A 115,343-nucleotide genomic window follows, 5' to 3' on the forward strand; every position below is an offset into this window, starting at 1 on the left:
CCGCGACGGCAAGGGCACCGACGGCGCCGAGCCACCGAACACCTGGCGCAGCGTCTTCGGCGGGCCGGCCTGGACCCGGGTGCCGCCGGCCGGCCTGGCGCCTCTACGTTGCTGCCCGGTGCCCGCCGTGAAGTGACCCGGACCACCCCCTGTCGTAAAGGAAATTTTCCTACTAGGGTGCGGCGGGGAAGGTAAATGCCGGGTAGGGGAGGGTGTCGTGAAGAAGTGGAGAGCGCCGGTCACCGCCGTGGTGGCCTCGGCCGCGATGCTGCTCACCGCGTGTGGCGGCGGTGACGAGGCGGCCGACACCAGCAAGCTCACGGTCTGGATGATGGGCGAGGGCAGCGAGACGCAGACCGCGTTCCTCGCCGAGGTCGAGGCGGAGTTCCAGCGCAAGCACCCCGACACCGACGTGGTGGTGCAGTACATCCCGTGGCTGGAGGCGCCGAAGAAGTTCCAGGCCGCGCTCGCCGGCGGTGAGGGCCCGGACGTCACCGAGCTCGGCAACACCGAGACGCAGGGCTGGGCGGCGCAGGAGGCGCTGGCCGACATCAGCGACCGCATGGCCGGCTGGACCGAGGGCAAGGACATCCTGCCCGACCTGGTGAAGAACGCCCAGCTCGACGGCAAGCAGTACGGCGTGCCGTGGTACGCCGGGGTCCGGGGCATCTACTACCGCACCGACTGGTTCGCCGAGGCCGGTATCAACACCCCGCCGACGACCTGGGAGGAGTTGATCGCCGCCGGCAAGGCGGTGCAGGCCAAGCGCCCCGACGCCTACGGCATCGCCCTGCCCGGCAACTCCGAGCTGCCCTTCTACTCTTTCCTCTGGGCCGCCGGCGGCGAGATCGCCACCGGCAGCGGCACCAACTGGAAGTCCGGTTACACCAGCCCGCAGGCGCGGTCCGCGGTGCAGTTCTGGACCGAGATGGTCACCGTTCACAAGATCGCCCCGCCGGCCGCCGCCGGGTGGAACGAGGTCGACGCCCGCACCCAGTTCGCCACCGGCAAGGCGGCGATGGCGTTCGCCGGCAGCTGGCAGCAGGGCGCGATCAAGAAGGACAACCCGGACATCGAAAAGGTGTGGGGCACCTTCCCGATCCCCGGCCCGAACGGCCAGCCGGCGCCCGCGTTCGCCGGTGGCTCGGACATCGCGATCTGGGAGGACAGCAAGGTCAAGGACCTGGCCTGGGACTACACCACGATCCTGCTGAACAAGAAGAATGCCCAGAAGTTCGCCGACAGCGTGGGCTTCTTCCCGGTCTACCAGGACCTGGTGGGCAGCGAGAAGTATGCCGGTGACAAGATCATGGCCGCCTTCGCGACCACGATGAAGAGCACCAAGCTGACCCCGATGACGCCCAAGTGGGTCGAGGTCAGCCGGAACCGGACGGTCACCCAGGCCATGAACAGCTCGATCATGAAGGGGCAGAAGACGGTCGAACAGGCCACCGCCGATGCCGCCGCCGAGATGGAAAGCATCCTCAACGCGCAGTGACGACGCTGACCAAGGCACCCGAGAGCGCCGCCGGGCGGGCGACCCCCGTCCGGCGGCGCCGCCGGCTGGACCACGTGCCGTACCTGCTGTTGCTGCCCTGCGCGCTGGTCATCGGCGTACTGCTGCTCTGGCCGCTCGGCCAGGTCGTGGTGATGTCGCTGTACGACCTGGACAGCGTCCGCCAGGTGCGCGGCGAGCGTGAGTGGCCGTGGGCCGGCCTGGGCAACTACGCCGAGATCCTCGGCGACCCGTTCTTCCGTACGGTGCTGCGCAACACCGTGCTCTTCGCGGCCGCGAACGTGGCCCTCACGATGATCCTGGGGACCCTGGTCGGCCTGCTGCTCAACCGGCTCGGCCGGCGGATGGCGACCTTCGTCGGCAGTTGTGTGATGCTGGCCTGGGCCACCCCGGCGCTGACCGGCGCGATCGTCTGGAAATGGATCTTCGACGACACCAGCGGCCTGGTCACCTGGTTCTTCAACGCGCTGCCCGACGGGCTGTCCGAGGCGCTCTTCGGCCGCGCCAACTGGACCGGCTACGGCTGGTTCAACGATCCGCTGCTCTTCTTCGCCATCCTGACCCTGGTCGTGGTCTGGCACTCGTTCCCGTTCATCGCGGTGAGCGTGCTGGCCGGCCTGAAGAGCGTGCCGAGTGAACTGCACGAGGCAGCCCGGGTCGACGGCGCCGGCCCCTGGAAGGTCTTCTGGTCGATCACCTTCCCGCTGCTGCGGCCGGTCTTCGGCATCCTGGTGGTGCTGTCGACCATCTGGGACTTCAAGGTCTTCACCCAGCAGTACGCGCTGGCCGGCGGCACCCAGGACCGGTCGACGTACATGCTGAGCATCTACTCGTACGCCACGGCCTTCTCGCCCCCGCCCAAGTACGGGCTGGGGTCGGCGGTCGCCGTCATCCTCACGCTGATCCTGCTGGTCGTCACCGGGTTCTACATCCGGGCCCTGCTCAAGCAGGAGGAGTTGTGAAGCGGGCCGTACTGAACGCGACCGGGCTGCTGGTCGCGCTGTTTGCGGTCTTCCCGGTCTTCTGGATGATCTCGACGTCGTTCAAGCCCAACCGGGAGATCTTCTCGTCGACGCCGCAGCCGGTGCCGCGCGAGCCGACGCTGCAGCACTACCGGGAGATCCTCACCGGCAACCTGATCCCGGGCGTCACGTTCACCGACTTCTTCGTCAACAGCCTGCTGGTCGCGGTCGCGACCGTGCTCGTCAGCGGGCTGATCGCCCTGCTGGCCGCGACGGCGGTGGCGCGCTTCCGGTTCCGGCTCCGCACCTCGTTCCTGATCATGCTGCTGGTGGTGCAGATGATCCCGCTGGAGGCGCTGGTCATCCCGCTGTTCTTCATGATCCAGCGGCTCGGGCTCTACAACACCCTGCCGAGCCTGATCCTGACGTACATCGGGTTCTCGCTGCCGTTCGCGGTGTGGATGCTGCGCGGGTTCGTGGCCGCCGTACCGAAGGAACTGGAGGAGGCCGCCGCCATCGACGGGGCCAACCGGACGCAGACCTTCTGGCGCATCCTGCTGCCGCTGGTCGCCCCCGGCCTGGTCGCGACCAGCATCTTCTCGTTCATCGTCGCGTGGAACGAGCTGATCTTCGCGTTGACCTTCATCAACGACCAGAACCGTTACACCCTGCCGGTGGCGATGACGTTCTTCTTCGGCCGTGACGACACCGCCTGGGGATCGGTCATGGCCGCCTCCACGCTGCTCACCCTGCCGGTGATGATCTTCTTCATCGCGGTGCAGCGGAGGATGGTCTCCGGCCTGGTGGCCGGCGCCGTCAAGGGCTGACCCGGCCGGTCGGACCGCGCCGGCCCGTGCGCTCCACGCACGTCCTCACGGGACGAGCCGGGTGTCGACGCCGGCGCGGGCGACGATCTCCTGCAGGGCCGCCACGTGCCCGGCGAAGGCGGCCCGTCCGGCCGGGGTGAGCCGTACGGTGGTCTGCGCCCGCTTGCCGACGAAGGCCTTGCGGATCTGCACGTAGCCGGCCTCCTCCAGGGTGGTCAACTGCTTGGACAGGGCCGAGTCGGACAGGCCGACGCTGTCGCGGACGTATCTGAACTCGGCCCACTCGGTGGCGCCGAGCAGGCTGACGATCGACAGCCGGGTGGGGGCGTGGATCAGTTCGTCGAAGCGGGGCGCGGTCACCGCAGCCCGCCGACCGGTCGTGAACTCATCACCCGCCGCAGGTAGCGCACCAGCAGCGGACCGCCGATGACCATGGCCAGGGCGACGGCCGCCGCGCCTACCGTCCCCGGTAGCGGCACGCCCAGTGCGTGCACGCCGAACGCGACCCCGAGCCCGACGGCCACCAGGCCGAGCGTCAGGCCGGTGATGGCCAGTCCGCCGCGGGCGCCGATCAGGTTGTTGCGGATCTGGGGGCCGCCGCGCCGCAGGAGCGCGAAGATCAGCGCGGCGAGACCGACGGCGTAGACCACCGAGCCGGTGGCGACCAGCCAGGGGATCTCGCTCTCGATGCTGCCGATGAAGGCGACCAGCAGCACGCCGAGGGTGGCCCAGAACCAGTCGGGGACGACTTTGGTGCCCACCACCTGGTCGCGCCGGTGGCGGACCTCCTGCAGGGCGCGGGCGGCCTCGCCGGCCGGGATCGGGTCGGGTTTCATGGCGGTCTCCCACTTCACCGTCGGGCTAGTGCTTTCCTACTAGGAAAGTAGCAGCCCACTTTCCTAGTGGGCAAGTCCTTCCCTGGTGGCCGGATACGCGGAGAGGCCCCCGCCGCGAACGCGGCGGGGGCCTCTCGACGTCGTACGGATCAGCGCAGCCAGGGGATGCTGCGGTCGAGCAGACCGCGCTCCTTCAGCTCCTTGCGCAGCGGGATCTCGTCGTCGACGTACCCGTTCCAGTTGATGCCCCAGTAGTTGGCGGTGTGGGTGCCCTCGCCGAGCAGCTGCCGCTGGACCGGGGTGCGGTTCTGGTACCACTCGCCGGCCAGGTCGGGGTGCAGCTCGTCGAGCGGCCGGATCCACCGGTAGGTGTAGCCGACGAAGAGCATCTTGCGGGTGATGTTCGACAGGTTCGTCGACCGCGAGTGCCACTGGCGGCGGTCGAAGATGAACGCGTCACCCGGGTTGGCGGTGATCTCCACGGTCCCCTCGGGGTCCGGGTTGTGCACCGTCAGGTCGGTCGGCCGGGGCAGCGAGTTCCACAGGTGGCTGCCCGGGATGACCTTGGTGGCGCCCCGGCCGTTCTCCGACAGGTCGGAGAGGACGTAGGCGACCTTGAGCGAGAACATGGGCCGCGGCAGGTTCGGGTCCATGGTCTCGGGGTCCGAGTTCTGCCGGTAGCCGTCCTGGTGCCAGCCCCAGTACGGCTTCTCCGGCTCCAGTGCCGGCGGCGTCACGTCGAGGTGGTTGTGGTGGGTGTAGATGTTCCACCCGGCCAGGCCCCACATGTACGGGAAGGCGATCGGGTGGGTGAGGAGCTCGCCGAAGAGCTCGTCGCGCTCCAGGAAGCCCAGCAGGTGCAGCGTGCCGTCCTTGGTGGTGTTGCCGGCCGCCTTCTCCTCCGCGTAGACACGGTCGACAGCCGCCTCGAGCGCGGCGCGGTGATCCTCCGTCAGCACGTTGCGCAGCAGCAGGAAACCCTGCTCGTGGAATTCCTTGCGGTCGACGTCACTGATCGGTTCGTAACCGGTCCGGCCACCGTAATCGAACACGGCGTTCATTCCCTCCGCCTAGCGAAGCCTTTCGGCACAGGCTGCCGATCGTAACCCCAGGGCCGAGCGTCGACATCGGGCCGAATGGCACTGTTTCGCCGGCTCGAACCAATCTCTTACGCGAAGAAACCGTGCGATTACGTAGTGTTGTTGAGTGCTGTTGGTGGTTCGGGATAAAGGACCATTTGCCGGATTGTGCGGTGACTGTAGGTCAGTAAGGCTCGCCTGTTTTGACCGGTCAGGAGTCGCCGAAGACCCTGGCGACGATTTTCGGCCGGTCAGGAGTCGCCGAAGACCTCGGCGACGACCTCGCCCGCCCCGGTCGTTCCGTCAATGCGTGACCACTCGCCCTCGTCGGCCGTCCACTCCCGGTCACCGAAGCGCACCCGCTTCACCCCGTGGTCGCCCGCGTGCGACACCAGCCAGTGCGCGTAACGCCAACCGACCCGGCTGTCGGCGGCCGACACCGTCAACCCGAGAAGCTCCGCCGGGCTCGCCGTCTGCACCTCGCCCCAGTCCAGCACCAGGCCGTTGACCAGGCCCGCCGCCGCCGCGTTGCCGCGAACCACCGGCTCCCGGGCGACCGAGCAGGCCACCGCGCCCACGGTGTTGCCCACCAGGGCACTGGCCAGCAACTGCGACTCGTCCTTCCACTGCTCGTACAACTCCGGGAAGGCCGAGCGCTGGACCGCCTGGGCGGCCTCGGTGACCCGCATCTCCTCCCAGCCGCGCACCTTCTTCAGCCCGGCGTAGAACTTCGTCGCCGCGTAACGGGGGTCACGGATCTGTTCCGGAGTGCCCCAGCCCTGGCTCGGCCGCTGCTGGAACAGCCCGATGGAGTCGCGGTCGCCGCCGGCCAGGTTCTCCAGCTTCGACTCCTGGAACGCGGTCGCCAGCGCCACCACGACCGCCTCCTCCGACATGCCCATCGTCACGCCGACCGCCGAGATGGTGGCCGCGTTGGCCATCTGCTCCGGGTTGAGGGTCAGGTTGGTCGCCGCGCCGGCGGGCAACTGGCCGGCCGGCGCGGCGACGGTGCAACTGCGGGCCGGCCGGGGCAGCGGTATGTCGATACCGAAGTCGGTCCTGCCGAGGTACACGCCAAGCCCGGCGACCGCCGCCAGTGCCACGAAACCGCCCACCGCTGCCCGAGTACGCACCGTCACCCCCTGTTGAGTCGTCGCCAAGCGTACGTCCGGTTGTGCGATATACCGCGTCCCGTGAGCGGTATGGCGCTATCCGGGGAGTCCCGCCGGGCGGCCGGGTGGTGCCTCGCAACCCATTCAGGTCAGTGGAAGCCAGGAAGGCGGACGCTTTTCCCGGAAGGCGGCCACCCCCTCGCGCCCCTCTTCGGACAGGAAATAGCCGGTCGACAGTGCGGAAAGTTCCGCAACCTCATTACGGACGGTAGTCGCCTCGCGGCGCCGGAGCAGCTCTTTCGCCCCGGCGAGGGCCCGGGGCGCGCCGCGGACCAGGGCCGCGCAGTACTCGCCGACCACCTCGTCGAGGGTGTCCGCCGGCACCGCCGCGGTCACCAGTCCCACCTCGGCGGCCCGTCGCCCGTCGAAGGTCTCACCGGTCAGGTACAACTCGGCGGCCGCGCGCGGCGCCAGCCGGGGCAGCACGGTCGCCGAGATCACCGCCGGGACCACCCCGATCCGCACCTCGGTGAACGCGAACGTCGCCGTGTCCGCGCAGACCGCGATGTCGGCCGCCGCCACCAGCCCCAGGCCGCCCGCCCGTGCCGCGCCACCGACCCGGGCCACCACCGGCTTCGGGCACTCCCACAACGCCGCCAGCACGTCACCCAGCATTCCGGCCGGGACCGTGCCGCTGGCGTACGCGGCGGCGGTCTCCTTCAGGTCGGCGCCGGAGCAGAAGACCGGGCCGGTGTGCGAGAGCACCACCACCCGGACCGTGTCGTCGGCCACGGCCGCGTCGAGCGCCCGGAGCAGTTCGGTCATCAGCGGTGTGGACAGCGCGTTGCGGTTGGGCGGGCTGTCCAGCGTCAGCATCGTCACCCCGGCCCGGGTGGTGACCCGGACGAGGGCGTCGTCGGCAGTAGGCATGCGGGCACACTAGTCGCATGCCAGGCGAACTTCCCGATGGACAACCCGTGCCCGCCGACGGGTCGCTGCCGCCCGCCGCCCTCGCCGCGGTCGGCCGCCAGGGGTTCGGCGTGTACGTGCACGTCCCCTTCTGCGCCAGCCGGTGCGGCTACTGCGACTTCAACACGTACACGGCGCAGGAACTGGGCGGCGGGGTGCGCCGGGAGACGTACGCCGACAGCGTGCTGGCCGAGCTGGACCTCGCCGCCCGGGTGCTCGGCGACAACCCGCCGCCCCGGGTCGACACCGTCTTCGTCGGCGGCGGCACCCCCACCCTGCTGCCCGCCGACGACCTGGCCCGGATCCTGGAGCGGATCGACGCCACCTGGGGCCTCGCGCCGGACGCCGAGGTCACCACCGAGGCCAACCCGGAGTCGGTGACCCCGGAGTCGCTCAAGACGCTGCGGGCCGCCGGCTACACCCGGATCTCGCTGGGCATGCAGTCGGCCGCCCCCGGCGTGCTCGCGGTGCTCGACCGCCGGCACACCGCCGGCCGGGCCACCGCCGCCGCCGCCGAGGCCCGCGACGCCGGCTTCGACCACGTCAACCTCGACCTGATCTACGGCACACCGGGGGAGAGCGGCGACGACTTCGCCGCGTCGCTGGCGGCCGTGGTGGCCGCCGGGGTCGACCACGTGAGCGCGTACGCGCTGATCGTGGAGGACGGCACCCGGCTGGCCGCCCGGATGGGGCGCGGCGAGCTGCCGTACCCGTCGGACGACGTGGCGGCCGACCGCTACCTGGCCGCCGAGGCCGCCCTCGGCGCGGCCGGGTTCTCCTGGTACGAGGTGTCGAACTGGGCGACGTCGCCGGACGCCCGCTGCCGGCACAACCTGCTCTACTGGACCGGCGGCGACTGGTGGGGGCTCGGACCGGGGGCGCACAGCCACGTCGGCGGGGTGCGCTGGTGGAACGTCAAGCACCCGTCGGCGTACGCGGCCCGGCTGGCCCGCGGTGCCTCGCCCGGTCAGGGACGCGAGATGCTTTCCGGCACCGACCGGCACACCGAGGACGTGATGTTGCGGCTCCGGCTGGCGACCGGCCTGCCGCTGCCGGTGCTCGACGACGCCGGGCGGGTCGCGGCGCGGCGGGCGCTCGCCGACGGGCTGCTGGACGGGGCCGCGTACGACGCCGGCCGGGCGGTGCTGACCCTGCGTGGCCGGCTGCTGGCCGACGCGGTCGTACGCGACCTCCTGCCCTGAGGACGGCCGGCCTCGTCCTGAGGGCAAGGCCGGCACCGAGCGGACGCGGAGGCCGACGGACCCGACTCGACGACGGGCTGGCACGACGACAGGCCCGGCACGCGTGCCGGGCCTGTCGTGGGAGTGCGGGGTTACTTGATCCAGTTCGGCGACATCGGGTACTTGTAGAGCTGCCCCTCGTTGGCCTTCATGCCGCCCAGGATCCCGAAGATGATCTGGATCGCGAAGACGACCACGCTCGGGATGAAGAACAGGCACCAGCTCACGAAGAGCAGCAGGAAGGCGATCCCCGACCAGAGCACCTGGAAGTTGAGCGCGGCCAGCGCGTGCGCGCGCACCGCCGGCGACTGCTGGCCCTTGGCCAGGTATGAGATCAACGGGCCGACGAAGCCCAGCGGGCCGAAGCTGATCAGCGCGCCGACCGCGCCGCCGAAGTGGGCGATCAGCGCCCACGTCTTCTCGTCGCTGTTGGCGTAGCCGGCCGGGGCCGGGCCGCCGCCGTAGTAGCCACCACCCTGGGGCGGGTAGCCACCACCCTGCGGGGGGTAGCCGCCACCCTGGGGCGGGTATCCGCCACCGGGCGGCGGGTAGCCCTGGCCGGGTGGCGGGTAGCCGCCCGCGCCGGAACTGGGCGGCGGGTAGCCGCCCGCGCCGGACGAGGGCGGCGGGTAGCCGCCGGCTCCGGAACCCGGCGGCGGGTAGGCGCCGCCGCCGGAGGCGGGAGCGTCGTACTGCGGGTTGTTCTGCTTCGACAGGTCGGGCGCGCCGTGCTGCTGGCCGCCGGCCGGCGGGAAGCCGGGGGAGGGCGCCTCGCCCGGCACTGAGTAGGACCCGGGCGTCAGAGGAGCCGTGGGGTCCGGCGGAACCGAGCCGGGATTGCCGTCTCCCGGAGGGCGAGGTGGTTCAGTCATGAGGCCACGGTAGGGGGCGGCATCAACCGACGCCACACGACACCCTGGCCACTCCCGGCGGGCCGGGCGCCACTTCTGGACCGGCTCGCCGTTGAGCTGTTGTCACGGCGTGGTGACCCGGTGGCGGACAGGCTGGCCGGCGAACTGGGTTCCGGGGTGGAATTCCGGCCGACTGTCTGGAATACGGCTTTCGTACCTGATATCGATCATCGCCTGGCCAGGGTTGGCGTCGTAGACTGGCACTCATCCCGGTCGAGTGCCAGCATGTCGAGGGTCGGCATGGCGGATGTCATGCGTGCGGCACGGCCCGGCGGTCACCCGCCACGCACCGGGCCGGCACGACCGGGGGCAGGGAGGTGGAGATGGGACTCGACGACCGCAAGCTCGACGTCCTGCGGGCGATTGTCGAGGACTACGTCGCCACGCAGGAGCCGGTCGGCAGCAAGGCGCTGGTCGAGCGGCACCAGCTCGGCGTCTCGCCGGCGACCGTACGCAACGACATGGCGGTGCTGGAGGAAGAGGGCTACATCCGCCAGCCGCACACCAGTGCCGGCCGGGTGCCGACCGACCGGGGCTACCGGCTCTTCGTCGACCGCCTCTCCCGCGTGAAGCCGCTGACCCCGGCCGAGCGGCGGGCCATCGAGCGGTTCCTGGTCGGCGCGGTCGACCTCGACGACGTCGTGCACCGGACCGTACGGCTGCTCGCCCAGCTCACCCGGCAGGTCGCCGTCGTGCAGTACCCGAGCCTGGCCCGTTCGTCGGTCCGCCACCTGGAGCTGGTGCCGATCTCGACCACCCGGCTGATGCTGGTCATGATCGCCGACACCGGCCGGGTCGAGCAGCGGCTGGTCGAGCTGCCCGGTCCGGTGGCCGCCGACGACGTCACCGACCTGCGCCGCCGGGTCAACGAGAAGCTCTGCGGTGAGAAGCTCGCCGACACCCCGCCGCTGGTGCAGGCCCTGGTCGAAGAGGTGCCGCAGACCGTACGTCCGGCGATGACGACGCTGTCGACGGTGCTGCTGGAGACCCTCGTCGAGCGGCACGAGGAGCGCATCGCGCTCGCCGGCACCGCCAACCTGACGCGCGGCGGGCTGCTCGACTTCCAGGGGTCGCTGCGGCCGATCCTCGAGGCGCTTGAAGAGGAGGTCATCCTTCTCAAGCTCATCGGCGAGGTCGAGCCCAGCACCCTGCGGGTCCGGATCGGCGACGAGAACGAGATCGACAACCTGCGGGCCGCCTCCGTGGTCAGCACCGGCTACGGCCCGGGAGCCACCATCGTCGGTGGGCTGGGCGTGCTCGGGCCGACCCGGATGGACTACCCCGGCACCATCGCCACGGTGCGCGCCGTGGCACGCTACGTAGGCGACCTGTTGGCGCAGAACTGAGACCGACGCACGGCGGCGGCGCAGGCTCGGGCGGCGCGGCAGCACCAGCGATCAGGCCGGCAAACGCGAGACCGATATGAGGACACCAGACGCAGTGGCCAAGGACTACTACGGGATTCTCGGCGTCAGCCGGGAAGCCTCTGACGACGAGATCAAGCGGGCCTACCGGAAACTGGCCCGCCAATACCATCCGGACGTCAACCCGGACCCCGAAGCGCACGAGAAGTTCAAGGACATCAACGCGGCGTACGAGGTCCTCTCCGACGACCGGAAGCGGCAGATCGTCGACCTCGGTGGCGACCCGCTCGCCCCGGGCGGAGGCGGGGCCGGCGGTGGCGCCGGGGCCGGCCCGTTCGTGGGCTTCCAGGACATCATGGACGCCTTCTTCGGCGCGGCCGGCGGCACCCGCGGCCCGCGGCCGCGCACCCGGCCGGGTGCCGACGCCATCCTGCGGCTCGAACTCGACCTGGTGGAGACCGCCTTCGGCGTCGAGGCGCCGATCACCGTCGACACCGCCGTGCTCTGCACCACGTGCAGCGGCGCCGGCACGGCCGCCGGCACCCACCTCGCCACCTGCGAGGCGTGCGGCGGCCGGGGCGAGGTGCAGTCGGTGCAGCGGACCTTCCTCGGCCAGGTCGTCTCGGCCCGGCCCTGCACGGCCTGCCAGGGCTACGGCACCGTCATCCCGCACCCGTGCGGCACGTGTGCCGGCGAGGGCCGGGTCCGCACCCGCCGGTCGCTCACCGTCAAGATCCCGGCGGGGGTCGAGGACGGCATGCGGATCCGGCTGGCCCAGCAGGGCGAGGTCGGCCCCGGTGGCGGCACGCCCGGCGACCTCTACGTCGAGATCCACGAGCGGGTCCACGACGTCTACTCCCGCAAGGGCGACGACCTGCACTGCCGGGTCACCGTCCCGATGACGGCGGCGGCGCTGGGCACCCGGCTGACCATCAAGACGCTGGACAGCGAGGAGCCGGTCGACGTCAAGGCCGGCACCCAGCCCGGTTCGACGATGCGGCTGCGGGCGCGGGGCGTACCGCACCTGCGGGGCACCGGCCGTGGCGATCTCTACGTGCATCTCGACGTACGGACCCCGACCAAGCTCGACGCCGAGCAGGAGCGGATGCTGCGCGACTTCGCCAAGACCCGGGGCGAGGAGGTGGCCGAACTCAGCAAGCAGGGCGGCTTCTTCTCCCGGATGCGCGACGCCTTCAACGGGCACGGCTGACGGTCGCCGGCCGGCCCGGTCCGGCTAGCCTGTCCCCGTGTCCGCGCCGCTGTTCCTCGTCGAGGCCCTGCCCACCACCGACCGGCACACCCTCGGCGGCCCCGAGGGGCATCACGCGGCGACCGTCCAGCGCCTGCGGGTCGGCGAGCCGCTGCTGCTCGCCGACGGTCGGGGCGGCACCGCGTCCGCCGAGGTCGTCGCCGTCGGCCGGGGCACCCTGGACGTGCGGGTCACCGACCGGCGCCACGTCGACCGTCCCGACCCCCGGCTCACCGTCGTGCAGGGCATCGCGAAGGGCGACCGGGGCGAACTCGCCGTACAGGCGATGACCGAGGTCGGCGTCGACACGATCGTGCCCTGGGCGGCGGCCCGCTCGGTGGTCCGGTGGCGCGACGGGCGTGGCGCCCGGGCCCGGGACCGCTGGGTCGCGACCGCCCGCGAGGCGGCCAAGCAGGCCCGCCGCCCGTGGTTGCCGGCGGTCGCCGGCGATCCCGACGAGTCCACCGCGGTGGTGGCCCGGCGGCTCGCGGCCGGCGCGGCGGCGTACGTGCTGCACGAGGAGGCCACCGAGCGCCTGTCGACCGTCGACCTGCCGGCGACGGGGGAGATCACGCTGGTGGTCGGCCCCGAGGGGGGTATCGACCGGGCCGAGGTCGACACGTTCACCGCCGCCGGGGCGGTGCCGGTACGCCTCGGCGAGGCGGTGCTGCGTACGTCGACGGCCGGTGTCGCCGCCCTCGCGGTCCTGGCCACCCGCCTCGGCCGCTGGTGACGCCGGCCTTTCGCGCGGTGGTGACGGCCGCGGCGCCCGGCGCTCCGGTGGCCGGCGGTGCCGGGATCAGAGCCGGGGAAACACGTGCACCGGCTGGTCGTCGGGGCGTAGGTCGAGCCCGGCCGGGCCGACGATCAGCGGGTCGGGGGTGCCGACCGCGTCGGGGTCCTTGTCGGTGTAGTCGAACCGGGCCAGCACGTGCCGCATCGCCTCGAGCCGGGCGCGTTTCTTGTCGTTGCTCTTGACCACGGTCCACGGCGCGTCGGCGGTGTCGGTCCAGAAGAACATCGCCTCCTTCGCCTCGGTGTAGTCGTCCCACCTGTCCAGCGAGGCGAGGTCCATCGGCGACAGCTTCCACTGGCGGACCGGGTCGACCTGCCGGATCGCGAACCGGGTCCGCTGCTCGTTCTGCGACACCGAGAACCAGAACTTGACCAGCCGGAGGCCGGAGCGTACGAGCATCCGCTCGAACTCGGGCGCCTGCCGCAGGAACTCCAGGTATTCGCGGCGGGTGCAGAAGCCCATCACCCGCTCGACGCCGGCCCGGTTGTACCAGGAGCGGTCGAACAGCACGATCTCGCCGGCCGCCGGCAGGTGCCGGATCCAGCGTTGCAGGTACCACTGGCTGCTTTCCCGCTCGTTCGGCTTGTTGAGCGCGACGACCTGTGCCCCGCGGGGGTTGAGGTGTTCCATGAAGCGTTTGATCGTGCCGCCCTTGCCGGCCGCGTCCCGCCCCTCGAAGAGGATCACCAGTCGCTCGCCCGACTCCTTGATCCACTCCTGGAGTTTGAGTAGTTCGATCTGGAGCCGGCGTTTCGCCTGGTCGTACTCCTCCCGGCCGAGCCGGTGGTCGTACGGGTAGTCCTCGCGCCAGGTGTCGACCGGCCGCCCGTCGGCCCGGAGCAGGACCGGGTCGTCGTCGTGGTCCTCCTCGACCCGGTAGTCGGCCAGCACGTCGAGCAGTTCGCCCGTCTCGTCACCCATGGGCTACGGATACCCATTGGCGGGCCGCCCCATCCGTGCCACGGGGCGCCAGTCGGTGCCCGGCGGCCGGGCGGCCGCGACGGCACCGCCGCGGCCGCCGGACCCGACGGGGCCGGAGGATCAGAAGTTGCTCAGCACCGAGATGAACACCTTGTCGATGGTGTCCGGATCACGGGCGTCGTACGCGGCCGCGCGGGACGCCTTCGAGATCTTCTCCAGCACCCCGAGGTCGGACTTGTCGCCGAACGCGATCGAGAAGATCCGTACCGACTGCTCCCGGCCGGTCGCGTCGAGGTCGCGCAGCAACTGGTCGAGGTCGTTGTCGCGCGGGTATTCGTTGCGGCCGTCGGTGAGTACCACCACCGCGTTGATCCGGTCGGTGCTGAACCGTTCCAGCATGTGGTCGTGCGCGTCCCGGATGGTGCTGTAGAGCCCGGTGCCGCCCTCCGGGCGCAGCGCGCCGATCGCGGAGGTCAGCTTCGCCTTGCTGTCGCCGATGCGGGACAACGGCACCCGTTCGGTGTAGGGCTTCGTCGCGCCGCGGGCCGGTGTCGAGAACGTCCAGAGGGCCACCTCGTCCTCCGGGTGCAGCAGGTCCAGCGCCTGGATCGCGGCCTGCTTGGCCGCCTCCATCTTGGTCTTGCCGGAACCGGTGTGCTCCTCCATCGAACCGGAGACGTCGAGGACCAGCATGACCTGGGCCTTCTTGCGCAGGGTGTCCCAGCCGTCGAGGATCTTCGCCAGGATCTCCGGCCCGGGGGAGCTGATCGTCGACGGGGCGGTGCCGGCGGGCGCGCCCACCGACCGGGCCCGGGCCTCGTCGAGGTGGCCGTCCTTGTCGCGGAAGCCCAGCTCGACGAAGCGGCGCTGCTGGTTCTCGTGCTGGAGGTACGACAGGAAGTCGGCGGCCGCCGCCCGCTGGTCGTCGCTGGCCGACGGCAGCGTCACGTACGGGTGGTCGAGCATCAGCATGCCGTCGGCGGGGTGCACCGCGACCAGCGGCACCTGCGGCTTGCGCCCCTTGCCGAACAGTGCCCGGTCACCCAGCGGGTTGCCCTCGTTGTAGAGGTGGACCAGCTGCTCCTGGAGCACTACGGCGCTGACGTACGACATCGCCCGCCCCTGCGCGTCGACCTCGGCGAGGTTGGCGAGGAACTTCATCGACTCGTCGGCGTAGTGCAGCACGCCGCTCTCGACGCTGCGGACGAAGTCCATCACCTTCGGGTCGGTGATGTCGGCGGCGACCAGGTCGCTCGACCGCCCGGTGGCGGCGTAGTAGGTGGTGACGGTGGCGGCCAGGCCGGAGGTGGACAGGTGCGGGTTGTCCTTGCCGAAGGCGAACCGGCCCCACTCGGGGCGCCCCCGGGAACCCCATCCGTCGGGGTCGGAGGACAGGGCGAGCACGTCGGACCAGCCGATCTTCGCGTTGGGCCAGCCGAGCGCCTCGGCCATCGGCTTCGGCATCGCCAGCACCACCGGGCTCTGTGCCACCGGTGGCCGGTCGCCCTCGATGCGTACCGGGTTGTCGGTGGCCGCGCCACGCTGTTCGAGCAGGTCGAGCCAGAGCGACGAACTCGGGCTCCAGACCTGGGGGACCGGGGCGCCGTCGCGCTCCGGGTCCCAGCCGCTCGCGATCGCGTCCATCGCCGCGCCCGACGTGGTCTTGTGGACGCTGACCACGGCGCACCGCCCGTCGAAGGCGCGGCCGGCCCGGTTGTAGCTGTCGGCCAGCTCGGCCATCAGGTCGCCCTTCTCCAGCGACGCGTTGACCTCGATCGGGACGCAGTCCCCGCGGGCCGCCCGGTCGCTGCCGGAGCCCTCCGTCCCGTCGGGGCGTAACACCAGGTAGGTGCCGACGACCGCGACCAGACCGACGACGACGGCGACGATCAGGGGAAGCCGGCGGTTGCCGCCGGCGGCGGGGTAGGTCATGGGGGGACCTCCAGATGGCGGGCGGCCGGTCCGGAGGTTTGTCGGGCACGGTGTCCGGGCGGCCGGTACGTGGTGCCGCCCGAGTTTAGGCGGATCGTTCAAGGGGCCGGCGGTGCCGGGCATCGCCGGTCGACGATCCGTCGGGCCCGGAGGCCGGTGTGGACCGGGCGTGGCCGTCCCCGTCGGAGGGTCGGCGGTCCGGTGTCCACGCGCAGCGCCGCCCCGTCCGCGTTGGCGGGCGGGGCGGCGCCGGTGGGCGGCGACGCGGCCGGTCGTCGGCTGCGGGGGTCGACCGGCTATAGGCTGGCCGCCGCCGAGGCGATCTGCGCCGCGAAGGTGCTGACCTCGGTGTAGACGCCGGGGTAGTTCGGGCGGGCGCAGCCCCGGCCGTAGCTGACGATGCCGACCTGGATCCAGGCGCCGGCCGCGTCCGGGCGGAACATCGGGCCGCCGGAGTCGCCCTGGCAGGTGTCGATGCCGCCGCCGGTGTAGCCGGCGCAGATCTCCTCGGCCACGACCATGCTCGGGTACGACGTCCGGCAGGTGCTGTCCGGCACGAACGGCACCTGGGCCTTCAGCAGGTAGCGCTGCTGCGGGCCACCCTCGTAGGGCGCGCCCCAGCCGGCGACGGTGAAGGTGCCGTTGTTGTAGGCGGTGGTGGTCGCGATCGGCAGCGTCGCCAGGCCGGTGACCGGGCTCTGCAGCTTGATCAGCGCCCAGTCCTTGCCGACACCGTTGTAGTTGGGGGCCCGGTAGACGTACGACGACCGCCGGGTGATCCGGCTGGTCGACTGGAGGTCGACGACGCCGAGGGTGGCGGTGATGCTGGTGTTGGCCCCGGTCCGTCCGACACAGTGGGCGGCGGTCAGGACGATCTGCGGGGTGTAGAGCGACCCGCCGCAGCCCATCGACAGCCGCACCATGAAGGGGAACTCGCCCTGGGCGGCGCGGGTGCCGCCGACGACGAGCGGGGTGACGTCACCGGCGGTGGCCGGTGCGGCGGAGGCGGGGACCGCGCCGGCGAAGGTGAACGCGGTCAGGGCGGCGGCGACGGCGCCGACGAGTCTGTGCCAACGAACCATGGAAGTCCTCCCGGCCATGGTGGCGGTGTGCCGGCGGCACCCCGCGGATCAGGTAACCGGGAGCCTACGAATACATATTGACGTTAAGCAATGTGTTGGTTCATCCCGGCTGACTCATAACGCCGGTGTGTCGTCACCGGCTCAGCTGCGTAGGTAGGACGCGCCGTTGAGGTCGACGATCGTGCCCGACGCCCACTCCGCGCCCGGGGAGGCCAGCCAGAACACCGCCTCGGCGATCTCCTCCGGCCGGGCCACCCGGCCGAACGGGCTCTGCGCGCGGATCTCGTCGCCGCGCGGCGGCTTCAGGTGCTCGTTGGTCATGTCGGTTGCCACGAACCCGGGCGCCACCGTGGCCACCGCGATGCCGTACGGGGCGAGGGCCACCGCGAGCGACTGGCCGAGCGCGTTCAGCCCCGCCTTGCTGGCGCCGTACGCCGGCTGCCCCGGCTCGCCGCGGAACGCCCCGCGCGAGGAGACGTTGACGATCCGCCCGCCGCGCTCGCGCATGTGCCGGGCCGCGCACCAGATCGCGTTGGCGGCGCCGACCAGGTTGGTGTCCAGGGTCCGCCGCCACTCGTGCTGCCACTGCTCGTAGCTGGTGTCGAAGATGCCGTGTGGGGTGTAGACACCGGCGTTGTTGACCAGCACGTCGAGCCCGCCGAGCTGTTCCGCCGCACCGTCGACGGCGGCGCGCACCTGCTCGGGGTCGGCCAGGTCGGCGCGTACGACGATGTGGCCGGCGCCGGGCAGCGACGTGACCAGTTCCCCGGCGAGGTCCGCGGAATCGCGGTGGTGCACGGCGACCCGGTCGCCGTGCTGCGCGAACAGTGTCGCGACCGCCCGTCCGATGCCCCTGGAAGCCCCGGTGACCAGCACCGCCCGTCCCGTCATGCCGAGCATCATGCCGTACGCCGTGCCGCGGCGGCGGGGGCGGCCCGGCGCGCCTACCATGCGGAACGTGAACAACGACTGCCTCTTCTGCCGCATCGTCGCCGGCGACATCCCCGCCACCGTCGTCCGCGAGACCGAACACACCCTCGCCTTCCGCGACATCAACCCGCAGGCGCCGGTACACGTGCTGGTGATCCCCAAGGAGCACTACAGCGACGTGGTCGCCCTCGCCGAGGGCGACCCCACCCTCGCCGCCGAGGTGCTGGCCACGGCCGCCGTCGTGGCCGAGACCGAGGGCCTGCTCACCGGCGGGTTCCGCACCATCTTCAACACCGGCGGGTACGGCGGCCAGGAGGTCTTCCACGTTCACGCGCACCTGCTCGGCGGCACACCGCTGGGCCCGATGGTGGCCCGGTAGGCGCGCGGTGGCGGGCGTGAACCAGCGGCTGGAACGGCTGGTCCGGCGTACCCAGGCGCAGGCGCGGGTGCCGGCGCTCTCGGTGGCGCTGCACCGCGCCGACCGTCCGTTGTGGACCTGCACGGTCGGTGGCACGGGCAACGAGAACCCGCTCGGCCCGGACACCGTCTTCCGGATCGGCTCGGTCACCAAGACGCTGACGGCGGTCCTGGTCATGCAGTGCCGCGACGACGGGCTGCTCGACCTCGACGACCCGATCGGCCGGCACCTCGACGTGCCCGCGCACGGCACGGCGACCGTACGCCGGCTGCTTTCGCACACCGCCGGCCTGCAACGCGAGCCGTACGGCGACATCTGGGACACGCTGCGCTCGCCCGACGTACCCGAGCTGCTGGCCGACCTGGCGCGGATCGACCGGGCGCTGCCCCCGGCCCGCCGTTTCCACTACTCCAACCTCGGCCTGGCGCTGCTCGGGCACGCCGTCGCCCGGCTGCGTGGCGGCACCTGGGCCGAGGTGCTCGCCGACCGGGTGCTGCGGCCGCTGGAGCTGTCGTCGACCACGGTGTATCCCGGCCCGGGGGCGGCGACCGGGTTCCTGGTCGACGCCTATTCCGACCACGCCCGACCGGAACCGCGCCTCGACCTCGGCGCGCTCGGCCCGGCCGCGCAGTTGTGGAGCACCGCGACGGACATGGCCCGCTGGGCGGCGTTCCTCGCCGACCCGGCCGTGGTCGACCCGTCCGGTGCGGTGCTGGCCCCGGCCACCCTCGACGAGATGCGCTGGCCGCTGACCACCACCGACGAGGCGTCCTGGCAGGCCGGCTTCGGGCTCGGGCTGATCCTGCTTCCGCAGCGGCCGGCGGAGCCGGTGCCCGGCGAGCGGATCGTGCACGTCGGGCACGACGGGGCGATGCCCGGCTTCCTGTCGTCGGTCTACGGGCGGCGGGGCGGCGGCGCGACGCCGAAGGCGATGGGCTGCGCGGTGCTCGCTTCCTCGGGCACCGCCGACGAGATCAACGAACTGTCGCACCGGCTGCTGGCCGCGGCGGTCGAGGACGACCCCGCCGAGGTGACCGCCTGGGTGCCGGGGGAGGCGCCGCCGCCGGCCTACCGGTCGGTGCTGGGGCCCTGGTGGGGCGAGGGGTTCCCGTTCGTGTTCTTCTGGCGCGACGGCGCGCTGCGGGCCCGGGCCGCCGACGCGCCGGCCGGTGCGCCACCGGCGGTGTTCGCGCCGCTGCCGGACCGGCCGGACGTGCTGCGTACGGTGTCCGGGCGGGAGACCGGTGAGCTGTTGCGGCTGACCCGGGACGGGGCCGGGCGGGTGGTCCGGATGCACTGGGCGACCTACCGGTTCACCCGGACGCAGGAGACGTTCGACGGGGTCACGACGTACGAGCTCTGAGTGTTTCGTACTGTTTCGTCCGGTGCTGGTGGGTGACCGCCCACCACCACCGGCGGGTCGGCGGTACGGGCGAAAATGGCCCGGGTCATCCCGCCGCGGAACCGATACGATGGCAGGACGGTTCGTAAACACCGCAGGTGCGGTGCGGTAAGAACCAGCGCGCCGCCCATGCGGCGTGAGGAACGACAGTGCGCCGCCCGCGCGGCGCCGAGACCGAGAGCAGGTGGCGCAGGGCCCGCGGCCCGACCTATGTCCGGCACCCCATCTCCCGGGCCGGCCCGGGTGCAGACCAGGATCACGGTTCCTGACTCGCAGATTATGGTCAACCTGCTGGGTGCAGGTGACGAGATCCTGCGCCTCATCGAACGGTCCGTCGCGAGCGACGTCCACGTGCGCGGCAACGAGATCACCATCACCGGCGCCGTCGCGGACAACGCGGTCGCCGAGCGGCTCTTCGCCGAGCTGCTCGAGCTGATCCAGAAGGGCGAGACACTGACCACCGACGCCGTCCGCCGCACCGTGGGCATGCTCGAGCAGGGTGGTGAGGAGCGTCCCGCCGACGTCCTCACGCTCAACATCCTCTCCCGGCGCGGGCGCACCATCCGCCCCAAGACGCTCGGCCAGAAGCGCTACGTCGACTCGATCGACGGGCACACCATCGTCTTCGGCATCGGGCCCGCCGGCACCGGCAAGACCTACCTGGCGATGGCCAAGGCGGTCCAGGCGTTGCAGGCCAAGCAGGTCAACCGGATCATCCTGACCCGGCCGGCGGTCGAGGCCGGTGAGCGGCTGGGCTTCCTGCCCGGCACCCTCTTCGAGAAGATCGACCCCTACCTGCGTCCGCTCTACGACGCGCTGCACGACATGCTCGACCCCGACTCGATCCCGAAGCTGATGGCGGCGGGCACGATCGAGGTCGCCCCGCTGGCCTACATGCGCGGCCGCACCCTCAACGACGCGTTCATCATCCTCGACGAGGCGCAGAACACCACGCCCGAGCAGATGAAGATGTTCCTCACCCGGCTCGGGTTCGGCTCGAAGATCGTCGTCACCGGCGACATCACCCAGGTCGACCTGCCCGGCGGCACGACCAGCGGCCTGCGGGTCGTGCGGGACATCCTCCAGGGCGTCGATGACGTGCACTTCGCCCAGCTCAGCAGCGGCGACGTGGTGCGGCACCGGCTGGTCAGCGACATCGTCGACGCGTACGCCCGCTACGACGCCGACCGCGAGGCCCAGCAGCAGGGCCAGGGTGTCCACGCCGTACCCGGTCGCGCCGCGCGCGCCGGCCGGCGCCGCTAGCCGTCAACCAGGGGAAACAGTGTCCATCGAGATAGCCAACGAGTCCGGTGTCGGGGTCGACACCGACGCCGTGCTCGCCGTCGCCCGCCACGCCCTCGAGGAGATGGGGGTCAACCCGCTCGCCGAGCTGTCGGTCCTGCTGGTCGACATCGACTACATGACCGAGCTCAACCACCGTTGGATGGACGGCGACGGACCCACCGACGTGCTCGCGTTCCCCATGGACGAGGGCAGCGTCGACCACGGCCCGGGCGAGGTCGCCGGCGGTGAGCCGGCGCTGCTCGGCGACATCGTGCTCTGTCCGGAGGTGGCGGCGAAGCAGGCCGTCACCGCCGGCCACTCCGCCGCCGACGAGCTGCACCTGCTCACCGTGCACGGCGTCCTGCACCTGCTCGGCTACGACCACGCCGAGCCGGAGGAGGAGCGGGAGATGTTCGAGTTGCAGGCCCGCCTCCTGTCGAGCTGGCGGGCGACCCGGGCCCAGTGATGCCGCCCCTCCTAGCCGCCACCGGCTCCGCGGCCAACCTCCCCGACCTGCAACTGCTGGTCTTCGCCGCGGGGCTGGTCGTCCTGGCCGGGCTGTTCGCGATGACCGAGGCCGCGCTGGCCGCGATCTCGCCGGCCCGGGCCGCCGAGCTGGCCCGGGAGGGGGTACGCGGCGCGCAGACGCTGCACGTCGTCGCCACCGGCGTCGTACGGCACCTCAACCTGTTGCTGCTGCTGCGGCTGCTGTGCGAGCTGACCGCGACCACCCTGGTCGCCCTGGTCGCCGTCGACACGTTCGGTGCAGGCTGGACCGCCGCGCTGGTCACCGCCGGCGCGATGACCGTGGTGAGCTTCGTCGTCGTCGGGGTCGGACCGCGCACCCTGGGCCGCCAGCACGCGTACGCCGTCGGTCGGGCCACCGCCCCGCTGGTGCGCTGGCTCGGCCGGGCACTCAACCCGCTCGCGTCGCTGCTGATCGTCATCGGCAACGCCGTCACCCCGGGCCGCGGCTTCCGTGACGGCCCGTTCGCCACCCAGGTCGAGCTGCGTGAACTGCTCGACCTGGCGGAGCAGCGCGGCGTCGTCGAGCACGGCGAACGGCAGATGATCCGGTCGGTGATCGCGCTCGGCGACACCATCGCCCGCGAGGTCATGGTGCCCCGCACCGAGATGGTCTGGATCGAGTCGACCAAGACCTCCCGCCAGGCGCTGATGCTGTTCCTGCGCTCCGGCTTCTCCCGGATCCCGGTGATCGGCGAGAGCGTCGACGACGTGCTCGGCCTGCTCTACCTCAAGGACGTGGTGCGGGCCCAGGGTGGCGGCGACCCGCGCAGCCAGCAGGTGCCGGTCGCCGAGCTGATGCGTCCGGCGACCTTCGTGCCCGAGTCGAAGCCGGTCGACGACCTGCTCTCGGAGATGCAGGCGGCCCGTAACCACCTGGTGATCGTCGTGGACGAGTACGGCGGCACCGGCGGCCTGGTCACCATCGAGGACATCCTCGAGGAGATCGTCGGCGAGATCACCGACGAGTACGACGTCGAACGCCCGCCGGTCGAGCGCCTCGACGGCGGCTCCGTACGGGTCACCGCCCGGCTGCCGGTCGAGGACCTCGGGGAGCTGTTCGGCGTCGACCTGCCCGCCGACGAGGTCGAGACGGTCGGTGGCCTGCTCGCCCAGGCGCTCGGCCGGGTGCCGATCCCCGGAGCGCGGGCGCGGATCGGCGGGCTGGTGCTGGTCGCCGAGGGCACCACCGGCCGCCGCAACCGCATCGAGACGGTGCTCGTCTCGCCCGACGAGGCCGAGTCGCGACCCGCCGAGGGCGGCGCGACCCCGAAGTCGCGTGGATCCCACGACACACCCCAGGAGAGGCAACCCGCAGATGCCTGAGTCACCCACCGCCGCCGCCATTCCCGGCGGTCAGAGCGGCGCCGTCGAGCTGGGCGCCGAGGACGCCAAGCTGGTCACCCTCGCCCGTAGCGCGCGGGCCCGGACCGGCGGGCTCGAAGGCGCCGCGGTACGCGACCAGGACGGCCGGACGTACGCGGCCACCAACGTCTCGCTGCCCTCGCTGACGCTGACCGCTCTCCAACTGGCCGTCGCGTCCGCCGCCTCGGCCGGCGCCAGCCGGCTGGAGGCCGCCGCCGTGGTGACCGAGGCCTCCACCCTGGACGGTTCCGGGCACGCGGCAGTGCGTGACCTGGCCACCGACGCCCCGATCCACGTCGCCGCACCGGACGGCACACTGCTCGGCACGGTGGTCGAGTGAGCGGTCGTACCAGCGGTCCGGCCCGGCCCGCCGACCGGGGCGGCCAGGCCGGCCGGGGCCGGTCCGGCGAGATCCGGGGCCGGCGTCCCGAGGACACCTACCGGGCCGGGTTCGCCTGCTTCGTCGGGCGCCCCAACGCCGGCAAGTCCACCCTGACGAACGCGATCATCGGCCAGAAGATCGCCATCACCTCCAGCAAGCCGCAGACCACCCGGCACGTCATCCGGGGCGTGCTGCACCGGCCCGACGCGCAGCTCGTCCTCGTCGACACCCCCGGCCTGCACCGGCCGCGCACCCTGCTCGGCGAGCGGCTCAACGACCTGGTCCGGCAGACCTGGAGCGAGGTCGACGTGATCGGCCTCTGCGTGCCGGCCGACGAGCCGGTGGGCCGGGGCGACCGGTTCATCACCGGCGAGATCGCCGAGCTCAAGGCGACCGTGATCGCCGTGGTCACCAAGACCGACCTGGTCGACCGCAAGCGGCTCGCCGAGCAGCTGGTCGCGGTCAGCGAGATGGGCGACTTCGCCGAGGTGGTGCCGGTCAGCGCCGTCTCCGGCCACCAGGTCGACACGCTGGTCGATGTGATGACCAACTACCTGCCGCCGTCGCCGCAGCTCTATCCCGACGACATGCTCACCGACGAGCCGGAGCAGGTGCTGATCGCGGAGCTGGTCCGCGAGGCCGCGCTGGAGGGCGTACGCGACGAACTGCCGCACTCGATCGCCGTCGTCGTCGAGGAGATGATCGAAGAGGGCCCGGTCCTCAAGATCTACGCCGACGTCTACGTCGAGCGGCCCAGCCAGAAGGCGATCGTGATCGGGGCCCGGGCCAGCCGGCTCAAGGACGTCGGCACCCGGGCGCGGGCCGAGATCGAGGCGCTGCTCGACCGCCGGGTCTACCTCGACCTGCACGTCCGGGTCGCCAAGGACTGGCAGCGCGACCCGAAGCAGTTGCGCCGGCTGGGGTTCTGAGGCCGGTGCGGCGGATCCTCGTCACCGGCGCGGGCGGCCGGATCGGCAACTACCTGCGCGAGCGGCTGCCCCGCCCGGATCGGGCACTGCGCCTGCTCGACGTCGGTCCGCAGACCCCGCCGGCCCCCGGTGAGCCGGTCGAGGTGCTGCGCGCCGACCTGACCGACGCAGGCGCGGTCGCCGCCGCGTGCGCCGGGGTCGACGCGGTCGTACATCTCGCCGCGCTGCGCGGCGAGGACACCTGGGAGAACATCCTGCGGGTCAACGTCGACGGGACCCGTACCCTGCTGGAGGCCGCCCGGGTCGCCGGGGTGCCGCGGGTCGTGCTGGCCTCGTCGATCCACGCGGCGGGGTTCTACCGCCGTGCCGGCGCCGTGCCCGAGCCGTCCGGGGTGCCGGCTCCGGCCGGGCCGGACGGCGTCCCGTCGGGGTCGGTGCCGCGCCCGGACAGCTACTACGGCTGGAGCAAGGCGGCCGCCGAGTCGCTGGGCAGCCTCTACGCCGACCGGTTCGGGATGACCGTATTCGCGCTGCGGATCGGCGCCTGCACCGCGACGCCGGCGGCCTGGAACCGCGACGCGTGGCTGTCGCCCGACGACTGCGCCCGGCTCGTCGACGCCTGCCTGACCACCGACGCCACCGGCTTCCGGGTGCTGTGGGGGGTCAGCCGCAACCGGGACCGCTGGTGGTCGCTCGCCGAGGGCGCCGAGATCGGATACGACCCGGTCGACGACGCGGAGGCGCACACCGCCGGTATGACGCCGATGGACGACGCGCACGCGCCGACCGTCGGCCTGCTCGGCGGCACCTTCTGCACGCTGCCGCTCGGCAAGCCACGCTGACCGGGCGGACCCGGTCAAACCGGGCTCAACGTGCATCGGTAGGGTTGGATGGGTTCCGGGGTGGGTAGGTAGCCCACCGCCCCGCCGCCCACGCCGAGATTCGAGCTGATGCGAAACCGGTACCTCGACTTCCTGCGTTTCCTGGCCATCGTCCGCGTCGTCGTCTACCACAGCACGGGGTGGGCGTTCCTCACCGTGGTCTTTCCCGCGATGTCGGTGATGTTCGCGCTCGCCGGCTCGCTGATGGCCGCCTCGCTCGACCGCTCGGGTACGGCCGCCGTCGGCCGCCGGCTGCGCCGGCTGCTGCCGTCCCTGTGGCTGCTCGCCGCCCTCTTCGTGCCGGCGATGCTGCTGACCGGGCTGGCGGTCGACTGGCGGCTGATCCTGTGGGCCGCGCCGCTGTCCGACCCGCCGAGCAACGGATGGGGAGCCCAGGCGCTCAGCGCCGTCTGGTACCTGCGCGACCTGCTCTGGTTCGTCATCGTCTCGCCGCTGGCGCTGCGGCTCTTCCGCCGCTTCCCGCTGCCCACCCTGCTCGCGCCGTACGTCCTGCTCGTCGTCGACACGTTCGGGCTGCTGCCGCCGGACAACCTGGTGCTGCGGGACTTCGGGCTCTACTTCGGGGCGTGGCTGCTCGGGTTCGCCCACCACGACGGCCTGCTGCGCCGGCTGTCCCGCCGGCTGCTCGTCGGGCTGTCGACCGTACTCGTCTCGACCGGTCTGGTCTGGGCCCTGACGCACCCGGGGCCGCGCGGCATCGACCTCAACGACATCCGGCTCGCCAACGGGCTCGTCTCGGCCGGGTTCATCCTCGTGGTGCTCGGCCTGGCGCCCGCCGCGGCGGCCTGGGTCGACCGGTTCACGCCGGTGAGCCGGGCGGTGACCGTGCTCAACCGCCGGGCGCTGACCATCTACCTGTGGCACCTGCCGGTGATCATCGGCCTCAACGGGGTCGCCGCCGTCACCGGCTGGCAGATCCTGCGCTCCGGCGGCGGGGCCGGGGGAGTGGCGTTCCGCATCGCCCTGGTCGCCGCCCTGACGGCGGTCGCCGTGGCGCTCTTCGGCTGGGTGGAGGACATCGCCGCCCGGCGCCGGCCGGTGCTGCTGCCGGACGGGCGCCCACCCGCCGAGCCGCGACCGGCGGCGGACGTCGGCCCGGTCGCCGACGTCGTCACGGGGGCCAGCACGCGTGGCGTCACCGAATCCATCGCGACCCGCCGGTGAGAAGGGCGGGGGCGACCGTGCCCGGCACGGCCGCCCCCGCCGAGGGTCAGGCCGGCTTGACGGTGATGTCGCCGCTGCCGGTCTTCAGGTCGAAGTGGGTGGCGGCCTGCGGGTCGTTGACGACCTCGATGGTGGCCTTGCCCGAGCCGGTGTCGGTGGTCACCCGGTACGAGCCGGCCGGGGTGGTCACCGTCACGTTCGCGCTCTGGGCATGCGCGCGTACGCCGACCTGCTGGACCAGGGTCAGCGCGACGTCGCCGGAGTTGCCCTCGACCGACACCGGACCGGCGCCCAGCCCGGTGCCGGTGACCGAGCCGGAACCGGCCTTCGCGGTGAACGCCGCGCCGGGGTCGCTCACCTTGATATCGCCGGAGCCGGTCTCGACCTTGACCGAACCGGTCGCCCCGGTGACGGTGATCGACCCCGACCCCACCTTGAGGTCGACCTCGGCCACCCCGGTCAGGTCGACGTTGCCCGAGCCGTTTTCGCCCCGCACGGACACCCCTTCCGGCGCGTCGATCTCGTACGAGGCGCTGCACCACTGCCCGCAGCCGGTCTCGATCCGCAGGGTGGTGCCCTCGATCCGGTAGGTCCGGTCGGGTTCGCTGCCCCGGTACTGCACCGTCCGGTCGATCTCCACGTCGGAGCGCGCGGAGGTGCGTACGGTCACGTTGCCGGAGCCGGACACCACGACGATCTCGGTGACCCGTACCTCCTCGGTGTTGGTGAAGTCGAGCCGGCGCTCCGACACGCTTCCACAGCCGGCGATGGCGAAGAGGGCCACCGCGCCGGCGACAGCCACTACGTTGCGGGAGAGACGCATGCCTGCACGGTAGGGGAAGAGATCCACCGGCGTCGTCCGGTCCCCCCTCCGCCGCGTCCGGGTGTCGCGAAGTCGCCACGGGCGACCCGGCACCCCGGCGGCGGCCGGCCCACCGGCCGGCGGCGACAATGGGCGGGTGGCCGGCTACCGCAGACAGCTCTACCGCGACGACGCGGTGGTGCTGCGCGTGCAGAAACTCGGCGAGTCCGACCGCATCATCACCCTGCTGACCCGCCGGCACGGCCGGCTGCGCGCGGTCGCCCGGGGCGTACGCCGCACCACGTCCCGCTTCGGCGCCCGGCTGGAGCCGTTCGGCCACGTCGACCTGCAACTCGCCGGCAACCCCGACGGCCAGGGCAGCGGGCTGCACACCATCAGCCAGGTCGAGGGGATCGACCTGTTCGGGAAGCGGTTCCTCGCCGACTACCCGCGCTACACCACGGCCAGCGCCATCGCCGAGACCGCCGAACGGCTCACCCCGGTCGAGCGCGAGCCCGCGCTGCGACTCTTCCTGCTCACCCTCGGGGCGGTACGGGCGCTCGCCGACGGTACGCACGACAGCACCCTCGTCCTCGACGCCTACCTGCTGCGCGGCATGGCACTCGCCGGCTGGGCGCCGGCCCTGCGCGCCTGCGCGGTCTGCGGCACCCCCGGGCAGCACCGGGCGTTCTCCGTACCGGCCGGGGGTGCGGTCTGCCCGGACTGCCGGCCGCCCGGCTCGGCGCATCCGGCGCCGGCCACCTTCGACCTGATGTCGGCCCTGGCCACCGGCGACTGGCGGGTCGCCGACGCCACCGAGACCGCCGTACGGCGGGAGTGCAGCGGCCTGGTCGCGGCGCACCTGCAGTGGCATCTGGAGCGCGGGTTACGCTCGCTGCCGCTGGTTGATCGGGACTCAGGGGTCGGGCGGGCGCGGCTCACGCGGCCACCGTCGGAAGCGGGGAGTGATGGTTAGGACGTCCAGTCGCCGGGGGCCGGCCAAGGCACCCACCCCGCACGTCTCCGGTGCCCGGCCGCCGGTGCTGCCGAAGGAGGCGCTGCCCCGGCACGTCGCGGTCGTCATGGACGGCAACGGCCGCTGGGCCAAGGAACGCGGCCTGCCCCGCACCAAGGGCCACGAGCAGGGCGAGTACTCGCTGTTCGACACCGTCGAGGGCGCCATCGAGCTGGGCATCCCCTACCTGTCGGCGTACGCGTTCTCGACCGAGAACTGGCGGCGCTCACCCGACGAGGTGCGCTTCCTGATGGGCTTCAACCGCGACGTGATCCGCCGCCGCCGCGACCAGCTCGTCGACCTCGGCGTCCGGGTGGTCTGGTCGGGGCGGGCCGGGCGGCTGTGGAAGAGCGTGATCTCCGAGCTGCGCACCGCCGAGGAGATGTCGCGGCACAACTCGACGCTGACGCTGCAGTTCTGCGTCAACTACGGCGGGCAGGCCGAGATCGCCGACGCGGCCGCCGCCATCGCCCGGGACGTGGCCGACGGCCGGCTCGACCCGGCGAAGGTCACCGAGAAGACGGTGGCCCGCTACCTCTACCACCCCGAGATTCCCGAGGTCGACCTCTTCCTGCGGCCGTCCGGCGAGCAGCGGACGTCGAACTTCATGCTCTGGCAGTCGGCGTACGCCGAACTGGTCTTCCTCGACACGCTCTGGCCCGACTTCGACCGGCGCCACTTCTGGTACGCCTGCGAGCTGTACGCCCGGCGGGACCGCCGGTTCGGCGGCGCGCTGCCCAACCCGGTCGCGCCGGGCAGCACCGCCTAGCCGGCAGCCGGCTAGGCGGTCCCGGCCGGTTCGGCGCTGCCGGATGGTGCGGGCCGACGGGGTGACGGCGGTGACGCGGGCGGGAGGTCGCCGGCCAGTCGGGCCACCACCGCGTCGACGTCGCCGAGATCGGCGAAGACCAGGTGCGCGCCGGCCGCCGCCAGCTCGTCGGTGCCGGTGTCGCCGGTCGCCACCCCGATCGCGGTCACCCCGACCGCCAGCGCCGCCTCGACGTCGTGCACCGTGTCACCGACGACGACGATGTCCGACGGGGCGAAGGGGCCGTACTTCGCCTCGGCCAGCCGGCGGCTGCGGGCGACCAGTTCGGCGCGTACCGGGTCGTCCATGCCGTAGCCGCCGACCGCCACGTCGAACGGGCCGTCCAGCCCGAACGCGGCGACCTTGGCCAGGGCCACCGCCGGGATGTTTCCGGTGACCAGCGTCTGCGTCACGTGCGGCCGGTCGGCGAGCGCGGCGAGCACCTCGGGTACCCCGGGCAGCACCCGCCCCGAGGCGGCGATCAGGTGCCGGCGGGCGGCGAACTCCTCGGCGTACCGGGCGAAGAACGTCGCCCGCAGTTCGGCGGTGTCGGCCACCCCGTACCCGGTGAGGATCTCGGCGGTCACCGCCCGGTCCGTACGGCCGGCGAAGACCGTCGCCTCCCGCCAGGCGAGGCCGGTGACGGCGGTGAACGCCGTGGCGTACGCCTGGACGGCGATCCGGCCCGCGTGGATCAGGGTGCGGTCGATGTCCCACATGATCAGCCGGGGTGGTCGCGGATGCATGTGGCCGATCGTGCCATCCGGGCCGATCCGCCGGCACGCCCGTACGCCGTTTCGGTCTTGTGAGAAGGCCGGCGGGAAAAGGCGGTGCGGCCCGGGCCGGGGGCGGGTATCGTCGCGCTCATGCGCATCTGACGCCTTCTTCGAGACCGCGCCGGCCGGCGGCCACCACCGCCCCGGCCCGGCCGCTCGGGCGTCCATCTTCTCGCGCAGCCCTCCTGTCGCCGGATGTCCGGGCCTCCCTCTCCGCTCGCACCGCTGTCGCGGTGATCCCAGTCAAAGGAGGCACCGTATGGCTGCCAAGCGATCCACCAGGAAGTCCGGTTCCCACCGTCGTGCCCGGCCCGCGGGTGCGGCGGTCGTCGCGGCACCGCCCGACCTGCCGGCTCTCGACGCGCTGAACGCGGTGGACGGCCGGCTTCCCCTGCCGCCCGACGACCGGCCGGTGGCCGGTGAGGCGTTCGCCGTACCCGTCGACCGGGACCGGATCGGGGCGGCGGAACTCGCCGCCACCGTCGAGGCCGCCGCCTCCGCCGCCGAACCGGTGGAGGCCGACCAGCCGGCCGCGCGGCCGGTCGGGTCGAGGTCCGGCCCGCCGCCGCGGAACGGGAACCCGTTCGCCGGGGACCGTGGCCGGGGCGCGGTGTCGGCCCGCCGCTACGCCTTCCGCCGCAGTTAGAGGTTTCAGGATCCGGGTGATCGGGGACTAGCCCACGCGTGTCGGGGAACATGCTCGCCGATCGCCCGGATCGTCACCGTTTTCGCAGCTCAGACCGTACGGCGGGAGAGTCTGGGATTCCCAGCTCGGTCCCAGCCTCGCCTGCTAGCATCGGCAGCCCTATGGATGATCTTCCTTATCACAGTCCGTGGCCCCTCGTCGTCCCGGTCGCCCACACGGCGGCCGCCGAACGAGAGGGGCTGACCGATGAATGAGTGGGTCCTGCTGGGGATCGGGCTGATCCTCACCATCGGGACCGGTATGTTCGTGGCGTCCGAGTTCGCGCTGGTAAACCTCGACCGCGGGGAACTCGAAGCACGCCAGTCCCGGGGTGAGAAGCGGCTCGGTCCGACGATCGCCGCCCTGAAGATCACCTCGACGCACCTGTCGAGCGCGCAGCTCGGAATCTCGCTGACCACCCTGCTCACCGGTTACACCTTCGAGCCGGCGGTCAGCCGGCTGCTCGCCGGGCCGCTGACCGCGGCCGGCGTGCCGGAGGCGGTGGTCCCCGGCGTCGGCGCCGTCGCCGGAATCCTGCTGGCGACGCTGTTCTCGATGATCATCGGCGAGCTGATGCCGAAGAACTTCGCCCTCGCCGTACCGCTTGCCACCGCGAAGTTCGTGGTGCCCTTCCAGGCCCTGTTCACCACCGTCTTCAAGCCGCTGATCCTGCTGTTCAACAACACCGCCAACGCGGTGATCCGCGGCTTCGGCATCGAGCCGAAGGAAGAACTCTCCGGTGCCCGCAGCGCCGAGGAGCTGAGCGCGCTGCTGCGCCACTCGGCGCGGGCCGGCGTGCTCGACCCGGAACACGCGACGCTGCTGGACCGTACCCTGCGGTTCTCCGACCGCGACGCCTCCGACGTCATGACCCCCCGGGTACGCATGACGGCGGTCGACGCCACGGCTACCGCCACCGACATCATCGGGCGGGCCACCTCCACCGGCCTGTCCCGGTTCCCGGTCATCGGCCGGGACGTCGACGACATCATCGGCGTGCTGCACGTCAAGCACGCCTTCGCCATCCCGCTGGAGGAGCGTTCCAACGTGCGAGCGGCCGACATCATGGTCGAACCGCTCCAGGTTCCCGAGACGATGGGCCTCGACACGCTGCTGACCGCGCTGCGCGGTCAGGGGCTGCAGTTCGCGGTCGTCTACGACGAGCACGGCGGCACCGCCGGCATCGTCACCCTCGAGGACCTGGTCGAGGAGATCGTGGGCGACCTGGAGGACGAGCACGACCGGGCCCGCACCATGGTCGTACGCCGGGGGCGGACGATCCTGTTCGACGCCTCGCTGCGCCCCGACGAACTGCTCGAACGGGCCAAGATCGCCGTTCCCGAGGACGACGACTACGACACCGTCGCCGGGTTCGTCACCGCCCGCCTGGACCGGTTCCCCGAGATCGGCGACGAGGTCGCCATCGAGGGCGGCCTCCTGCGGGTCGAACACCTCAACGGCGTACAGGTCGACCGGCTGCGGTTCGTGCCCGCGGACGGCTCCAGCGCCTCCGGCCTCGACCGGACGGCCGGCGACCGCACGGAGGCGAAGGCCCGATGAGCGAATACCTGCCAGGCATCATCTGGCTCTTCGTCCTGCTGGTCGTCAACGCCTTCTTCGTCGGCGCCGAGTTCGCGGTCATCTCCGCGCGGCGCTCCCAGATCGAACCGAAGGTCGCCTCCGGCAGCCGGGCCGCCCAGACGACGCTCTGGGCGATGGAGCACGCCACGCTGATGCTGGCCACCAGCCAGCTCGGCATCACCGTCTGCTCCCTGCTCATCCTGAACGTCTCCGAACCGGCGATCCACCACCTGCTGGAGATCCCGCTCGCCAACACCCCGCTGTCGCCCAGCGCGGTCACCGTGCTCGCGTTCGTCGTCGCGCTGGTGCTCGTGACGTTCCTGCACGTGGTGTTCGGCGAGATGGTGCCGAAGAACATCTCGTTCTCCGTACCGACCCGGGCGGCGCTGATCCTGGCTCCGCCGCTGGTCTTCGTGGCCCGGGTGTTCAAGCCGATCATCTGGAGCCTGAACTGGGTCGCCAACGGCATCCTGCGGCTGTTCAAGGTGACCCCGAAGGACGAGGCGACCAGCACCTACACCCTCGACGAGGTGGCGACCATCGTGGCGCAGTCCACCCGCGAGGGGGTGCTCGTCGACGGCTCGGGAACGCTCACCGCGGCGTTCGAGTTCACCACGAAGACCGTCGGGGACGTCGAGGTGCCCCTCGGTGACCTGGTCATGCTCCCGGCGGCCGTGACCCCGGCCCAGCTCCAGCAGGCGGTGGCCGCGCGCGGCTACTCCCGCTACCTGCTCACCGACAACGGGCAGCCGAGCGGATACCTGCACCTGAAGGACGTCATGGACCTGACCGGGGACGCCTACACCGCCGCCGTCCCGGGCAAGCGGGTGCGCAAGCTCGCCGCCGTACGCCGGGACAGCGAACTCGAGGACGCCCTGGCCACGATGCGGCGGGGTGGGGCGCACATCGCCCGGGTCCTCGACGACGAGGGACGTACGACGGGTGTGCTCTTCCTGGAGGACATCATCGAGGTGCTGGTCGGCGAGGTCCAGGACGCCACCACCACCCGCTGACGCCCCGAGATCCCCGTGATCAGGGAGCCCGTACGCGCGGGAGGCACTCCCTGATCACGGGGGATCAGGAGATCACGGGGCGGAACGTACCGAGCAGGAGGCTGGTCGCCAGCGCGGCGGCGGCCAGCGTCGCCGCGCCGGTCACGAGGGCGGCGTCGGCCGCCGTGAACCGCTGGCGGCGGGCGGTCGTACGCGGGGTCGTCGAGTCGAAGCCCCGGGCGTCCATCGCGGTCGCCAGCCGGGTGCCCCGCCGGATCGCGCCGACCAGCAGCGCGAACGCCGTCGACGCGAACAGCCGCAGCCGGGCCACCGGGTTGCGGCCGGCGTCGACGCCGCGCGCGCGACGGGCCATCGAGAGCATCTGCCACTCCTGCGCCAGCAGCGGTATCAGCCGGAACGCGGCCAGCGCGCCGATCGCGAACCGGGCCGGCGCCTTCGCGTTCTGCACCAGGGCGTCGGCGAGGTCGGTCGGGTCGGTGGTGGCGAAGACGAACACGCCGGGCAGCGCGACGGCGACCATCCGCAGGGACAGGCCGAGCGCGGTGGCGAGGACACCGGTGGTGATCACCACCGGCCCGGCCGCGAAGAGCAGGGTGCCGGTGCGCTCGGCGGCGAAGACCGTCAGCGTCGCCGTGATGCCCAGCGCGCCGACCAGCAACGGCCAGGCCCGGCGCAGCAGCAGGCCGTAGCGGACGCCGAAGAGCGGCAGCACGGCCAGTTCGACGGCGATGGCGACGGCCGGGGCGACCGGGTCGAGGGTCGCGATCAGCGGCACCGAGAAGACCAGTGCGGCGGCGAGCTTGGCGACCGGGTTGCGCCGGGCCAGCGGCGCGTCCGACCGGGCGACCGGCCCGCCGGGCACCGTCACCGCCGCACCGCCGGGGCCACCTGGACGGTCCGGTCGGCGAGCGCGGCGACGAAGTCGGCGTCGTGGGTGACCGCGACGACGCCGTGCCCCGCGTCGCGCAGGCCGGCGAGCAGGTCGACCAGTTCGATCCAGGTACGCCGGTCCTGGCCGAACGTCGGCTCGTCGAGCACCAGCAGGCGCGGTGCGGTGGCCAGCGCGGTCGCCACGCTCAGCCGTCGTGCCTCGCCGCCGGAGAGCGTGTACGGGTTGGCGCCGGCGAGCCGGTCCAGCCGCAGCCGGGCCAGCAGAGTGTCCACGGTGGACTTGACGGCAGCGGGAGCGGCGCCGGTGCGGCGCGGCCCGAGCGCCAGCTCGTCGAAGACCGTGCCGGTGACGAACTGGTGCTCCGGGTCCTGGAAGACCGACCCGATCCGGCGGGTCAGCGCCGGTGCCCGCCAGCGGTGCGGCGGCCGGCGGTGGTCGGCACCGGCCAGGGCCGGCGTCGCCACCACCTGCCCGGTGCCCGGCCGGAGCAGCCCGCCGAGCAGCAGCGCCAGCGTCGACTTGCCGGCCCCGTTCGGCCCGAGTACGGCGACCGCCTCGCCGGCGCGTACGGCCAGGTCGGTCGGTGCCAGGCGGGGCGGCAGGCCGGCCGCCCCGGCGGTGAGCAGCACGTCGCCGGGTGCCGTCGTGGCCCGGCGGGCCGGGACCTGCCGGCCGGGCACCCACACCCCGCCGTCGGCCAGCGTGTCGCCGTGGCTGGCGAAGATCTGATCCGGTGCGCCGTCGGCGGTCACGCCGCCGGCCGGCGCCAGCACCACCACCCGGTCGACCAGCGGCAGCGCGTCGGCCACCCGGTGCTCGACCAGGATCATCGTGGTGTCCCGGCCGACCGCGCGATCGAGCGCGTCGCGTACCAGCGCCGCGCCGGCCGGGTCGAGGTTGGCCGTCGGTTCGTCGAGCAGCAGCAGGTCGGGGCGCAGGGCGAGGACGCCGGCCAGGGCGAGCCGCTGCTGCTCGCCGCCGGACAGCGCGGCGGTCGGCCGGTCCCGGTCGTAGGGGAAACCGACCCGGTGCAGCGCCTCGTCGACCCGGGGCCAGATCTCGCCGGCCGGCACCCCCCGGTTCTCCAGCCCGAACGCCACGTCGTCACCGGAGCGCGCCATCACGAGCTGGCTCTCCGGGTCCTGGAAGACGATGCCGACCCGCTCCCGCGACTTGCGCGGGTCGAGCCCGTCGATCTCGACGGTGCCCTCCTGCTCGCCGGAGTCCTCGGCGAGCAGCCCGGCGAGCGCGGCGAGCAGGGTGCTCTTGCCGGCCCCGGACGGGCCGAGCAGCAGCACCCGCTCGCCGTGCTCGACGCGCAGGTCGAGGCCGCGGACCGCCCACGCCCTACGGCCGGCGTGCCGCCACCCGAAGCCGCGCAGCTCGACGGTGCTCACCGGCGCCCCACCGGGCCGCCGGGTGCCGGGTCGCCGGGTGCCGGGCCGCCGGTCCAGGCCGAGTCCGGGTACGCGGGCGCCGCCGCGTACCCGGTCCTTGATCGGTGCATCCGGTTCAGACGGCGGTCCGCTCGCGGCCGGCCGGGAAGCGATCCAGGGCCCCGGTCCGGGCCAGCGCCCGGGTCAGCGCCCAGCCGCCGGCACCGGCGATCACGGCGGCGCTGATCACGGTGAAGACGAACATCGGGATCCGGAACGAGACGAGGTCGTAGCCGGCGTAGTAGCGGATCTGGTCGAAGACCGCGGCGGCCAGGCCGGCGAGCGCGCCGGAGACCACGGCCACCGGCAGCTTGAAGGAGCGGTAACGCAACGCGAGGAACGCGGCCTCCGCACCGAGGCCCTGGAAGGCGCCCTGCACGATGGCCAGGGCACCCCACTGGCTGCCGAGGATCACCGAGATGAACGCGGCGAGGAACTCGCAGTAGAACGCCGCCCCCGGCTTGCGGATCACCAGCCCGCCGATCACGCCGGGCAGCAGCCAGATGCCGTAGATGATGCCCTGGGCCCCCGGGAAGAAGGCGAAGGCGGGGTCGGTGGCGCTCCACACGAGGTTCCAGGCCCAGAAGATGACGCCGAACGCGACGGCGATCACCGACGCGACGACGATGTCGACCGTACGCCAGCGGCTGGCGGTGGGTTGTGTCATGGCTGTGCCTCCCAGTTCTTCGAGCGAACCAGGCAAGACGCACGCCACGACCGGACGGTCGTGGCGCGGCTGGAGAATCGACCGAACTCCCTGCGCTGGCATTACCCAGATCAGGTTCGAGGGTCTGCGGTGGTGTCCCGCACTCTCAGCGCTGTGCGCTCCCCTGTCGGATATGAAGTTGTGGCGCCGACGCTAGCACCGACGGTGATTTCGCGACAGCGCCGAGGTCGGATGTGGCCCCCGACACCTGGTCGCGCGGTAGGGTGGTCTGCCCCCACCGCGACCGTCCGTAGTGAAGGGACCAGCCTTCAGTGACCACGGCCAATGCCGCCCCCGACACCACGGGGGCCGGTCCCGCCAGCGGCACCGGACCGGCGGGCGGCGGCCCGCCCGACCCCGGACCACCACCGCGCCGCCCGCTCCTCGGCGACCGGATCGGCTCGGTCGAGGTGCTCGCCGCGCTGCTGCTCCTGCTGGTGGTCTTCCGGGGGCCGCTCTCGACCGCGATCTCCAGCCCGCGCCTGCAGACCTGGACGACCGTGTTCGTCTCGGTCATGGTGCAGGCGGTGCCGTTCCTGGTCTTCGGCGTCGTGCTCTCGGCCGTGATCGCGGTCTTCGTGCCCCGCTCGTTCTGGGCCCGGGCGCTGCCGCGACACCCGGCCCTGGCCGTACCGGTGGCCAGCGCCGCCGGCGTGGTCCTGCCCGGCTGCGAGTGCGGCGCGGTGCCGATCGCCGGCTCGCTGATCCGGCGCGGGGTCACCCCCGCCGCCGCCCTGGCGTTCCTGCTCGCCGCGCCGGCGATCAACCCGATCGTGCTCGCCTCGACCGCCGTCGCCTTTCCCGGCAGCCCGGAGATGGTGGTCGCCCGCGGCCTGGCCAGCATCGTCGTCGCGATGATCATGGGTTGGTTGTGGCTGCGGCTGGGCCGCGCCGACTGGATCCGGCTGCCGCACCGACCCGAACTCGACGGCATGTCCAAGGGCCGGGCGTTCTGGGCGGCCGTACGCCACGACGTGGTGCACGCCGGCGGCTTCCTGGTGCTCGGCGCGATGGCGGCGGCCTGCATCAACGTGCTGGTGCCGGAGCGCTGGCTGCAACTGGTCGCCGACAACCCGGTGCTGTCGGTGCTGGTGCTGGCCGTGCTCGCCGTGCTGCTGTCGATCTGCTCGGAGGCCGACGCCTTCGTCGCCGCGTCGCTGTCGCAGTTCTCGCTGACCTCCCGGCTGGTCTTCCTGGTCGTCGGCCCGATGGTGGACCTCAAGCTGGTGTCGATGCAGGCCGGCGTCTTTGGCCGGCGGTTCGCGTTCCGGTTCGCCCCGGCCACCTTCGTGGTGGCCGTACTGGTGGCCGTCGGGGTCGGTGTGGTGCTGCTGTGAGCGGAGGACGGCGATGAACCGGCGGGCCCAGGCCGTGGTGCTGCTGCTGCTCGGCGGCTCGGTACTCAAGGCCAGCTTCACCGACATGTACCTGCGCTACGTCAAGGAGGGGCTGCGGCCGTTCCTGATCGCCTCCGGTGTCCTGCTGGTCGCAGTCGCGGTGATGACGCTGCTGCACGACCTGCGCCCCCGGCCGGGCACCACCGGCGCCGGGCACGACCACGAGCACGACGACCACGGCCACGAGCACGGGGGCAAGGGGCACCACGAGCCGCGCGTCGGCTGGCTGCTGATCGCACCGGTGCTCGGCCTGCTGCTGGTCGCCCCGCCGGCGCTCGGCTCGTTCGCCGCCGGCCAGGCCGGCACCGCGCTATCCAGCCAGCGGGCCGACAGCTACCCGCCGCTGCCCGAGGGTGACCCGGCGAAGATCAGCGTGCTCGACTACGCGTCCCGGGCGATCTTCGACGGCGGCGCCTCGCTGACCGGCCGGACCGTGCAGCTCACCGGCTTCCTCGCCGAGGGGCCGGGCGGCGAACCGATCCTGGCCCGGATGATCCTGTCCTGCTGCGCCGCCGACGGGCGGCCGATCAAACTCGGGATGAGCGGCAACGTTCCGGTCGGGCTGCCCGCCGACAGTTGGGTCGAGGTGGTCGGCGGCTACACCGACCGCGTCATGACCGACCCGGTCAACGGCGAGGACATCCCCTACCTCCAGGTCGAGTCCTGGCGCCAGGTGGACCCGCCGAAACAGCAGTACGGGTAGCCGACGTACCGTGGCGGGAGTGGAGATCACCCAGGCGGCCCCGCTCACCCGCGCCATGCTCGCCGCGGACCTCGTCCGGCTCGGCGTACGGCCCGGATCGGTGCTCGTCGTACACGCCTCGATGCGCCCGCTCGGCTGGGTGTGCGGCGGCCCGCAGACCGTCGTACTGGCCCTGCGGGACGTGCTCGGCCCGGACGGCACCCTGGTCGTGCCGACCCACACCCCGGACAACTCCGACCCGGCGAACTGGCGCAACCCGCCCGTACCGGAGCACTGGTGGGCGACCATCCGCGACGAGATGCCGGGCTTCGACCCGGCCGTGACGCCGAGCCGCTGGATGGGGGCGCTCGCCGAACTGGTGCGTACGTCGCCGGGAGCCCGGCGCAGCGACCACCCGCAGGTGTCGTTCGCGGCCCTCGGCGCCCGGGCCGGCGACCTCGTCGCCGACCACCCGCGGGCCGGGATGCTCGGCGACGCCTCACCGCTGGGCCGGCTCTACGACCTCGACGCCGACGTGCTGCTGCTCGGCGTCGGCCACGACTCCAACACCTCGCTGCACCTGGCCGAATACCGGCAGCCGGACCCGCCCCGGGAGCGCCTCGGCGCCGCCGTGCTGACCGGCGCCGGCGGCCGGGAATGGAGCTGGTGGGACGACGTCGACCTCGACGAGGGCGACTTCGAACTGCTCGGCGCCGACCTGGACGGGACCGGCGCGGTCCGGTTCGGCGAGGTCGGTGCCGCCCGGTGCCGGCTGATGCGCCAGCGGGCCGCCGTCGACTTCGCCGTGGACTGGATCGCCGCCAACCGATGAACCCGGAGGACCGATGACCCTCAGCGCCGATGCCTACCTGTCCGTCGTCCGGTCGACGATCGACCGGGTCTCCGCCGGCCAGCGCGAAGCCGTCGAAGGGGCCGCCGACCTGATCGCCGCGGCGCTGGCCGCCGACGGGGTGGTGCACGCCTTCGGCACCGGCCACTCCGAGGCGCTCGCCATGGAGATCGCCGGCCGGGCCGGGGGACTGGTGCCCACCAACCGGGTGGCGCTGCGCGACGTGGTGATCCACGGCGGTGAGTCGCCGAGCGTGCTCGGGCCGACCCTCGAACGCGACCCGGCCGTCGCCCACCGCCTGCTCGACCTGCTGCCGGTGAGCCCCGCCGACGTCTTCGTCGTCGCCTCCAACTCCGGGGTCAACGGGGCGATCGTGGAGTTCGCCCAGCTCGTCAAGGAGCGCGGCCACGGCCTGATCGCGATCACCTCGCGCGAGCACTCGGCCGACGTCGAGTCGCGGCACCCGTCCGGGCGCAAGCTCGCCGACCTCGCCGACGTGGTCCTCGACAACGGTGCCCCGTACGGGGACGCGACCCTGGAACTGCCCGGCGGCGGTGCGGTCGGCGCGGTCTCGTCGATCACCGCCGCCCTGCTGGCGCAGCAGATCGTGGTGGAGGTGGTGCGCCGGCTCGTCGACGCCGGGCAGACCCCGCCGGTCTACCTGTCGGCGAACATCCCGGCCGGCGACGCGCACAACGAGGAGTTGGAGCGGCGGTACGCCGGCCGGATCAGGCGCGGTAGCTGAGGTTGTTTCGTCACCCCTCCGCCGGGGCATTCACGAGCGTTGTCATCGGCGGGGTAACGGGAGGCGTCAGGTGGCCAAGGAGACCGAGAAACAGCGTTGGCAACGCAACTTCGCCGACCTGCTCCAGGAATTGCGCGTCGCGCAGACCGGCGTACAGATTCTCTTCGCCTTCCTGCTGACGCTGCCGTTCAGCAGCGGCTTCCCGGACACCACAGCGTTCCAGCGGGACGTCTACGTGGTGGCGCTGTTGTCCGCGGCCGGCGCCACCGCGCTGATCATCTCGCCGGTCGCGTTCCACCGGGCCCTGTTCCGGCAGGGCCGCAAGCCGGAACTGGTCCGGTACGCCCACGCCGTCGCCAGCGGGGGCCTGGGATTCATGCTGATCGCGATGGTCAGTTCGGTACTGCTGATCACCGACTTCATCCTGCCCCGGCCGGTCGCCTTCATCCTCAGTGGCATCACCGCGATCTTCTTCCTCGTCTACTGGGCCGGCCTGCCGTTCCTGCGACGCAACTGGGGCGACGGGGACGAGGACGACCTCGACGACGAGGAGGCCCCCACCTCGACCCGGTGAATCGGCCACGCCAGGCTTTGCCGGCGTCGGATTGGTGATCGTCTGCTGTTGCGGCGGTCGATACACCGAGTCGGAACTGTCTGAACAGCAGACGATCACTGGATGGCTGTCTTGTTCAGATGCTGAATCAACAGACCCTTTCCTGGGTATTACCGGTCAGTAGCGTGATGGGAAGCAGCACGCTGAGCCGTACCCGGAGGAGGGGGTTGCCGTGACGACGACGCAGGACGAACGCCCGGCGGCGGGTGGGATCGACGGCGGTGCCGGGCCACTGCCGAAGGAGGCCGGCCAGGTCTCGGAGAAGGAGGCCCGGCAGGTCGCGGAGGCAGCCCGGGAAACCGAGTGGGGCAAGCCCAGCTTCGGCAAGGAACTCTTCCTCGGCCGGCTCCGGCTCGACCTGATCGACCCGTGGCCGCGACCGGACCCGGAGCAGGTGGCCAAGGCCGACGACTTCCTCGCCCGGCTCGGCGAGTACGTCCGTACCGAGGTCGACGGCGCACAGATCGAACGCGACGCCCGCATCCCCGACGAGGTCTTCCGCGGCCTCGGCCGGCTCGGTGCCTTCGGCATGAAGATCGACGAGGAGTACGGCGGCCTCGGCCTGTCCAACCTGCACTACTGCCGGGCGCTGATGCTGGCCGGCTCGGTCAGCCCGGCGATCGGCGCGCTGCTGTCGGCACACCAGTCGATCGGCGTACCGCAGCCGCTGAAGATGTTCGGTAGCGTTGAGCAGAAGAAGCGCTTCCTGCCGCGACTCGCCGCCGGTGAGGTGTCCGCGTTCCTGCTCACCGAGCCCGACGTCGGCTCCGACCCGGCCCGGCTCGGCGCGACCGCCGAACCCGTCGAGGGCGGCTTCAAGCTCAACGGCGTCAAGCTGTGGGCCACCAACGGCACCGTCGCCACCCTGCTGGTGGTGATGGCCCGGGTGCCGGCGACCGACGGGCAGCGGGGCGGCATCACCGCCTTCGTCGTCGAGGGCGACTCGCCGGGCATCACCGTCGAACGGCGCAACGAGTTCCTCGGCCTGCGCGGCCTGGAGAACAGCGTGACCCGTTTCCATGACGTGTTCGTACCGGCCGACCAGGTCATCGGCGGTGTCGGCAAGGGACTCAAGATCGCCCTGACCACGCTGAACACCGGCCGGCTGTCGCTGCCCGCGATGTGCGTCGGCGCCGGCAAGTGGTCGCTGAACGTGGCCCGCGAATGGGCCGCCGAACGGGTCCAGTGGGGACGCCCGGTCGGCGAGCACGAGGCGGTCGCCAAGAAACTGTCCTTCATCGCCGCCAGCACGTACGGCATGGAGACGATGCTCGACCTGTGCTGCATGCTCGCCGACGACGACCGCAACGACATCCGGATCGAGGCGGCCCTGGTCAAGCTCTACGCCAGCGAACTCGCCTGGCAGGTCGCCGACGAACTCGTCCAGATCCGCGGCGGCCGCGGCTACGAGACCGCCGACTCGCTCGCGGCCCGCGGCGAGCGGCCGGCCGCCGTCGAGCAGATCCTGCGCGACCTGCGGATCAACCGGATCTTCGAGGGCTCCACCGAGATCATGCACCTGCTGATCGCCCGCGAGGCCGTCGACGCCCACCTGTCGGTCGCCGGCGACATCATCGACCCGGACGCCGACCTGACCCGCAAGGCCCGGGCCGGCGCCCGGGCCGGCGCCTTCTACGCCCGCTGGCTGCCGACCCTCGCGGTCGGCCGTGGCCAGACCCCGACCGGGTACGCCGAGTACGGCCCGCTCGCCGGCCACCTGCGATACGCCGAGCGGACGTCGCGCAAACTCGCCCGCTCCACGTTCTACGCGATGTCGCGCTGGCAGGGCCGGATGGAGCGTAAGCAGGCGTTCCTGGCCCGGATCGTCGACATCGGCGCGGAACTGTTCGCGATGGCGGCGACCTGTGTGCGGGCCAAGGCCGAGCGGGAGACCCGGCCGGAGGGAATGGAACTGGCCGACCTGTTCTGCCGGCAGGCCCGGCTGCGCGCCGAACGGCTCTTCGCCGAGTTGTGGGACAACACCGACTCGGTCGATGTGAAGGCGGCGAAACGGATCCTCGGCGGCCGGTACGCGTTCCTGGAGGACGGGGTGGTGACCCCGGCCACCGACGTCGACCAGGTGGCCGCCTGGGAGCCGGGACCGGCCACGGTGCGTGACGTCCGCCGCCGCATCCCGCCGGCCGACTGACCGGTGGCGCCGCGCGTCCGGCGAAAGGCCGATGCCGGGCGTGCGGCGCCGATATCGTCACCGCATGGTGGGCGGCATCGGCGAAGGATCGACATGGTGGGCACGGGCGTCGGGCTCGCGCTGGGGCGAGGCGTTCGCGGTTCTCGGCCTGACGGGGGCGGTGCTGCTCCTCGCCCGGCACCTGCGGCCACTGACCTGGGAGTTGGGCGGCTGGCTCAGGTTCGGCACCGACATGTCCGCCCCCGATCCGACCCCGGTGATCTGGCTGTGCCTGGTGGTGTGGGCCGCGGTCGTCGCGGCGATCCTTGCGAACCGGCCGCTGGTGGCAGCGGCGGCGGCGTGGTTCGGGGTGTCGGCCGACGCGCTGCGCCTGGTCCTGATGTCCCGCTGGGCGGGCGAGCTGGCCTGGTGGTCGATCCTTCTGGCGCTGCTGCTGGCCGGGGTGCTGAGCGTGGCCGCCCTGAGCCGTCCTACCGGCTCCGCACTGCTGGGCCACGGGCGTACGGCCCTGGTCGTCGGCGCCGGAGTGGTCGCCGCGTCCGCGCCGATGGCGGAATCGCTGCTCTGGGTACGGGACGGCGGTCTGCTCACCCTGGACCTACGCCGGAGTGCCATGTTGGCGGGGGCGACGTACCTGGTGGTCGCCGTACTGCTCCTGCCCGCCGTCGCCGGTGGCCGGCCACCCGTACGGCGACGGGTGTTCGCGCTCCTGCTGCCGATCGTCACCCTGCTCGTCGTCGCGCAACTCTCCTTCGATCAGGCGTTCTCCGGGCTGATCCCCGCGGCCGGACCGCTGCCGTCCGGCATCGCGGGACTGGTCACCGCGCCTGCGCTGGCCCTGCTCGTCCTGGCCAGCGGGGTGGCCGTGGTCCGGTTCGTCGAACGGACCCACCCGGCCGACGTCGCCGTACCACGGCCGTGAGGTCTACCACCGGCGGCCGGTCAGCGCTTGCCGGGGCGCAGGCCGAGGCCGCGTAGCTCCAGTGCGGCCAGCGCCTCCACTGTGGCGTCGTCGCCGCGCCGCCAGGCCTCGGCCACGTCCGGGTCGATCCGGGTGAGCCGGCCCAGCGGCTGGGAGACCAGCGCCCGCAGGGCGAGCAGGTCCCGGCCGGCCGGCGCCGTCCGCAGCGCCCGCGCGGCGGTCGCCCGCCGGATCCACCGCACCCGCAGCGGCAGCCAGCCGAAGAGCACCAGCCCCAGCGGGAAGATCAGCACCGCGACTGCGAGGGCGAGCGCCAGGTCGCCGACCAGATCCTGCTGCTCGCGACCGGCGTCGGCCATCGAGCGGGCCGCCTCGGCCGCCCGCTCGAACGGCGCGGTCAGCTCGTCGCCGACGATCGGCACCCGGCCGACCTTGCCGCCGGCGTCGGCCAGGTTGTCGGCCAGGCCGCCGCCGGCCCCCGCCAGCTTCTGCCCGGGTACGGCGAGCTTCTGCACCAGGTCGTGCAGCCACATGGCGGCCCGGACGGCGGCGTAGACCCAGACGACGACGAGTACGTCGGTGACGAACTGCCGCAGGGCGGTCGGGAAGCGGTCAGCGTAGATCTTCACGCCGCACAGCGTGCCGCAACCGGTGCCGTTTCGCAGCACTGCCGCGTGGCGGTGTCGGGGCAGCCCTGATCGTTTGCGGTTAAGGCGTTGTCCGCCCGGCGTGTCGTCGGCCTGTGCGGCAGACGATCATCGCAGTGCCGGCCGGCGGCGCGGGTCAGCGGGGCGGGTCAGCGGCGGCACTCCGGGCAGGTACCGAAGATCTCCAGGGTGTGGCTCACGTCGGCGTATCCGTGCTGGGCGGCGACCCGCTCCGCCCACGTCTCGACGGCCGGCCCCTCGACCTCGACCGTACGGCCGCACGACCGGCAGACGAGGTGGTGGTGATGGCCCTCGCTGCACCGGCGGTAGAGGTGCTCGCCGCCCGGCGGACGCATCACGTCGACCTCGCCGGCGTCGGCAAGGCCCTGCAGGGTGCGGTAGACGGTGGTCAGGCCGACCCGCTCGCCCCGGTCGCGGAGCATGCCGTGCAGTTCCTGGGCGCTGTGGAAGCCCTCGACCTCGGCGAGCAGGGCGCTGACCGCGCTGCGCTGCCGGGTGTTGCGGGTCGCGGTGGCGTCACCGGTCATGTTGACATCTCCTCGCTCCGACCGGTCCCGTGGCGGCGGTGACGGGTGGGGGTGCCGACGCCCGACGGTAGCGCGTTCACCGCGCTTCCCGAGCATGGCTGACCGCGTCGGCGACGATGTGGGCGACATGTTCGTCGACGAGAGCGTAGGCGATTTCCCGGCCGCGCCGCGAGCCGCGTACGACACCGGCCCCGCGCAGCACCCGCAGGTGCTGGGAGACCAGGGGTTGCGGGGCGCCCAGCGTCTCGACGAGTTCGTGGACGCAGCGCTCGCCGCCGGCCAGTTCGGTCACGATGGCGACCCGGATCGGAGCGGACAGGGCGCGCAGGAGTTCGCCGGCGCCCTCGTACGCCTCGTAGCCGTTCCCGGTCGTCATGCCGTAACGGTAACCAATGTCGTCGGGCCGCGGCCCGGCACCGTCGGCGAGCCCGACCGGGATGGCCGCCGGGTCAGTGCTTCAGTACGACTTCCGGCGGCTCGACCTCGGCGACCGGCGCGGCGGCGGGGGCCGTACGGCGGCGCAGCGACCGCCACACCGCCGACCCGACGGCGATGCCGAGGAACGCGGCGATCGCCAGGACCACGATCGTCGCGCCGAGCGCGGTGTTGGCCTGCGCGGCCAGCCAGACGCCGGAGCCGGCGCTGAGCAGGCCGAGCGCCATCGCGAGGGCCATGGTGGCCTTGAAGCCCCGGGTGACCTGCTGCGCCGCCGCCACGGGTACGACCATCATGGCGCTGATCAGCAGCAGCCCGACGGTACGCATCGCGATCGTCACGGTCACCGCCGTGGTCACCGCGATCAGCAGGTTCAGTGCCCGGACCGGCAGCCCCGACACCCGGGCGTACTCCTCGTCGTGGCAGATGGCGAACAGCGCCGGACGCAGCAGCACCATCGCCACCAGGACCGCCGCCGCCAGCCCGACGATCACCCACAGGTCCTGGGCGCTGGTGGTGGTGAGCGAGCCGAACAGGTATGCCATCAGGTTGGCGTTGCTGCGGTCGGCGGACAGGCCGACGAGCATCACGCCGCCGGCGATGCCGCCGTAGAAGAGCAGGGCGAGGGCCATGTCGCCGGAGGTGCGGCCGCGCTCGCGGAGCAGTTCGATGGCGATCGCCCCGGCGGCCGCGACCAGCACCGCGGTGAGCACGGGGGAGCGGTCGAGCAGCAGGCCGACGCCGACCCCGGTCAGCGCCACGTGGCCGACCCCGTCGCCGATCAGCGACATCCGGCGCTGCACGAGGTAGATGCCGAGGGCGGGGGCGGCCAGCCCGATGACGAGCGCCCCGACCAGGGCACGGATCATGAAGTCGTACTGGAAGAGGCTCATCGTCCCCACGTCCCGGCCGTCGGCGGTTCCTCGTCGGCGTGCGGATGCACGTGGTCGTGGCCGGGCACCGCGTGGTGTCCGGCCGGCGCCGGCACCGGCCCGTCGTGCGCGATCCCACCGTCGTGTACGACGACCGCCCGGCCGACCAGCGGGTGCAGCGGCCCCAGTTCGTGGGCGACCAGCAGCACGGTCCCGCCACCGGCGTTGAATCCGCGCAGTGCCTCGGCGAACGCCTCCTGGCTGGCCGCGTCGACCCCGGCGGTCGGCTCGTCGAGGACCAGTGCCTCGGGCTCGCCGGCCAGCGCGCGGGCGATCAGGGTGCGCTGTTGCTGCCCGCCGGAGAGGGTGGCGACCGGGTCACCGGCCCGCTCGGCGAGCCCGACCGCGGTCAGCGCCGCCGTCACCGCCCGGCGGTCGGCGGCCCCGGCCGGCCGCAGTACGCCCCGACGGGCCAGCCGGCCGGAGGCGACGACCTCGCCGACCGTGGCCGGTACGCCGCTGCCCGCCCCGATCCGCTGCGGCACGTAGCCGATCCGCCGCCACTGCCGGAACCGGCGCAGCGGCGTACCGAAGAGGTCGACCGTGCCGCCCGCCAGCGGCACCAGGCCGAGGATGGCGCGGACCAGGGTGGACTTGCCCGACCCGTTGGCGCCGAGGATGGCGACCACCTCGCCGGGGGCCACCGTCAGGGAGACGTCCCGCAGCACGGGGCGGCCGTCGTAGGCGACCACCCCGTGCCGGACGTCGACAACCGCCGTGCTCACCGCACCACCGTACGGTGCGTCCGGCCGTACCCGGTGGCGCGGGTCGAGCGTGGCCGGGCTGGTCGGTCCAGGTGTCACGAGCAGCCGAGGGCGGGCTTGAGGGTGGCCAGGTTGGTGCGCATCACCGACAGGTAGTCGCCGGTGCTGCCGGCCTGGAGGCCTTCGAGCGGGTCGAGGACCGCCGTCTGTGCCCCGACCTCGCGGGCGATCGTCTCGGCGACCTTGGGACTGACCAGCGTCTCGAAGAAGATCGTGGTGGCGCCGTGGAGCTTGGCCTCCTCGGTCACCTCGGCCAGCCGCTGCGGCGACGGCTCGTCCTCCGGGGTGAGGCCGGTGATGCCGATCTGCTCCAGCTTGTAACGGTCGGCGAGGTAGCCGAACGCGCTGTGACTGGTCACCAGTTCCCGGCGCTGGCAGGTCGCCAGGCCCTGCTCGTACTCCTGGTCCAGGGCGGTCAACTCGGTGCGCAGTGCCTGGGCGCGGGCGGTGTAGTCGGCGGCCCGGTCGGCGTCGGCCGCGCCGAGCCGCTTGGCGAACTCGTCGGCGACGGTGGCCAGCCGGCTCGGGTCGAGCCAGAAGTGCAGGTCCTTGCCTCCGCTGTCGTGGTCGTGCCCGTCCTCCTCGGCGGCCGGCGGCTCGGGGCTCGCCTCGTCCCCGTGGCCGTGGTCGTGGTCGTCGTGCCCGTCCTCGCCCTCGTGGTCGTGGTCGTGGCCGCCGGCGGCGGCGTCGAGCAGCGGTACGGCGGTCGCGACGTCGAAGGCCCGGTCGCCCGCCTGCTGGGTCACCGCCTCGTCGACGGCGGGCTGGAAGCCCTTGAGATAGATCACCAGCTTGGCGTCGGTGAGCTGACCGACCTGCTGCGGGTTGAGTTCGAGGTCGTGCGACTCGGCGCCGGGCTTGACGAGGTTGGTGACGGCGACGGCGTCGCCGCCGACCCGCTCGGCGACGAACTGGAGCGGATAGAAGGCGGCGACGACGTCGATCCGGTTGCCGTCGGCACCGGCCGACGAGTCGTCGCCGCACGCGGCAGCCCCGCCCAGCACGAGCAGGGCGGTGGCGCAGGTGGCGGCGATACGGGGGGTGGAGCGTGCAAACATGCCCCAACTCTCACGACAATGAGAATGATTGTCAAAAACGCATGGGTGCATACGGCCGCCCGGCCCGCCCTTGATCGTCGTGATCAGGGAGTTTGACGGCCGGCGCGCCGGCGACACGCGCGACTCGGTCCCTGATCACGCGGATCACCGGGATTAGAGGATCTTCAGGAGGGCTGCCGCCAGGAGCAGGGTTATGGCGGCCAGGCGGAGGACACGGGTGCCCGGCGGCTGGATCGGCCAGGTCAGGACCAGCAGCGCCACCAGGGCGGCGGCCAGCACCAGCAGGATGCCGCCGCCGATGATGCCCGGCGCGAGAAGCCCGACCAGCATGAGCGCCAGCGCCGCCAGGAAGGCCGCCGTCGGATTGATCCGGGCGAGTCGGGCGGGCACGCCGCGGTGCGTAGGCTGCATCCGACACATGCTACGAGGAGGCTGACATCTTGCTGGTGCTGAACCGCTTCGTCGTCGACGAGGACGGCGCCGGGACGTTCGCCGACCGGGCCCACGCCGCCCTGGCCGCCCTCGCCCGCCGGCCCGGATACCGGCGCGGCGAACTCGTCCGCGCCCTCGACGACCCCACGTACTGGAGCCTGCTCACCGAATGGGAGTCGGTCGGGGCGTACCGGCGCGCCCTCGGCGACTTCGATGTCAAGATCACCGCGATTCCGCTGCTGGCCGAGTCGGTCGACGAGCCGTCGGCGTACGAGTCGCTGGCCACCGCCGCCCCGGGCGGCGAGGTCGTGGTCGGCACGAGCGACCGGGCCGCGAACCCCGGCCGCTGAAGCGGGTCGGCGGCACCGGCCGTGCCACACCGGGCGCGCGCACGGGCATTACCCTTGCTGTCATGACCACTCCCGGACCGGCGGGCCCGCCGCTGCCGTACGCCGTACCCGCTGGTCAGGGTGGATCGACCGTGCCTCCCGGCGGGGCGGCACCGGCGGGTCCCGGCGTCGCGCCGCCGTTCGCCGCGCCACCGACCGAGGGGCGGACCGCCCGGCTGTGGTGGGGCCTCGGTGCCGCCGCGCTCGCCGTGGCACTGTGCTGCGGCGGCGGCGCGGTGGCGTTCGTGGGATTGGCGGTCAGCGGCACGCAGGCGCTCAACGAGCAGGCCGGCGCCGTCGTCGGCGACTACTTCGACGCCGTCACCGACGGGGACTACGACCGGGCCTACTCGCTGCTGTGCCGGCGGGAGCAGCAGCGCGAGCCGATCCTGCGGTTCCGCACCCGGCTGGCCACCGAACCCAGGCTGACCAACTACCAGGTCGGCGACCTGGAGATCACCGACGAACTCGAGGTGCCGGTCGACGTCACCTATGCCGAGGGCGGCAGCGGCCGGGTGTGGGTGTCGCTGGCGCAGAACACCGGTACGGGCGAATTCGAGGTCTGCGGCATCGGCCAGTAATCTCGGTGGGCCGCGCCGATAACCGCGGCACCGGCAGATCCGTTGTCCAACGGAACCGTCGCCCGAACAGAACCGTCCCGCACCTAGTCGTGCCACGTCCCCGCCGGCCGCCAGCCGGCGTAGGAGGAACCATGCCAGCCGACCGTATCGACGCCATCGTCAGCCTCGCCAAGCGCCGGGGTTTCGTCTTTCCCTCCAGCGAGATCTACGGAGGCACCCGATCGGCGTGGGACTACGGCCCGCTCGGTGTCGAACTCAAGGAGAACGTCCGCCGGCAGTGGTGGAAGACGATGGTGCAGCAGCGTGACGACATCGTCGGGCTCGACTCCGCGGTGATCCTGTCCCGCGACGTGTGGGCCGCCTCCGGGCACCTCGACGCGTTCGTCGACCCGCTGACCGAGTGCCAGTCCTGCCACAAGCGGTTCCGCGCCGACCACCTCGAAGAGGCGTACGAGGCCAAGCAGGGCCGGCCGCCGGCCGGGCTCGCCGAACTGAACTGCCCGAACTGCGGCAACAAGGGCACCTTCACCGAGCCGCGGATGTTCAACGGGCTGATGAAGACCTACCTCGGTCCGGTGGAGAGCGAAGAGGGCCTGCACTACCTGCGGCCGGAGACGGCACAGGGCATCTTCGTCAACTACAACAACGTCGCCACCGCGGCCCGCAAGAAGCCGCCGTTCGGTATCGCCCAGGTCGGCAAGTCGTTCCGCAACGAGATCACGCCGGGCAACTTCATCTTCCGCACCCGCGAATTCGAGCAGATGGAGATGGAGTTCTTCGTCGAGCCCGGATCCGACGAGCAGTGGCACGAATACTGGCTCCAGGAACGTTGGAACTGGTATCTCGACCTCGGGCTGAGCGAGTCGAACCTGCGGTTCTACGAGCACCCGAAGGAGAAGCTGTCGCACTATTCGAAGCGGACCGTCGACATCGAATACCGCTTCCTCTTCGGCGGCACCGAGTTCTCCGAACTGGAGGGCATCGCCAACCGGACCGACTTCGACCTCACCACGCACAGCAAGCACTCCGGCGTCGACCTGTCGTACTTCGACCAGGAGAAGCAGGAGCGTTGGGTGCCGTACGTCATCGAGCCGGCCGCCGGCCTCACCCGGGCCGTGCTGGCGTTCCTGCTCGAGGCGTACGACGAGGACGAGGCGCCGAACACCAAGGGCGGCGTCGACAAGCGGACCGTGATGCGCTTCGACCCCCGGCTGGCGCCGGTCAAGGTCGCCGTACTGCCGCTGTCGCGTAACCCCGACCTGTCGCCGAAGGCCCGCGACCTGAGCACGACGCTGCGCAAGCGCTGGGTGGTGGAGTTCGACGACTCGCAGGCGATCGGCCGCCGCTACCGCCGGCAGGACGAGATCGGTACCCCGTTCTGCGTCACCGTCGACTTCGAGACCCTCGACGACAACGCCGTCACCGTCCGCGACCGCGACACGATGACCCAGGAGCGGGTGTCCCTGGACCAGGTCGAGCGCTACCTGCTCGACCGCCTTCCCGGCTGCTGACCCGCGCCGGCCGGGCTGAGGCCGGTCCGTGCCGCCGCCCGGCTCACGGCGCTTCGTGCCGCCGGCCGGCGGCGCTGCCGGCGACGGAGTGGTGGTCGTGCGGCCCACAGCGAATTCAGTGTGAGAACAGCGAATTCGCTGTGGGCCACGACAGTGACCCGGCCCCGGCCGCCGGGCGGACGGTGGGACCACCTCCGCCGGGCGGCGGAGCACCCTGGCCGGCGGGCACCGGCGGACCAGTTCGGCCGGGGCGGCCCGGTTCGTCGTCGGGCGTGCGACGTGGAATCCTCGTACGGTGACCACGACCGCCCCCGCCGCCGTCCGCCCGCTGACCCTCGGGCCACACCAGGTGTGGCCGCCGGTCGTGCTGGCGCCGATGGCCGGCATCACCAACGTGGCGTTCCGCCGCCTCTGCCGTGAGCAGGGCGGCGGGATCTACGTCTGCGAGATGATCACCACCCGGGCGCTGGTCGAGAAGAACCCGAAGACGCTGCGGATGATCGCGTTCGGCTCCGACGAGCGCCCGCGCAGCCTCCAGCTCTACGGCACCGACCCGGAGATCACCGCGGCGGCCGTGCGGATGGTGGTCGAACGCGACCTCGCCGACCACGTCGACCTCAACTTCGGCTGCCCGGTACCCAAGGTCACCCGCCGGGGCGGCGGTGCGGCGCTGCCGTGGCGGCACCGGCTCTTCGCCCGGATCGTGCGCGGCGCGGTGGAGGCGGCGGCACCGGCCGGAATCCCGGTCACCGTCAAGATGCGCAAGGGCATCGACGACGACCACCTGACGTACGTCGAGGCCGGGCTCGCCGCCCAGGACGCCGGGGTGGCCGCGGTCGCCCTGCACGGCCGGACCGCCGCCCAGCGCTACTCGGGCACGGCCGACTGGGACGCGATCGGCACCCTCAAGCAGGCGCTGGACGTGCCGGTGCTCGGCAACGGCGACATCTGGGAGGCCGACGACGCGCTGCGGATGGTCGCGCACACCGGCGCCGACGGTGTGGTCGTCGGCCGGGGCTGCCTGGGCCGGCCGTGGCTCTTCGCCGACCTGGAGGCGGCGTTCGACGCCCGGCGCGCGGTCGGGGAGGCGCCCGGCGGCATCCCGGCGACGAAGCCCGTGCTGCCCGATCTCGGCCAGGTGGCGGCGATCATGCGCCGGCACGCCGAACTCCTGGTCGAGTGGTTCGGCGGCCGGTGGGAGCCGGAGCGCGACGGTTGCACCGACTTCCGCAAGCACGTGGCCTGGTATCTCAAGGGGTTCTCGGTCGGCTCGGAGCTGCGCCGGTCGCTGGCGATGATCTCCAGCCTGGCCGAACTCGACGACCTCCTCGCCCGGCTCGACCCGACCGAGCCGTTCCCGACCGCGGTCCTCGGCCAGCCGCGCGGGCGGACCAACTCGCCGGGCAAGGTGCACCTGCCGGACGGCTGGCTCGCCGACCGGGACAGCGCCGCCGTCCCGGCCGGCGCCGAACTCGACGACTCCGGCGGCTGAGCCTCTGGGGTGGCCTGCGGCTGAGCCCCCTAGGTCACCTGCGGCTGAGCCGGTGCCTGGGCGGCCGAGGGAACGTCGCCGGCCGCCGGCCAGGGGATCTGCGGGGAGCGGTGGAAGGTGATACCGGCGGCGGTCCAGCGTGGTGCCTGTGCGGCCAGCCGGCGGGCGAACCCGGTCCAGTCCCGGCTGCCGGCCGGTGACCAGCCCAGCTCGGCGACCGCCGCCAGGCGGGGGAAGAGCATCAGCTCGACCTCGGCCATCGTGGTGACCGACTCGGTCCACAGCGGGGCCTCGACGCCGAGTACGGCCGACTCCGGCACCCCCGCGAGGAAGCTGCCCGGGTCCCAGTCGTACGCGTCGCGTACCTCCAGCAGCCCGGCCCAGTCGTGGCCGACCGGGGTGTCGGTGGCGTACTTCATGTCGAGGTAGACGCGGTTGGCGGGGGAGAGCACCACCCGGGCACCCCGCCGGACGGCGTCGGTGACGGTGTCGTCGCTGTCCGACGTACCCCAGAACTGGACGACCCGACCCGGGCTGTGCGTGGTGACGGCGAGCTGGTGCCAGCCCATCACGGTCTTGCCGGTCGCGACGACCAGCGGCTGGGTCTTGGCCATGAAGGTGGCGTAGTCGTCGGCCGGCACCTTGAACGCCTCGTCGCCGCCGATGTGCAGGTAGGGGCCGGGGCTGAGGGCGGCGATCTCGGTGAACACGTCGTGCAGGAAGTCGTAGGTGGTCTCGCTGTGCACGGCGAGCGCGCTGAAACCGACCTCGGTGCCGGTGTAGCGCGGCGGGGAGGTCCGGTCCGGGCTCAGCTCGGCGTACGCGGCCAGCGCGGCGTTCGTGTGCCCCGGTACGTCGATCTCGGGGACGACGGTGATGGCGCGGGTGGCGGCGTACTCGACGATCCGCCGGTAGTCGGCCTTGCTGTAGTGGCCGCCGGGCCCGTCGCCGACCTCGCCGGCGCCGCCGTACTCGCCGAGCAGGGGCCAGTTGTCGATCGCGATCCGCCAGCCCTGGTCGTCGGTGAGGTGCAGGTGCAGGTGGTTGATCTTGTAGAGGGCGATCAGGTCGATGAACCGGAGCACGTCGGCGACCGGCCGGAAGTGCCGGGCGACGTCGAGCATCGCCCCCCGGTAGGCGAACCGGGGGTGGTCGACGACCCGCCCGGCGGGCACGGTCCACGGGCCGGGGCCGGCGGCACCGCCCTCCACCTGCGCGGGCAGCAGTTGCCGCAGGGTCTGGGTGCCGTGGAACAGGCCGGCGGCCGTACGGGCGGCGACGGTGACGCCGTCGGCGGTCACGTCGAGGCGGTAGCCCTCGCCGTGCTCGGGTACCCCGTCACGGGCGAAGCGCAGCCGGATCTGGCCGGGGCCGTCGTCGGCCACGACCGGCACCGGGTGCCCGGTCGCCCGGCGCAGCACGGCGGCGAGGTGCTCCGCGACCGCGACGGCGACCGGGGCCGGGTGGGTGTGGACGGCCGTGTCGGCGGTCAGGGTCCAGTGCTCCCCGCCGACCCGCTCCACGCTGACCGGTGCGGGCACCAGATCGGCGTAGGTCGGTAGCTCATTCGAGGGAACGGGACGGGGACGGGGGGCAACGGGCGACACGGGTGTTCTCCCTGCGTATGTGGTCGTGCGTGCGTGGTCGTGCGTGTGGGAACGCTTCCAGGAACCGCAGCAATCGCGGTTAGTGCCGACCAGTGTGCCAATTGTCACCGAATGCTGCCACGTCACCCCGGCGTCGCTTAGCCTTCGCCCACCAATGGCCATTGGTTCCCTGATACGAAACTCGACTTCCGGGGTAACGGAGAGCGGCTGAATCTTCGTTAAGTGTCGGTCCCGGCGCACGTGGGAGGCTCTGGTGGCAGCGGAAAAGGCGACGACCAAGCACAAATACGTCTACGGGTTCGCCGAGGGCAACAAGGATCTGAAAGATCTACTCGGCGGCAAGGGCGCCAACCTGGCGGAAATGACCAACCTCGGGCTTCCCGTGCCGCCCGGTTTCATCATCACCACCGAGGCGTGCAAGGCGTACCTGGCCACCGGCGCCGAGCCCGACGGGCTGGCCGATCAGGTCGCCACGCACCTCGCGGCGCTGGAATCCGCGATGGGCAAGCGGCTCGGCGACCCCGCCGACCCGCTGCTGGTGTCCGTACGCTCCGGTGCCAAGTTCTCGATGCCCGGCATGATGGAGACCGTCCTCAACGTCGGGCTCAACGACGAGAGCGTGGCCGGGCTCGCCCGCCAGGCGTCGGACGGGGGTCCGGGCAGCGGCGACCGGTTCGCCTGGGACTCCTACCGTCGGCTGATCCAGATGTTCGGCAAGACCGTCTGCGACGTGCCCGGCGAGGAGTTCGAGCACGCCCTCGACGACGCCAAGCGGGCCAAGGGCACCACCAACGACCTCGACCTGGACGCCGACGACCTGCGGGCGCTGGTCGGGGCGTACAAGAAGATCTTCGCCAAGCACACCGGGCGGGAGTTCCCGCAGCCGCCCCGCGAGCAGCTCGACCTGGCCGTACGGGCCGTCTTCGAGTCGTGGAACGCCGAGCGGGCGGTGCTCTACCGCCGGCAGGAGCGCATCCCGGCCGACCTCGGCACCGCCGTCAACATCGTCGCGATGGTCTTCGGCAACCTCGGCCCCGACTCCGGCACCGGCGTCGCCTTCACCCGTGACCCGGCGACCGGCAACCAGGGCATCTACGGCGACTACCTGGCCAACGCGCAGGGCGAGGACGTGGTCGCCGGCATCCGCAACACCGTCCCGCTGCAGGAGCTGGAACGCATCGACAAGCGGTCGTACGACGAGCTGCTGCGGAACATGGCGACCCTGGAGGGTCACTACCGCGATCTGTGCGACATCGAGTTCACCATCGAGCGCGGCAAGCTGTGGATGTTGCAGACCCGGGTCGGCAAGCGTACGGCGGCCGCCGCGTTCAACATCGCCAGCCACCTCGTCGACGAGGGGATCATCGACCTCGACGAGGCGCTGCACCGGGTCAACGGCGCCCAGCTCGCCCAACTGATGTTCCCCCGCTTCGACCTCTCCGGCTCGCCGGAGGTCGTCACCACCGGGGTCGGCGCGTCACCGGGCGCCGCCGTCGGCCGGGTCGTCTTCACCTCCGCCCGGGCCGTCGAGCTGGCCGGCCAGGGCGAGCGGGTCATCCTGGTCCGCCGGGAGACCAACCCCGACGACCTGCCGGGCATGATCGCCGCGCAGGGCATCCTCACCGCCCGGGGCGGCAAGACCAGCCACGCCGCCGTCGTCGCCCGGGGCATGGGCAAGACCTGTCTCTGCGGCGCCGACAACCTCGACGTGGACGTGAAGGCCGGCCGGTTCACCGTCGGCGGGCACGTCGTCAACGAGGGGGACATCGTCTCGATCGACGGCACCAGCGGCTGCCTCTACCTCGGCGAGGTGCCGGTCCGCCCGTCGGAGGTGGTCCAGTACTTCGAGGGTTCGGTCGACCCGGCGACGAGCACCGACCCGCTGGTGGTCGCCGTACACCGGATCATCGGCCACGCCGACGAGGTGCGGCGGCTGCGGGTGCGGACCAACGCCGACACCGGCGAGGACGCCGCGCGGGCCCGGCGCTTCGGGGCCGAGGGGATCGGGCTGTGCCGTACCGAGCACATGTTCCTCGGCGACCGCCGCGAGCTGGTCGAGCGGCTGATCCTGGCCCGTACCGAGAGCGAGCGCAACGAGGCGCTGGACGCGCTGCTGCCGTTGCAGCGGGCCGACTTCGTGGAGATCTTCCGCGAGATGGACGGGCTGCCGGTCACCGTCCGGCTGATCGATCCGCCGCTGCACGAGTTCCTGCCGTCGCTGGAGGAACTGGCCGTGCACGTCGCGGTCGCCCAGGAGCGCGGCGAGGACCCGGGCAAGGACCAGGCGCTGCTGGCCGCCGTACGCCGGATGCACGAGCAGAACCCGATGCTGGGTCTGCGCGGGGTGCGGCTCGGCCTGGTCATCCCCGGCCTGTTCGCGATGCAGGTGCGGGCGATCACCGAGGCCGCCGCCCAGCTCGTCGCCGAAGGCCGCGACCCCCGGCCGGAGATCATGGTCCCGCTGGTCGGGGCGGTCCAGGAGCTGGAGACCGTACGCGTCGAGGCCGAGAAGATCATCTCGGAGGTGACCCGGGAGCACGCCGTCGAGGTGCTGATCGGCACCATGATCGAGGTGCCCCGGGCGGCGCTCACCGCCGGCCAGATCGCCGAGGCGGCCGAGTTCTTCTCCTTCGGCACCAACGACCTGACCCAGATGGCCTGGGGCTTCTCCCGCGACGACGTCGAGGGGGCGTTCTTCTGGCGCTACCTCGAACTGGGCATCTTCGGCATCTCGCCGTTCGAGTCGCTGGACCGCGACGGCGTGGGCCGGCTGGTCCGGATCGCCGTCGACGAGGGCCGGGCCGCCCGGCCCGGGCTCAAGATCGGAGTCTGCGGCGAGCACGGGGGTGACCCCGAGTCGGTGCACTTCTTCCACGAGGTCGGGCTGGACTACGTCTCCTGCTCACCGTTCCGGGTCCCGGTGGCGCGGCTGGAGGCCGGCCGGGCGGTGATCGAGTCGGCCGGCTCCGACAGTCGCTGACCCGCGGGTCGCGTACGGGCACGACAGCGTGGCGTGACGTAGTCGTGCCCGTACGTACGGTAAATGTGGGTTGTGGGTGAATCGTCGCTTCGCCACCGCCTGGCGCGCCGGACCCGGTTCCTGCCGAGGATCGCCGCCCGGCTGCCCTGGTGGGTCTCCGCCCTGGTGGGGTTGGGTGCCGCCGGGCTCGGCCTGCTGCTGATGACCCGGCCGCTCAGCGCGGTGGGCGTGCTGGCGGTCTACGTCGGCCTGAGCTGTCTCGCGTCCGGTGTCGCCGACCTGACCGCGCACCGGCGGGACGGCCCGGTCCCGGCACCGTCGGCGGCACTCGGCCTCGGCTGGATCGTCCTCGGCGTGGCCGTCCTCGTCTGGGTGGGCACCGCGGTCGAACTGCTGCCCAGGGTCGTCGCGGTCGCGCTTCTCGTGTCCGGCGCGGTGAAGTGCCTGCAGGCGTGGCGGGGCACACCCGACGAACGGTTGGCGGCGGTGCTGTTCGGGGCGGCCGACATCGGCTTCGGGGCGCTGGCGCTGGCCTGGCCCGACGTCACCCTGCTCGTGGTGGCGGTGCTGTTCGGCGCCCGCACCGTCCTCTTCGGCCTGGCCCAGGTCTGGGCCGCCGTCGGGCGGAGGGTCGGCCGTGCCGGTCCGGCCCGGCCCGGTCGCGCCGCCACCGGCGTACGGCGCTGGTCGCGGTCGATCGGCGCCGGGCTGGCCGCGGCCGCCGCGCTGGCCGCCCTGGTGATCACCGGCCGGATCGACGCCGGCTCGCCGGTCGTCGACGGCTTCTACACCGCGCCGGACGACCGGCCGGACCGGCCCGGCGTGCTGTTGCGCCACGAACCGTTCGGCCGGGACGTCCCGGCCGACGCGAAGGCGTGGCGGATCCTCTACACCACCACCCGCGACGACGGGGTACCGGCGGTGGCCAGCGGCCTCGTCGTGGCGCCGGCGGCCCCGGCGACCACGCCGCGTCCGGTCATCGCCTGGGCCCACGGTACGACCGGCTACGCGGCCAACTGCGCGCCGAGCCTGCTCCCGTCCCCCTTCACGGCGGGCGCGTTGCCCGCCCTCGACCGGATTCTCGGGCCGGGCCGGGTGCTGGTGGCCACCGACTACACCGGGCTCGGCACCGCCGGGCCGCAGCCGTACCTGATCGGTCAGGGCGAGGCCCGCGCGGTCCTCGACGCGGTGCGGGCCGCCCGGCAACTGGACCAGTTGCGCCTGGCCGCCGAGACCGTCGTCTGGGGACACTCCCAGGGCGGGCACGCCGCCCTCTGGACGGCCCAGATCCAGCCGACGTATGCGCCCGACGTGCCGTTGTCGGGGGTGGCGGCGATGGCGCCGGCGGCCGACACGCTCGCGCTGACCCGGCATCTGCCGCAGGTACGCGGCGGGTCGGTGTTCGCGTCGTTCGTCATCGAGGCGTACGCGCGGACGTACCCGGACGTCGACCTCGACGACTACGTCATCCCGTCGGCGCGGATCCTGGTGCGGGAGATGGCGACCCGTTGCCTGGCCGAGCCCGGGTTGTTCGTATCCGTGCTCGATGCGTTGTCGATCGACCGGGACCGGCCGATCTATGCCCGCGACCCCACCGGCGGCAGCCTCGGGCGGCGGTTGGCGCAGAACACCCCGACCGGACCCTTCGAGATGCCGGTCCTGCTCGCGCAGGGGGCGAGCGATCCGCTGGTCACCCTCGCGATCCAGGACAGCTACGTCGCGGGGCTGGCGGCGGCCGGACAGCGCGTCGACTACCGCACCTACGCCGGCCGGGACCACATGGGCCTCGTCGCCGCCGACTCACCGCTGATCTCCGACCTCGTCACCTGGACCGGTCGGCTTCTGCACCCCTGACCGGTCCCCAGGTGCCGGCGGCCGGGCGTGGGTCCAGCGGCCGGGCGTGGGTGCAGCGGCCGACTCAGCGACGGCCGGGCAGGGTCGCCATCGGGGTGCGTACGGCCAGCGGCGTCGAGCCGTTGCCGTTGCCGAGGCCGCCGCGGCGCGGCACCGGGGTCGCCGACGCCGCGGCGCTGGCCCGCTCGATCATCGTGCCCAGCCGGGCGGCGAGCTGGCGGGCGTCGAGGTGCAGCAGCGGCAGGTTGACGTCGGCGGTGGTCAGTACGGTCAGCAGCGCGCGGCTGCCGGCGGCGTAGACGATCACGTAACCGTCGGTGCCCTGCAGGACCGTCTCGTGCAGGGTGCCGAGCCCGGCGGTCAGCGCGAACCGCTGGCCGAGGCCGAGATGGGCGGCGGACAGGGCGGCCAGGCTCGACGGTTCGATGCCGGTCACGTCGCTGGCGATGAGCATGCCGTCGAGGCCGGCGAGCACGGTGCCGGACACGTCGGGCAGGCGCCGCCGCAGCGCGTTTATCTCGGCCTTGATCGCGACGTCAGCGTCCACGGATGTCCTTCTTTCCTACGGTTGCCTCGGGGCGGACGGGTACCGCTCGGTCGGGGCGGCGCGCGGATGTGGGGTCGCGTTGGGGTTCGCCAGCCGGTTACTTTGTGCTCCCGGCACGCTACCCCACGCTGTGATTCTTGGGGAGTGTGGTGACGGTCAGCTATTAGTCCGCAACTATCGGCTGTTCGGGTGTTGCGGAGGAAAGGTTGCGTACGACACCCCGTACGCCAGCCGGTCGACCGTGCGCGGCACGATGGTCCGGTGACGACGCCACCCGACGCCGAGCGCTGGGCACCCGAGTCCCCGAAGGACACCGGCCACGGCCGCAGCCCGTACGAGCGCGACCGGGCCCGGGTGCTGCACTCGGCCGCGTTCCGGCGGCTCGCCGCGAAGACCCAGGTGCACACCGCCGGCACCGACGACTTCCTGCGTACCCGGCTCACCCACTCGCTGGAGGTCGCGCAGATCGCCCGGGAGATGGGCGCCCGGCTCGGCTGCGACGCCGACGTCGTCGACGTGGCCGGCCTCGCCCACGACCTCGGCCACCCGCCGTTCGGGCACAACGGCGAGGCGGCGCTCGACGCGGTGGCCAGCGCCTGCGGAGGCTTCGAGGGCAACGCGCAGACGTTGCGCGTACTCACCAGGTTGGAGGCCAAGGCGCTGCGGCCCGGCGGCGGACCGGCCGGCCTCAACCTGACCCGGGCCTCGCTCGACGCGACCTGCAAGTACCCGTGGCCGCGCCGCGCCGGCCGGCGCAAGTTCGGGGTGTACGCCGACGACACCGAGGTCTTCGAGTGGGTACGCCGGGGCGCCCCGGACGGCACCCGGCGCTGCCTGGAGGCGCAGGTGATGGACTGGGCCGACGACGTCGCCTACTCGGTACACGACGTCGAGGACGGCATCCACGGCGGCTACCTGGCGGTCCGGCCGCTGCTCGACGACGCCGACGAACGCGCCGCGCTCTGCGCCGACGTGGCGGCGGTCTACTCCGACGAGTCCGCGGCCGACCTCGACCCGGTGCTGCTCGCCCTGCTCGCCGATCCGGTGCTGGCGCCGCTGGCCGGATACGACGGCAGCCACGGCGCACAGGCCGCGCTCAAGCGGATGACCAGCGCCCTGACCGGCCGGTTCGTGCACGCCGCGGTGACCGCCACCAAGGAGACCTTCGGCGACGGCCCGCTGCGCCGGTACGCCGCCGACCTGGTCGTACCCCGGGAGATCCGGGCCCGCTGCGCGCTGCTCAAGGGCATGGCGCTGCGCTACGTGATGCGCCGGTCCGGGGCGGAGGAACGCTACGAACGGCAACGGACCGTCCTGGCCGAACTGGTCGCGGCACTCCTCGACCGGGCGCCCGGTGGGCTGGACCCGGTGTTCGCGGCGTCCTGGCGGGCGGCGGCCGACGACCCGGCCCGGCTCCGGGTGGTCGTCGACCAGGTGGCGTCGCTCACCGACCCGGCGGCGGTCGCCTGGCACGGCCGTCTCGTCGCCGGCTGACCCGACCCGCGACCGCGGGACCCCCGCCGGCCCGAATCGGAGCGGCAGGGCAGGATGTACCCGGAGGGGGTGGACACCGCATGGCTGGCCGGATCCGGGACGAGGACATCGCGCTGGTCCGCGAGCGCACCTCCATCGCCGAGGTGATCTCCGACCGGGTGACGCTCCGCTCGGCCGGCGGCGGCAACCTCAAGGGGTTGTGCCCGTTCCACGACGAGAAGACGCCGTCGTTCACCGTGGCCCCGGCCCGCAACGTCTACTTCTGTCACGGCTGCGGCGCCGGCGGCGACGCGATCAAGTTCCTGATGGACGCCGAGCACCTGACGTTCGTCGAGTCGGTCGAGCGGCTCGCCGATCGCGCCGGCATCCAGTTGCGGTACGACGAGACCGGCCCGTCGCCGACCCGCCAGCAGCCCGGCCAGCGGCAGCGGCTGGTGGCCGCGCACGCCGCCGCGGTCGAGTTCTACACCGGGCAGCTCGGCACCCCCGGCGCCCGGTTGGCGCGGGAGTTCCTGGCCGAGCGCGGCTTCGACCGGGCCGCCGCCGAGCGCTACGGGTGCGGCTTCGCCCCCGACGCGTGGGACCACCTGACCAAGCACCTGCGGCAGAAGGGCTTCACCGGTCCGGAACTGGTCACCGCCGGGCTGTCCCGCGAGTCACGGTCCGGCTCGCTGATCGACCGGTTCCGCCGCCGGCTGCTCTGGCCGATCCGGGAGCTGACCGGCGACGTGATCGGGTTCGGCGCCCGCAAGCTCTTCGACACCGACGACGGCCCGAAATACCTCAACACCCCCGAGACGCCGATCTACAAGAAGTCCCACGTCCTGTACGGCATCGACCAGGCCAAGCGGGAGATCGCCAAGCAGGGACGGGCGGTCATCGTCGAGGGCTACACCGACGTGATGGCCTGCCACCTGGCCGGCGTGACGACGGCCGTGGCGACCTGCGGCACGGCGTTCGGCGTCGACCACATCGGGGTCCTGCGCCGGCTGCTGATGGACAGCGACGAGGTCACCGGCGAGATCATCTTCACCTTCGACGGCGACGCGGCCGGGCAGAAGGCGGCGCTGCGCGCCTTCGAGGAGGACCAGCGCTTCGTCGGCCGTACGTTCATCGCGGTCTCGCCCGACAACATGGACCCGTGCGACCTGCGGCTGGCAAAGGGCGACCTCGCGGTCCGTGACCTGGTCGCGCGCCGTGAGCCGCTGGTCGACTTCGCGCTGCGCCAGGTCCTGGCCCGCTACGACCTGGACACCGTCGACGGCCGGGTCGAGGCGATGCGCCGCGCCGCGCCGCTGGTGGCCAAGCTCAAGGACCGCGACAAACGCCCCGAGTACGTCCGCAAGCTGGCCCTGGACCTCGGCATGGAGATCGAGCCGGTGCAGCGGGCGGTGCTGGCCGCCGGCTCGGATCCGGGGGCCGCGGCGCCGGCCCGGCCGAAGCGGACCGAGCCGGTGCTGGACAGCCCGCAGTCGCTGGTCGAACGCGAGGCGCTCAAGCTCGCACTCCAGGTGCCGGTGCTCGCCGGGCCGATGTTCGACGCGGTCGGCGAGGACGCCTACCGGCATCCGGTGCACGTGGCGGTCCGGGCGGCGGTGGCCGAGGCCGGCGGGGCCACCGCCGCGGTCAGCGGCGCGGTCTGGATCGAGCGGGTCCGCGACGCCTGCGCGGACCTGATGGGCCGCGCCCTGGTCGGGGAGCTGGCGGTCGAGCCGCTGCGGATCGACCGGGAGCCCGACCCGGGCTACGTGTCGGTGACCCTGGCCCAGATCCAGCTCGGTTCGGTCACCGCCCGGATCCGCGAGCTGAAGTCGAAGATCCAGCGGATCAATCCGGTCGCGCACAAGGACGAATACCTGGCGATGGTCGGCGCCCTGGTACCGCTGGAGCAGCACGCGCGGGCCCTGCGCGAGCAGGCCGTGGGAGGTTTGTGACATGCGTCTGTTCCGCCGCCGGCCGAAGCTGCCCGCCGACCGGCGCCCGGCCCTCGACCCCGAGGAGCGGGTCCTCGACTGGTCCCCGGCCGGCTCCGGCGACGACGTGGTCGTGTTGACCAACCGAGGGCTGTGGTTGCCGGGCCGGTCCGGCCGGCTGCCCTGGCACGAGATCCACAAGGCGGTCTGGTCGGGCCGGGAGCTGACCGTCACCCCGGCCGAGGTGCTGCGGGTGCACGACGAGTACGCCGTGGTCGCCGACCGGCCGGCCGAGTCCTATCTGCTGCTCGACCCGGGCGACGTGCCGCACCAGGTGCGTACCCGGGTCACCGGGTCGGTCGCGCACACCGTGCACCATCCGCTGCCCGGTGGGGGAGTGCGGATCGTCGCCCGCCGGGTCGGCGGGGTCGACGGGCTGAGCTGGGCGGTCCGCTACGACCCCGGGACCGCGTACGACGACGAGGAGATCCGCGCCGCGACGGTCGAACTCGTCGAGCGGTTCCAGCGGGAGAGCACGCCGTCCGACCTGTGACGCGGTGGGCCGCGTTCGCGCGACCCGGTGCGGGGCGGCGGGTGCCGCGACCGGCGGCCGCGACACCCGCCGGGTGGGTCAGCCCCAGATCGCCGAGACCCACTCCGGGTGGTCGACGAACGGATTGCGGTTGCCCTGCCAGTTGTCGAAGATGACCTGGTTGCGGCGACGCTCGAAGGCGTCCGGCGGGTCCTGCTGGTGCCACTGCTTCAGCACGGAGAGCTTGCCGTGGTAGGGCGAGCTGCCGTTGCTGGTGGACTCGTTGACCTCCAGGTTGGGCCAGCCGTCGTTGCCCTCGTAGCGGATCGCCATGTAGAAGAGCATCCGGGCGACGTCGCCCTTGTCCGCGTCGCGCGGCTCCCACGAGTCACTGTCGGTGTAGTTGCCCGGGGCGCTGCTGACCGGGTTGCCGCCGTTGTCGAAGTCCTTGTTGCCCCGGGTCGAGTTGACCGTGACGTCGGTCGCGCGCAGGTGGTGCACGTCGGTGCCCGGCCCGGCCGAGGTGCCGAAGTTGCCGTGCGACTGCGCCCAGACATGCTCGCGGTTCCAGTTGCCGGTGCTGCCGCCGTTGCTGTTCTTGCTCCGCGACGTGCCGGAGTAGAGCAGGAGCACGTTGTTGGCGTTGTTCGGATCCTGGTCGGTCTGCTTCAGCGCGTCCCACACCTGCGCGTACGACAGTCTGGTCTGCACCTTGATGATGCTGTGCAGCGAGCTGCGCAGGGCCGGCCCCGTCTTGCCGATGGCGGTGGCGTAGTACGTCGAGCCGGGGTTGCCGGTCGGGGTCGGTCCGGGGGTGGCGGTCGGGGAGGGCGTGGGGGTCGTGCCGCCGCGGGTGAGCGCGGTCGGGTTCTTCAGGCCGGCGTGGCTGAAGTACGCGGTCAGCGTGCCGGTGACGGTGACCGTCGAGCCGAGCGTGCCCGGGTTGGTGCGCAGCCCGAAGGCGCCGCGGTAGGCCGCGGTGACCTGGACGTAGAGCATCCGGCCGGTGGCGGTCTCGGCGGCGGAGTCGGCGATGGCGATGGCGGTGTCGCCGGTGAACGCGGAGCGCCGGACCGTGTTGGTGGCCGTCGGCTCGCCGACGACGTAGCCGGTGACCGTCGCCGTCCGGCCGTCCTGGGCGGCGATGGCCGCCGCGACGGTGATGCCGGATGCCGCCGACGCCGCGGTCGACACCACGCCGACCGGTAGGCCGACCGCGAGGACGAGAGCCGCGGCCAGGATGAGCTGTCGCGGCCTCGACCGCGCGCTAGCTGTGGCATTCATGCCTGACGATCTTAATCGAGTTTCGATGAACATCGAAGAAGCTCGAAGTTACGAGTGCGCCAAGATCCCGGTGATCAGGGGCGGGGAAGCACGACCCGCCGGCGATATGCGCGACCCGATCCCTGATCACGGGGATCTTGGGGTGGTCAGCCCGGCGCGTCGGCGGCGGTGAACACGTGGTCGCTGATCATCCGGGTGGCGCCGACCAGGCCGGCCTGGTCGCCCATCTCGGAGAGCACGATCGGCATGGCGCCGGTCGCCAGCGGCAGCGACGAGCGGTAGACCACGCCCCGGATCTCGGCGAGCAGCGCGTGCCCGATGCCGGCGAGCCCACCGCCGATGACGATCATGCCGGGGTTGAAGAAGCTGACCAGGCTGGCGAGCACCTTGCCGACCCGCCGGCCACCGTCGCGCACCATGCCGATCGCGACCGGGTCACCGGCCGCCGCCGCGTGCGCGACGTCGAGGGCGGTCAGCGTGCCGGCCTCGGCGAGCTGTTCGGCGAGCTGGTCGGAGCGCCCGGAACGGGCGGCGGCCAGCGCGTCGCGGGTCAGTGCCGCCCCGCCGAAGTAGGCCTCCAGGCAGCCGCTGTTGCCGCAGACGCACAGCGGGCCGTTGTCGTCGACCGCGGTGTGGCCGATGTCGCCGGCACAGCCGTTGGCGCCCCGGTAGACGGACCCGGCGACGACGATCCCGGCCCCGATGCCGGCGCCGATCTTGACGAAGAGGAAGTCGTCGAAGGACTTCGCGATCCCGGCGTGCTTTTCACCGAGTGCCATGATGTTCACGTCGTTGTCGACCAGGACCGGGCAGCCGAGTTCGGTGCTGAACATCTCGCGTACGGGGAAGCGGTGCCAACCGGGCATGAACGGCGGCGATACCGGAATCCCCTCGTGGAAGCTGACCGGGCCGGGGATGCCGATCCCGGCACCGGTGAAGCGGGTGGTGCCCGAGTCGGCGCGCAGCTTGCTGACGAGTTCGAGGGCCTGCCCGATGACGGCGGTCGGCCCGCGGCGCAGTTCGGTGTGCTCGGTGATCCGGGAGATGACCCGCAGCTCGCCGTCGGTGATCGCGACCTCGATGCTGGTCGCGCCGATGCTCACGCTGAGGAACCGGGTTCCCCCGGCGATCCGGACGATCGACGACCGCCGGCCGCCACGGGAGGCGGCCGGGCCGACCGTCTCGACCAGGCCCCGCTCGATGAGCCGGTCGATCTCGGTGGCCGCCTTGGAACGGGACAGCTCCACCGCCTCGCCCAGTTCGGCACGGGACGCCGGGCCGTCGTCACGCAACAGGCGAAGCACCCGGGCCTGGTGCGGGTTTTCCGGCCATACGCCCAACACGTCCGTCATCATCCTTATCCCGCCGCGGCGAGACCCGCGGCGGCGAGTCGACTTGGAGAGCCCCCAGAGGCTCGGTGTGAGAAAAGATACCGCACGGTCGCCACAAGTTGGCGCAGTACAGGGTCAACTTTGTTCGGAGTGATCGAAAAGTTCCTAGATGTGAAATGAGTGGGATGAATGTCGTACCGAGGGGATAGGTTCTGTCGGTGAAGGAGACGCGGCAGCGACCACCGGGCCACGAACAGTCACCGGGCCACGAGCCGGCGGTGGCCGGAGGGAGCGCGCTGATCCACGCGCGGGGCCTGGTCAAGCGCTTCGGTGACTTCACGGCCGTCGACGGGATCGACGTCGACGTGCAGCCCGGCGAGGCGTTCGGATTCCTCGGTCCGAACGGTGCCGGCAAGAGTTCGACCATGCGGATGATCGGGTGCGTCTCCCCGCCGACCGACGGGGTCCTGCGCATCGTCGGGCTCGATCCGCGGCGGGACGGTCCGGCGATCCGGGCCCGCCTCGGGGTCTGCCCGCAGCAGGACAACCTCGACCCCGAGCTGACCGTGCGGGAAAACCTGACCACCTATGCCCGCTACTTCGGCATCCCGCGCCGGGTGGCCCGGCAGCGGGCCACCGAGCTGCTCGACTTCGTGCAGCTCACCGAGCGCGCCAACAGCAAGGTCGAGCCGTTGTCCGGCGGCATGAAGCGCCGGCTCACCATCGCCCGCGCCCTGGTCAACGAACCCGACATCGTGTTGCTCGACGAGCCGACGACCGGGCTCGACCCGCAGGCCCGGCACCTGGTCTGGGAGCGGCTGTTCCGGCTCAAGCAACAGGGTGTGACGCTGGTGCTCACCACCCACTACATGGACGAGGCGGAGCAGTTGTGCGACCGGCTCGTCGTCATGGACGGCGGCCGGATCGTCGCCGAGGGCTCGCCGCGGGCGCTGATCGAGCGATACTCCACCCGCGAGGTCGTCGAGTTGCGATTCGCCGCCGCGTCGCAGGAGGACTTCGCCGGCAAGCTCGACGGGCTGGGCGAACGGATCGAGGTGCTGCCCGACCGCATCCTGCTCTACGTCGCGGACGGCGACGCGGCGGTGGCCGAGGTGCACGGACGGGCGCTGACCCCGGCCAGTGTGCTGGTCCGGCGCAGCTCGCTCGAGGACGTCTTCCTGCACCTGACCGGCCGGACCCTGGTGGACTAGGGTGCGGCCTGGAGCGTCCCACGGAAGACGGGTCGTTTGCCCGGCGAAACCGTGGGTAGCCGGCGCCGGGGCCGTTGCCTCAGGGAGACCGGACGACTGCGCAGAGGTGGGGCACGACCATGACCATGAACGCGGACGAACAGTACGAGCGCGGCCTGGTGGCGCTACGGGAGGCCGACGGGGGCGCCGGGCAGAAGCTTCTCGCGGCCCTGGCCGACGTCTCACCCGAGCTGAGTCACCGGTCCGTCGCCTGGTCCTACGGAGACCTCTACGTCCGGCCCGAACTGCAGCGCCGCGACCGGGAACTGCTGACGCTCGGCATACTCACCGGTCTCGGTGGCGCCGAGGCCCAGCTCGAGGTCCACGTCAACGGCGCGCTCAACGCCGGCCTGACGCCCTCCGAGATAGTCGAGGCGCTGCTGCAGTCGGTGGTCTACTGCGGTGTGCCGCGGGCGGTCAACGCCACCCTCGTCGCCAAGAAGGTCTTCGCCGAGCGCAACCTGCTTCCCGTCCGTCCCACACCGGCCGGCTGACCCGGCCGCGATTCCCGCTACCGGACACGTCGGGGCCTTCGATAACGTCGGTCTCCCGGTCGGGGTCGCCACCGCTGGCGGCCCGGGCCGTAGTCGACGACACCGAGCGGGAGGCAGCCATGTGGGCAAGCGCGGTCGGCCGGGCGCTGGTCGACCGATGAACGTCGGCACGGCGGCGGCCCGACGCGGCGGCGGGCCGCTCTCCGTACTCGAATACAACATCGTCGGCTACCGGCGCACCTGGCGCTCGAGCGCGCTGTCGTCCTTCCTCCTGCCGCTGCTGACGGTGATCGGCTTCGGGGTGGGGGTCGGCTCCTACATCGACGGCGGCGTCGGCGGGGTGTCCTATCTCGACTTCATCCTGCCCGGCCTGCTCGCCTCGACCGCGTTGCAGGTGGCGATCGGGGAGTCGTCCTGGCAGGTGCTCGGCAACTTCGAGTGGGTCCGCACCTATTTCGCCCAGGCCAGCGCCCCGCTTCGGGTCGCCGACATCCTCGGTGGGCACCTGCTCTTCGTCCTGTTCCGGGTGCTGATCAGCACCATCGCGTTCCTGCTGGTGGCGGCGGCCTTCGGCACGCTGCACTCGCCGTGGGCGCTGGCGGCGCTGCCGCTGGCGCTGCTGATCGGGTTCGCCGTGGCGGCGCCGACGTTCGCCTTCAGCGCCTCGATCAGGTCCGACAGCTACCTGTCGTTGCTGTTCCGCTTCGCCGTGGTCCCGATGACCCTGTTCGCCGGGGTCTTCTTCCCGGTCGAGGAGCTGCCGGTAGTGCTGCGCTGGCTGGCCTACCTGTCCCCGCTGTGGCACGGCGTCGACCTGACCCGGGCGGCCACCCTGGGCATCGCTCCCCAGTGGTCGGTCGCCGGTCACCTGCTCTACCTGCTGGCCTGGGCGGTCGCCGGCTGGCTGCTGGCACACGCCCGGTTCAAGCGCCGACTGGTGTTCTGAGAGGAGGTCGGCGTGGTCAGCATCGTCCTGCCCAAGCTGGTCAGCTTCGAGGGTCCGGCCCGCCGGGCGTTCTCGGTGACCGAGCGCAACGCGGCGGCGCTCAAGTCGGCCTACTGGGTCGTGATGATCTCCGGCTTCTTCGAGCCGCTGCTCTACCTGCTGTCGATCGGCGTCGGGGTGGGGGCGCTGATCGGCGACCTGACGCTGCCCGGCGGTCAGGTCGTCGCGTACGCCGCGTTCGTCGCGCCGGCCATGCTGGCCGCGTCCGCGATGACCGGTGCGCTGTCGGAGACCACCTTCAACTTCTTCGGCAAGATGAAGTACATGAAGCTGTACGACGGGATCCTGGCGACCCCGGTGCAGCCCTTCGAGATCGCGCTGGGCGAGCTGGCCTGGGCGATGATCCGCGGCTCCAGCTACTCCGCCGCCTTCCTCGTGGTCATGGTCTGGATGGACCTCACGACGGTCGGCCGCGCGCTGGTCGCCTTTCCGGCCGCGGTGCTGGTCGGCTTCACCTTCGGCGCGCTCGGCATGGCGCTGTCGACGTTCATGCGCAGCTGGCAGGACTTCGACCTGATGGGGTCGGTGCAGTTCAGCCTCTTCCTCTTCTCCGGCACCTTCGTGCCGGCCGAGGTCTATCCGGCCGTCCTGCGCTGGGTGGTCGAGCTGACCCCGCTCTACCGGTCGGTGCACCTGATCCGTGACCTCAGCATCGGCTCGGCCGGCCCGGCGCAGCTTCTCGACGTCGCCTACCTGGTCGCCCTGACCGTGTTGGGGCTCGTGCTGGCCGGCCGCCGCATGGGCCGACTGCTGACCCGCTGACCTGCGCGTACGCCACCCGGTCGATCGCCTGGCCGACTACTTCTCGACGTCGCAGGACAAAGTTTGGTTCCTGCAAGTCTTTCTTTCCCTCGTCGCTAGCGATACCGTCTGCCCCAGACGTAACACGCGCGACATGGCGTCGCAAAAGTCGAGGTCAGAACCTTATCGAAGTCCGTCGAGCCCGGTTCGTGCCCCTGAGGGCGGGCAGACGCGAACGATCCTCCTACTCGTCATCGGCGGCCGTCGGCCGTCCCAGAAAGGTGGACAAGAATGGACGAGGCGCAGCGCCGCGAGGGCCAGCCCGGTCGGCCCAACCCCCAGCTCACCCGGCGTCGTATCCTCACCGCCTCCGCGGGTGCCGCGGCCGCCCTCGGTGCCGCCGGCCTGCCGATCCTGCAGACCGCGACCCCGGCGATCGGCAAGGGCACCTGGACCGTGGAGCCGCTCATCCCCGAGCAGAACCGCGGCATCATCCTCTACAGCGTGCGGGACCGGATCTCGGCGGCGCCCGACGACAGCGGTGTGCCGTACGGCTTCGAGCGGGTGCTCGCCCGGCTGGCCGAACTCGGCTACAAGGAGATCGAGTTCGCCGGCTACAACCAGCACAGCTCGATCCTGGGCCGGCAGATCACCCCGACCGAGATCCGCAAGATCCTGGACGACAACGGGCTGGTCGCCAACGGCACGCACACGTCCATCAACGCGGCCACCTTCCAGCAGCAGCTCGACATCGCCGAGGAACTCGGCATGAAGAACATCGGCACCGGCAGCGACCCGACCAACAGCAACTACCAGTCCGACTGGGACGCCGCCGCCGACGTCTGGAACGAGTTGGGCCGGCAGGCCCGGGACCGCAAGATGCGGCTCTACACGCACAACCACGACGCGGCCTACAACTTCCTGCTCGACGCCGGACCGCTGGACGGCAACGGCCGGCCCACCCGGTCCTCCGGCGTCCGCAAGCTCGAATACTTCATGGCGAAGACCGACGCCAAGTACGTCTTCTTCGAGATGGACATCTACTGGGGCTACGTGGCCCGCTTCAAGCACACCAAGTACGTCAACTCGGCGGGCCGGGAGCGGACCAGCATCTTCGACCCGATCCTGACCGTGGCCCGGCGGACCAAGCGCTTCCCGCTCTTCCACGCCAAGGACGGCAACAGGAACACCGCCCTGGCCAACGGCTACGAGATGACCCCGCTCGGCGAGGGCGACATCAACTTCCAGCAGTTCTTCCAGACCATCGGCGAGCCGGACTTCCACCACGCCAACTGGGAGCAGGACACCGCGCCGGGCGGCGCCGCGAACCCGGGGCAGTCGCTGGACTTCGCCGCGCTCAGCTACCAGAACATGGCCGATCTGACCATCTACCGTAACGAGTAGCCCCACGTCTGTCGATGTCCCGGCCGTGCCCTGCGCGGCCGGGACATCGGCATGCCCTCCGGTCGAGGGCGCCGGACGGTCTCTGGAAACCCCTGCTGACCAGGCATTTTGCCGCCTGGCGAGACAAGGTTGCGCAGGTCCGACGATTGCTTCCGGCGGGTTGATCGAAGACTTCTGTCCAACTTGATAAAAGTTCGGCTTCAAGCGACCAAAGGTCTTTACAGTCGGCCGAGACGGCTCCTACTGTGTCCAACACGACACGCCGATGTTGCGGCGGCGTAAACCACCGGAGGTGGACCAGTGCGCACCGCGGATGCGCTGCACCTGCGCCTGCTACGGCTTCTGAGAGACCATGGTGCGATCTCCCGCGCGGAGCTCGCCGATCAGTTGCAGATCCCCCGGCCGCGTCTGCTCGCCGAGCTCGACCGGCTGGTCAGCACCGGCTTCGTCACCGAGGCCGGGATGGCCGCCTCGCGCGGCGGCCGCCGTTCCACCCTCGTCGAACTCAACCCCGGCCTGCGCTTCGCGGCCGTCGACCTCGGCGCCAGCTCCATCGACGTCGAGGTGACCAACGGCCGGTTGGAACCGATCGCCAACTACACCGAGTCGGCCGACATCCGGTCCGGCCCGAAGGCCATCCTGCACCGGATCAACGAACTGCTGGCCAAGGCCCGGGTCGACGGGGTCTACGAGAAGCTCGACGCGGTCGGCGTCGGCGTACCCGGTCCGGTCAGCTACCGCGACGGGGTCCCGGTGTCGCCGCCGATCATGCCGGGTTGGGACCGTTTCCCGGTCCGCGAACTGCTCACCCGTGAGCACGGCTGCCCGGCCGCGGTGGACAACGACGTCAACATCATGGCGATCGGTGAGCGGCACGGCGGGGTCGCGCACACGGTCGACGACTTCCTCTTCGTCAAGATCGGCACCGGCATCGGTTGCGGCATCTACCTCAGCGGCGAGGTCTACCGCGGCATCGACGGCTGCGCCGGCGACATCGGACACATCCAGGTGGACAGCCACGGTCCGATGTGCACCTGCGGCAACGTCGGTTGTCTCGAGGCGCACTTCGGCGGCGCGGCGCTGGCCAAGGACGCCACCCTGGCGGCCCGCTCCGGCGCCTCCCCGGCCCTGGCCGAGCGGCTCGCCGCCGCCGGCGTACTGACCGCCCGTGACGTCGCCCAGGGCGCCACCGAGGGCGACGTCACCTGCGTGCGGCTCATCCGCGACGGGGGTCGCCGGGTCGGCAGCGTGCTCGCCGGGCTGGTCAGTTTCGCCAACCCGTCCATGATCGTCATTGGGGGAGGGCTCGCTCACTTGGGGCACATCCTGCTGGCGGAGATCCGCAGCGTGGTCTACCGCCGTTCACTTCCGCTGGCCACCGGCAACCTGCCGGTGGTGCTGTCCGAGCTGGGCTCGCGGGCCGGGGTCACCGGCGCGGCCGTACTCGCCAGCGACGTCGCCTTCGAGCAGGCGTCATGAGCGAGCGTAGCGAGCGAATCGGTTGGCTCAGGTTGACGCATGGCGGCTGCGACCGAAGGGAGCGGACGTCATGAGCGTCGACACCGGCAAGGGCGCCGGGGCCGAGGTCGTCCTGCGGCTCACCGACGTGGTGAAGACCTTTCCCGGCGTACGGGCCCTGGACGGGGTGCAGTTGGAGGTCCGGGCCGGCGAGGTGCACTGCCTGCTCGGCCAGAACGGCGCCGGCAAGTCCACCCTGATCAAGGTGCTGTCCGGGGTGCACCGGCCGGACTCGGGCCAGGTCGAGTGGCTCGGCGAGCAGGTCAACTTCGGCAACCCGCAGGCGGCCATGAAGGCCGGCATCGCCACGATCTACCAGGAACTCGACCTGGTCGAGGACCTGTCGGTGGCGGAGAACGCCTTCCTCGGGCACGAGCCGCGCCAGTTCGGTTTCGTCCGCAGGGGACCGATGTCCCGGCAGACCCGGGAGATCCTGGGGCGGCTGGGGCATGCGGAGATCCCGCCCAACCGGCTGGTTCGGTCGCTGCCGGCGGCCGGCAAGCAGATCGTCAGCATGGCCCGGGCGCTGTCGCACGAGGCCCGGCTGATCATCATGGACGAGCCGAGCGCGGTGCTCGCGCACGACGAGGTCGGCAATCTCTTCCGGATCATCCGCGAGCTGACCGCCCAGGGGATCGCGGTCATCTACATCTCGCACCGGATGGAGGAGATCCGCGAGATCGGTGACCGGGTCACCGTGCTCAAGGACGGTCGCACCACCGCCGCCAACCTGCCCGCGCAGAGCACCCCGACGCGGGAACTGGTCAGCAAGATGACCGGCCGCACCATCGAGTACGTCTTCCCGGACCGGGCCCCGGTGGCCCGCCCCGACGAGGAGTTGCTGCGGGTCGACGGGCTCACCCGGCACGGCGAGTTCGCCGACGTGTCGCTCACCGTGCACCCGGGCGAGATCGTCGGGATCGCCGGTCTGGTCGGGTCGGGCCGTTCGGAGCTGCTGGAGACCATCTTCGGCGCCCGCCGGTCGGAGTCCGGCACGGTCCGGATGGGCGGCCGGACCCTGCGCCCGGGGAGTGTGGGCGCGGCGGTCCGGGCCGGGCTCGGCATGGCGCCCGAGGAGCGCAAGAGCCAGGCGCTGCTGCTCGGGGAACCGATCTACCGCAACGTCACGCTGGCCACCTTCGCCCGGATCGCCAAGGGCGGCTTCACCCGGTCCGGGCAGGAACTGGCCGAGGCGGAGAAGGTCGCCGACTCGCTGGAGCTGCGCCCCCGCGACGTACGGCGGCCGGTCCGCCAACTCTCCGGCGGCAACCAGCAGAAGGTGGTGGTCGGCCGCTGGTTGCTCGGGGACACCCGGCTGCTGCTGCTCGACGAGCCGACGCGGGGTGTCGACGTCGGCGCCCGGGCCGAGCTGTACCAGGTGATCCGCGACCTGGCGGCGAAGGGGGTCGGGGTGCTGCTGGTCTCCAGCGAGGTGCCGGAGGTGCTCGGTCTGTCCGACCGGGTGCTGGTGATGCGTGAGGGCCGGGTCATCCACGAGGCGCCGGGCGACGCGATCGACGAAGAGACTGTGCTCGACCTCGTCATGGCGGGGTCGCTTATGGAAGGCGAAGCCGCGTGACGACGAGCGAGAAAGAGACGGCCGCCGCCACACCGGGGCAGGTGGGCAAGGCGGCGCCGCCGGCCGGCCCGCAGCACGGCTCGGGTGGCCCGGCGAAGGAGAGCTGGTGGAAGTCGGACGCCACCGAGAACGCCCGTCGTAACCTCGGGCTGGTCGGCGTCCTGGTGGCGCTGGTGGTGATCGGTATCGCCACCCGGCCGGACCTCTACAGCGACCCGACCTGGGTGAAGAACAACATCTTCACCATCCTGCAGCAGGCGTCGGCGATCGGTGTGGTCACCGTCGGCATGACGTTCGTGATCATCGGGGGTGGCATCGACCTCTCGGTGGGCGCGATCATGGCGCTGGCCGGGGTGTGGGCCACCACGGTCGCCACCCAGAGTTTCGGCGCGGGCGGCATGATCTTCACCGCGCTGGCCGTCGGTCTCGGGGTCGGTCTGGTCAACGGGGTACTGATCTCCTACGGCAGGTTGGTGCCGTTCATCGCGACACTGGCGATGATGGTCGCGGCCCGGGGGCTGGCCGCCGAGATCTCCGACAAGCAGACCCAGGTCTCCACCTCCTCGGTGATCAACGGCATCGCCACCCAGCGGATCCTCGGCATCCCGCTGCTGGTGATCATCCTGGCGCTGGTGGTCGCGGCCGGTTGGGTGCTGCTCAACCGCACCACGTTCGGCCGGCGTACGGTCGCCGTCGGCGGCAACAGCGAGGCGGCCCGGCTCGCCGGCATCAACGTCAAGTGGCACACCCTGCTGCTCTACGGCCTCTCCGGGCTGTGCTGCGGGATCGCCGCGATCATGCTCATGGCGCAGGCCAACTCGGCCCAGGCCGCCATGGCCAACCTCTACGAACTCGACGCCATCGCGGCGGCGATCATCGGCGGCACGCTGCTCAGCGGTGGTCGCGGCACCATCATGGGCGCGCTGTTCGGCGTGCTGGTCTTCTCCACGATCACCAACCTGTTCGCGATCAACGGTCTGTCGACCGAGTCGCAGAACATGATCAAGGGCGCCATCATCGTGGCCGCCGTGCTCATCCAGGAGTTCCGCTTCAAGTCAGTGAGCCAGCTCTTCACCCGCAACAAGGGCGCCACCGCCTAGCACAGCCAGCGCACCACACCAGGTGAGCGTCCGGTCGGGACGCCCGCCGGGATCGTCACACCCTCAAACACCCACCACTGATGGAATCCAGGAGGTCGTCATGACCAAGGACGGACGCGATCTGTCCCGCCGCCGGCTGCTGCTGGGCGGAGCGGCGCTCGGCGCCGGCGCCCTGCTCACCGCCTGCACGAGCAACGAGGCCGCCCCGCAGACCGCCCAGACCATGGGCGCCAACGAGGGCAACCCGAACTCCTCGCCGGGCCAGCGGGTGGTGATCGGCTTCTCCGCGCCGGCCGCCGACCACGGCTGGATGGCCGCCATCATCAACAACGCGCGGGCCCAGGCCGCGGCGTACTCGGACGTGGAGCTCAAGGTCGTCGAGGCCGGCGCCGACGCGGCGGCGCAGCGGGCCGGCGTCGACACCCTGATCGCCGAGAAGCCGAACGTCCTGGTGATGCTGCCGCACGACGGCGCGGAGCTGACCGCCAGCGGCATCAAGGCGATGCAGGCCGGCATCCCGGTGATCAACCTGGACCGGGCCTTCAACCAGGCGCTCGCCTACCGCACCCTGATCAAGGGCGACAACTACGGCATGGGCGTCTCGGCCGGCAACTACGTCATCGCGCAGATGCGGGCCAAGGGCGTCACCAGCCCGGTCATCGCCGAGATCGCCGGCATCGACTCGCTGCCGCTGACCCAGGAGCGGTCGGCCGGGTTCCGCGACACGCTGACCGCCGCGGGCCTCCAGATCGCCAACCGGCGGGCGGCGGAGTTCACCGCCGACTCCGGCCAGCGTGAGGCGGCCAACCTGCTCCAGGCCCTGCCGAAGATCGACGCACTGTGGAACCACGACGACGACCAGGGCATCGGTGTGCTCGCCGCGATCAGCCAGGCGAACCGCAGCGAGCTCATCATGGTCGGTGGCGCCGGTTCGAAGGCCGCGATCGAGGCGATCCAGGCCGACAGCGGCGTGCTCAAGGCGACGGTCACCTACAGCCCGTCGATGGCCTCCTCGGCCATCTCGCTGGCCCGGCTGATCGGCCAGAACAAGGGAATGGGCGACCTGGTCGAGCTCCAGGTGCCGAAGGAGATCACGCTGGCCTCCGAGACCATCACCAAGGAGAACGCGAGCAACTACATCTCGCTCGGGTTCTGATCCACGGCAAGGCGGGGGGAGGCCCACGTTGTCCACTGTAGATAAAGAGTTGCGGATCGGGATGGTCGGCTACGCCTTCATGGGTGCGGCGCACTCACAGGCGTGGCGCACCGTCAACCGGGTCTACGACCTGCCGGCGTACGCCCGGATGACGGCGATCTGCGGCCGCGACGAGTCCAAGGTGGCCGAGGCCGCCGCGCGACTCGGATGGGACGGACACACCACCGACTGGCGTTCGCTGATCGACCGGGACGACATCGACGTGATCGACGTCTGCACCCCGGGTGACAGCCACGCCGAGATCGCGATCGCGGCGCTGGCGGCGGGCAAGCACGTGCTGTGCGAGAAGCCGCTGGCCAACACGGTCGACGAGGCCCGCGCCATGGCCGCCGCGGCGGCCGAGGCCCGGTCGGTCGGGGTACGGTCCATGTGCGGGTTCAACTACCGCCGGGTCCCCGCGATCGCCCTGATGCGTCAGCTTGTCGCCGACGGCCGGATCGGCGTGATCCGGCACGTCCGCGCGACGTACCTCCAGGACTGGCTCGTCGACCCGACGGTGCCGCTGGCTTGGCGGTTGCAGAAGGACAAGGCGGGCTCCGGCGCGCTCGGCGACATCGGTGCCCACATCATCGACGCCACCGAGTTCGTCACCGGCCAACGGATCGCGAGCGTGAGCGGCCTGGTCGAGACCTTCGTCAAGGAACGCCCGCTGCCCGGCGAGGCGAGCGGGCTGGCGGCGAAGTCGCTCGCGACCGCCGACGGGACCGGTCCGGCGACCGGCCCGGTCACGGTCGACGACGCCGCGCTGTTCACCGCCCGGCTCGACGGCGGCGCGGTCGGCAGCTACGAGGCGACCCGGTTCGCGACCGGCCGCAAGAACGGGCTGCGGATCGAGATCAACGGCTCGCTCGGTTCGGTCGCGTTCGACTTCGAGCGGATGAACGAGCTGGAGTTCTACGACGCCGACCGGCCGGTCAGCGAGCAGGGTTTCAGCCGGATCCTGGTGACCGAGCCGGACCACCCGTACATGTCGGCGTGGTGGCCGGCCGGCCACATCATCGGTTACGAACACTCGTTCACCCACCAGGCCCGCGACTTCCTCGAGGCGGTCGCGACCGGGGTGGACCCGACGCCGTCGTTCGACGACGCCCTCCACGTCCAGCTCGTGCTGGAGGCCGTGGAGCGGTCCGCCGCGACGGGAGCGTGGACCGCGGTGGATTCGGCCCTGACCGCGGTCGTCGCCTGACCGGAGTACGAGGCTCCTCGGGCCCGAGTGCGAGGAGCCGGACGTGGTTGCGCCCCACGTCCGGTTGACGAGGGCCCGAGGGTAGGCCGTCCGGCGCGACCGGACCGGGATTCCCCGGTCGCGCCGGACGACCAGCAGGCGCAGCGCAGGACCTTGGCGGACGTGGCACCGCGCCAGGGGTGAGGCACCAACGCAGAACCGGTCCGGCATCCGGACCAGTGCCAACGGTGAGGCTCCACGAGCCTCCCCGACCCCCGGAGGTTTTCCATGGCAAGATCCGTTCGACGGTGGTTCGCCATCGTCGCGGGCGCCGCGCTGACGGTGCCCCTGGCGGCCGCCGCGCCGGCGTACGCCCACCCCGGCCACGAGCACGAAGACGGCTACCAGGTGCTCGTCTTCACCCGCGCGGCCGCGGGTGCCCACGACTCCACCGCCAAGGGCGTCAACGCGATCCGTACCCTCGGCAACAACAACGGCTTCACCATCGACGTGACGCAGAACGGCACCGCGTTCACCCCCGAGAACCTCGCGAACTACAAGGCCGTGGTGTTCCTCAACGCCACCGGGGACGTACTCGACGAGAACCAGCAGGTCGCCTTCGAGGACTACATCCAGGCCGGCAACGGCTACCTCGGCATCCACGCGGCCGTCGAGGCCGAGCCGGACTGGGCCTTCTACCGTGACCTGGTCGGCACCTCGGCCGCCGGCACGAGCGGCAGCGGCAACGCCCGCATCGACGTCGCCGACCGGGCCCACCCGGCGACGAAGACCGTGTCCCGGCAGATCACCCTCGACGACGAGATCTACAACTACACCAGCAACGTGCGCGGCACCGCCCACGTGCTGGCCACCGTCGACGAGAAGAGCTACACCGGCGGCACGATGGGCTACGACCACCCCATCTCGTGGTGCCGTGACTACCAGGGCGGCCGGTCCTTCTACACCGGGCTCGGGCACTCCGAGGCGACGTACGCCAACGGCGCCTTCCGCAAGCACCTGCTCGGCGGCATCCAGTGGGCCGCCGGCGTGGCCGAGGGCGACTGCGGCGCGACGGTGCTGGCCAACTACGAGCGGGTCGTGCTCAACGACCAGCCCGGCGAGCCGATGTCGCTGGCCGTCCTGCCCGACGGCCGGGTCCTGCACAACACCCGCAGCGGTGAGATCCGGCTCTACAACCCGGCCAACGGCGCCAGCCCGGTGATCGCCTCGATGTCGGTCTACCAGCACGACGAGGATGGCCTCCAGTCCGTCACGCTCGACCCCGACTTCGCCAACAACAAGTGGGTCTACCTCTACTACGCCCCGCCGCTGAACACCCCGGTCGACAACCCGGCCACCCCGGGCGTCAACGAGGGCGACGCCCCGGCGACCAGCAACGACCCGACCGTCTGGGACAAGTTCGTGGGCTACAACCAGCTCTCCCGGGTCAAGTTCGTCGACGGCGAGAACCCCACGCTGGACTTCTCGACCGAGCAGAAGATCCTCCAGGTCGAGGCCGACCGGGGCGCCTGCTGCCACGTCGGCGGTGAGGTCAAGTTCGACGGCAAGGGCCTGCTCTACCTGGTGACCGGTGACGACACCAACGCCAGCGGATCGGACGGCTACACCCCGATCAACGAGTCGCCGACCCAGGGCCCGGCGTACGACGCCCAGCGCTCCTCGGCCAACACCAACGACCTGCGGGGCAAGGTGCTGCGGATCAAGGTGAAGCCGGACGGCACGTACAGCATCCCGGCCGGCAACCTCTTCCCGCAGGCGCAGAACACCGACGGGAAGACCCGCCCCGAGATCTTCCTGATGGGTCTGCGTAACCCGTTCCGGTTCGACGTCGACGCCCGCGGCTGGGTGTACGTCGGCGACTACTCGCCGGACACCCGGGTGCCCAGCGCGACCCGTGGCCCGGAGGGCACCGGCCGCTGGCTGGCGACCAACAAGGCCGGCAACTACGGCTGGCCGTACTGCACCCAGCCGGACCAGCCCTACATCGACTACGACTTCGCGACCCGCACGTCGAAGGAGACGCCGTTCAACTGTGCGGCGCCGGTCAACGACTCGCCGCGCAACACCGGCCGGACGGTCCTGCCACCGGTGCAGCCGTCGCAGTTCCACTACACCTTCAACGCGGTCACCCCGTGCCGTGGGGCGTACCTCGCGCCGGCGCAGACCTGTGACTTCAAGTGGCCGGTGATCGGCACCGGCGGCGTCGGCCCGATGGGCGGCCCGATCTACAAGTACGACGCCGACCTGGACTCCGACGTCAAGCTGCCCGAGTACTACAACGACGCGGTCGTCTTCGGCGAGTTCAGCCGGGACAAGATCTTCATGATGCGGACCAACGGCAGCGGCCAGCTGCTCGGGGTCGAGCAGTTCCTGCCGGGCTTCACCTTCGACAACCCGATCGACATGGAGTTCGGGCCGGACGGCAGCCTCTACGTGCTGGAGTACGGCGACGGCTTCTTCCGGGCCAACCCGGACGCCGCGCTGTCGGTGATCCGCTACGTCAAGGGCACCCGGGGCCCGGTGGCCGAGATCGACGCCGCCCCGACCTCGGGCCAGGCGCCGCTGACCGTCCAGTTCTCCAGCGAGGGTTCGCACTCGCCGGAGCCGGGCGAGACCGTCTCGATCGCCTGGGACTTCGACGGTGACGGCACGACCGACTCGACCGAGGCGAACCCGTCCTTCACCTACACCACCAACGGGGTCTACTACGCCCAGTTGACGGTGACCGACAACAGCGGCAAGGCGGCGACCCTGAACCGCACGATCACGGTCGGCAACACCGCACCGACGATCACGCTGCACACGCCGGTCTCCGGCTCGTTCTTCGAGTGGGGCGACCAGATCCCGTACACGCTGACGGTCACCGACCCGGAGGACGGGACGATCGACTGCAGCCGGGTCGAGGTGACGTTCGTGCTCGGCCACGACGAGCACGGCCACCCGCAGGGTTCGACGACCGGTTGCTCCGGCGTGGTTCCGAGCCCGGCCGACGGCGCCGACCACGCCGGCAGCTACCTCTACGGCGGCATCAGCGCCAGCTACACCGACCTGGGGGCGAACGGTCAGCCGGCGCTGACCACGGTCGAGCAGTCGAGGGTCCAGCTGCGCCTCCAGCAGGCGGAGTACGCCCAGGTCAAGCAGGGTGTCACGGTCGCGAACACGAACGACGCCGGAGCCGGCCAGCACCTGACCGGAATCGACAACGGTGACCACATCGCGTTCGACCCGATCAACCTGGGCGACGCCGGCTCGGTCACCTTCCGCTACGCCGGTGGTTCGGCGGCGACCGCGGGCACCCCGCGGGCGGTCGTCGAGCTGCGGGTCGGCGCGCCGGACGGCACCCTCGCCGGCACCGCCACCCTGAACGCCACCTCGGGCACCAACGTCTGGGCCAGCCAGAGCATCCAGGTCGACCAGCCGGACACCTACGGGCAACCGCTCTACCTGGTGTTCAGGTCGGTCTCCGGGGGCCCGACGACCGCACTGTTCAACCTCAACTGGGTCGAGTTCGGCTCGACCCCCTGACCCGGCCCGTCACCACCTGAGTGACGGCCAAGGTCCCGCCGGCGGCCGGCGCCGCCGGCGGGACCGGACAGAACCACCGGCTGGGCGGACCCCGCACCAGGTCCGCCCGGCCGGGGGACGCACCGACCGCCGGCTGGGCGGACCTCCGGTCCGCGCAGCCGGCCCAGGGAAGACGCACTGCGGGGGAGGCAGGGTCGCGACGCCGACCGACCCTGCCTGCTGATGCCCTGTCCGCCCGGCCGATCGAGCCCGGGGCAGCGTCGACGACGCCGACGTCGACGCGGTCACGGTGGTGCCACCTCGATCCGGTCGGGCGGACAGGGCCCAATTCTCCCGGCCGGGCCGGCCGGCCGGAATCACCCGGTCGGGCGGCACCGGACCGGTTTGCATATCGGCGAGGGCAAGGGAGAACCACATGCGTACGGGAGTCTGGCTGATCGGAGCACGCGGATCCGTCGCGGCGACCAGCATCGTCGGTTGGCTGGCGCTGCGCGCCGGCCTGGCCGAGCCCACCGGCTGCGTCACCGAGCTGCCCGGGCTGCGCAGCCCGGCGCTGCCGGCCCTGGGCGAACTCGTCCTCGGTGGACACGAGATCACCGAGACGCCCCTGCTGAAGAAGGCCGAGGCCCTTGCCGCCGCCGGTGTCGTGCCGGCCCGGCTCGTCGACGCACTGCACGACGAACTCGTCACCGTCGACGGCGACGTACGGCCGCTGCCCGCCGCCGACACCCAGGCCGGCACCGCCGCACTGATCGCCGCCGACCTGGCCGACTTCCGGTCCCGGCACGCGCTCGACGAGGTGGTGGTCGTCAACGTCTCCACCACCGAGCCGGCGCCCGCCCCGCTGCCGGCCCACGCCGACCTCGCGGCGCTGGAGGAGGCGCTCGCCCGTCCCGGCGTGGTGCTGCCGCCCAGCTCGCTGGCCGCGTACGCCGCGTTCACCGCCGGCTGCTCCTATGTGGACTTTACGCCGTCGACCGGGGCCCGCCTGCCGGCACTGCACGAGCTGGCGGTCCGGCACGGCGTGCCGTACGCCGGGCACGACGGGAAGACCGGCGAGACGCTGGTCAAGTCGGTGCTCGCCCCGATGTTCGCGCTGCGCCACCTGCGGGTGCGTACCTGGTCCGGCATCAACCTGCTGGGTGGCGGCGACGGCGCCAACCTCGCCGAGCCGGCCGCCAACGCCGCCAAGACCGCGAGCAAGCAGCGGGTGCTCGGGGAAACCCTCGGCTACCAGCCGCAGGGGACCACCCGGATCGAGTACGTCGACGACATCGGCGACTTCAAGACCGCCTGGGACCTGATCACCTTCTCGGGGTTCCTCGGCACCGCCATGCGGATGGAGTTCAGCTGGCACGGCTGCGACTCGGCCCTGGCCGCCCCGCTGGTGCTCGACCTGGCCCGGCTGGCCGCCGCCGCGCGCGCCGCCGGCCGGCACGGGCCACTGCCCGAACTCGCGTTCTTCTTCAAGGACCCGATCGACGCCACCGCCCACTCGCTCGACGAGCAGTGGCGGATCCTCGCCGACTTCGTCGGCTCGCTGCCCGGAGGTGAGCACTGATGGGACTTCTGCGGGATCTCGTCGACCTGGTACGCGCCCCGGCCGCGCTGTCCGTGCCCGGTGACGTGGTGGCCGGTGCCGCCGCGGCCGGCACCCTCGGCGCGCGTACCCCGGCCCTGGCCGGCGCGTCGGTCTGCCTCTACTGGGCCGGCATGGCCGGCAACGACTGGGCCGACCGGGACCTCGACGCGGTCGAGCGCCCCGAGCGGCCGATCCCGTCCGGCCGGGTCTCCGCGCCGGCCGCGCTGGGGATCGCCGCCGGGCTCACCGTCGCCGGCCTCGGGCTCGCCGCGCTCGGCGGCGGCCGGCGGGCGCTCGCCGTCGCCGGGCCGCTCGCCGCCGCCGTGTGGGCGTACGACCTGCGGGCCAAGAACACCGCCGCCGGGCCGGCGGTGATGGCCGCCTGCCGGGGGCTCGACGTGCTGCTCGGCGCGAGCACCGGCCGGCCGGCCCGGGCGCTGCCGGCGGCGCTCGCGGTGGCCGCGCACACCTATACGGTCACCGAACTGTCCCGGCGCGAGGTCGGTGGCGCCGACCCCCGGCTGCCGAGGGTGACGCTCGCCGGCACCGCCGCCCTGGCGGCGGCGACCGCCGCGGCCGGCGCCCGGCCCGGCCGGCCGGCGTGGCGCCGCGCGGTGCCGGCCGCCCTGGCCGCCTGGTACGCCGCCCAGTACGGCGGCGCCCAGGCCCGCGCCGCCGCCGAGCCGTCGGCGACCCGCATCCGGGCCGCGGTCGGGGCCGGGATCACCGGCCTGCCGGCCCTGCAGGGGGCGCTCACCGCACACGCCGGTGCCGCCACGGCCGGGCTGGCCGTGGCCGCCGCCGCCCCGCTCGGCCGCCGCCTGGCCCGAATGGTGTCGCCGACATGACCGAGCGAAGCGGTGGCATGACCGGGCGGAGCGAGGGGGCGGCATGACCGGAAAGGAACTCGGGGCGGGCGGTCAGTTGCGGTTCGGGTACGGGACGAACGGGTTCGCCAACCACCGGCTGCCCGACGCCCTCGCCGTCATCGCCGACCTGGGCTACGCCGGGGTGGCGCTCACCCTCGACCACGACCATCTCGACCCGTTCGCGCCCGATCTCGCCCGGCAGGTCGCCGAGGTCGCCGACCGGCTGCGCGACCTCGAACTCGCGGTGGTGATCGAGACCGGCGCCCGCTACCTGCTCGACCCGTGGCGCAAGCACGCGCCGACCCTGCTGCACGACGACCGGTACCTGCGGTTGCAGTTCCTGCGCCGGGCGGTGGCGATCGGCGCGGACCTCGGCGCCGAGGCGGTGTCGTTCTGGGCCGGCGTACGACCGTCCGAGGTGGACGAACGGCTGGCCTGGGAGCGGCTGGTCGACGGCTGCGGGCAGATGGTGGAGGTGGCGGCCGGGGCGGGCGTACCGCTGGGGTTCGAGCCGGAGCCCGGGATGCTGGTGGAGGACATCGCCGGCTGGCGGGCCCTGCGCGCCGCCCTCGGCGATCCGGCCGGCTTCGGCATCACCCTCGACATCGGACACTGCCGGTGCCTGGAGCCGGACCCGGTGCCGGACTGCGTCGCCGCCGTCGCCGACCACCTGGTGAACGTGCAGATCGACGACATGCGGCGGGGCGAGCACGAGCACCTGGAGTTCGGCACCGGCGAGATCGACTTCCCGCCGGTGCTCGGGGCGCTGGCCGACGCCGGCTACCACGGCCTGGTCGCCGTGGAACTGCCCCGGCACTCGCACGCGGCGCCGTCGGTCGCCACCCGGTCGATCGAGTTCCTGCGCCGGGCCGAACGTGCCGCCGGCATCCCGCGCCGGCCCGCCGAAACCGCCGGCGCCGCCCGGGGCCGGCCCGCGAGGGCGGTCTGGGCCGGCGCGGCGGCCCTGGAAGGAGAGCGGTGATGGATCTCGACGACCTGCGGTCCGCGCTCGCCGGTACGGCCGGCGGCGGCTGGCTGGCGGAGGCGCTGGACCGGATCGCCGGCGAGCCCGGCGCGGTGGGACGGCTGTTCGCCGCCGCCGGCCGCCGGGTCGGCCGGACACCGTTGACCGCCGGCTGGAGTGCCGACGAGGCGGCCCGCGCGCTGCTGCTGGCCGCGCTCCCCGCCGACCTGGTCGCGGAGCGGGCCGAAACCCTCTACCGGTTCGGCGACGCCGCCGAGAAACGGGCGGTGCTGAAGGCGCTGCCGCTGCTGCCGGTCGGTGCCGCCGCCGTACCGCTGCTGCACGACGCGATCCGCACCAACGACGCCCGGCTGGTCGCCGCCGCCGTCGGCCCGTACGCCCGGCACCTGGACCGGGCGGCGTGGCGGCAGGCGGTGCTGAAGTGCGTGTTCATGGGGCTGCCGCTCGCGGTCGTGGACGACCTCGACGCCCGGGCCGACGCCGAGCTGGCCGTGATGCTCGGCGGTCTGGTCGAGGAGCGCCGGGCCGCCGGCCGTGAGGTCGCCGCCGACGCGGTCGACCTGCTGGCCCGGCTCACCGCCGGCGCACCCGCCGGTGGTCCGGCCGGCACCGACGCAAGGAATGAGGCGTGATGCGTATCTTCGACCCGCACATCCACATGACGTCGCGCACCACCGACGACTACCGGGCGATGGCCGCGGCCGGGGTCCGGGCGGTCGTCGAGCCGGCGTTCTGGCTCGGCCAGCCGCGTACGAACCCCGGCTCGTTCGCCGACTACTTCGACTCGCTGATCGGCTGGGAGCCGTACCGGGCCGGACAGTTCGGCATCCGGCACCACGCCACGATCGCGCTGAACCCCAAGGAGGCCAACGACCCCCGCTGCCGGCCGGTGCTCGACCTGCTGCCGCGCTACCTCGACAAGGACGGCGTGGTCGCGGTGGGGGAGATCGGCTACGACTCGATGACGCCGGAGGAGGACGAGGCGTTCGCCGCCCAGCTCGCCCTGGCCGTCGAGTACGAGCTGCCGGCGCTGGTGCACACCCCGCACCGGGACAAGGCGCGCGGCACCGAACGGACCCTCGCCGTCGTCGCCGAGTCCGGTATCGGGCCCGGACGGGTGGTCGTCGACCACCTCAACGAGGTCACCGTCGCGGCCGTCCACGACGCCGGCTGCTGGATGGGCTTCTCGATCTATCCCGAGACCAAGATGTCGCCGCCCCGCATGGTCGAGATCCTCAAGGAACACGGGCTGGACCGGATGCTGGTCAACTCGGCCGCCGACTGGGGGCACTCCGACCCGCTGCTGACCCGGGCCACCGGCGAGGCGATGCTCGCCGCCGGGTTCACCGACGACGACGTCGACAAGGTGCTGTGGCGCAACCCGGTCGAGTTCTACGGCCAGTCCGGGCGGCTCGACCTGTCCGACCTCGGTCCGGCCGCGGACACCTTCGAGGGCAGCTCCATCAAGCGCGGCGGAAGCTGATGAGGCTGCGGCACGGCGACGGCCAGACCGTCCATCTCGGATACTGCACGAACGTGCACCCGGCGCAGGACCTCGACGGGATCGTGGCCCAACTCGACACGTACGCGCTGCCGGTGCGCGAACGGCTCGGCACCGACCTGCTCGGGCTGGGCCTGTGGCTGGCCGCGCCGGTCGCCGCCGAACTGGCCGCCGAGCCCAGGCTGCGCCGCCGGTTGCGGCACGAACTCGACGTACGCGGGCTGGAGGTGGTGACGCTCAACGGCTTCCCGTACGCCTCGTTCCAGGACCCGGTGGTCAAGTACGCCGTCTACCACCCGGACTGGACCACCCCGGACCGGCTGGCGTACACCCTGGACCTGGCCCGGGTGCTGGCCGACCTGCTGCCCGACGACGCGGCCCGGGGCTCGATCTCGACCCTGCCGCTGGCGTGGCGCGAGCCGTGGGACGCCGGGCGGGCCGACGCCTGCGCGCGTAACCTCGACGCGCTCGCCGCCGGGCTGGCCGGGCTGGCCGCCGACACCGGACGCACCGTCCGGGTGGCGTTCGAGCCCGAACCGGGCTGCGTGGTGGAGACCACCGCCGACGCCGTACGGCAACTGTGCGCGGTGGACACCGAGTGGCTGGGGGTCTGCGTCGACCTGGCCCACCTCGCCTGCGCCTGGGAGGAGCCGGCCGCCGCGCTGGCCGCCCTGCGCGCCGCCGGCCTGCCGGTGGTCAAGGTGCAGGTGTCGGCGGCGCTGGGTGCGGCGACGCCGGACCGGCACGCCGACGTGCTGCGTGACTACGTCGAGCCGCGCTTCCTGCACCAGACCCGTGGTGCCGGCGGCGGCGCCACCGACGACCTCGACGAGGCGCTGGACGCCGGCCTGCCCGGCCCCTGGCGGGTGCACTACCACGTGCCGCTGCACGCCGCCCCGGCGGCGCCGCTGACCGCCACCGTGCCGGTGCTGCGCGAGGCGTTGCGCGAGCTGGTCGGCGGGGCGGCGGCCGGCTGCGACCACCTCGACGTCGAGACGTACACCTGGGGGGTGCTGCCGGCGGCGCACCGTCCCGGGACCCCCGACCAGCTTGCCGCCGGCATCGCCGCGGAGCTGGCCTTCGCCCGCGACGAACTGCTCGCGCTGGGCCTTTCCACACCGTCCGACACCCCCAGATCCCAGGAGGTGACCGCGTGAAGCCACTGCTCGTCCTCGACGTGGTGGGCCTGACGCCCCGGTTACTCGACCACATGCCCCGGCTGTCGGCGGTCGCCGACGCGGGGTTCCGGGCCTCGCTCGGCACCGTGCTGCCGGCCGTCACCTGCTCGGTGCAGTCGACGTTCCTGACCGGCGAGCCGCCGTCCGGGCACGGGATCGTCGGCAACGGCTGGTACTTCCGTGACCTCGGCGAGGTCTTCCTGTGGCGGCAGCACAACGCGCTGGTCGGCGGCGACAAGCTCTGGCACGCCGCGCGCCGGGTCGAACCGGGCTACACGGTCGCCAACGTCTGCTGGTGGTATGCGATGGGCGCCGACGTCAACTGGACCGTCACCCCGCGCCCGGTCTACCACGCCGACGGCCGCAAGGACCCGGACTGCTACACCGATCCGCCGGAACTGCACGACGCGCTGACCGGCCGGCTCGGCACGTTCCCGCTCTTCAGCTACTGGGGCGCGAACGCCGGCATCACCTCGACGGCCTGGATCACCAAGGCGACCATGCAGATCATGGCGGACCACTCGCCGGACCTGACCCTGGCCTACCTGCCGCACCTCGACTACGACCTGCAACGGTTCGGCCCGTCGGCGCCGCAGGCGGCGGCCGCCGCCGCCGAACTCGACGCCACCGTCGGCCCGCTGATCGACGCCGCGACCGCCCGGGGCGCCACGGTCGTCGCGCTGTCCGAGTACGGCATCACCGACGCGTCGCGGCCGGTCGACGTCAACCGGCTGCTGCGCGCCGAGGGGCTGCTCCGGGTCTACACCCAGGCCGGGATGGAGTACCTCGACCCGTGGACGTCGCGGGCGTTCGCCGTCGCCGACCACCAGGTGGCCCACGTCTACGTCCGCGACCCGGCCGACGTACCGGTGGTGGCGAAGCTGCTCGGCGGGCTGGCCGGGGTCGCCGAGGTGCTCGACCGGGACGGCCAGAAGACGTACGGGCTGGACCACGAGCGTTCCGGCGAGCTGGTCCTGGTCGCCGAGCCGGACGCCTGGTTCACCTACTACTACTGGCTCGACGACGCCCGGGCCCCGGACTTCGCCCGGCTGGTGGAGATCCACCGCAAGCCCGGGTACGACCCGGCCGAGCTGTTCTTCGACCCGGCCAATCCGGGCGCGGCGAAGGGCCGGGCCGCGCTCGCCCTGTTGCGCAAGAAGACCGGCATGCGCTACCTGATGAACGTGGTCGGGCTGGACGCCGGTGCGCGGGCGGTCCGCGGCTCGCACGGGCGGCTGCCCGCCGACCCGCTCGACGGGCCGGTGCTGCTCTGCTCCGACCCGGCCGCCGCCCGGGACCACTTCGCCGCGACCGACGTCAAGGGGCTGCTGCTGCACCTGGCCGGGCTGGGCGACCCACCGGCGGTGGGGACGAGGTGATCCGATGACGATCGAACTGGTGCGCGACACCGACCTCGACGAGTTGCGGGCCCGCTGCGACCTCGCGCTCGCCGGCTATCTGGACCGGCAGGACGCGGACTGGCCGGACGGCGCACCCCGTGGGGTGTTCGACACCCTGCGCCGTTTCGTGCTGGCCGGTGGCAAGCGGCTGCGGCCGCTGTTCTGCTACTGGGGCTGGCGGGGGGCCGGCGAGCCCGACCGGCCCGAGATCGTGTCGGCGGCGGCCGCGCTGGAACTGTTCCACGCGTTCGCGCTGATCCACGACGACATCATGGACGGCAGCGACCAGCGGCGCGGCGAACCGTCGGTGCACCAGCTCTTCGCTGACCTGCACACCCGGCTGTCGTGGCGGGGCGACCCCGGCGCGTACGGCCGCAGCGCGGCGCTGCTCTGCGGCGACCTCTGCGCCGCGTGGGCGGACCAGATGTTCCACGAGTCGGGGCTGCCCGCCGAGCGGATCCACGACGGGTACGCCGTCTACTGCGCGATGCGGACCGAGGTGATCGCCGGCCAGTACCTGGACCTGGTGTCCGGGGTCGGGGACGGCTCGGTGGCCAGCGCGCTGACGGTGATCCGGATGAAGGCGGCCCGCTACACCGTGACCCGGCCGCTGCAGATCGGGGCGGGGCTGGCCGGCGCCGGCCCCGAACTGCTCGACGCGTACGCCGCGTTCGGCGATCCGCTCGGTGACGCCTTCCAGTTGCGCGACGACGTGCTCGGCGTCTTCGGCGACCCGGCGGTGACCGGAAAGTCCGTACTGGATGATCTGCGGGAGGGCAAGCCGACGGTGATGATGGCACTGGCCCGCGACAGCGCCGACCGGGCCCAGGCGGCCCGGCTGCGGGTGCTGTTCGGCAACCCGCAACTGGACGCCGAGGGCGCGGCCGAATTGCGCACGATCATCGTCGAGACGGGCGCGCTGGACCGGATCGAGCAGATGATCAAGGTGTACGGCGACGCCGCGCTCGCGGCCCTCGCCGACGCCCCGGTGGCCGCCGAGGCGCGGGCCGCACTGGCCGCGTTGGCCCACTCCGTGGTCGACCGCCAGCGGTGACGCCGGTGGCCGGGACGGGCGCCCGGCGCGGCCGTGGCCAGGCCGTCGCCGCGGGCTGCTGCGACGGATGTCGGAGCAGGTCAGCGGCGGTTTCCGACACCTGCACAACCCTGATATCGAAGGCTCTGAGCCGCCGTTCGATCGATGTCTCCGGCACTTGGTCACAGGGTGGTGGACTTTCGTCCGGCACGTCTGGCGCAACAACTTGTTCATGACCTAGCGTCCCTGCGCAGGGGACGGTGATCTCGACCGTGGGGACTGCCGCGGTCCTGGCGAAACGCCCCGTTCAAAGGGAGGCACAGTGGTCATCCACGATCTGGGCGCGGCTAATCTCGATCAATACGATCGACATGGCCCCATTTCAAATCTGGATGGCAGGGAATCACCGCTGCGGCCCGTACCGCGCCAGCGGTCCGGTCGCGAGCCGGTGACCCGGCCCGAGCACGAGGCCGGCTGGCGCCCGCTGCGGATCGCGATGATCGGACAGAAGGGCATGCCGGCGACGTACGGCGGGATCGAACGCCACGTCGAGGAGTTGGCGAGCCGCCTGGTCGGCCTCGGCCACGAGGTGACCGTCTACTGCCGGCCGAGCTACGGCTCGGTGCCGATGGACGCCTACCGGGGCGTACGACTGCGCCAGGTCCGCACGATCGCCAGCAAGCACCTCGACGCGATCGTGCACTCGACCACCTCCACCCTCGCCGCCATCGGCGACCGGCCGGACATCGTGCACTACCACGGGCTCGGCCCCGGCCTGGTCGCCCCGCTGCCGCGCTACCTGTCCCGGGCCCGGGTGGTGCTCACCGTGCACGGCCTGGACAACCAGCGGGCGAAATGGGGCAGGCTGGCGCGTACGGTGCTGGACACGGCGCACTGGTTCAGCGGGCACGTACCCAACGAACGGGTCACCGTCTCGCGTGGCCTGGCCGCCCACTACGACACCCACTTCGGCGCCTCCGCCCGCTACATCGCCAACGGGGTGACCGCCGGCCGGCGGCTTCCCGCCCGTCAGATCACCGCCCGTTTCGGACTGACGCCGGACGGTTACCTGCTGCTGGTCGGCAGGCTGGTCCCGGAGAAGGCCGCCGATCTGCTCGTCCGGGCGTTCCGCCGGATCCAGACCGACCTCAAGCTGGCGATCGTCGGCGGCTCGTCGTTCTCCGACGACTTCGTCGCCCGGCTGCGCGCCGAGGCCGACGGCGACCCGCGCGTGGTGTTCACCGGGTTCGCGTACGGCGACCTGCTCGCCGAGCTGTACAGCAACGCCGCCGCCTTCGTGCAGCCGTCCCGGCTGGAAGGGCTGCCGCTGACCCTGCTGGAGGCCGCCTCGTACGACCTGCCGGTCGTCGCCAGCGACATCGCGCCGCACGTCGAGGTGCTCGAACACGACGGACCCGGCCGCCGGCTCTTCGCCGACGGCGACGAGGAGGGCCTGGTCGCCGCGCTGACCCGACTGGTGGCCGACCCGGCGGCCGAACGCGTCGGCGCCCGCGACCTGGGCGACCGGGTACGTGCCGAGTACACCTGGGACGGCGCCGCCCGCGAACTCGAACGGCTGTACCTCGACCTCGCCCGCCCGGTACGCCGCCGGGGCCGCGCGACCCGTTCGGCGGCCGGAGCCGGCACCGCCGGGTGACCCGTTCGAAGTGGGCAGGGTCGGCATATCGGCCCATTATCGGACGCAGCCCGGCCGGGATAGGTTGATTCGGCTTTGGTGGCACGACAGGTGTGGAGCCGATGAACGAGGGCGACCGGCAGGCCCTGCGGGGGGCGCCCGGCGGTGATCCGCCGTCCGGGGCCGCTCCGGCGCGCCCGGCCCCGTCCGGCACCGACCCCGGCCGCGTCGACCGGACGGGCCACCCCGCCCGCGCCGGCCGATCCGGCGACTCCGGTCGTCCCGGGCGGACCGGCACGGTGCTGACCGGGCTCGCCGCGCTGGCCGCCGCGGCGACCGCCGTGGTGGCCGGACTGTCCATGGCCGGCGGCGACCGGATGGGTGTGGTCCTGCCGCTGGCCGCGGTCACCGGGCTGCTGGTGGCGGCGCTCGCGGTCACCCGCTTCGCCGCGTACGTCCTGCTGATGCTCGCCGTCCGCTCCTGCGTCGACCTGTTCAAGCTCAGCGGCCCGACGGCCGGCCGGGCCGGCGGCGGCGAAGCGACCCGGGCGATGGACCCGTCCACCCTGCTCGCGGTCCTCTTCCTGCTCGCCGCCGGGCTCTGGCTCGCCGCCCAGCTTCGCCGTAACGGCCGGCTGCGCGGCTCCCCGCTCGGCCTGGCCATGCTGCTGGTCGGCGCGACCTGCCTCATCAGCGCCCTGGGCGCCGGCCAGCGGACGGCCAGCCTGCTGGAGGCGCTGCGGATCCTGACCGTGGTCGTCATGTTCGTGGTGCTCGAACAGCTCATCCCGGACACCCGGGTGGCCCGCCGGGTGCTGCTCGCCTGCTACGCCTCGCTGGTCCTGGCGCTGGGCTACACCGTGGTCATGTCGCTCGCCGGCCAGCCGCCGTCGGAGGTCAAGGGCAGCTTCACCCGGATCAGCGGGCCGTTCAGCCAGTCGACCACGTTCGGCCGCTACCTGATGTTCCTGGTCATCTTCGGCTTCGGCATCCACCGTTTCCTCGGCCGCCGGTCGCGGGTCGCGCTGACCGTGCTGCTCACCGCCTCGCTCGGCTTCCTGCTGCTGACCAACACCCGCAGCGCCATCCTCGGCGCCGCGATCGGGCTGGTCGTGGTCGCCGTACTGCACCGCAGCCGGAAGATGCTCGTCGGGCTGGTCGTGGTCGCCGTCGCCGGGGTGGCGCTGCTGCCGGCGGTCGGCGAACGGTTCGCCCAGATCACGCAGGCCCGGTCGGTCGGCGGCGGACCGACCGGCAACACGCTGGAATGGCGGGTCGCCTACTGGACCGACATCGTCACGCTGGCCAACCGCAACCCGGTCACCGGCATCGGCCCGAACATGACCCAGCGGGAGACCGCCGAGGCGAAGAAGCCGCACAACGACTTCCTGCGGGCGTACGTCGAGACCGGGGTGCTCGGCCTGCTCGCCTATCTCGCCATGATCGTGCTGATCCTGCACACCGCCCGGCAGGCGCTGCGGCGGGCGCCCCCGGGCAGCCTCGACCGGGGGATCGCGGTCGGCTTCGCCGGCTGCGCCGTGGCGTTCGTCGCGGTGAGCGCCGCGTCCAACGTCATCTCCAACGTGGTCACCCTGTGGTACCTGTTCGCCTTCGCCGCCGCGGCGAGCGCCGTCGCCCGTACCCCGGCGGGTGCCGCGCCGGCCACCGGTCCGGGCGTACCGGCGCTGGCCGGGCGCGGCGGCGCAACGTCAACCTGAGAACGCACATCCGAGTGGGGAGCGCAAGCGTGGAGATCGTCGACTACCTGCGGGTGGCCCGTCGGCGGCTGTGGATCCTGGTCGCCGTACCGGTGGTCGCGACCGGGGCGGCGGCGGCCATCGTGCTGCTCGCCCCGCAGCAGTACGTCGGCACCGCCTACGTCGCGGCGCCCGCGCTCGTCGGCGGCAGCGCCGCCCAGCAGTACACCGGTACCCAGGCCGCCAACCAGTTCGTGGCCTCGTTCGCCGCGGCCGCCACCTCGCCCCGGGTCGTCGAGCAGGTCTCGGCCGACACCGGCGTACGGCCGGCGGCCCTGCGCGACGGCATCGCCGTCGACCAGGTCGGCGCGAGCAGCCAGCTCGAGCTGTCCTACACGGCGCCGAACCGGGCGACCGTCGTACCGGTGCTGGAGTCGACCACCCGGCGGGCCCTGACGTTCCTCTTCTCCTCCCAGGTCGCGATCGCCACCCAGCAGGTCGAGGCGGCCCGGGCCGACGTCGCCGCGGCGACGACCGCGATCACCGAGTGGGAGAAGGAGAACAAGGTCTCCCAGCCGGACAAGATCTACCAGTCCACCCTCAACGAGCTGGCCACCCTTCGGCAGCAGCAGCTCTCCATGCAGGCGGTCGGCAACGGCCGGGGGGCCAGCGCGGCCGCGTCGGCCATCGCCGCCGGGCAGAAGCGGCTCGACGAGATCGGCCCGAAGCTGCCGGACTACCAGGCACTGCTGGCCCAGCGGGACGCCGCGACCAGCGCCCTGGCCCGGGCCCGCGAGGCGCTGCAGGGCGCCAACGCCCAGCTCCAGGCCGCCGACCCGGCCCAGGCGACCAGCATCAGCGAGGCCGCCCCGGTGTCGCGGATGCGCGGCCTGGTCGGCACCGCCCTGCCGGTCGGCGCGGCCGGCCTGCTCGTCGCGGTCGTCCTGGTCGCCCTGCTGGAGCTGCTCTCCCGCCAGCGCACCACCCCGGCCCCCGCCGCGGCCACCCCGGCGACCGCTCCCGCCGGCGAACCGGAGGCCGGCGCGCCCCGGCCGGCCACCGGCCGCGTCGCCGGCGGCCCGCTGCGGTCGGTACCGCTCGGCAAGACGGAGGGACCCGCCGTACCCGGCGCCCGCCGGCCGGTCGCCGACGACGACACCGTCACCCTGCCCGCCATCGGCTCGGCCGGCACCACCCCACCGGGCCGGCGCGGACCGAACCGGTGACCGCCGCCCCGGCCGCCCCGGCCGGCACCCCGAACGACCCGGCCGACTCCGGCGACCGGCACATCCGCGGCATCGCCCGGGGCGGCAGCCTCAACCTGGTCGGCGCGCTCCTCAGCCAGGGCGCCGTCTTCCTGATCATGCTGCTGCTGGCCCGTAGTCTCGGCATGACCGAGGTCGGCCGCTACGCCCAGGGCTACGCCATGCTGTCCCTGCTCGGGCTGCTGTCGCTGTCCGGCTTCCGGGCCGGGCTGACCCGCTTCGTCGCCGTACACCTCGCCGACGACGACCCGGCCACCATCCGCGGCACGATCCGGCTCGGGCTGGGCATCTCGGCGGTGTCGTCGACGGTGATCGCCGTCGGGCTCGCCGCCACCGCGCCCTGGCTGGCCCGGATGCTCAACGACCCGGAACTCACCACCCCGCTGCGGCTGGTCGCGCTCACCCTGCCCGCGCTGACCATCTGCGAGGCGGCGCTCGCCGCCACCCGGGGCTGGCGTACGCAGCGGCCGTACACACTGATCGGTCAGATCTACGAGCCGGGCGCCCGGCTGGCGCTCACCGCCCTCGCCCTCGTCCTCGGCGGCGGGGTGATCGGCGCCTTCTGGGCGCTGGTCGGCGCCGCCTGGTCGGCCGCCGCGCTCGCGGTGCTGGCGCTGGCCGGGATGCTGCGCAAGGTGGCGCCCGCCGAACCGGCCTACCGGCCCCGGCAACTGTTCAGCTTCTCCACGGTGAGCTGGGTGTCGTCGCTGTCGTCGACCGGCCTGATCTGGGTCGACACGCTGCTGCTCGGCTTCTTCGGCAGCGACGAGATCGGCGTCTACAACGTCGCGACCCGGCTGGTCACCGTCGCCATCTTCGTGCTCGCGCCGATCAACGCGGCGTTCGGGCCGTACATCGCCTACCTCTACCACCAGGGCCGCCTCGACGACGTACGGCGCAGCTACGGCGCGGTCACCGGCTGGATCGTCCGGCTGTCGCTGCCGGCGTTCGTCGCGCTGCTGGTCTTCCCGACCGACCTGCTGCGCATCTTCGGCGGCGACTTCACCACCGGCGCCGCCGTCACCATGATCCTCGCCGCCGGGCAGCTGGTGAACGCCGCCACCGGCCCGTGCGGCACGCTGCTGAACATGTCGGGCCGGGTGGCCGTCAACATGTACGACAACCTCGCCGCCCTGGTCCTCAACATCGGACTCAACATCTGGCTCATCCCGGCGTACGGCATCGTCGGCGCGGCCGCCTCGTGGGCCGCCTCGCTGGCCGCGGTCAACATCGCCCGGGTGATCCAGGTACGCGGTCTGATCCAGGCCCTGCCGTTCACCACGGGCATGGCGAAGGGGCTGGCCGCCGGGGTGGCCGCCCTGCTGGCCGGGCTCGTCGTGCGGTGGCTGCTGCCCGGCGGCCCGGTCCAGCTCACCGTCGGGCTCGCCGCCGTCGTGGCGACCTACCTCGGGGCGGTCCTCGCCCTCGGGCTCAGCCGGGAGGACGTCATGGTGCTGCGTACCCTGATCCGCCGCCGCCGTAGGGAGGCCACCGCGTGAGTTCCTCGCGATCTTGCAGATATCTCCCCCTTATGTCCACTTTGTCGGGCGACAAGTGCAAGATCGCGGGAGGAGGGGCGTGACGGCGCGGCGCGGCGTCGTGGACCTGGCGCGGTGGGGGGTGCGGGGGGCGCGGGCGTACGCGCGGGCGGCGGTGCCCGGTGCGGTCGGCGCGCTGCCCGACTTCCTCGTCATCGGCGGCCAGCGCTGCGGCACCACCTCGCTCTACCACTACCTCGCCGCACACCCGCGAATCCGCACCGGCACCGGCAAGGAGCTGCAGTACTTCACCCTGCACCACCGGCGCGGCACCCGCTGGTACCGGGCCCACTTCCCGCGCACCGGTCCCGGCGAGCACACCTTCGAGGCCAGCCCCTACTACCTCTTCCACCCGGAGGTGCCGGCCCGGGTCGCCGCGGCCCTGCCCGAAGCCCGGTTCGTCGCCCTGCTGCGCGACCCGGTCGAGCGGGCCTACTCGCACTACCTGCACACCCGCTCGTACGGAGCCGAGCCGCTGGACTTCGCCGCCGCACTGGCCGCCGAGCCGGACCGGCTGGCGGCGGCGCTGCGCGCCGGCCCGGACAGCCGTACGGCGCACGCCGCGCTGCGCAACCACTCGTACGCCGCCCGGGGCCGCTACGCCGAACAGCTCGAACGGTGGTTCGCGGCGGTGCCCCGCGAACGGGTGCTGGTGCTGCGCAGCGAGGACCTCTACGCCGAGCCGGCCCGCGTCTACGCCGACGTGCTGCGGTTCCTCGACCTCGACCCGTACACGCCGGACGGGTTCGCCCGACACACCCGCCGTGTCGACCGTGGCGAGTCCGGCCTCACCGACGCGGTCCGCGCCGAGCTGGCCGGGCACTTCGCACCGCACAACGCCCGACTCGCCGACCTCCTCGGCTGGTCGTCGACCTGGTGACCGGCGGCCAGACCGGCGGCCACCAGGTGTGACGTCAGCGGGCCGGCTGGTAGTCGCCGGTCAGCCGGCCGAGCTTCAACGCCAGGTGCAGGCAGAGCCGCTCGTTGCCGTCCTTCAGGTCGGTCTCGGCGAGCTGCTCCACCCGCTGCAGCCGGTAGTAGAGCGTGGTGCGGTGCAGCCGGAGCCGCTCCGCCGTGGCGTGCGCGTTGCCGGCCAGGTCCAGATAGGCCTCCAGGGTCTCCAGCAGCACCTGGTTGGTCTCGTCGCGCAGCAGCCGCTCCAGGCCGGGATGCACCCCGCCGACGTCCAGGTGCTGGTCGCCGAGGCGGGTCAGCACCCGGTAGATCCCCAGGTTGGACCAGGCGACGACCCGGCCCAGCGCGGAGAGCTGCACACCGACGCGGGCCGACTGCAACGCCTCGTCGTACGAGCCGAGCCCTTCGGCCAGCTCGTCGTAGGTCTGTCCGATGCCGACGACCGTACGGGTGATCGAGGCCAGCCCCCGGGTGGTGTTCTGCAACGCTTCGTCGAGGTGGGTGGCGGCGGCCTCCGGCGCGGGGCGGCCGGCACCGTTCGCCCCGCACATCAGCAGCACGCCGTGGTCGTGCCGGATCAGGTGCAGGGCGGCCCGGGTGCCGATCCACCGGCGGGTGTGCACCAGCGCCTGTTCCAGGGCGATCCGGCCGACCTCGTCGGGCGGCTGCCCGCCCGGGGTGACCAGGTGGGCCACCAGGGCGGTGGTCGGCCCGTCGGCGGCGATCACGCCCTCCTCCAGCAGCGCCCGTACTGCGTGGGCGCGTGACGTGGGCGCGTCGACGAGCAGCGTCCGGGCCGCCTCGGTCTCCCGCTGCGAGGCGAGCTCGCCGAGCAGGTTCTCCCGGTAGAGCGCCAGCGACAGGTCGGCGGTCGCCTCGCTGGCCAGTTTGATGTCGTCGTCGGTCATCGTGCCCTCGGCGTCGATGAACCACACGAAGCCCAACAGCAGGTCGTCGTGGCAGATCGGCAGGCAGACCCGGGGGAGCAGGTCGAGTTCCGGGCAGGCCGGGGTACGGACCGGGGTCCGGGACTGGAGCACGCCGGCCTGCCGGAACCAGGCGATCACCTCCGGCGTCGTCTGCCGCCGCAGGATCGAGGCCCGGCGTACGGTGTCCATCGGCTCGGCGTGTTCGCTGTAGACCACCACCCGCTGGCGCCGGTCCTCGATCAGCGCCGGCCGGCCGACGCGCGCGGCGAGTCCGTCGACGATGGTTTGCAGCTCGGCCAGCATCCAGCTCCCCGCGTTCGTGCCAAGTTCAGACGTTTAACATTTCGCTGATCTTGTCCCGGCGCAAGTCCTCGACCCGACAGAAGTTCTGTCCGGCCCGCTGTGTCTCTCAGCATCTGTCCGATGACCGGTGTGACAGCAGTCTCTACCGTTCGGCGTACCTGACGGTGTCCGGCCGGCCAGGACTGGACCGCGCGGGAGGAATGGGATGACCGGTGCGACCGGGGTGGCCGACGTGGACGGCATCGACGGCGTGGACGGCGACCGGCCGTGGCGCGGTGTCGTGGCGGCCCTCGTTACGCCGTTCACCGCCGACCTGCGGGTCGACTTCGACCGGCTCCAGGAGCACGTGCGGTGGCTGGCCACCGAGGGCTGCGACGGGTTCGCCGTGGCCGGTCCGCCGGGGGAGTACCAGACCCTGACCGACGGGGAACGCGCCGACGTGCTGCGTGCCGTCGTGGCGGCGGCGCCGCCCGACCGGTCGGTGCTCGCCAACGTCAGCGGGTACGGCAGCCACCAGTCGGCGCACTGGGCGGAGCAGGCGGCCCGGGCCGGCGCGGACGCGGTGCTGGCACTGCCGCCGACCGGCTACCGGGCCCGCCCGGCGGAGGTCGTCGCCCACTACCGCGAGATCGCGGCCGCCGGGTTGCCGGTGGTGGCGTACAACGACCCCGGCGAGACCGCGGTCGACCTGACCCCGGAGCTGATGGCCACCGTCGCCGAGATCGACGGGCTGGCCGCGGTGCAGGAGGCGAGCGGGGACGTACGGCGGTTGCACCGCATCCGGGTGCTCTGCCCGCACGTCGACGTGCTGGCCGGCGTCGACGACCTGGTCCGCGAACTCGTGGTCTTCGGGGCCGCCGGCTGGATCGGCGGGCTGCCCAACGCCCTGCCCCGCCAGACGGTCTGCCTCTACCGCCGCTTCGCCGGTGGCGACCCGGCCGGCGCCGCGGCCCTCTACGCCACGCTGTATCCCCTGCTGAGCTGGAACTCGCGGCCGGAGTCGGTGCAGGCGCTGAAGTGCACGATGGAGATCGCCGGCCGGTACGGGGGACCGTGCCGTCCGCCGCGGGTGCCGTTGCCGGCAGTGGACGCGAACCGGCTGCGCCGGGACGTCGAGCGGGCCGTGGCCGCCGTCGCCGACTGATCCATGACCGCCGCTACGGAAGCCGGGAGGCTGGTCAGCGGGCTGTGAACAAGCTCCTTCAGGTGTCGGAAGTCCTCCGTTCACCTGCCGACATCTGCACGGTGACGGGCGTGTCGCCTGCCTCATAGATTCCCGGCACGGCGCGCGTTTCAGCTCTTGACCCCCAAGGTCGCGCGCCGTTCCACCCTCAACGAGAGGTGACTTGATGCACCTTGTCAACGCCAAGCGACCGCGCGTGCGACGGTCGGTGATGGTTGCCGCGGTGGCCACCGCGCTGGTCGCCTCCGTGGCGACCGCGCCGGCCGCCGCCGCGCCGGGGAACCCGGCCGGCAGCAACGCGCCGTTCGGGGTAATCGATCCGCAGAACTGGCAGAACCCAGATGCCATGACGTGGAACGACTACAAGGCGATCCCGAACACCAACTGGGCCGACCCGAACGTTCGGGGCTCGGTCCGTAACTTCAACATCGCGCTGGTGACACTGGACTACGTGGACCAGCCGTTCGTGATCACGCAGCGGGCCCGGTCGTCGATCTTCGGCAACCCGCAGTCGACCGCCGCCAACATCCCGCGCGACCAGGTGGCGACGTTCTACAAGGACTTCCTGAACACGCCGAACACTCTGAACAAGGGCCACACGCTGCACGAGTACTGGATGGAGGACTCGGGCGGCCGCTACGGCGTGGACCTGACCTCGTTCGGTCCGTACACGCTGCCGCACAAGTCGTACCACTACGGTATCGACAACAGCATGAACCCGGGCATGTGCCCGAGCGGGGAGACCTGCAGCCGGAACATCCGTACCGACGGCCTGGGCCTCTGGCGCGCGGCCATCGGTGAGGAGGCCGCCAGCCAGTTCGAGCTGATCTTCATCCTCGGCGCGGGCCAGGACGAGTCGGCGACCTGGCAGGAATTCGGCGAGATGATGTTCCAGACCAAGGAGGACGTGCCGGACGCGTGGGGCCCGCCGGACCCCAACATGCCGAACTACGCGCGTACCCGGTACGTCGAGTGGACCTCGTGGAAGGCGGCGGCCGGAATCTGGCCGAACGCCGGCGGCGGCTCCTCGACCCAGGCCGAGAGCTCCGGCATGGGTGTCTACGCCCACGAGCTGAGCCACCTGCTCACCATCGGTGACAACTACAACAACCCGTACGGCACGCCGCTGCGCCGGGCGTACACCGGCATCTGGAGCATGATGTCGCGCGGGTCGTTCAACGGTCCGGGCGGTCCGCACACCCGCTGGCAGATCCCGCCGGTCAACGGTGGCTCGATGGGCTCGCTGCACACGCTGCGCGACAAGATGAAGATCGGTCTGATCGGCGAGGAGAACGTGCTGCGGCTGTCCCGTGAGGCCCTGGCCTCCTCGGGCCTCGTGGTCGCCGAGATCACCGCGCGTGCCGTCCAGGCCGGCCCCAATGGCCTGACCGGTATCAACATCGCGATGAACAAGGACCTGTCGCCGGCCTGCACCGTCGCCACGAACCTGCACTGCGACGGCGGCAACTTCAACAACTACACCGTCGAGGTCGTCGACCGGATGGGTGCCGACTCGTTCACCCCGGACGCCGGTGTGCTGCTCAGCAAGACCAAGAACCAGGACAGCGCGCCGTTCCAGTGGGTCATCGACGCGAACCCGCAGGACATCGACATGATCGACTTCTACAAGCCGGACGGCACCCCGCAGAAGATCACCATGGGTGACTACCGGCAGCTGTCGGACGCGCTGTTCCACGCCGGCACCAACTCCGGCAGCGAGTTCGAGTACGTCGACGAGGCGAACCGGCTGCACTTCTTCGTCCTCGACCTCAAGCGCGACAAGGACGGCGTGCTGAAGTACACGGTCGCGGTGAAGTCGCTGGACGGCGCCGGTGGTCCGAGCACCCACGGTGTCAACCTGTCCAAGGGCACCGTCACCACCCCGAACAGCAAGCCCACCAACCGCGGTGTGACCTGCTCGTTCGACCTGACCAACACCGGTAGCTGGTCGGCCGGTGGCCAGGCCCACCCGGAGAACGTCAACGCCTACACCAAGTCCGACGTCTACCGCCTGTCGGCGGAGGTCGCCGGTCGCGGCTGGCGCGTCTCCCTGCCGAACGAGCTGGCGACCGCCAAGTTCGGCCAGTCCACCACGGTGAACGTGTCGGTCGGTGCCGCTGCCAACGCGGCGGACACCGGGTTCGTGAAGCTCACCGCCACCTCGGTGAGCGACCCGACCAAGACCCTCACCAAGCAGTGCCGGGTCGAGAAGTGATCTGACCCAGCGCGGCAACTGGGGGTCTCCGGTGGCGCACCACCACCGGAGACCCCCCTCCCATTCCGAGGGCAGACTGTTCAGGGCGATCGGGCCGTCCGATCCGTTCGATCCGGGAGGATCAATGACTCGACAGCACCGCGGCCGCCGGCTGGCGGCCACGCTGCTCCCGCTGCTGCTGGCCGGTGGCGTCACCGCCGGCTGCACCGGATCGGATCCGGCGGAGGACGGCGACCCGATGACCATCCGCCTGCTCGTCCGGGAGTTCAACCTGCGCGAGATCGGGGTGGACTGCGCCGGCAGCGGCGCCTACCTGTTCGTGCACCGCACCGCGCCGTACCGCCTCGTCGACGGCGACGGCGCGGAACTCGCCAGCGGGGAGCTGCCGACCGGCACCTCCATCGCGGCGTTCGAGGAAGACCTGGAGGTACCCCGGGTGCCCACGTTCTGCGAGTTCGCCGTACCGGTCACCGTGCCCAAGCGGGACGCGTACCAGCTCGTCATCGACGACCGGCCGCCGATCGCCCTGACGACCGACCGGGACAACCCCGAGGGCGGCCCGTCCCTGGTGGCGGTGATCCCGTGAGGAAGAGGCTGCTGCCCGCGATCCTGGTCGCCGCCGCCCTCGCCCTGGGCGCCTGCACCGGCGGCGACGACACCCCCGACAAGGTGGCCGGAGGAGCGCACACGCTGCCCGGCCCCGCCCCGGCCGGACTCGCCCTGAAGCCGCCGGCCACCGAGGCGCCCACCGCACCCCGCTTCTCGGCCACCCTCACCGACGGCACCGACATCGACGTGAGCACCCTGTGGGCCGACCGGCCCGTTGTGCTCACCTTCTTCAGCTCGTGGTGCACCATCTGCGCCGACCGGCAGGACGCGATGAGCGAACTGGCCCGCACCTACCAGGACCGGGTGGTGTTCCTCGGCGTGGCCGGCGAGGACGAGGCCGACCCGCTCGACGAATACCTGCGCACCCACAAGGTCGAATACCCGGTCGTGCTGGACGATTCGATGAACGTCTGGCGGGCGTACGCGGTGCGCGAACCTCCCGCCGTCATCATCCTCAGCAAGGACGGCCGGCTGCTGCGCGGCTGGCCCGGCGGCATCGACGCCGCCGCCCTCGACACGCAGCTCAAGGAGCACGTCCTCGGCTGAACCCGCCGCCCGCCCGCGACCGGTCGTCCACGACGGACAGCCGGTCGCGGGCGGTTGCCGTCTCAGGACCGGTCACCGACCATCGCGGCGATCAGTTTCAGCGACTCGGCCGGGTCGAGCGCGGCTGCGCAGAGCTGGTCGTACGCGTGCGCGAACCGCTGGCTGCGCGGCGCCTCCAGGTAGAACCGGCCGGCGAGGTTCTCCAGGTAGGCCACCTCCGGGTAGGGGTCCGGCATCTCGAACAGGGTGAACGCGCCGAACGTCCGGGGGCGCAGGTTGGCGTCCGGCGGCAGCACCCGGATCTCGACGTCCCGCTCGCGGGCCAGCCGGCCCAGGTGGACGAGCTGCTCGCGCAGCAGGCCGGCGTCGCCGAACGACCGTCGCAGCACCGCGTCGTCGATCACGACCGACACCCGAACCCGGCCCTCCTGGACCACCCGTTGCCGCTCCATCCGCTTGTCGACGAAGCGGGCGACCCGCTCGGAAGGCACCCGCGGGCCTTCGACCAGGCGGACCGACGCCTCGGCGTACGCGCGGGTCTGCAGCAACACGTGCAGCATCGCGGCGTCGAAGAGGCGGATCTCGGTGGCGTTCTCCTCCAGCCACAGGTAGTCGACGAACGTGCTGTCGTAGACCGCGTCGGAGAAGTCGACGTCCCACTGGTCGCTGCGCCAGGTCTCGGTGCAGAGCTGCCGCAGCCGGGCCCGGTCCTGGGCGTCGAAGACGCCGTACAGGTCGAGCAGGGCGACCACGTCGTCGTGCTTGAAGGGCAGCTCGGCCCGTTCGAACCGGCCGAGCGAGCTGTAGTCGTACCGCAGGTAGCTCGCGGCCTCCTGCAGGGTCATTCCGCGCTCGACGCGCAGGTCCCGCAACTGGATGCCCAGCCACTGGGCACGCAGGGTCTTCTTCACGGGCTCTTTGAACGGCATGTCAACCTCTCCGCGCTACGAAACACAATCGGTGCCGTTGTTCCAAACGTTCATCGCCTGGAATCTGGCCATCGCGGTTTCGGTGCGTTCCGCCGTGACGGGCGGAGTGTGCGGAGAACGGGCCCGGGGGCGAACCGGGGAAAACGAATGGGCATGCATTGTTTAGCACGAGGGGTGAGCCGCTGGCGAGTTCGCGTACGGGTGAATCGGTGCCCCGACTCAAATCGTTGTTCGTCCGGCGGAGCCGCCGTTCGCATTTCGAGTAAGGGAGCCAAAAATGCTCCCGGTGATCCGGCGGAATGCGGGGCGGAAAAGGGACCGGCCCCCGGGAGGACGCGTCAGGTCGTCTCCCGGGGGCCGCGCCGCGGGCTGGCACTGGCCCGCGACGTGCTTTGCATGGGTCCGGGCGCCAGGGAGGTCTCCGGCGCCCGGACCCGGTATCAGAGCCCCGCGGCGTGGGCCGCGGCCGTACCGCCCACGATGGGCAGGACGATCCGGCTGGTCTTCAGCGCCAGGTCGATGTTCGCCCGGTTCTGGTCAGCCTGGCTGGAGTACTGCGGGTAGCTGCCGACCACGATCACGCCGATCCGGTGGCCCGGCTTGAAGACGTAGTCCTCCGGCAGCAGCGGGAAGTCGTAGTTGTACGCCTGTCCCGGCACCAGCGGCACCGCGTTGCGGATCGACTGGCGGTTCTTGGCGTCGTGGACGCCCTTGGTGACCAGCTCCTGGTCGGCGGTCCAGACCCGGGTCTGCGTGTGCTTGTAGCAGGCGTCGTCGACGGCGCTGCTCTCGCCCCAGCAGTCCTCGGTGGTCAGGGTGATGATGCCGTCGTTGCCACCACGGTGGTGGACCCGCTCGTCGGTGCCGTAGTCGACCAGGATCACGCCGAAGTGGGTGCTGGTCTTGTCGGCGGTGGCCCGGATCTTCAGCCGCGGCGTGCCGGAGATGTGCAGCGGCGCGGTCAGCGGCTCGGACAGGAACGCCAGCTTGTTCGGGCTGGGCACGTCCGGGGTGTTGATCATGGCGTTCTGGCTCTGCGTCGGGCTGTCCTGCCAGGACAGCGTCGTCGGCTTCGCCACCGGCACCAGGCCGAGGCCGCCGGCACCGCCGGTGCCCGGCTGGAAGAACACCTCGGTCTCGTTCATGCCCGGGACCGGCCAGTCGGCGTACGTCGCGAACACGTTGGCGGAGCGCTCCACGTCGGCCCGCGGCTCGTCCATGATGCCGTTCTGGATGTCGTAGAGCCAGAAGTCGAACCAGCGGTGCAGGGTCGACACCCACTCGGCCCGGCGGAAGTCGAACGGGTCGATGTGCCCGGTCTGGTTCAGCCACAGCTTGCGCGGGATGTCGTACTCGGTCAGCGCGTACCAGTACTTGCTGAAGTGGTCGGCGCGGACGTTGTCGTCGTTGGTGCCGTGGATGAGGAACACGCTGGCGGTCTGGTTCTTGACCTTCTTGACGTAGCTGCGCTCGTTCCAGAAGGCGGTGTAGTCGCCGTGCTCGTCGCCGTCCTCGATGGCCAGCCGGTCGCGGACCGGCTTGCAGTACTCCCGGCGCTCCGGGTTGGTGACCGTGTTCGCCAGCGACGACGGGTAGTTGTTGCCCCGAGTGATCACACCGTTGCTGCGGGTGTAGTCGTAGTACTCGGACGGGCCGCCGATCGGCACGATCGTGGTCAGGCCCTTGACGCCGGTGACGGCGGTGGCCATCGCCAGCGAGCCGTCGTACGACTTGCCGATCATGCCGGACTTGCCGTTGTGCCAGTCCGCCTTGACGACCTCACCGGCGGCGTTGCGGGCGGTGGCCCGGCCGTTGAGCCAGTTGATCGCCTGCTTCGCGCTGAGGTTGTCCTCGTTGGCGTTGGTCGTGGGGCAGCCGGTGGAGTTACCGGTGCCGACCATGTCGAGCAGGATCACCGCGTAGCCGCGCGGCACGAAGTAGTTGTCGTACCACAGCGGCCACTTGTCGAGCAGTCCGTCGCCGTCCAGGTCGACCTTGCGCTCGGACTCGTTGCCCCGGCCCAGGGTGGTGTAGTACGGGCTGGCGTCCATGATGACGGGCACCTTGAGCCCGTCCTCGGTCGCCTTCGGACGCATCACGTCGAACGCGATGATGTCCCGCAGCCCGTCGCCGTCGCTGTCGAAGGTGGAATCGATGAAGAGCCGTTCCCGGATCGCGTCGCCGTAGCCGAAGACGGGCTGGGTGACCCCGTCTGCGACGACGATCTCCGGCGTGTCCACGGCGAGCGCGTTCGGCGCCGCGCCGAGTACGGCGAGCGCGGTCGTGGCGACCGCCGCCACGCCCACCCGCCATGATCTATGTGTCCGACCCATGCGCACTCCTTGAGGTCCCGAGGTGCGTGCAGGTTATGGGCCGGTTCGCCGATCGAACCATATGCACTTGTCGGAACCTGCCCAGGCAGGTCTTCGACGTGGCGCGGAGGCGGTCGGGGGTCGTCGTGTGGGTAACGCGTGGGCAACTCGCCGGTAATGTGCGACGGCCGGCCCGCGGGTGCGGGCCGGCCGTCGTGGCGCGGGTCGTCGTGGATCAGCGCAGGGTGGCGAGGATCTGTTCGGCCGTCCGGTCACCCTGGACGATGATCGGATTGTCCGAGATGGAAGTATCGGTGGCATCTGTGGCGGTCGCGCCGGCCGGGCCGGCCCGCAGCCCCGGCGTCGCCGGCAGGCTGGCCGACGTTCCGGCCGGCGACCAGAGGACCAGCGTGGTCGCCCCGGCCCGCTCGAACGCCACCCCGGTCACCGCGTCCCGGCTCACGGCGGTGACGGTCGCGCCCCGCGAGGCGGCCACCAGGACCTCCATGATCCGGCCGGCCTCCCGCTCGGCGCCGTCCGGGTCGAGCAACCCGTACCGCACCTCGGAGCCGGCCCGGTTGTTCGGGTTGTAGGCCAGCGGCAGCCACATCACCTGCCGGATCCCGCCGGCCAGCAGCGCGGTCACCACCTTGGTCATCTCACCGGCCCGGCTGGCCGCGTCACCGTCGCCGTCGCGCCAGAACTGGCCGACCTCCCACGCCTCCATCGGCACCCCGGCCGGATTCTCGGCGCGCAGGTAGTCGAGCAGCGCCGGCACCCCGTCCGGATGCTCGTAGTAGTGCACCTGGCGGACCTGGACCACGCCCTCGTCGAGCAGCCGCTCGGTGGTGGCCAGGAACGCGACGTTGCGGGCGTTGGCCTCGTTGGCCAGCGCCCGGTCCAGGCTGGCCACATCGCGCACCTCGGGGATCTTCTGGCCCCGGGTGCCGATCCGGCGGGCGAAGTACGCCCCGTACGCGCGGATCGCCGCGTCGGTGTCACCGGCCTTGACCAGCCGGTCGACCACCCCGAACCCGTACGCGACACTGCTGATGCCCGAGTCGACCACCCTCGCCTGCGGGGCGGCCGCGTGGATCGCCTCGGCGGCGGCCCGCACCAGCGTGGCGTAGTCCTCCGGCGTGCCCGACCAGTACTGCGGCGCGTTGACCTCGTTCTCCACCGCGAACTGCGTCACCCCGTACGGCGTGTAGCGCTCCACGACCGAGCGGACGAAAGCCTGGTAGGTGGCCATGTCGAGCGGCATCGCCGACTCGGTCTTGTTGGCCTGGCCACGGGTGTGCTGGGCGGTGCCGCCGGTCGCCCAGCAGACCCCGGTGCGGATCTTCAGGTTGAGCGTGATGCCCAGGTCGCGGCTGCGCTGCGCCACCCGGTCGACCGCGGCCCAGTCCACCTGCCCCTTGGTCTTCTCCATCGCGCACCAGGTCAGCTCGTGATAGGTCGCCGAGCCGGAGATCTTGCGCAGGTAGGGCGTGAACTGGTCGTAGCGCGACCAGTCCCAGTGCGCCCCGAACGGGTTGGTGCCCTCCGGCACCACCAGCGGCGGCCCGCCGGACGGGGCCGGGGCGCTGCCGGTCGGCTCCGGGCCGGGCGGCGGCGCCGGATCCGGCTCGTCGGCCGTACACGCCACCGAGGCCGCCAGCACGACCGCGACCAGCCCGGCGACCAGGGCCGACCGCCGCCGGTTCGCCCGCGCCCGCATCACCTGTACCCCAGCTCACGCAGTGTGGACCGGGAGAAGACGAAGACCAGCAGCCGCAGCAGCGGGTCCAGTTCCCGGCGGTACGTGCCCACCCGCGAGCCGTAGATCGGCGCGTCGGTCTTCGCCGCCGCCCGCCGTCGGTCCGCCTCCACCGTGTACTTCGCGGCCACGTCGTGCTGCTTGTCGCCGTACTCCAGCACGTCGGGTTCCCACGGCTCGCCGAGGAACTCGAACAGCGCCCGCATCGTCTTCTCCGGCTCGTTGACCGCGTCCTCGTAGCGCAGTTCGTGGTAGCGGTCGGCCGGCAGTTCCCGGCCGGCGGCGCGGGCGGTATGGATGTAACGCGGCCACTTCACGACGCACTTCACCGCCGACCAGTAGCCGAACCGCTTGCGGTGCGACACCACCACGTCGCGGCCGTCGCGGATCACGTGCACGATCTGCGCGTCCGGGAAGACCTTCGTGACGAACGGCAGCGACATCGCGTACAGCGGGGTCTTGTCCGCCCAGCGGGCCTTGCCCCGCCCGGCGGCGTAGTCGTGGTGGATGCCGCCGAAGAAGTCGGCGATCCGGCGCAGCCAGTCGTCCTGGGAGAAGCCGAAGCGGGCCAGCCGCTCCCAGTCCCGGCCGACGACGCGTTCGAGGTCGGTCAGGAACCGGGTCTCCGGGCCGCAACTGATACGCGAGTGCGAATCGAGCACCAGCCGCAGCATCGTGGTGCCCGACCGCTGGCAGCCGACCAGGAAGATCGGCGCGGTGGACGGGGTCGGCTCGGTCACGTAGCGCCTCCAGTTTTCGCCGCCACGGGGCCGCCCGCCGCGACCAGGCGTTCGGTCAGCCGGTCGCACAGGTCGCGCACCCGGGGGTCGATCGGTAGCCGGTCGCGACGCGGGGTCCGCCGCTCGACGTGGGCGGACAGCGCCGGCCGGTACGGGAAGTCGAGGAAGTCGCACAGCCGGCGGATCTGGCCGGCCGGATCGGTGACCAGCGCGTCGTAGCCGCACAGCAGCACGTCGGCGCGGGTGTGCAGGCCGAGCCGGAAGAACAGGTCGTTGCGGACGTACCAGAACAGGGCGGCGGCGGTGTGCGGGTCCATCCGCGCGTGGTCGAACCCGTGGATCAGCTCGTACGTCGTCGCGTCCAGCCGCTGCCCCTGCCAGCGCCCGCCGATGGTGCCGTCGGCGATGGCCCGCAGCGCCCGCAGGTTGGCGTCGCCGAACTTGGCGACCTCGGAACGGGCCCGGTCGTCGACGTCGCGCCACATCCACAGCGCCCGGCCCGGGGCGAGCCCGGGCAGGGCCAGCAACTCGTCCACCCGGTGCGTCTCGCACAGCGGCTTGACCAGCACGTACGCGTGCCGGCTGCGGCGGACCACGGCGGTCAGCACCTCGTCCGCGCGCAACTGGAAGCGGTGGAAGACCCGCCGGTCGTTCTCGTTGCGGACCTCGAACTCCGGCGCGTTGTCGAGGCCGCGGACCAGCATGTTCGTGCCGGAGCGTTGCAGTCCGACGAGGTAGACCGGCACCGCCGTGCCGGGCGCCACCCGGTGCCGCAGCCGCCAGCGGGCCTTGCCCAGGCCGGTGCGCAGCCGTTCGACCGGGTTGAGCCGGTCCTCCTCGACGAGCCGGCCGATGCCCTCGGTCCGCGCCCAGCGGACATGCCGGGCGATCCGCCGCGCCGTGTATGCCAGCGCCGAGGGTTCGTCGTCGGCCACCGCTCCTCCTCCGCCGTCGGATGCCACCTCCGCCGGATGCCCTCTCCGCCGTCCGTCGGTCGCCTCCGCCGCCGGTGCCACCAGCCCCGACAGCCGGTCCGGGCGAGGTCGGGCCGTGCCAGGCTATACACACGATCCGGCCACAGGCCAGGCCACGGAACTAACGGGCATTCAGGGATCATCCGTTCAGTCAGTTGAAGATCATGAACTGGACTGGCCGGGCGGCCCTGTCTAGCGTGAGGCTCCACAGTCGGCGCCCGGACCGGCGCCCACGCGCCGGACGGCCCCCGTCCGCCGGTCGAGCTGAGCAGGTCAATGCGCGTCCTCCACGTCAACAAGTTCCTCTACCGCCGCGGCGGCGCCGAGGGCTACCTGCTCGACCTCGCCGACCTCCAGCGCGCGGCCGGCGACGAGGTCGCGTACTTCGGCATGCGGCACCCGGACAACGAGCCGGGACTGCCGTACGAGCGGCACTTCCCGCCGTATTTGGAACTGGACCCGGCACCGCGCGGGCTGCGCCCGCGGACCGCCGCCGCGGCCCGGATGGTCTGGTCGCCCGCCAGCCGGCGCGGGCTGGCCCGGGTCATCGACGACTTCCGGCCCGACGTCGTGCACCTGCACAACATCTACCACCAGCTCTCCCCGTCGGTCCTCGCCGCGGCCCGGTCGGCCGGCGTGCCGTGCGTGCTGACCATGCACGACTACAAGCTGGCCTGCCCCAGCTACCAGTTGCTCGACCGGGGCGGGATCTGCGACGCCTGCGTCACCGGCGGTCCGCTGACCGCCGCCCGCCGGCGCTGCAAGGACGGCTCGCTGGCGGCCAGCGGCCTGCTCGCCGTCGAGTCGTGGCTGCACCGTCGGCTCCGGGCCTACGACCCGGTGGCGGCCTTCGTCAGCCCGAGCCGGTTCCTCGCCGACGTGATGCGCCGGGCCGGGGTGTATCCCGACCGGCTGCGGGTGGTCAACCACTTCGTCGACCTGACCGGCCTGCCGGCCAAGTCGACCCCGGGCGGGGGAGTCGTCTACGCCGGCCGGCTCGCCGCCGAGAAGGGGGTCGACACCCTGGTCGAGGCGGCCGCCGCGCTGCCGCCGGGCGTCCCGGTCGACGTCGCCGGCGACGGGCCGGTCCGCCCGATGCTGGAGGAACTGGCCCGCCGGGTCGCCCCCGGCCGGGTCAGGTTCCACGGCCGGCTCGACAAGGCCCGGCTGCACGAGCTGGTCCGCGCCGCCGGGGTGGTCGCGGTCCCGTCGCGCTGGCACGAGAACCAGCCGCTGTCGGTGCTGGAGGCGTTCGCCTGCGGCGTACCGGTGGTCGGCACCGACCTCGGCGGCCTGCCCGAGCTGGTCGAACCGGGCGTCGACGGTGAGATCGTGCCGGCCGACGATCCCGCGGCCCTGGCCGCCGCCCTGACCTCGGTCCTCGCCGACCCCGACCGGGCGCTGGCGATGGGGCGGGCCGGCCGGCAGCGCATCGAACGTGACTTCCCGCCGGCGGCGCACCTGCGCCGGTTGCGCGAGATCTACGCCGGGGCGGCCGGGAGCCCGGCCGGCGCCGGCCGGGCGGCCACCGCGCCGGCCGGCGGAGGTGGCCGGTGAGCCCGGTCCGGGTGCTCTACCTCGCCGGCAGCGGGCGCAGCGGCAGCACCCTGCTCACCACCGTGCTCGGCCAGCTCGACGGCTGCTTCGCCGCCGGCGAGCTGCGCTACCTGTGGCAGCGCGGGATCCTCGACAACCGGCCGTGCGGTTGCGGGGCACCGTTCGCCGAGTGCCCGCTGTGGACGAGGGTGGTGGCCGCACTGCCGGCGGCCGACGCCGGCCGGATCGCCGCCGGGCTGCGTACCCGGCTGCGGATGCGCGGGCTGCCCGGCCTGCTGCGCCGGCACCGCGCGGGTCGTACCGCCGTACCGGCGCATCCCGACGACGCGGTGCTCGCCGCGCTCTACACCGCGCTCGCCGAGGCGGTCGGTCCCGCCGGGCCGGCCGGGCCGGTGATCGTCGACTCGTCGAAGCTGCCGCCGTACGGGGCACTGCTCGACGGCCTGCCCGGCATCGACCTGCGGGTCCTGCACGTCGTACGCGACCCGCGGGCGACCGCCTTCTCGTGGCGGCGGCGGCGGAGCCTGGACGGGGTGCCCGGGGACCGGCTGATGAGCCGTCCGCCGGTGTGGAAGGCGGCCCTGCTCTGGTCGGTGTGGAACGCGGCGACGCTGCGGCTGTGGGGGCGCCGGGCACCGGACCGCTACCTGCGGGTGCGCTACGAGGACTTCGTCGCCGACCCGGCCGGCACCACCGCCCGCATCGCCGGGTTCGCCGGGCTCGACGCCGGCGAGCTGCCGTTCACCGGCCCCGGCGAGGTACGCCTCGCCGCCACCCACTCGGTCGCCGGCAACCCGTCGCGGCACCGGACCGGGCCGGTGCCGATCACCGACGACACCGAATGGATCACCGGGCTGTCCCGGCCCGGCTACCTGGTGGCCAGCGCGGTGACCGCACCGCTGCTGCGCCGGTTCGGCTATCCGCTGCGCCGGCCCGACCGTCCGGCGGCCGGCGACCGGACGGCCCGGACGGCCGACGACCGCCCGGCGGCCGACCTCGCCGGCGGGCGCCGGTCCGACGACGGGGAGGGCTGACACGTGCTGTCAGTGGTGGCCGGCACCGGCCGGTGCGGTTCGACGCTGGTGCAGGAACTGATCGCCCGGCACCCGGACGTCGGCTTCGTCTCCGGCCTGGACGACAAGCTGTCCCGGCTCAACCTGCGCGGGCGGTTCAACGGCCGGCTCTACCGTGGCTCGGTGCCACGGCCGGCCGGGATGACCTCGCTGCGGCACAGCCGGAAGCTGCTGGAGCGCGGCCGGCTGCGGGTCGCGCCGTCCGAGGCGTACCAGTTGCTCGACCGGCAGGTGATGGCCGGCTTCTCCCGGCCGTGCCGGGACCTGGTCGCCGCCGACCTGACCCCGTTCGTGGCCCGCCGGCTGCGGGCGTTCTTCGACTCCCGGATCGAGCGGCAGGGCTGCTCGGTGCTGCTCCAGCCGGTCACCGGCTGGCCGCGGACCGGGTTCCTGCACGCCGCGTACCCGGACCTGCGGGTGGTCAACGTGGTCCGCGACGGGCGGGCGGTGGCCAACTCGTGGTTGCAGATGGGCTGGTGGGACGGCTGGCGCGGGCCGGACAACTGGCTCTACGGCCCGCTCCCCGGCGACCTGCGCGAGGAGTGGGAGGAGTCCGGGCGGTCGTTCCCGGTGCTCGCCGCGCTGGGCTGGAAGATGCTCATGGCGTCGTTCGGCGAGGCGCGGGCGGCGCACCCGACCGGGCAGTGGCTCGACGTCCGCTACGAGGACCTGATCGCCGACCCGCGCGGGCAGGTCGCCCGGATGCTCGACTTCCTCGGGCTGGAGTGGTCGCCGGCGTTCGACCGGGGCTTCGGGCGCTACGAGTTCCACGTCGGCCGGGGGGCGGCGTACCGCGACGAGTTGACTCCGGAGCAGGTCGCGGCGGTCGAGCGGGTGCTGGAGAAGCCGCTCGCCGAGTGGGGCTACTGAGCCGGACCGGCGGCGGCCTGGCCGGGGACTTTCGCTGGAACGAGCGAAAGGCGTCGTCAAAACATCGAAAGATGTAGACGTATCCACGTCCGCTGATTAATCTGTTCGCAACATACGGCGTCGCGGTGGTCATGGCACACCCCCGGCGGCGCCCGATCGTCACGGTCCCGGCGCGGCGGCGCGCGCCCGGCCCGAGCCATCCCCAGTCAGGAAGGGATGCACCGCCATGTCCATTTACCGTGGACGGGCGACCGGCGCCGCACTCGTGCTCGCCGCCGCCACCGTCCTGGTGCAGGCGGCCGGCCCACCGGCCGCCGCCCACCCGATCAACCCCACCGACTTCCAGCAGGTCACCCTCGCCAAGGGGGTCGCCGAGGTCGGCGAGCCGATGTCGCTCGCGGTCCTGCCGGACCGGTCCGTCCTGCACACCGCCCGCAACGGCACGGTCCGCCGCACCGACGCGGCCGGCACCACCACCGTCATCGGCAAGATCCCGGTCTACACCCACGACGAGGAGGGCCTGCAGGGCATCGGCGTCGACCCGAACTTCGCCACGAACCGGCACGTCTTCCTCTACTACGCGCCCCCGCTGTCCACCCCGGGCGGCGACGCCCCGATCACCGGCACCGACTTCTCCGCCTGGCAGGGCGTCAACCGGCTGGCCCGCTTCACCGTCAACGCCGACTTCACCCTCAACCTGGGCAGCGAGGTCACCGTCCTCGACGTGCCCGCCGACCGCGGGCTGTGCTGCCACGTCGGCGGCGACATCGACTTCGACGCCGCCGGCAACCTCTACCTGTCGACCGGGGACGACACCAACCCGTTCGACTCCGCCGGCTACGCCCCGATCGACGAGCGGACCAACCGCAACCCCGGGTACGACGCCCAGCGCACCTCGGCCAACACCAACGACCTGCGCGGCAAGATCCTGCGGATCAGGGTCAACGCGAACGGGACGTACTCGATCCCGGCCGGTAACCTCTTCGCGCCCGGCACCGCGCGGACCCGGCCGGAGATCTACGCGATGGGCTTCCGCAACCCGTTCCGGATGAGCGTCGACAAGGCCACCGGCCACGTCTACGTCGGCGACTACGGCCCGGACGCCGGCTCCACCAACCCCAACCGGGGACCGTCCGGCCAGGTGGAGTTCAACCGGATCACCTCCCCGGGCAACTACGGCTGGCCGTACTGCACCGGCACCAACACGACCACCGAGACCTACAACGAGTGGGACTTCGCCACCGGCGCCAGCGGGCCGAAGTACAACTGCGCCGGCGGGCCGACCAACAACTCGTTCCGCAACACCGGCCTGACCACCCTGCCGCCGGCCCGGGCGGCCTGGATCCGGTACGGCGGCGACGCCGGCACCCCGCCCGCGTTCGGCGGCGGATCGGAGTCGCCGATGGCCGGACCCGTCTACCGCCACGACCCCGCCAACCCCTCGGCCACCAAGTTCCCGCAGTCCTTCGACGGGCAGTTCTTCGCCACCGAACTCGGCCGCGGCTGGATCAAGCCGATCCACCTCAACGCCGACGGCAGCCCCGGCACCATCGACACGTTCCCGTGGGTCGGCAAGCAGGTGATGGACTCCGCGTTCGGCCCGGACGGCGCGCTGTACGTCCTCGACTACGGCACCGGCTACTTCAACGGCGACGAGAACTCGGCCCTGTACCGCTTCGACTACCTCGGCGGCGGCAACCGGGCCCCGACCGCGGTCGCCGGCGCCACCCCGCTGTCCGGCCCCGCGCCGCTCACCGTCAGGTTCTCGTCCGCCGGCTCCGCCGACCCGGAGGGCGGCGCGCTGACGTACGCCTGGAACTTCGGCGACGGCACCACGTCGGCGGCGGCGAACCCGACGAAGACGTACGCCACGAACGGGACCTACACCGCGACGCTGACCGTACGCGACCCGCAGGGCGCCACCGGCACGGCGAGCGTGACGGTCACCGTCGGCAACACCGCACCCCGGGTGACGATCAACTCGCCGAGGAGCGGGCAACTCTTCTCGTTCGGCGACACCGTCCCGTTCTCGATCACCGTCACCGACCCAGAGGACGGCACGATCGACTGCGGCAAGGTGAAGATGACGTACGTGCTCGGCCACGACAGCCACGGCCACCAGATCACCTCGACGAACGGCTGCTCCGGCTCGCTGACCGTGCCCAACGACGGCGAGCACGACGACGCCGCGAACATCTTCGCCGTCTTCGACGCCGAATACACCGACGCCGGCGGGCTGACCACGCACACCCAGCACATCCTCCAGCCCCGGCACCGGCAGGCCGAGCACTTCAAGACCAGTTCCGGGGTGAACACCTTCGCCAAGGCGACCGCCGAGGGCGGCCGGACCGTCGGCGACATCCACAACGGCGACTGGATCGCCTTCGACCCGTACGACATCTCCAACGCCACCTCGTTCACCGCCCGGGTCTCGTCGGCCGGCGTCGGCGGCACGGTCCAGGTCCGGGCCGGCTCGGCGACCGGTGCCGTGCTCGGCTCGGCGACCGCCCCCGTCACCGGCTCCTGGGACACGTTCACCGAGGTCACCGGCACGATCGCCAACCCGCCGGCCGGCACCACCACGCTCTACCTGACGTTCGCCGGCGGCAGCGGCGCGCTGTTCGACATCGACGCCTTCACCCTCGCCACCGGTACCACCCCCGGCGGTACCGGTCCGGTCGTCGGGCTGGCCGGCAAGTGTCTCGACGTACGCAACGCGGCGAGCGCCGACGGCACCCAGGTGCAGCTCTACACCTGTAACGGCTCGGCGGCGCAGACCTGGACGCGTAACGGGCAGACGTTGCGGGCACTGGGCAAGTGCCTGGACGTGTCGGGCGCGGGTACGGCGAACGGGACGAAGATCCAGTTGTGGACCTGCAACGGGACCGGGGCGCAGAACTGGACGCCGCAGGCGAACCAGACGCTGCTCAACCCGGCGTCGGGCAAGTGCCTGGACGTGTCCGGCAACAACTCCGCCGACAGCACGCCCGTGCACCTGTGGGCCTGCGGCACCGGTGCCAACCAGAAGTGGACCCTTCCCTGAGAAAGGAGCAGACCGTGCGTAGATTCGTCAGATCCTCGATCGGCCTCGCCACCGCCTGCCTGGCTGCCCTGGCCTGCACCAGCGCCCCCGCCGGCCCGGCCAGCGCCAGCCCCACCGACGCCCCCTACGACGTCCTGGTCTTCTCCAAGACCGCCGGCTTCCGCCACGACTCGATCCCGGTC

At 72.2% G+C, this 115,343-nt stretch carries 101 protein-coding genes, 1 pseudogene and 1 riboswitch (1 of these 103 only partly in view); of the genes and pseudogenes, 70 read left to right on the forward strand and 32 right to left on the reverse strand.

The annotated features are described in order from the left end of the window. Positions 1–217 precede the first annotated feature (217 nt). The 3 genes from AB0M79_RS07215 to AB0M79_RS07225 are packed head-to-tail and all read left to right on the forward strand — an operon-like array spanning position 218 to position 3,305. Positions 218–1,498, forward strand: a complete 1,281-nt coding sequence (locus AB0M79_RS07215) for a sugar ABC transporter substrate-binding protein (RefSeq protein ID WP_364208957.1) — start codon at positions 218–220, stop codon at positions 1,496–1,498. Next, the gene (locus AB0M79_RS07220) at positions 1,495–2,478 is read left to right on the forward strand and encodes a sugar ABC transporter permease (RefSeq protein WP_364208960.1); all 984 of its coding nucleotides are present in this window, start codon (positions 1,495–1,497) and stop codon (positions 2,476–2,478) included. Before AB0M79_RS07215 ends, AB0M79_RS07220 begins: the two co-directional genes overlap by 4 nt. Beyond that, positions 2,475–3,305, forward strand: a complete 831-nt coding sequence (locus AB0M79_RS07225; protein ID WP_364208963.1) for a carbohydrate ABC transporter permease — start codon at positions 2,475–2,477, stop codon at positions 3,303–3,305. Before AB0M79_RS07220 ends, AB0M79_RS07225 begins: the two co-directional genes overlap by 4 nt. Positions 3,306–3,350: 45 nt before the next feature. Here the strand turns inward: AB0M79_RS07225 and AB0M79_RS07230 are convergent, their stop codons facing one another. From AB0M79_RS07230 to AB0M79_RS07250, 5 genes are all read right to left on the reverse strand, one after another. Next, positions 3,351–3,665 (reverse strand): transcriptional regulator, encoded by a 315-nt coding sequence (locus AB0M79_RS07230; RefSeq protein WP_357542668.1) that lies wholly within the window; start codon positions 3,663–3,665, stop codon positions 3,351–3,353. Continuing rightward, positions 3,662–4,141 (reverse strand): hypothetical protein, encoded by a 480-nt coding sequence (locus AB0M79_RS07235; protein WP_364208967.1) that lies wholly within the window; start codon positions 4,139–4,141, stop codon positions 3,662–3,664. Before AB0M79_RS07235 ends, AB0M79_RS07230 begins: the two co-directional genes overlap by 4 nt. 149 nt (positions 4,142–4,290) lie before the next feature. Beyond that, positions 4,291–5,202, reverse strand: a complete 912-nt coding sequence (locus tag AB0M79_RS07240) for a phytanoyl-CoA dioxygenase family protein (RefSeq protein WP_364208970.1) — start codon at positions 5,200–5,202, stop codon at positions 4,291–4,293. Positions 5,203–5,471: 269 nt separating this feature from the next. Beyond that, on the reverse strand, positions 5,472–6,359 hold the full coding sequence (locus AB0M79_RS07245) for a hypothetical protein (protein ID WP_364208973.1): 888 nt from the start codon (positions 6,357–6,359) through the stop codon (positions 5,472–5,474). A 117-nt stretch (positions 6,360–6,476) separates the two neighbouring features. Beyond that, positions 6,477–7,262, reverse strand: a complete 786-nt coding sequence (locus AB0M79_RS07250) for an enoyl-CoA hydratase-related protein (protein WP_364208976.1) — start codon at positions 7,260–7,262, stop codon at positions 6,477–6,479. A 17-nt stretch (positions 7,263–7,279) separates the two neighbouring features. On the opposite strand from AB0M79_RS07250, the gene hemW reads away from it, so the two are divergent. Then, positions 7,280–8,503, forward strand: a complete 1,224-nt coding sequence (hemW, locus tag AB0M79_RS07255; RefSeq protein WP_364208979.1) for a radical SAM family heme chaperone HemW — start codon at positions 7,280–7,282, stop codon at positions 8,501–8,503. A 131-nt stretch (positions 8,504–8,634) separates the two neighbouring features. Here hemW and AB0M79_RS07260 read toward each other — a convergent pair whose 3' ends face one another. Next, on the reverse strand, positions 8,635–9,324 hold the full coding sequence (locus AB0M79_RS07260; RefSeq protein ID WP_364208982.1) for a DUF4870 domain-containing protein: 690 nt from the start codon (positions 9,322–9,324) through the stop codon (positions 8,635–8,637). 452 nt (positions 9,325–9,776) lie between these two features. Between AB0M79_RS07260 and hrcA the strand changes: the two genes are divergently transcribed. The 3 genes from hrcA to AB0M79_RS07275 all read left to right on the forward strand — a co-directional run bounded on the left by hrcA (position 9,777) and on the right by AB0M79_RS07275 (position 12,799). After that, on the forward strand, positions 9,777–10,799 hold the full coding sequence (gene hrcA / locus AB0M79_RS07265; RefSeq protein WP_357542680.1) for a heat-inducible transcriptional repressor HrcA: 1,023 nt from the start codon (positions 9,777–9,779) through the stop codon (positions 10,797–10,799). Between the two features lie 94 nt (positions 10,800–10,893). After that, positions 10,894–12,027, forward strand: coding sequence for a molecular chaperone DnaJ (dnaJ, locus tag AB0M79_RS07270; RefSeq protein WP_364209886.1), 1,134 nt, complete (start codon positions 10,894–10,896; stop codon positions 12,025–12,027). Positions 12,028–12,064: 37 nt separating this feature from the next. After that, entirely contained in the window at positions 12,065–12,799 is a 735-nt protein-coding gene (locus tag AB0M79_RS07275; RefSeq protein ID WP_364208985.1) for a 16S rRNA (uracil(1498)-N(3))-methyltransferase, read from the forward strand. A gap of 66 nt (positions 12,800–12,865) precedes the next feature. On the opposite strand, the gene ppk2 is transcribed toward AB0M79_RS07275, so the two are convergent. The 4 genes from ppk2 to AB0M79_RS07295 form a co-directional block, all read right to left on the reverse strand. Beyond that, the gene (gene ppk2, locus AB0M79_RS07280; protein ID WP_364208988.1) at positions 12,866–13,783 is read right to left on the reverse strand and encodes a polyphosphate kinase 2; all 918 of its coding nucleotides are present in this window, start codon (positions 13,781–13,783) and stop codon (positions 12,866–12,868) included. Positions 13,784–13,903: 120 nt separating this feature from the next. Continuing rightward, positions 13,904–15,715 carry a substrate-binding and VWA domain-containing protein gene (locus tag AB0M79_RS07285; RefSeq protein WP_364208991.1) on the reverse strand — a complete coding sequence of 604 codons (1,812 nt, stop codon included), beginning with the start codon at positions 15,713–15,715 and terminating at the stop codon, positions 13,904–13,906. A 296-nt stretch (positions 15,716–16,011) separates the two neighbouring features. After that, complete coding sequence (locus AB0M79_RS07290; RefSeq protein ID WP_364208994.1) at positions 16,012–16,797, reverse strand: serine protease; 786 nt, start codon at positions 16,795–16,797, stop codon at positions 16,012–16,014. A gap of 141 nt (positions 16,798–16,938) precedes the next feature. Then, positions 16,939–17,688 carry an SDR family oxidoreductase gene (locus AB0M79_RS07295; RefSeq protein WP_364208997.1) on the reverse strand — a complete coding sequence of 250 codons (750 nt, stop codon included), beginning with the start codon at positions 17,686–17,688 and terminating at the stop codon, positions 16,939–16,941. A 67-nt stretch (positions 17,689–17,755) separates the two neighbouring features. Here AB0M79_RS07295 and AB0M79_RS07300 point away from each other — a divergent pair, with 67 nt between their 5' ends. The 9 genes from AB0M79_RS07300 (at position 17,756) to AB0M79_RS07340 (ending at position 26,098) form a co-directional block, all read left to right on the forward strand. After that, positions 17,756–18,106 (forward strand): histidine triad nucleotide-binding protein, encoded by a 351-nt coding sequence (locus AB0M79_RS07300; RefSeq protein WP_357542696.1) that lies wholly within the window; start codon positions 17,756–17,758, stop codon positions 18,104–18,106. A 7-nt stretch (positions 18,107–18,113) separates the two neighbouring features. Beyond that, entirely contained in the window at positions 18,114–19,508 is a 1,395-nt protein-coding gene (locus AB0M79_RS07305; RefSeq protein ID WP_364209000.1) for a serine hydrolase domain-containing protein, read from the forward strand. 249 nt (positions 19,509–19,757) lie between these two features. Further along, entirely contained in the window at positions 19,758–20,810 is a 1,053-nt protein-coding gene (locus AB0M79_RS07310) for a PhoH family protein (RefSeq protein ID WP_364209003.1), read from the forward strand. Between the two features lie 19 nt (positions 20,811–20,829). Continuing rightward, a complete protein-coding gene (gene ybeY, locus AB0M79_RS07315; RefSeq protein WP_357542702.1) occupies positions 20,830–21,297 on the forward strand; it encodes an rRNA maturation RNase YbeY in 468 nt (155 codons plus the stop codon). Continuing rightward, positions 21,273–22,682, forward strand: coding sequence for a hemolysin family protein (locus AB0M79_RS07320; protein WP_364209889.1), 1,410 nt, complete (start codon positions 21,273–21,275; stop codon positions 22,680–22,682). The genes ybeY and AB0M79_RS07320 overlap by 25 nt, the downstream gene beginning before the upstream one ends. Continuing rightward, positions 22,675–23,061 carry a cytidine deaminase gene (locus tag AB0M79_RS07325; RefSeq protein ID WP_364209006.1) on the forward strand — a complete coding sequence of 129 codons (387 nt, stop codon included), beginning with the start codon at positions 22,675–22,677 and terminating at the stop codon, positions 23,059–23,061. The genes AB0M79_RS07320 and AB0M79_RS07325 overlap by 8 nt, the downstream gene beginning before the upstream one ends. 71 nt (positions 23,062–23,132) lie before the next feature. After that, a complete protein-coding gene (gene era, locus AB0M79_RS07330; protein WP_364209892.1) occupies positions 23,133–24,032 on the forward strand; it encodes a GTPase Era in 900 nt (299 codons plus the stop codon). Positions 24,033–24,037: 5 nt separating this feature from the next. After that, positions 24,038–24,874 carry an NAD(P)-dependent oxidoreductase gene (locus AB0M79_RS07335; protein WP_364209010.1) on the forward strand — a complete coding sequence of 279 codons (837 nt, stop codon included), beginning with the start codon at positions 24,038–24,040 and terminating at the stop codon, positions 24,872–24,874. A 108-nt stretch (positions 24,875–24,982) separates the two neighbouring features. Continuing rightward, the gene (locus AB0M79_RS07340) at positions 24,983–26,098 is read left to right on the forward strand and encodes an acyltransferase (RefSeq protein ID WP_364209013.1); all 1,116 of its coding nucleotides are present in this window, start codon (positions 24,983–24,985) and stop codon (positions 26,096–26,098) included. 46 nt (positions 26,099–26,144) lie between these two features. Here AB0M79_RS07340 and AB0M79_RS07345 read toward each other — a convergent pair whose 3' ends face one another. Next, complete coding sequence (locus AB0M79_RS07345; protein WP_357542710.1) at positions 26,145–26,921, reverse strand: DUF4097 family beta strand repeat-containing protein; 777 nt, start codon at positions 26,919–26,921, stop codon at positions 26,145–26,147. Between the two features lie 136 nt (positions 26,922–27,057). Here AB0M79_RS07345 and recO point away from each other — a divergent pair, with 136 nt between their 5' ends. Further along, positions 27,058–27,876: a DNA repair protein RecO gene (recO, locus tag AB0M79_RS07350; RefSeq protein ID WP_364209016.1), complete on the forward strand. Its 819-nt coding sequence runs from the start codon at positions 27,058–27,060 to the stop codon at positions 27,874–27,876. Then, positions 27,869–28,684, forward strand: coding sequence for an isoprenyl transferase (locus AB0M79_RS07355; protein WP_364209019.1), 816 nt, complete (start codon positions 27,869–27,871; stop codon positions 28,682–28,684). The genes recO and AB0M79_RS07355 overlap by 8 nt, the downstream gene beginning before the upstream one ends. An 11-nt stretch (positions 28,685–28,695) precedes the next feature. On the opposite strand, the gene AB0M79_RS07360 is transcribed toward AB0M79_RS07355, so the two are convergent. Then, positions 28,696–29,469: a haloacid dehalogenase-like hydrolase gene (locus tag AB0M79_RS07360; protein WP_364209022.1), complete on the reverse strand. Its 774-nt coding sequence runs from the start codon at positions 29,467–29,469 to the stop codon at positions 28,696–28,698. A 289-nt stretch (positions 29,470–29,758) separates the two neighbouring features. Here AB0M79_RS07360 and AB0M79_RS07365 point away from each other — a divergent pair, with 289 nt between their 5' ends. The 3 genes from AB0M79_RS07365 (at position 29,759) to AB0M79_RS07375 (ending at position 32,778) form a co-directional block, all read left to right on the forward strand. Beyond that, a complete protein-coding gene (locus AB0M79_RS07365) occupies positions 29,759–30,145 on the forward strand; it encodes a hypothetical protein (RefSeq protein ID WP_364209025.1) in 387 nt (128 codons plus the stop codon). 246 nt (positions 30,146–30,391) lie between these two features. After that, the gene (locus AB0M79_RS07370) at positions 30,392–31,744 is read left to right on the forward strand and encodes a hemolysin family protein (RefSeq protein WP_364209028.1); all 1,353 of its coding nucleotides are present in this window, start codon (positions 30,392–30,394) and stop codon (positions 31,742–31,744) included. Then, positions 31,741–32,778 carry a hemolysin family protein gene (locus AB0M79_RS07375; protein WP_364209031.1) on the forward strand — a complete coding sequence of 346 codons (1,038 nt, stop codon included), beginning with the start codon at positions 31,741–31,743 and terminating at the stop codon, positions 32,776–32,778. Before AB0M79_RS07370 ends, AB0M79_RS07375 begins: the two co-directional genes overlap by 4 nt. Before the next feature lie 64 nt (positions 32,779–32,842). Here the strand turns inward: AB0M79_RS07375 and AB0M79_RS07380 are convergent, their stop codons facing one another. The 3 genes from AB0M79_RS07380 to AB0M79_RS07390 form a co-directional block, all read right to left on the reverse strand. Continuing rightward, entirely contained in the window at positions 32,843–33,640 is a 798-nt protein-coding gene (locus tag AB0M79_RS07380; protein ID WP_364209895.1) for an energy-coupling factor transporter transmembrane component T, read from the reverse strand. Positions 33,641–33,642: 2 nt separating this feature from the next. Then, on the reverse strand, positions 33,643–35,067 hold the full coding sequence (locus tag AB0M79_RS07385) for an ABC transporter ATP-binding protein (protein ID WP_364209034.1): 1,425 nt from the start codon (positions 35,065–35,067) through the stop codon (positions 33,643–33,645). Between the two features lie 115 nt (positions 35,068–35,182). Beyond that, entirely contained in the window at positions 35,183–35,773 is a 591-nt protein-coding gene (locus AB0M79_RS07390; RefSeq protein WP_364209037.1) for an ECF transporter S component, read from the reverse strand. A 69-nt stretch (positions 35,774–35,842) separates the two neighbouring features. Further along, positions 35,843–35,948: riboswitch (TPP riboswitch) on the reverse strand. Between the two features lie 259 nt (positions 35,949–36,207). On the opposite strand from AB0M79_RS07390, the gene AB0M79_RS07395 reads away from it, so the two are divergent. The 7 genes from AB0M79_RS07395 (at position 36,208) to AB0M79_RS07425 (ending at position 43,170) form a co-directional block, all read left to right on the forward strand. Continuing rightward, entirely contained in the window at positions 36,208–37,149 is a 942-nt protein-coding gene (locus AB0M79_RS07395) for a permease (protein ID WP_364209897.1), read from the forward strand. A gap of 13 nt (positions 37,150–37,162) precedes the next feature. Further along, positions 37,163–37,912 carry a TIGR03943 family protein gene (locus tag AB0M79_RS07400; RefSeq protein ID WP_357542728.1) on the forward strand — a complete coding sequence of 250 codons (750 nt, stop codon included), beginning with the start codon at positions 37,163–37,165 and terminating at the stop codon, positions 37,910–37,912. A gap of 19 nt (positions 37,913–37,931) precedes the next feature. Continuing rightward, positions 37,932–38,723: an AAC(3) family N-acetyltransferase gene (locus tag AB0M79_RS07405; protein WP_364209040.1), complete on the forward strand. Its 792-nt coding sequence runs from the start codon at positions 37,932–37,934 to the stop codon at positions 38,721–38,723. A gap of 13 nt (positions 38,724–38,736) precedes the next feature. Continuing rightward, a complete protein-coding gene (locus tag AB0M79_RS07410) occupies positions 38,737–39,486 on the forward strand; it encodes an SIS domain-containing protein (protein ID WP_364209043.1) in 750 nt (249 codons plus the stop codon). A gap of 70 nt (positions 39,487–39,556) precedes the next feature. Further along, entirely contained in the window at positions 39,557–40,060 is a 504-nt protein-coding gene (locus tag AB0M79_RS07415; protein WP_357542734.1) for a DUF6328 family protein, read from the forward strand. Positions 40,061–40,310: 250 nt separating this feature from the next. Further along, positions 40,311–42,248 carry an acyl-CoA dehydrogenase family protein gene (locus tag AB0M79_RS07420; RefSeq protein ID WP_364209900.1) on the forward strand — a complete coding sequence of 646 codons (1,938 nt, stop codon included), beginning with the start codon at positions 40,311–40,313 and terminating at the stop codon, positions 42,246–42,248. Positions 42,249–42,312: 64 nt separating this feature from the next. Next, the gene (locus tag AB0M79_RS07425; RefSeq protein ID WP_364209047.1) at positions 42,313–43,170 is read left to right on the forward strand and encodes a hypothetical protein; all 858 of its coding nucleotides are present in this window, start codon (positions 42,313–42,315) and stop codon (positions 43,168–43,170) included. Positions 43,171–43,190: 20 nt separating this feature from the next. Here AB0M79_RS07425 and AB0M79_RS07430 read toward each other — a convergent pair whose 3' ends face one another. The 7 genes from AB0M79_RS07430 to AB0M79_RS07460 form a co-directional block, all read right to left on the reverse strand. After that, positions 43,191–43,799: a hypothetical protein gene (locus AB0M79_RS07430; RefSeq protein WP_364209049.1), complete on the reverse strand. Its 609-nt coding sequence runs from the start codon at positions 43,797–43,799 to the stop codon at positions 43,191–43,193. A gap of 167 nt (positions 43,800–43,966) precedes the next feature. Next, a complete protein-coding gene (locus AB0M79_RS07435; RefSeq protein WP_357542740.1) occupies positions 43,967–44,365 on the reverse strand; it encodes a Fur family transcriptional regulator in 399 nt (132 codons plus the stop codon). A 76-nt stretch (positions 44,366–44,441) separates the two neighbouring features. After that, complete coding sequence (locus tag AB0M79_RS07440) at positions 44,442–44,741, reverse strand: metalloregulator ArsR/SmtB family transcription factor (protein WP_357542742.1); 300 nt, start codon at positions 44,739–44,741, stop codon at positions 44,442–44,444. A 73-nt stretch (positions 44,742–44,814) separates the two neighbouring features. Next, positions 44,815–45,693, reverse strand: a complete 879-nt coding sequence (locus AB0M79_RS07445) for a metal ABC transporter permease (protein WP_357542744.1) — start codon at positions 45,691–45,693, stop codon at positions 44,815–44,817. Continuing rightward, a complete protein-coding gene (locus AB0M79_RS07450; RefSeq protein ID WP_364209054.1) occupies positions 45,690–46,457 on the reverse strand; it encodes an ABC transporter ATP-binding protein in 768 nt (255 codons plus the stop codon). Before AB0M79_RS07450 ends, AB0M79_RS07445 begins: the two co-directional genes overlap by 4 nt. 74 nt (positions 46,458–46,531) lie before the next feature. Further along, positions 46,532–47,554, reverse strand: a complete 1,023-nt coding sequence (locus tag AB0M79_RS07455) for a metal ABC transporter substrate-binding protein (protein WP_364209057.1) — start codon at positions 47,552–47,554, stop codon at positions 46,532–46,534. 153 nt (positions 47,555–47,707) lie between these two features. Continuing rightward, positions 47,708–47,965: a DUF6703 family protein gene (locus AB0M79_RS07460; protein ID WP_364209060.1), complete on the reverse strand. Its 258-nt coding sequence runs from the start codon at positions 47,963–47,965 to the stop codon at positions 47,708–47,710. A gap of 29 nt (positions 47,966–47,994) precedes the next feature. On the opposite strand from AB0M79_RS07460, the gene AB0M79_RS07465 reads away from it, so the two are divergent. The 4 genes from AB0M79_RS07465 (at position 47,995) to dusB (ending at position 51,959) form a co-directional block, all read left to right on the forward strand. Further along, entirely contained in the window at positions 47,995–48,336 is a 342-nt protein-coding gene (locus AB0M79_RS07465) for an antibiotic biosynthesis monooxygenase (protein WP_357542752.1), read from the forward strand. A gap of 62 nt (positions 48,337–48,398) precedes the next feature. Then, on the forward strand, positions 48,399–48,956 hold the full coding sequence (locus AB0M79_RS07470) for a hypothetical protein (protein ID WP_357542754.1): 558 nt from the start codon (positions 48,399–48,401) through the stop codon (positions 48,954–48,956). A 131-nt stretch (positions 48,957–49,087) separates the two neighbouring features. Then, positions 49,088–50,467, forward strand: a complete 1,380-nt coding sequence (locus AB0M79_RS07475) for a glycine--tRNA ligase (RefSeq protein ID WP_357542756.1) — start codon at positions 49,088–49,090, stop codon at positions 50,465–50,467. Positions 50,468–50,762: 295 nt separating this feature from the next. Further along, entirely contained in the window at positions 50,763–51,959 is a 1,197-nt protein-coding gene (dusB, locus tag AB0M79_RS07480) for a tRNA dihydrouridine synthase DusB (RefSeq protein ID WP_364209064.1), read from the forward strand. Positions 51,960–51,988: 29 nt separating this feature from the next. Here dusB and AB0M79_RS07485 read toward each other — a convergent pair. Then, positions 51,989–53,494: pseudogene (locus AB0M79_RS07485) on the reverse strand (beta-N-acetylhexosaminidase); the annotation flags it as partial. A gap of 325 nt (positions 53,495–53,819) precedes the next feature. Between AB0M79_RS07485 and ppdK the strand changes: the two are divergent. Together ppdK and AB0M79_RS07495 are read left to right on the forward strand one after the other, a co-directional pair. Continuing rightward, complete coding sequence (gene ppdK, locus AB0M79_RS07490) at positions 53,820–56,546, forward strand: pyruvate, phosphate dikinase (protein WP_364209067.1); 2,727 nt, start codon at positions 53,820–53,822, stop codon at positions 56,544–56,546. A 72-nt stretch (positions 56,547–56,618) separates the two neighbouring features. Then, positions 56,619–58,400 carry a lipase family protein gene (locus tag AB0M79_RS07495; RefSeq protein WP_364209070.1) on the forward strand — a complete coding sequence of 594 codons (1,782 nt, stop codon included), beginning with the start codon at positions 56,619–56,621 and terminating at the stop codon, positions 58,398–58,400. Positions 58,401–58,464: 64 nt separating this feature from the next. On the opposite strand, the gene AB0M79_RS07500 is transcribed toward AB0M79_RS07495, so the two are convergent. Continuing rightward, positions 58,465–58,947 carry a roadblock/LC7 domain-containing protein gene (locus AB0M79_RS07500; RefSeq protein WP_364209073.1) on the reverse strand — a complete coding sequence of 161 codons (483 nt, stop codon included), beginning with the start codon at positions 58,945–58,947 and terminating at the stop codon, positions 58,465–58,467. A 261-nt stretch (positions 58,948–59,208) separates the two neighbouring features. Here AB0M79_RS07500 and AB0M79_RS07505 point away from each other — a divergent pair, with 261 nt between their 5' ends. The 3 genes from AB0M79_RS07505 (at position 59,209) to AB0M79_RS07515 (ending at position 62,907) form a co-directional block, all read left to right on the forward strand. Beyond that, positions 59,209–60,441, forward strand: coding sequence for a deoxyguanosinetriphosphate triphosphohydrolase (locus AB0M79_RS07505; RefSeq protein ID WP_364209076.1), 1,233 nt, complete (start codon positions 59,209–59,211; stop codon positions 60,439–60,441). A gap of 80 nt (positions 60,442–60,521) precedes the next feature. Then, positions 60,522–62,375 carry a DNA primase gene (gene dnaG / locus AB0M79_RS07510; RefSeq protein ID WP_364209079.1) on the forward strand — a complete coding sequence of 618 codons (1,854 nt, stop codon included), beginning with the start codon at positions 60,522–60,524 and terminating at the stop codon, positions 62,373–62,375. A 1-nt stretch (position 62,376) separates the two neighbouring features. Continuing rightward, complete coding sequence (locus AB0M79_RS07515; RefSeq protein ID WP_364209082.1) at positions 62,377–62,907, forward strand: hypothetical protein; 531 nt, start codon at positions 62,377–62,379, stop codon at positions 62,905–62,907. 78 nt (positions 62,908–62,985) lie between these two features. Here the strand turns inward: AB0M79_RS07515 and AB0M79_RS07520 are convergent, their stop codons facing one another. Next, positions 62,986–64,170, reverse strand: a complete 1,185-nt coding sequence (locus tag AB0M79_RS07520; RefSeq protein ID WP_364209085.1) for an endonuclease — start codon at positions 64,168–64,170, stop codon at positions 62,986–62,988. Between the two features lie 146 nt (positions 64,171–64,316). Then, complete coding sequence (locus tag AB0M79_RS07525) at positions 64,317–65,513, reverse strand: ROK family transcriptional regulator (protein ID WP_364209088.1); 1,197 nt, start codon at positions 65,511–65,513, stop codon at positions 64,317–64,319. A gap of 266 nt (positions 65,514–65,779) precedes the next feature. Here AB0M79_RS07525 and AB0M79_RS07530 point away from each other — a divergent pair, with 266 nt between their 5' ends. From AB0M79_RS07530 to AB0M79_RS07645, 24 genes are all read left to right on the forward strand, one after another. After that, positions 65,780–66,712: an ABC transporter ATP-binding protein gene (locus tag AB0M79_RS07530; RefSeq protein ID WP_364209903.1), complete on the forward strand. Its 933-nt coding sequence runs from the start codon at positions 65,780–65,782 to the stop codon at positions 66,710–66,712. A 119-nt stretch (positions 66,713–66,831) separates the two neighbouring features. Then, on the forward strand, positions 66,832–67,245 hold the full coding sequence (locus tag AB0M79_RS07535; RefSeq protein ID WP_364209091.1) for a carboxymuconolactone decarboxylase family protein: 414 nt from the start codon (positions 66,832–66,834) through the stop codon (positions 67,243–67,245). 157 nt (positions 67,246–67,402) lie between these two features. Continuing rightward, positions 67,403–68,191, forward strand: a complete 789-nt coding sequence (locus AB0M79_RS07540; RefSeq protein ID WP_364209094.1) for an ABC transporter permease — start codon at positions 67,403–67,405, stop codon at positions 68,189–68,191. Positions 68,192–68,203: 12 nt separating this feature from the next. Beyond that, the gene (locus AB0M79_RS07545) at positions 68,204–69,013 is read left to right on the forward strand and encodes an ABC transporter permease (protein WP_364209097.1); all 810 of its coding nucleotides are present in this window, start codon (positions 68,204–68,206) and stop codon (positions 69,011–69,013) included. 270 nt (positions 69,014–69,283) lie between these two features. After that, a complete protein-coding gene (locus AB0M79_RS07550) occupies positions 69,284–70,396 on the forward strand; it encodes a sugar phosphate isomerase/epimerase (protein WP_364209100.1) in 1,113 nt (370 codons plus the stop codon). Between the two features lie 300 nt (positions 70,397–70,696). Then, complete coding sequence (locus tag AB0M79_RS07555) at positions 70,697–71,875, forward strand: ROK family transcriptional regulator (RefSeq protein ID WP_364209103.1); 1,179 nt, start codon at positions 70,697–70,699, stop codon at positions 71,873–71,875. A gap of 70 nt (positions 71,876–71,945) precedes the next feature. Next, positions 71,946–73,493, forward strand: a complete 1,548-nt coding sequence (locus tag AB0M79_RS07560; protein ID WP_364209106.1) for a sugar ABC transporter ATP-binding protein — start codon at positions 71,946–71,948, stop codon at positions 73,491–73,493. Between the two features lie 41 nt (positions 73,494–73,534). Further along, complete coding sequence (locus AB0M79_RS07565; RefSeq protein WP_357542810.1) at positions 73,535–74,593, forward strand: ABC transporter permease; 1,059 nt, start codon at positions 73,535–73,537, stop codon at positions 74,591–74,593. Positions 74,594–74,693: 100 nt separating this feature from the next. Further along, positions 74,694–75,749: a substrate-binding domain-containing protein gene (locus tag AB0M79_RS07570; RefSeq protein WP_364209108.1), complete on the forward strand. Its 1,056-nt coding sequence runs from the start codon at positions 74,694–74,696 to the stop codon at positions 75,747–75,749. Positions 75,750–75,777: 28 nt separating this feature from the next. Continuing rightward, positions 75,778–76,995, forward strand: a complete 1,218-nt coding sequence (locus tag AB0M79_RS07575; RefSeq protein ID WP_364209111.1) for a Gfo/Idh/MocA family oxidoreductase — start codon at positions 75,778–75,780, stop codon at positions 76,993–76,995. 267 nt (positions 76,996–77,262) lie between these two features. Continuing rightward, positions 77,263–80,520 carry a ThuA domain-containing protein gene (locus AB0M79_RS07580; protein WP_364209114.1) on the forward strand — a complete coding sequence of 1,086 codons (3,258 nt, stop codon included), beginning with the start codon at positions 77,263–77,265 and terminating at the stop codon, positions 80,518–80,520. A gap of 415 nt (positions 80,521–80,935) precedes the next feature. Then, positions 80,936–82,081, forward strand: a complete 1,146-nt coding sequence (locus AB0M79_RS07585) for an inositol-3-phosphate synthase (protein WP_364209117.1) — start codon at positions 80,936–80,938, stop codon at positions 82,079–82,081. Beyond that, on the forward strand, positions 82,081–82,950 hold the full coding sequence (locus AB0M79_RS07590; RefSeq protein WP_364209120.1) for an SCO3242 family prenyltransferase: 870 nt from the start codon (positions 82,081–82,083) through the stop codon (positions 82,948–82,950). The genes AB0M79_RS07585 and AB0M79_RS07590 overlap by 1 nt, the downstream gene beginning before the upstream one ends. 43 nt (positions 82,951–82,993) lie before the next feature. Continuing rightward, complete coding sequence (locus AB0M79_RS07595; protein WP_364209123.1) at positions 82,994–83,953, forward strand: sugar phosphate isomerase/epimerase family protein; 960 nt, start codon at positions 82,994–82,996, stop codon at positions 83,951–83,953. Next, complete coding sequence (locus AB0M79_RS07600) at positions 83,953–84,588, forward strand: EboA domain-containing protein (protein WP_364209126.1); 636 nt, start codon at positions 83,953–83,955, stop codon at positions 84,586–84,588. The genes AB0M79_RS07595 and AB0M79_RS07600 overlap by 1 nt, the downstream gene beginning before the upstream one ends. Further along, positions 84,588–85,439: a TatD family hydrolase gene (locus tag AB0M79_RS07605; RefSeq protein WP_364209128.1), complete on the forward strand. Its 852-nt coding sequence runs from the start codon at positions 84,588–84,590 to the stop codon at positions 85,437–85,439. The genes AB0M79_RS07600 and AB0M79_RS07605 overlap by 1 nt, the downstream gene beginning before the upstream one ends. Then, entirely contained in the window at positions 85,439–86,614 is a 1,176-nt protein-coding gene (gene eboE / locus AB0M79_RS07610) for a metabolite traffic protein EboE (protein ID WP_364209131.1), read from the forward strand. Before AB0M79_RS07605 ends, eboE begins: the two co-directional genes overlap by 1 nt. Continuing rightward, the gene (locus AB0M79_RS07615) at positions 86,611–88,014 is read left to right on the forward strand and encodes a nucleotide pyrophosphatase/phosphodiesterase family protein (RefSeq protein ID WP_364209134.1); all 1,404 of its coding nucleotides are present in this window, start codon (positions 86,611–86,613) and stop codon (positions 88,012–88,014) included. Before eboE ends, AB0M79_RS07615 begins: the two co-directional genes overlap by 4 nt. Positions 88,015–88,018: 4 nt before the next feature. After that, positions 88,019–89,089, forward strand: coding sequence for a polyprenyl synthetase family protein (locus AB0M79_RS07620; RefSeq protein ID WP_364209137.1), 1,071 nt, complete (start codon positions 88,019–88,021; stop codon positions 89,087–89,089). Between the two features lie 427 nt (positions 89,090–89,516). Next, the gene (locus AB0M79_RS07625) at positions 89,517–90,725 is read left to right on the forward strand and encodes a glycosyltransferase family 4 protein (RefSeq protein WP_364209140.1); all 1,209 of its coding nucleotides are present in this window, start codon (positions 89,517–89,519) and stop codon (positions 90,723–90,725) included. Between the two features lie 101 nt (positions 90,726–90,826). Further along, positions 90,827–92,422 (forward strand): O-antigen ligase family protein, encoded by a 1,596-nt coding sequence (locus AB0M79_RS07630; RefSeq protein WP_364209143.1) that lies wholly within the window; start codon positions 90,827–90,829, stop codon positions 92,420–92,422. Between the two features lie 29 nt (positions 92,423–92,451). Continuing rightward, positions 92,452–93,627 (forward strand): Wzz/FepE/Etk N-terminal domain-containing protein, encoded by a 1,176-nt coding sequence (locus tag AB0M79_RS07635; protein ID WP_364209145.1) that lies wholly within the window; start codon positions 92,452–92,454, stop codon positions 93,625–93,627. Further along, a complete protein-coding gene (locus AB0M79_RS07640; protein ID WP_364209148.1) occupies positions 93,624–95,165 on the forward strand; it encodes an oligosaccharide flippase family protein in 1,542 nt (513 codons plus the stop codon). Before AB0M79_RS07635 ends, AB0M79_RS07640 begins: the two co-directional genes overlap by 4 nt. Before the next feature lie 79 nt (positions 95,166–95,244). Continuing rightward, positions 95,245–96,084 (forward strand): sulfotransferase, encoded by an 840-nt coding sequence (locus AB0M79_RS07645; protein ID WP_364209150.1) that lies wholly within the window; start codon positions 95,245–95,247, stop codon positions 96,082–96,084. A gap of 34 nt (positions 96,085–96,118) precedes the next feature. Here the strand turns inward: AB0M79_RS07645 and AB0M79_RS07650 are convergent, their stop codons facing one another. Next, positions 96,119–97,351, reverse strand: coding sequence for a helix-turn-helix domain-containing protein (locus AB0M79_RS07650; protein WP_364209153.1), 1,233 nt, complete (start codon positions 97,349–97,351; stop codon positions 96,119–96,121). 205 nt (positions 97,352–97,556) lie between these two features. On the opposite strand from AB0M79_RS07650, the gene AB0M79_RS07655 reads away from it, so the two are divergent. From AB0M79_RS07655 to AB0M79_RS07670, 4 genes are all read left to right on the forward strand, one after another. Further along, a complete protein-coding gene (locus AB0M79_RS07655; RefSeq protein ID WP_364209156.1) occupies positions 97,557–98,495 on the forward strand; it encodes a dihydrodipicolinate synthase family protein in 939 nt (312 codons plus the stop codon). A gap of 262 nt (positions 98,496–98,757) precedes the next feature. Continuing rightward, on the forward strand, positions 98,758–100,749 hold the full coding sequence (locus AB0M79_RS07660) for a M6 family metalloprotease domain-containing protein (RefSeq protein ID WP_364209159.1): 1,992 nt from the start codon (positions 98,758–98,760) through the stop codon (positions 100,747–100,749). A gap of 124 nt (positions 100,750–100,873) precedes the next feature. Beyond that, positions 100,874–101,335: a hypothetical protein gene (locus tag AB0M79_RS07665; protein ID WP_357539409.1), complete on the forward strand. Its 462-nt coding sequence runs from the start codon at positions 100,874–100,876 to the stop codon at positions 101,333–101,335. Then, positions 101,332–101,904 carry a TlpA disulfide reductase family protein gene (locus AB0M79_RS07670; RefSeq protein WP_364209162.1) on the forward strand — a complete coding sequence of 191 codons (573 nt, stop codon included), beginning with the start codon at positions 101,332–101,334 and terminating at the stop codon, positions 101,902–101,904. Before AB0M79_RS07665 ends, AB0M79_RS07670 begins: the two co-directional genes overlap by 4 nt. Before the next feature lie 62 nt (positions 101,905–101,966). Here AB0M79_RS07670 and AB0M79_RS07675 read toward each other — a convergent pair whose 3' ends face one another. The 5 genes from AB0M79_RS07675 to AB0M79_RS07695 form a co-directional block, all read right to left on the reverse strand. Next, positions 101,967–102,833, reverse strand: coding sequence for a helix-turn-helix transcriptional regulator (locus AB0M79_RS07675; protein ID WP_364209165.1), 867 nt, complete (start codon positions 102,831–102,833; stop codon positions 101,967–101,969). Between the two features lie 440 nt (positions 102,834–103,273). Next, positions 103,274–105,166, reverse strand: coding sequence for a CocE/NonD family hydrolase (locus AB0M79_RS07680; RefSeq protein ID WP_364209168.1), 1,893 nt, complete (start codon positions 105,164–105,166; stop codon positions 103,274–103,276). 214 nt (positions 105,167–105,380) lie between these two features. Continuing rightward, positions 105,381–106,865 carry a hypothetical protein gene (locus tag AB0M79_RS07685; protein WP_364209171.1) on the reverse strand — a complete coding sequence of 495 codons (1,485 nt, stop codon included), beginning with the start codon at positions 106,863–106,865 and terminating at the stop codon, positions 105,381–105,383. Continuing rightward, complete coding sequence (locus tag AB0M79_RS07690) at positions 106,865–107,644, reverse strand: sulfotransferase (RefSeq protein WP_357539404.1); 780 nt, start codon at positions 107,642–107,644, stop codon at positions 106,865–106,867. Before AB0M79_RS07690 ends, AB0M79_RS07685 begins: the two co-directional genes overlap by 1 nt. Continuing rightward, positions 107,641–108,579, reverse strand: a complete 939-nt coding sequence (locus AB0M79_RS07695; protein WP_364209174.1) for a hypothetical protein — start codon at positions 108,577–108,579, stop codon at positions 107,641–107,643. Before AB0M79_RS07695 ends, AB0M79_RS07690 begins: the two co-directional genes overlap by 4 nt. A gap of 315 nt (positions 108,580–108,894) precedes the next feature. Between AB0M79_RS07695 and AB0M79_RS07700 the strand changes: the two genes are divergently transcribed. The 5 genes from AB0M79_RS07700 to AB0M79_RS07720 all read left to right on the forward strand — a co-directional run. After that, complete coding sequence (locus tag AB0M79_RS07700; protein ID WP_364209177.1) at positions 108,895–110,175, forward strand: glycosyltransferase; 1,281 nt, start codon at positions 108,895–108,897, stop codon at positions 110,173–110,175. Next, positions 110,172–111,209 carry a sulfotransferase gene (locus AB0M79_RS07705; RefSeq protein WP_364209180.1) on the forward strand — a complete coding sequence of 346 codons (1,038 nt, stop codon included), beginning with the start codon at positions 110,172–110,174 and terminating at the stop codon, positions 111,207–111,209. The genes AB0M79_RS07700 and AB0M79_RS07705 overlap by 4 nt, the downstream gene beginning before the upstream one ends. A gap of 3 nt (positions 111,210–111,212) precedes the next feature. Next, positions 111,213–112,118, forward strand: coding sequence for a sulfotransferase (locus AB0M79_RS07710; protein ID WP_364209183.1), 906 nt, complete (start codon positions 111,213–111,215; stop codon positions 112,116–112,118). Between the two features lie 226 nt (positions 112,119–112,344). After that, entirely contained in the window at positions 112,345–115,161 is a 2,817-nt protein-coding gene (locus AB0M79_RS07715; protein WP_364209186.1) for a PQQ-dependent sugar dehydrogenase, read from the forward strand. 14 nt (positions 115,162–115,175) lie between these two features. Further along, positions 115,176–115,343 carry the 5' portion of a ThuA domain-containing protein gene (locus AB0M79_RS07720; protein WP_364209189.1) on the forward strand. The gene runs 1,548 nt beyond the window's last position, so 168 of the gene's 1,716 nt are visible here — the first part of the coding sequence; the start codon lies at positions 115,176–115,178; its stop codon lies off the right edge, out of view.

This window comes from Polymorphospora sp. NPDC051019 (assembly GCF_040683055.1).
Taxonomy (GTDB): domain Bacteria; phylum Actinomycetota; class Actinomycetes; order Mycobacteriales; family Micromonosporaceae; genus Polymorphospora; species Polymorphospora lycopeni.

Coding starts and splice junctions, on each gene's coding strand:
- AB0M79_RS07235 (WP_364208967.1), bottom strand. CDS start 4,141: ATGAAACCCGACCCGATCCCGGCCGGCGAGGCCGCCCGCGCCCTGCAG.
- AB0M79_RS07240 (WP_364208970.1), bottom strand. CDS start 5,202: ATGAACGCCGTGTTCGATTACGGTGGCCGGACCGGTTACGAACCGATC.
- AB0M79_RS07250 (WP_364208976.1), bottom strand. CDS start 7,262: ATGCCTACTGCCGACGACGCCCTCGTCCGGGTCACCACCCGGGCCGGG.
- hemW (WP_364208979.1), top strand. CDS start 7,280: ATGCCAGGCGAACTTCCCGATGGACAACCCGTGCCCGCCGACGGGTCG.
- hrcA (WP_357542680.1), top strand. CDS start 9,777: ATGGGACTCGACGACCGCAAGCTCGACGTCCTGCGGGCGATTGTCGAG.
- ppk2 (WP_364208988.1), bottom strand. CDS start 13,783: ATGGGTGACGAGACGGGCGAACTGCTCGACGTGCTGGCCGACTACCGG.
- AB0M79_RS07285 (WP_364208991.1), bottom strand. CDS start 15,715: ATGACCTACCCCGCCGCCGGCGGCAACCGCCGGCTTCCCCTGATCGTC.
- AB0M79_RS07290 (WP_364208994.1), bottom strand. CDS start 16,797: ATGGTTCGTTGGCACAGACTCGTCGGCGCCGTCGCCGCCGCCCTGACC.
- AB0M79_RS07295 (WP_364208997.1), bottom strand. CDS start 17,688: ATGACGGGACGGGCGGTGCTGGTCACCGGGGCTTCCAGGGGCATCGGA.
- AB0M79_RS07310 (WP_364209003.1), top strand. CDS start 19,758: ATGTCCGGCACCCCATCTCCCGGGCCGGCCCGGGTGCAGACCAGGATC.
- AB0M79_RS07325 (WP_364209006.1), top strand. CDS start 22,675: ATGCCTGAGTCACCCACCGCCGCCGCCATTCCCGGCGGTCAGAGCGGC.
- AB0M79_RS07340 (WP_364209013.1), top strand. CDS start 24,983: ATGCGAAACCGGTACCTCGACTTCCTGCGTTTCCTGGCCATCGTCCGC.
- AB0M79_RS07345 (WP_357542710.1), bottom strand. CDS start 26,921: ATGCGTCTCTCCCGCAACGTAGTGGCTGTCGCCGGCGCGGTGGCCCTC.
- AB0M79_RS07355 (WP_364209019.1), top strand. CDS start 27,869: ATGGTTAGGACGTCCAGTCGCCGGGGGCCGGCCAAGGCACCCACCCCG.
- AB0M79_RS07360 (WP_364209022.1), bottom strand. CDS start 29,469: ATGCATCCGCGACCACCCCGGCTGATCATGTGGGACATCGACCGCACC.
- AB0M79_RS07365 (WP_364209025.1), top strand. CDS start 29,759: ATGGCTGCCAAGCGATCCACCAGGAAGTCCGGTTCCCACCGTCGTGCC.
- AB0M79_RS07370 (WP_364209028.1), top strand. CDS start 30,392: ATGAATGAGTGGGTCCTGCTGGGGATCGGGCTGATCCTCACCATCGGG.
- AB0M79_RS07375 (WP_364209031.1), top strand. CDS start 31,741: ATGAGCGAATACCTGCCAGGCATCATCTGGCTCTTCGTCCTGCTGGTC.
- AB0M79_RS07390 (WP_364209037.1), bottom strand. CDS start 35,773: ATGACACAACCCACCGCCAGCCGCTGGCGTACGGTCGACATCGTCGTC.
- AB0M79_RS07400 (WP_357542728.1), top strand. CDS start 37,163: ATGAACCGGCGGGCCCAGGCCGTGGTGCTGCTGCTGCTCGGCGGCTCG.
- AB0M79_RS07410 (WP_364209043.1), top strand. CDS start 38,737: ATGACCCTCAGCGCCGATGCCTACCTGTCCGTCGTCCGGTCGACGATC.
- AB0M79_RS07425 (WP_364209047.1), top strand. CDS start 42,313: ATGGTGGGCGGCATCGGCGAAGGATCGACATGGTGGGCACGGGCGTCG.
- AB0M79_RS07435 (WP_357542740.1), bottom strand. CDS start 44,365: ATGACCGGTGACGCCACCGCGACCCGCAACACCCGGCAGCGCAGCGCG.
- AB0M79_RS07440 (WP_357542742.1), bottom strand. CDS start 44,741: ATGACGACCGGGAACGGCTACGAGGCGTACGAGGGCGCCGGCGAACTC.
- AB0M79_RS07445 (WP_357542744.1), bottom strand. CDS start 45,693: ATGAGCCTCTTCCAGTACGACTTCATGATCCGTGCCCTGGTCGGGGCG.
- AB0M79_RS07455 (WP_364209057.1), bottom strand. CDS start 47,554: ATGTTTGCACGCTCCACCCCCCGTATCGCCGCCACCTGCGCCACCGCC.
- AB0M79_RS07460 (WP_364209060.1), bottom strand. CDS start 47,965: ATGCAGCCTACGCACCGCGGCGTGCCCGCCCGACTCGCCCGGATCAAT.
- AB0M79_RS07470 (WP_357542754.1), top strand. CDS start 48,399: ATGACCACTCCCGGACCGGCGGGCCCGCCGCTGCCGTACGCCGTACCC.
- AB0M79_RS07475 (WP_357542756.1), top strand. CDS start 49,088: ATGCCAGCCGACCGTATCGACGCCATCGTCAGCCTCGCCAAGCGCCGG.
- dnaG (WP_364209079.1), top strand. CDS start 60,522: ATGGCTGGCCGGATCCGGGACGAGGACATCGCGCTGGTCCGCGAGCGC.
- AB0M79_RS07515 (WP_364209082.1), top strand. CDS start 62,377: ATGCGTCTGTTCCGCCGCCGGCCGAAGCTGCCCGCCGACCGGCGCCCG.
- AB0M79_RS07520 (WP_364209085.1), bottom strand. CDS start 64,170: ATGAATGCCACAGCTAGCGCGCGGTCGAGGCCGCGACAGCTCATCCTG.
- AB0M79_RS07535 (WP_364209091.1), top strand. CDS start 66,832: ATGACCATGAACGCGGACGAACAGTACGAGCGCGGCCTGGTGGCGCTA.
- AB0M79_RS07540 (WP_364209094.1), top strand. CDS start 67,403: ATGAACGTCGGCACGGCGGCGGCCCGACGCGGCGGCGGGCCGCTCTCC.
- AB0M79_RS07550 (WP_364209100.1), top strand. CDS start 69,284: ATGGACGAGGCGCAGCGCCGCGAGGGCCAGCCCGGTCGGCCCAACCCC.
- AB0M79_RS07560 (WP_364209106.1), top strand. CDS start 71,946: ATGAGCGTCGACACCGGCAAGGGCGCCGGGGCCGAGGTCGTCCTGCGG.
- AB0M79_RS07570 (WP_364209108.1), top strand. CDS start 74,694: ATGACCAAGGACGGACGCGATCTGTCCCGCCGCCGGCTGCTGCTGGGC.
- AB0M79_RS07580 (WP_364209114.1), top strand. CDS start 77,263: ATGGCAAGATCCGTTCGACGGTGGTTCGCCATCGTCGCGGGCGCCGCG.
- AB0M79_RS07585 (WP_364209117.1), top strand. CDS start 80,936: ATGCGTACGGGAGTCTGGCTGATCGGAGCACGCGGATCCGTCGCGGCG.
- AB0M79_RS07590 (WP_364209120.1), top strand. CDS start 82,081: ATGGGACTTCTGCGGGATCTCGTCGACCTGGTACGCGCCCCGGCCGCG.
- AB0M79_RS07595 (WP_364209123.1), top strand. CDS start 82,994: ATGACCGGAAAGGAACTCGGGGCGGGCGGTCAGTTGCGGTTCGGGTAC.
- AB0M79_RS07600 (WP_364209126.1), top strand. CDS start 83,953: ATGGATCTCGACGACCTGCGGTCCGCGCTCGCCGGTACGGCCGGCGGC.
- AB0M79_RS07605 (WP_364209128.1), top strand. CDS start 84,588: ATGCGTATCTTCGACCCGCACATCCACATGACGTCGCGCACCACCGAC.
- eboE (WP_364209131.1), top strand. CDS start 85,439: ATGAGGCTGCGGCACGGCGACGGCCAGACCGTCCATCTCGGATACTGC.
- AB0M79_RS07620 (WP_364209137.1), top strand. CDS start 88,019: ATGACGATCGAACTGGTGCGCGACACCGACCTCGACGAGTTGCGGGCC.
- AB0M79_RS07630 (WP_364209143.1), top strand. CDS start 90,827: ATGAACGAGGGCGACCGGCAGGCCCTGCGGGGGGCGCCCGGCGGTGAT.
- AB0M79_RS07650 (WP_364209153.1), bottom strand. CDS start 97,351: ATGCTGGCCGAGCTGCAAACCATCGTCGACGGACTCGCCGCGCGCGTC.
- AB0M79_RS07655 (WP_364209156.1), top strand. CDS start 97,557: ATGACCGGTGCGACCGGGGTGGCCGACGTGGACGGCATCGACGGCGTG.
- AB0M79_RS07665 (WP_357539409.1), top strand. CDS start 100,874: ATGACTCGACAGCACCGCGGCCGCCGGCTGGCGGCCACGCTGCTCCCG.
- AB0M79_RS07675 (WP_364209165.1), bottom strand. CDS start 102,833: ATGCCGTTCAAAGAGCCCGTGAAGAAGACCCTGCGTGCCCAGTGGCTG.
- AB0M79_RS07680 (WP_364209168.1), bottom strand. CDS start 105,166: ATGGGTCGGACACATAGATCATGGCGGGTGGGCGTGGCGGCGGTCGCC.
- AB0M79_RS07685 (WP_364209171.1), bottom strand. CDS start 106,865: ATGCGGGCGCGGGCGAACCGGCGGCGGTCGGCCCTGGTCGCCGGGCTG.
- AB0M79_RS07700 (WP_364209177.1), top strand. CDS start 108,895: ATGCGCGTCCTCCACGTCAACAAGTTCCTCTACCGCCGCGGCGGCGCC.
- AB0M79_RS07715 (WP_364209186.1), top strand. CDS start 112,345: ATGTCCATTTACCGTGGACGGGCGACCGGCGCCGCACTCGTGCTCGCC.